Here is a 115,343-nt window from a genome sequence, read left to right as displayed (position 1 = left end):
GGAGGGCTCGGGCGCGGGCTCGCCGCCCTGATCCCCACCGGCCCTCCGGCGGGTTCGGCGGCTCCCGCCGAGAACGGCTCCCCGGTCCCCTCCGCTCCCGCGAGCAAGCCCGCGGGGCCGGACGACAAGGGCTGGTTCGCGGCCAACGGCGCGGCCGGTTCGCACGGCGGATCGGTCGCCGGCGCGGTCTACCGCGAGGTGCCGGTCAGCCAGATCAAGCCGAACCCGAAGCAGCCTCGGCAGGTCTTCGACGAGGACGCGCTCAACGAGCTGGAGCACTCGATCCGCGAGTTCGGGCTCATGCAGCCCATCGTGGTCCGGGAGCTCGGCAACGACGAGTACGAACTCGTCATGGGCGAGCGGCGGCTGCGCGCCTCCCAGCTGGCGGAGCTGGAGGCGATCCCCGCGATCGTCCGGCAGACCGCCGACGAGGCGATGCTGCGCGACGCGCTGCTGGAGAACATCCACCGCGTTCAGCTCAACCCGCTCGAAGAGGCGGCCGCGTATCAGCAGCTGCTCGACGAATTCGCGGTCACGCACGAGGAGCTGGCGAGCCGGATCGGGCGCAGCCGGCCGGTCATCACGAACACGATCCGCTTGCTCAAACTCCCCCTCGCGGTCCAGCGCCGGGTCGCTGCCGGAGTGCTTTCGGCGGGCCACGCGCGGGCGCTGCTCTCTCTTGAGGACGCCGACAGTCAGGAAGAGCTGGCCGCGCGGATCGTCGCGGAGGGCATGTCGGTCCGCGCGACCGAGGAAGCCGTCACGCTCAAGAAGAGTGAAAAGCCGGCCAAGCCGAAGCCCGCTCCCCGCAAGCCGATCCAGGCGCCCGGTCTCCAGGAACTGGCGAACCGGCTTTCGGACCGGTTCGACACCCGCGTGAAGGTCGACTTGGGGCGCCGCAAAGGGCGGATCACCCTCGAATTCGGCTCGGTTGACGACCTTGAACGCATCGTGGCGCTCATGGATCAAAATCAGGCAAATCAGACACCGGAAACCGATTAGGGATCACCCCGGGTCGTTTTGTCACGGTGACGATAGCTGAGTGCTGATGATTCGGTGACGCTGAGTGCTTGAACTGGGGGCAAGTGTGAAGGGGCTCTTCGGCGGTCGAAATCCGCGCGCGGTCGTCTTCGACTGTGACGGATTGCTCATGGACACCGAGCCGTGTTGGTCCGTCGCCGAGACCGAACTATTCGCGCGGCGCGGGCTCCCCTTCGGCGCGGACGAGAAGGCGTTGGTGATCGGCAAGTCGCTACCGGCCGCCGCCGACGCGATGGCGGAGGCGTTCGGTGAACCGGATGCCGGCGCCGAGATCGCGGACGAGTTGCTGAGGTTGGTGACCGAGGTCGTCACCGCGAAGGCGGAGGCGATGCCCGGCGCGCGCGAGTTGGTCGAACTGACGGCCGCCGCCGTCCCGGTCGCCGTCGCGAGCAACTCGCCCCGAGCCCTGTTGGACGCCGCACTCGCTCGCGGCGGCCTGGCGGCAATGTTTCCCGTGAAACTGGCCGCCGACGAGGTGACCGCGCCGAAGCCGGATCCAGAGATGTACTTGACCGCTTGTGCCCTCTTGAACGTCGAGCCCGCCGACGCTCTGGCGTTCGAGGACTCCATGACCGGCCTTCGGTCGGCGCGAGCGGCCGGCGTGCCCGTCATCGGGGTGCCCACGTTGAAGCACCAGGACTTCCCTGCGGATGTCGTGATCGGATCCCTGCGCGACGAAGAGCTGTTGTCCTGGGTGCGCGGGTGGCCTGGCCGATGACGGGACTCCCCTTCGTTCGCTTTCAGAGCCCGACCCGCGATGAACGGGGAAACTTCACCGGGGTCTTCGGTCTCGTCAACAGGCTCGCCCGCGCCGGGCGCCTCACCGGCGAGCAGGAAGCCTTCCGCCGGATGAACAACGACTGGTACGACGCGAACTTCACCAATCCCGCGCACGCCGACCCGAGCGTCTACGACGCGGAAGTCAATCCCGGTGCCGCGGCGTGGTTCAAGGCGACCGCTCGTGTCTTCATCGACCGAGTCGATGGCTACCTGTCGATCCTGGACACGCACGACGTTCCCTGTGAAACCGTCTGGTCGGCGAACCCGGGACAGGTCGTCTACGAGGACGAGCACCAGATCGTCGTCGTGGTCCGGCAATAAGAAAGGGGACTCGCCCGCCGCGGGCAAGTCCCCTTCGTCGAATCCGATTCAGCTCTTACGGGCAATCGCCCGTCCGACGAGGTCGGCGAAGACCGAGCCGAGGGTGGAACCGGCCGCCTCGATCGCCACCGGCACGATCGACGTCTCGGTGAGGCCCGGCGAGGGGTTCACCGCGAGGAAGTGGACCGTGCCGTCTTCGGTGATCACCGCGTCGGTGCGAGAGATGTCGCGAAGGCCGAGTTGCCGGTGCACGGCGACGGCCAGCTCACCGACCGCCTTGGCGGCGTCATCAGGAATCCGGGCCGGGGTGAAGAAATCGGTCAGCCCGGCGGTGTAGCGGGCGGTGTAGTCGTACACGCCGCTCTCAGGCACGATCTCGACCGCGGGCAGGGCTTCGGGTCCCTCTTCGCCTTCGATGACCGTGACGGCCACCTCGACGCCGGAAACGAACTTCTCGGCGAGGACGGTGTCACCGTAGGCGAAGCAGCCGACCATCGCGCCGGGCATTTCCGCGGCGTCCTTGACCACCTGGGCGCCCAGTGCCGATCCGCCTTGGTCGGGCTTCAGGATCATGGGCAGGCCCAGTGTGTCGACCATCGAGTCCAGCACGGCTTGCGCGCCGAGCTCGCGGAAGGTGCTGTGCGGCAGCACCACCCAGTCCGGCGTGGTGAAGCCCGCGTCGGCGACGAGCGCCTTGGCCGTCGGCTTGTCCCACGCGCGACGGCAGCCCCGCGAACTGGTGCCCACGTAAGGCACGTCGAGCATCTCCAGGATCGTCTGCACCGCGCCGTTCTCCCCTTCACCACCGTGAAGGGCGACGATGGCCGCGTCGGGCCGCTGGGTACGAAGGCGTTCGAGCAGACCCGCGTCGGTGTCCCACTCTTCGACGACGAGGCCTTCCGCCCGCAACGCGACCGAGAGCCGGCGCCCGGAGCGGAGAGAGACGTCGCGTTCGTGGGAAAGGCCGCCTGCGAGTACGGCAACGGTGCGGTCGACCACCGAGACTCCTTTGTGCTTGGGGACGTGTCCGGTCGATCAGACCGTGTCCGGAGAGGGGTTCTGCGGCCCCGAGATCGAGCGTGGGCTCGCGTTACCGAAGGTACGCGCCAGGTCCATTTCGGATTCGAGTACCGCGGCAAGCCGCCGGACGCCTTCGCGGATCCGTTCGGGCGTCGGGTAGCAGTAGGAAAGACGAAGCTGTCTGCTGCCGAATCCGTCGGCGTAGAAACCGGTTCCGGAGGCGTACGCGACCCGGGCCGTGACGGCTCTCGGCAGCATCGCCTTCGTGTCCACGCCTTCGGGGACGGTCATCCAGACGTAGAAACCGCCGTCGGGTTTGGTCCAGCTGCAGCCGGCGGGCATGTGCTGTTCGAGCGCGGACAGGATCGCGTCCCGGCGCTCTCGGTAGTTTTCGCGGAAGGTCTTGATCTGACCCATCCAGTCGTGAGTCGAGAGGTATCGCGACACGATCAACTGGTTAAGCGTAGGCGGGCAAAGTGTCGCGGACTCGGCCGCGAGCACGAGCTTCTCCCGGACGGCGTGCGGTGCGAGCACCCAGCCGACCCGCAGGCCCGAGGCGAAGGTCTTCGAGAAAGAGCCCAGGTACACGACGTTGTCGGGGTCGATCGAGCGGAGCGCCGGGTACGTCTGACCGCTGAAGCCGAGCAGACCGTACGGGTTGTCCTCGACGATGAGGATGTCGTTCTCGCGGCAGATCTCCACGATCTCCGCGCGCCGCTCGACGGCCAGTGTCACGCCGCCGGGGTTGTGGAAGTTCGGGATCGTGTAGAGGAACTTGACCCGGCGGCCGGCCTTCCGCGTTTCCGCGAGCGCGGCACGCAGCCCCTCGGGGACCAGGCCGTGGTCGTCCATCGCGACGTGGACGACGTCCGCCTGGTACGCGGCGAAGGAGCCGAGCGCGCCGACGTACGACGGGCCCTCGGCGATGATGACGTCGCCCGGATCGCAGAACAGCCGGGTGACCATGTCGAGCCCCATCTGGGAGCCGACCGTCACGACGACGTCGTCCGGGTGGGCCTTGATGCCTTCGAGGGCCATGATTTCGCAGATCTGCTCACGCAGGGCGGGGACGCCGTGCGCGGAGCCGTACTGGAGCGCGACCAGGCCGTCTTCGGCGATGAGCTCGCCGACCTGCGCGGACAGCGTGTCCAGCGGAAGTGCGGCGAGGTTCGGCATCCCGCCGGCGAGCGATACCACTTCGGGGCGGCTGGCCACCGCGAACAACGCCCTGATCTCGGAAGCAGTCATCCCGGCCGTACGCGCGGCGTAGCGGTCGAGATGAGGGTCGAGGTTGTGGCGGCCGGGCTCCGGCCGGACAGGGCGATTCTCGGTCATCAGGCGCTTCACCCGGCTTCGAAGTGGACATAGTCGCTACCGACTGGTAGTTCCATCGAGTGTAACCACCCTCCCTCTAGGGGCCCTGGCCTTCCGGTGTTCATCACATCGGCCTATCCTCGGTTCGGACCCCTTCGGTGAGCCCTGCTCGGGACAAGGCTGCGTCGGGTGTCGTCATTCAGGGAGGTTTGTCTGTGTCGCGTCGCGTCGTGGGCGTAACCCTGGACAACCTCGAGCACCTGCCCAAGAGCTGCCGCCGCTGCGTGTACTGGGAGCTGGCGCCGCATATGAAGGCGCAGGCCGAGGAATACGGCGCGACCGAGGTCGAAAAGGAAGCCTGGGTCTCCAGCGTGCTGCTGGAGTGGGGTTCCTGCGGCCGGATCGTCTACAGCGACACCCTGCCCGTCGGTTTCGTGCTCTACGCGCCGCCGAACGCCGTGCCGCGTTCGCTGGCCTTCCCGACCTCGCCTCCCGGCCCGGACGCGGTTCTGCTGACCGCCTTCCAGGTGCTTCCCGAATTCCGAGGTGGCGGACTCGGCCGGATGCTGGTGCAGGCCGTCGCGAAGGATCTGACCAAACGCGGTGTCCGCGCGATCGAAGCGTTCGGCGACGCCAAGCCCGACGAGACCGATCCGGACGGCGGGCACAGCTGTGTGCTGCCCGCCGCGTTCCTGCAGAGCGTCGGGTTCAAGACCGTGCGGCCGCATCCGCGGTGGCCGCGGCTGCGACTGGAACTGCGGTCGGCGATTTCGTGGAAGGAAGACGTGGAGGCGGCCCTCGAGCGGCTGCTCGGCCAGGTCTCCATCACGACGGCCGAGCCGAGCCTGGGCCGCGCCTGATCTTCTCCGCCGGCGCCATTTAGCAGAGTTTTCGAGCGCGCGCAGCAGCCATCCCCCGGCCTGGGGACAGCTGTGGGTAACCCGCCGAGTTATCCACAGATCGCTGCTAGGAGCGGTGGAAAATCTGTGGATGGGTAGGCTGGACCTGGGGACGCCCCCCGGGAAGGGCGGGGGCTGCGCGCCGGGTGGATCTAGGGGTGGCGTGGTCGGCCGAGGGGGCACACAACCGGTTGTGCCGAGGGCGTCGGCAGAGGGATGTGCGCCCGCGTGCGGGTGTGGAGGACTGGCTACTCCGCTTTGGCGAGTTCGTGGGCCAGGACGTCCGCGAAGGTGAACGTGCCGGTCGGCTGGTCCCCCTCGCCGAGCAGGTACAGCCGCTTCACGGCGACCAGGATGCCTTCGGCGACGACGTCGCGGAAAGCCGGGTCCGCCAGTTTGCGGCTGTCTTCCGGGTTGGTCAGGTAGCCGATCTCGATCCGCACCGCCGGGCAGCGGGTGCGGGTGAAGATCTCCCAGGTCTTGTAGTGCGTGCGGCAGTCGAGCATGCCGGTGCGGGCGGCCAGCTCACGCTGGATGAAACCCGCCAGCAGCTCGCCGACGGTCGACGTGGTGCCGTTGCCGGTGCCGAAGTGGAAGCTCGCGACACCTTGCGCCTTGGGCGAGGGGTTCTTGTCGTTGTGCAGCGAAAGGAACAGGTCCGCGCCCGCCTCGTTCGCGAACTTCGCCCGATCGCCCTCGGTCGGGCTCTGGTTCGGGCCGCGCGAGATCAGCGCCTCCATACCGGTGGCCTGCATCCGGCCTTCGAGCCGCCGCGCCAGGTCCCAGGCGATGTCCGCCTCACGCAGGCCGCCCGCGACGACACCGAGGTCCTCGCCGCCGTGGCCCGGGTCGATCACGATGCGCTTGCCGCGCAGCCGCGGGCCCGCCTGCCGCACCTGCTCCTGCTCACGAAGGAAAACGGGGCGGCCGCCGCGGGCACGCGGCGACGAGAGCCGGTGCAGCTCACGGATGGTGGCCGGGCCGCACATACCGTCGGCGACCAGGCGCATGTCGCGCTGGAAGGTTTTGAGCGCGCGTTCGGTCTGCGGGCCGAAATGCCCGTCCGGGCGGCCTGCGTCGAAACCGAGCTCGGTCAGCCGCTCCTGGAGCGCGAAGACGTCGTCACCCTGCATGGGGGCGGAGAACATGTAGGTCAGCGGGCGGCTGCCCAGATGGAAGCCCGCGCCGCGAAGCGCCTGATAGGTCGCCGGGCCCACCAGACCGTCGGTGATGAGCCCACGGCGCTGCTGGAACGCTCGAACGGCGTGTTCCATCGCCGTGTCGAAGACCTCGTACTCCCCGGATTCGGTCACCGGCGGGAGCAGCTCCATCGCCGCCAGCGTGGACCTGATCTCGGCGACGTCCGGTCCGGCGTCACCGCGGCGGAGTACCCGCATGCACTCCTCGCTCTTCCCTTTGGGGCACCGATCGAGCTCGATGCACGACTATGAAAACCCTGCGGGGCGAACCCCGGTGCTCTATTGTGCCCTGTGAACTCTCGGTGAGCGCGGAGGCCCGGCCGGTGCGTCAAGTCGCCGTTCGTGGAACTCGTCCAGGCGTTCCCGTGACAGGGAGTTTTACCCATTCCGGAGAACGACGAAACCCGGAGCCTGGGCGGGCCCCGGGTTTCGGCAGGTGAAACGCGAGATCAGAGGACGTCGGCGAGGTCCGACAGCAGCGCGGCCTTCGGCTTGGCGCCGACGATCTGCTTCACCGGCTTGCCGCCCTGGAACAGGATCAGCGTCGGGATCGACATCACCTGGTAGTCACGCGCAGTGTTCGGGTTGGCATCGATGTCGAGCTTCGCGATGGTCAGCTTCTCGCCGTTCTCCGCCGCGATCTCCTCGAGCACCGGGGCGACCATCTTGCACGGGCCGCACCAGGTCGCCCAGAAGTCGACCAGGACGGGCTTCTCGCTCGTCAGCACGTCGTCGACGAACGTCTTGTCGGTCACCGTCACGGTGTTGGCCATGGTGTCTCCTTCTGGGTGGTGAACGGGCTGGGGAAAGTCAGTTGGTGGAGGCGCCGTAGCCGCCGCCGACCAGCTCAGGCGTCTCCTGGGCGGTCTCGACACCGGCGTGCTCCGCCAGCCATCGTTCTGCATCGATGGCGGCGGCGCAGCCCGAGCCCGCGGCGGTGATCGCCTGCCGGTACGTGCGGTCGACCAGGTCGCCGGCCGCGAAGACACCGGGAAGGTTCGTGTACGAGGTCCGGCCCTGGGTGAGCACGTAGCCGTCCTCGTCGAGGTCCACCTGACCGCGCACCAGTTCGCTGCGGGGGTCGTGCCCGATCGCCACGAAGAAACCGGTCACGTCGAGCTTGGACTCCTCGCCGGTCACCGTGTCCTTGAGCGTCAGGCCCTCGACCTTGCCTTCACCCTCGACCGCGGTGATCTGCTTGTTGAGCGCCCACTTGATCTTCTCGTTCTCGCGGGCACGCTCCAGCATGATCTTGGAGGCGCGGAACTCCTCGCGGCGGTGGACGATCGTGACGGACTTGGCGAACTTCGTCAGGAAGGTCGCCTCCTCCATCGCGGAGTCGCCGCCGCCCGCGACCACGATGTCGTGGTCGCGGAAGAAGAAGCCGTCGCAGGTGGCGCAGGCCGAAACACCGCGGCCGAGCAGCTCCTGCTCGCCGGGCACGTTCAGATAGCGGGCGGCGGCACCCATCGAGAGCACGACCGCGCGGGCGGCGTAGCGCTTGCCGTTCGCGACGACGTACTTGACGTCACCGGTCAGCTCGACGGACTCGACGTCCTCCTGGCGCAGGTCGGCGCCGAAACGCTTCGCCTGCTCGCGCATCTCTTCCATGAGGTCGGGACCCTGGATGCCTTCGCGGAAGCCGGGGAAGTTCTCGACCTCCGTCGTCGTCATCAGCGCACCGCCGAACTGAGTGCCCTCGAACACCAGCGGTTCGAGCTGCGCTCGTGCCGCGTAGACAGCGGCGGTGTATCCCGCAGGACCCGATCCCACAATGATCAGGTTCCTGATCTCCTCGGCAGCCACCCGTGACCTCCGCTCGTAGTGACCTGTTCACCAGGCTCAACACGATCGTAAGGGCCGGTGTTCCCGGGGTGACCGGCGCTACTTTCTCCTGCCTTGCGCCACGGCGGAGATCCGACCTCTAGCGCCGCTAGAAAACCTAGCGTGGTAGCAAAGGTCCCTCGCTCCCCCGGAAATGGGGCTGGTGGGGAGCGAGGGACCAGTGAGGTTTCGGTCGGTTACTTCGGTCCGATGATTTTGTCGAAGAGGACCGAAGGGTTGCCCGGACCGCAGTCGGCACCGAAGGCGACGATGCGGAATTGGGCGAGTTTCCCTGTGGTGTAGATCACCATCACGCCGTCCTTGCCCGCGACGTTCACCGGCCGGATGCCCTCCGGGCGCACGTCCGCGTCCATTCCGGCCGCGGCGACACAGGCGTCGAGGCGCTCTTCGGTCTTCAGCGAGCCGAAGTCGCGGACGCCGATCGCCTTGCCGACGAGGGCTTCGGCCCCGCCGCCGTCTCCGCCGAGCGAAGGTCCGGAAGGAGCCGAGGGCGCGGGCTGGGCGATACCGCCCGAATCCGGCTCCCGGGTGGTCGGGACGACGATCGCCACGGCCGCGATGGCCGCCGCGGCCACGGTCGCTATCCCGGCGCCCCAGCCGATCCGCTTGTTCCGCCGCCGCCGTGCGGCCGCGAGGTCCACCACCGGGGCGACCTGTTCCTGCCGCCCTTCAGATGCGCCTTGAAACGCAGGCGTCGCCCGCATTTCGGCGGCCAGCGCGGCGTCGATCCGTGCCGCGTATTCCGCCGGCATCGGCGCGACCGGCTCGTTCGCGAGTTCCGCGAGGTCGGCCGTGGTCGCTTCCAGTGCTTCGATGATCGCCAGTGCTTCGGGGTCGGCGTTCACCAACGGCCACAGTTCGGCCGCCTCACGCTCGTCCAGCACACCTGCGTGCAGGTCGGCGAGCACATCGACAGACCACGGCGGACCGACGGTCCCACCGATCCCCCTGCTCTCGTCTGTCATCGTCCCTCCCCGTCACCCGGCGTGCCCTGAGGACGCCTGGCACCCCGTTGCGGGGTAGCGCGCTCTCGTTTGCTTTCGTGAGTTGGGACGTTCGCAATAGCATCGGGGTTCCGTAGATGTCCGAGAACCTTCGCGAGCTTTCCGCGACCTCGGGCACACCGGCTCTTGACCGTGCCTTCGGCGATGCCGAGCATCTTCGCCGTCTCGGCGACGGAGTATCCCTCGACGTCGACCAACACGATCGGGGCACGTTGCTCTTCGGGGAGCTGGTCGAGGGCTTCCTTGACGACCAGGCTCGTCTCGCGCTCGGACATCGAGTCGCGCGGCGAGGCGGGTTCGTTGAACTGCCCGGTCTCGGGCAGCGGGACGGTCGGTCTGGCCTTGCCCCGCCGGATGCGGTCGAGGCACGCGTTCACGACGATGCGGTGCAACCACGTCGTGACCTGCGATTCCGCTCTGAAGTTGCCCGCTGCTCGGAACGCGGAGATGAAGGCGTCCTGCAGGGCGTCCGCGGCTTCTTCGGGATCCCGCAAGGTGCGCAGGGCCACCGCCCACATGCGGTCTCGATGTCGCTGGACCAGTTCACTGAACGCGTGCGGGTCCCCAGCGGCATGCGCCGCTATGAGATCCGCGTCCGTGGGAGCTGCAGCTGTCACCCGGGAGAGCCTACTGACCCGGTGTCTGACGTCACCCCGCAGGCAGGAACGTCAGCTCTTTGAGTTCGGTGACGAACTTTCCCTTGTCATCTTCACCCAGCTGAGTGATCCAGATGATGAAGTACTGACCCTGCTGCGGCTGCTGCAACGCGATGGTCGATTCGCCGGCCGCGAGGTCTCCGCTGCCGACGACCTTCGTCTCGTCGAGCTTCGGGTTCTTCTTGTCGGCGGAGCGGATCTCGACCTTCGAACCGGCACTCGCCGCGTCGATCTTGACCTGGCTGAGGTTGATCGGGTCCTTGAAGGTCACGACCAGCCCGACGCCGTCCTTGAGCACCGGGAACTGCTCGTCGTACTGGTCGGTCTTCCACGAGGTGACCGCGTCGCCGTCGGTGGCGTTCCTGGCCTTGCCGGGGCTGTCGCCCTTGCTGCCCGGGTTGTAGACGGCCACGGCCGACGGCTTCACCGCCGCACCCACCGCGGGGGCCGGCGGCTTCTGCTCGGGCGGCGGCTGTTGCTCGCCCGAAGGCGGCACGACCTGGGAGGACGACGCGGCGACGTTGATCTTCGGGCCGCTGGACTTCGACTCGCCCTGGAACAGGTTGATCAGCATCATCCCGCCCCAGGCGAGGATGACCACGGTCGCGACCACCAGCACGGTCACGCCGAACGCCAGCTTCTTGCGCCGCGCGACGTCCTTGACCGGTTTCTTCGTCGTCCAGACCGTGCCGTCCGATTCGGCGACGGCCTCTTCCTCGCCGACGGCCTTGATCAGCTGGGTGCGTTCTTCGGCTTCGGCGACCTGGTCCAGCACGCGCAGGATGGCCGCGCTGGTACGGATGCCGCCGTGGCCGCCGTCCTCGATGGTGCGGACGGCGAGCGAGGACAGCTCGACCGGGACGCCTGCGACCAGCGAACGTGGCGGGATGATCCTGCCGGTCGGCGCGTGCGGCGCCGCCGGGATCGCGGCCGGACCGCCGGGAAGTGCCCAACGACCGGTCAGCAGCAGGTACAGCACGGCGCCGAGCGCCTTGACGTCGTCACGAAGGGTCGCTTCGGGCAGCGGGCCCGGGAAGGCGAGCTTCAGCGCGCCGTCCGGGGTGAGCCGCAGACGCTGCGGGTGGTCGAGGCCGAGGACGAGACCGTTCTGATGGGCGTGGTCGACGGCTTCCGCCAGCGCCTGCACCATCCGGGCCGCCGCGGCGGGCGCCACCGGACGCTGCGCCACGAGGTCGACCAGGTCGCTGCCCTTGGTCCATTCCGCCACGACGACACCGAGCAGACCTTCGCTCGAGGTGACGCCGCTGCCGAGGCTGAGCACGTCGAGGACACGCGCGACCCCGCCGTGGCCGAACTTCGAGGCGTGCGCGGCACGCTCCAGTGTCCGGCGCGCGAGCCGGGCGGCTTCCGCGTCCGCGGGGTCGCCGACCAGCAGCGTCAGCGCGACATCCCGCTTCAGCTGCCCGTCGCGGGCACGCCAAAGATGCGCTGCCGCCCGTTCGTCCACCCCGAACTGTGCGAGCAGGCGATACCGGCCGTCACCGACGACTCGGCCAGGGGCCAGCGACCCGCCTTGGGCCCGGATGCCCACCTGGCTCGCCTCCCCTGCCTGTTCGCTCCGTCTCGTATCCACCGCACTCTCCCGCGTAGCTCCCGCCCCGAGGGTACCCAGAATACGACCCGTGAACGCGCGCCATCCGTACGTGAATCGTTATCCGCGCTTGATCAACCGGGTGATCCTCGCCGTGGCGGGCTTCAATTCCTCGACCTTCAAGGCGATGAGCACGCCGAACGACACCGCGATGCCGACCACCGTCTGCAGGAGAAGTTTCACCCAGGCATGGAAAGTAGGCCCGAACGAGTCAGGCACGATCTGCCCGGCGAGCCAGGCCGCGCCGACCCCGAGCACACTCGCGACGACCGTGAAGAGGATCACCCCGAGCACTCGCTTGCTCCGGAGGTTTCCGAGCGTCACCCACAGCCAGACCTGACCGAGGATCGCGCCGACGACGAACGTGAGGCCGTTGACCATCATCACGCCGAGCACGATGTTGTCGGGCGAAAGCAGCGCCGGGCACAGGTACAGCAGCGGCACCTTGACCACGGTCATCACGATCATGATCAGCACCGGCGTACGAGCGTCCTTCATCGCGTAGAACACCCGCATCTGCAGCATGACCAGCGCGTACGGCAGCAGCGCGAACGCCGAGATGGCCAGCGCCTCACCCATCCGCGACGCGTCCTCGACGGTGCCCTTGCCCAGGGTGAACAGGGCGATACCGACCGAACCACCCACCACGGTCATCACCGCGGAGATCGGCACGAGCATCACCGTCGAGATCCGCGACGCGTAGGAGAGGTCGCCGATCAGCTTCTTGTGGTCGCCGTCGGCGGCCGCGCGGCTCATCCGCGGCATGATCGCGGTCAGCAGCGAGACACCGATGACGCCGTACGGCAGCTGGAAGAGCAGCCACGCGTTGCTGTACGCGGTCACACCGCCCTGCGAACCGCTGGTCAGCACGCGGGTGGTGATCGTGTAGCCGACCTGGCTGACCGCGACGTAGCCGACGGTCCAGAGTGCGAGCCCGCCGAACTCCTTCATGCGCTTGTCGATGCCCCAGCGCCATTTGAACTTGAACCCGGACCGCAGCAGCGGCGGGATCAGCAGCACCGACTGCGCCACGATGCCCGAGGTCACGCCGATGCCCAGGGTCAGCAGCTTCGGATCGGTGATCGACACCGGATCGGTGGAGATGTTCCCCGGCATGATCCACACGACGAGGATCGTGAAGATGACGACGAGGTTGTTGATCACCGGCGCCCACGCCGTCGGGCCGAAGATGTTCTTCGCGTTCAGCACCGCCGAGAGCAGCGCGAACACGCCGTAGAAGAAGATCTGCGGCAGCAGCAGATACGCGAACGCGGTGACCAGCTCGGGATTCGCCTGGCCCTTGTCGTCGACGTAGAGCTTGGTGATCAGCGGCGCCGCGACCACGGCGATCGTCGTCCCGACGACGAGCAGCGTGCCCGCCACCGTGACCAGCCGCTGGGTATAGGCCTCGCCGCCGTCCTTGTCGTCCTGCGACCGCACGAGCAGCGGGACCACGAGACTCGACAGCACGCCGCCCATCAGCAGTTCGAAGATGATGTTCGGCATGGTGTTGGCGACGTTGAACGAGTCGTTCTCCACCTGGGCGCCGATGGCCGCCACCAGCAGCAGCTTCCACGCGAAGCCGGTGATGCGGCTGATGAGCGAGGCGATCGCCATCCGGCCGCTGGACTTCGCGAGCGACGGCGCCTTCGCCGGGGCGGCGACATCCTGTTCGCCGGTGTCCCCCGGCCGCGGTTTGACCAGCGGCGCGTCCTTGATCGCCGGCATGACCTGCGTGGCGAGCTGGTCGTACGGGCGGAGGACGTCGGGGTCGGCGACCGGCCAGCGCGAACCCATCGGGACACCGGGGGTGCGCGGGATGAACCGCGTCGCGTCGGCTTCGTCGCGCCGGTCGACCTGCCACGGGCGGACCGGTGGCGGCTGGCGGCGCCCGCGATGCGGCGGGGGCGGTGTCTGATTGAGCGCTTGCGGTGCTTGGGGAGGTGCCGGGCGGCGCGCCGCCTGGTTCTGCGACGGCTGCGGAAGCGGCGGCCCCTGCGGAGGCGGCACCGGCTGCCGACGGGTCGGCGGAGGCGGCGTCCCCTGCCCGGGGGGCGTTTTCCGTGGCGGCGCGCCCTGGGGTGGCGGCCTCAGCCGTCGCGTCTCGTCGTCGGGGCGGCCCGCCACCCGCTGGCGGCGGGCGTCCGGCGGCGGCTGCTGGGGAGGTGGCGGCACGGCCCGCCGCGGTCGCTCACCGCGATCGGGCGGGGGCTGCTGCGGAGGCGGCTGGCGACGCTCCGGACGGCGTGCCGGTCCGTCGGTGCGGCGGGGCGGTGGCGGAGTACCTTCGCGCCGGGGACGGCCTGCACGCTCGGGCGGTACACCCGGCTCTCTTTCCAACGTGCGCCCAATCCTCGGTGCTCGACTACGTGATGCCCGGCGGCATCGTTCGACCCAGGGTAATCGGGAACGGCCGGAAACACTTAAACCTGTGCGTCCTCGGTCACACGTTGGGCGGTTTCGTTCGTCCGATCGGCCCGCGAGTCCTTGATCCTCCGGTAGATCCGCCGGGACGACAGGAGCAGCAGCGCACCCGCCGCGGTGATGGTGATGATGATGGTGATCGCGCCGTACTCCGTGGAGGTCAGCTCGAACCGCGCGTCGGAACCGAGCGGGGTCCCGTCGGGCGTGGTCAGGGCCACGTCGACGCTGAACCGGCCCGCTCGCAGCGCCTCGACCGGCAGCAGCTGGTTGATCGCGCCGTTCGCCGGGACGGTCCGCTCCGGGACGGCTTCGGTGGGACGCAGGCCCACGTTGTTCTTGAGCACCGTGCGGACGTTGATGCCGACCGGAAGGCCGTTGGTGATGTACGCGGGCAGGGGCGACGCGCCGGAGGCCAGCGCGATCGTCTGCTTCGGCCGTTCCACGGTGACCTGGCCGCGGATCGCTTCGAGGTCGCCGCGGGCGTTGGCGGTGACGATCGCGGCGTCCGCGCCGCGCCACGAGGTCGACGCGGCCCGGATGAGGGCGAACCGGACCGGGGCGATCACGTCGGCCGGATTCACTCGTTTGGTGGCATCCATCGTCATCGCCGACGACAGGCCCAGCGTCTCGTTGTCGATCTGGGACATCTTCGCGGTGACTTCACCGCTGGTCGCGGCCGTCAGATCCTGCGGGTCGTAGTTGATCGACGCCGTCCCGGACGGGCTGTCACCGAGCAGCTCGGGCAGCGGCGCCGGCTTGATCAGGCCGGCGGTGTAGAAGTCGCCCATCCGCTCCAGGAACGTGGTGAGTTCCGTGCCGCTCGCGGCCCAGTGCCGCGGCGGCGCGATCAGCAGCCGCGAACGCGCCGGTCCCTCGGACTGCCCGCCGAGCCCCGCCCGGAAGGCGATGGCACCGAGCCCGTTCTGCGTGGAGCCCGAGCCGTTCAGCGCCGACGAGATCAGCGCGTCGATCGGCTGCGCGCGCAGGTCCGTTCCCTCGATCGACACCCCGCCCGAAAGCGGCGATCCGGACTGGAGCCTGCCCGAATCGGTCAGCACGGTCTTGACGCCGGCTTTGCCGATCGCGTCGACGGTCTGCGAATCGAGGGAGCCGCCGGGCCAGAGCACGCCGTCCTGCGGCTGGATGCCGAGCAGGTTCTTGATCGTCCCGGCGCCGCCCAGCGCGCTCGCCATGAGGGCGGTGTCGGTGGCGTCACCCGCGCGGACCTTCGTCAGCGCGGTGAGGTCGGCGTCGGCGAACGGGAGGGTGACCACGCACCGGCCCGCGACCAGCGCCTTCAGCCTGCCGAGCCAGTTCTTAGCGGTCTCGACGCCCTTGCCGGGAGCGCCGCCCGCGACCTGGTAGCCGCGGGTCATCCCGTCGACGGTCGCGACCAGGTCGGGGTCGATGGCCAGGCACAACGACGACGAGACCTTCGTGTCCGCCTCGGCCGCCCGCGCCGCTTCGACCAGCGAGTCGAGCCGCCCACCGGCGGCCAGTTCGATGGCGAGCCGTTCGTCCGCCAGGGTCAGCGGTCCGCCGAGCGGGGACGAGACGACGTGCACGGTGCTGTTCGCGATCGGCCACAGCAGGCTCGTCGACGGCGCCGACGTGGGCCGCGACGCGGGGGCCTTGCCGGGGACGCCGAGCACCGGCATCAGCAGGGTGACCGCCGCCAGCCGTTCGGGGCCGCCGAAATCCGGGGTGCCGTTGACGTTGACCAGCAGCGGATACACGCCGGGCCTCGGGAACTGCAGCTTCGACGACTGGCCGAGCGGGACGGACAGGTTCAGCGCGGCGCTCTGCCCCGGCTCCAGTTCGTCCGGTTCGAGGTCGACGAACTCGGTCGCCCCGAGGTCCTTGAACTTGTCACCGGCGAGGACGTCGCCGATCTGCTGCTCGCTCTGCAGCCTGGTGCCCAGCTGCAGCCGGACGCCCAGTTTGCTGATCCGCCGGTCGCCGATGTTGGTGACGCGGCCGGTGACCGTGAGCGAAGCCGAGTTCGTGCTGATCACGCGGGGGTTCAGCTGGTCGAGGTCCACGCGCAGCCGGGGCTGTTCCTGTGCCTGCGCGACCGCGAGGGGCGAGGCGGCCAGGGCCAGGAACAGGATCGACAGGACAGTGGCGGCAAGCCGCTTCACTCAGGTGCTCCCTCGGCGGTGTGCTGTTGCTGCGCGAAGAGTTCTTTGGCCTTCCGGACCAGCTTGCGCTCGTCGGAGTAGGCGAGTTTGGTCTCCAGGTCGGCGAGCGGTACCCAGGCGACCTCGGTCACCTCGACATCCTCGTCCGAAAGTTCGCCGCCGGTGGATTCCAGGATGAAATGGTGCACCGTCTTGTGCACACGCCGTCGCTCGGCCACGAACCAGTAGTCGATGGTGCCGAGGGGCTGCAGGACGCGCGCCGAGATGCCGGTCTCTTCCTTCACCTCGCGCACCGCCGTCTGCTCCACCGTCTCACCGTCCTCGATGTGGCCCTTCGGCAGCGACCACAGCAGTCTGCCGTGCCGGTCGAGCCGCCCGATCAGCGCGGCGTTCGCCCGTTCGGCGTCGACGACGAGTCCGCCGGCCGAGGTTTCGTCGACCGTGGTCAGCCGCCGCCCCCGCCTGCGCCTCCGCCGGCGGCCCGGCTTCGAAGCGCCGGAGCGGCCGGCTGATCCAGACATGCTGCGATGCTAGAGCAAACGGCGGTACGGGTACGCTGGCTCACCGTGCCCGTGTTGGGCCGGGGCAAAAGTAAGTACATCCAAATCGTGGTGGGATTGTCGTGAACAAGGTGGTCGCCGGGCAGGCGATTGCGGGGAAGAGCACTGCGATGCAGAACGCTGTGACCGAGCTGATGCGCATCTCCCCGCTGGCGGACGAGCTCGCGAAGCTCTTCGCGAAGGCGGGACACAGCCTGTACCTGGTCGGCGGCAGCGTCCGCGACATGATGCTCCGCAGGCTGTCGAGCGACCTCGACTTCACCACCGACGCCCGGCCGGACCAGGTGCTCAAGATCGTCAGCGCCTGGGGCGACGCGGTCTGGGACGTCGGCATCGCGTTCGGCACCGTCGGCGTGACGAAACAGGGCATGACCCTGGAGATCACCACCTTCCGCGCCGACAGCTACGACCGCGTCGGCCGCAATCCCGAGGTCACCTTCGGCGACAGCATCGAGGGCGACCTGCTCCGCCGCGACTTCACGGTCAACGCGATGGCGATCGACCTCGCGAACAAGACCTTCGTCGATCCGCACGGCGGCCTCCAGGCGCTGCAGGACAAGGTGCTCGACACACCCGCGACCCCGCAGGAGTCCTTCGCCGACGATCCGCTGCGCATGCTGCGGGCCGCGCGGTTCTCCGCGCAGCTCGGGTTCACCGCGGCGCCGCGCGTGGTGGACGCGATGTCGTCGATGGCCGAGGAGATCGACCGGATCACCGCCGAGCGCGTCCAGACCGAGCTGTCGAAACTGCTGCTCGCGGACGACCCCCGGCCCGGTATCGAGCTGCTGGTGGACACCCGCCTCGCCGATCGCGTGCTCCCCGAGGTGCCGGGGATGCGGCTGGCGATCGACGAGCACCACCAGCACAAGGACGTCTACCAGCACTCGCTGACCGTGCTGGCCCAGGCGATCGACCTGGAGAAATCGCACGAACCGACCTCCGAGCCCGATCTGATCCTGCGGCTCGCGGCGCTCCTGCACGACGTCGGCAAGCCCGCGACGCGCGAGTTCCAGCCCGGCGGCGGCGTGAGCTTCCACCACCACGAGGTCGTCGGCGCCAAGATGGCGCGCAAACGTTTGCGGGCGCTGAAGTTCTCGAAGGAGATCGTCCAGGACGTCAGCCAGCTCGTGTTCCTGCACCTGCGGTTCCACGGCTATGGCAAGGGCGAATGGACGGATTCGGCGGTGCGGCGCTACGTCACCGACGCCGGCGACCTGCTGCCCCGGCTGCACAAGCTCGTGCGCGCCGACTGCACCACGCGCAACCGCAAGAAGGCGGCCGCGCTGCAGGCGACCTACGACGACCTCGAGCGGCGGATCGAAGCGATCCAGGCGCAGGAGGACCTCGACCGGGTCCGGCCGGACCTCAACGGCGAGGAGATCATGCGGATCCTCGGCCTCAAGCCGGGGCCGGACGTCGGCAAGGCGTGGAAGCACCTGAAGGAACTGCGGCTCGACCGCGGTCCGCTGGAGCACGACGAGGCGGTGGCCGAACTGAAGAAGTGGGCCGCCGAGAACGGCATAGGCTGAGATAAACCCCGTTGGTCTCTGGATCCACACGGCGTAACCGGAGATACTCCTGCCGGTGCTCCGGGCAGGGGGAAAATCCATGGCGAAGCGGCCGCCCAGTTTTCTGGTGACTTTGCTGCGCCGTGGCGCGCCCGCGCTGGCGACGGCGACGAGCGAGCTGTCGGACGAGGTCGGCGACCCGACACCGATGCGCGCGCTGCGGCGGATCCAGCAGATGTCCGGCCCCATCGACACGGCTCATCGCGACAACCTGCTGCTCAGAGCCGCCCGCTACGTCGCCCTCGTCCCGCTGGTCTACCGGCTCTTCGCGGTGCCCGGCGCGTTCGGCGTCTACGTCTCCACCCACGGCATGATCGGGATCGGCCCGGTCGGGCTGGTGTCGCTCGGCTCGGTCGGGCTTTCGCTGTACGGGATCCGGTGGATGCTGCGCTCGGCGCCGTTCCGCCCTCAGCACGACGCCCGGCTGCTCGCGATCGACCTCGTGTTCACCCTGCTCGCGCCGCTGGCCGTCGGAGCGCTGGTACCGGCTTCGGTCTTCACCGAGGCGATGGCGGTGCCCGGCAAACACCTGCTCGGCGAGGTCGCGCTGCTGGCGCTGGCGCTGGGCATGCCCGCCGCGGCGGCGCTCGCCGTCGTGAGTTTCCCGGTGCGGATGCTGGCGTCGGTGTTCGGCACCGGTCACGCCGCGCCCGGCGACGCCATGGCCACCTTCCCGGCGATCCTGGGTGTCCTCTTCACCGCGAGCGGCGCCCTCGTGCTGATCGGTCTCGGCACCCGGCTCGCCCTCGCGTACGGCATCCGCAACGGCCGGATCGCCGAACGCGCCCGCCAGCACCGGATGCTGCACGACTCCGTGCTGCAGACCCTCGAAGCGATCGCGCTGGCCAACAAGGGCGACCCGGCCACGCGGCTCGCCGAGGTGCAGCGGCTGGCGCGGGCGCAGTCGATGGAGCTGCGGCGGACGATCGAGAACGAGGCTTCGGACCGGTCGGAGGCCGGTTCGCGGCCGCTGGGCGAGAAGCTCGCGTCGCTGGCGGCGGAGATGGCGCGGGACGGGCTGCGCGCCCAGCTCGTGATCGCCGAACTCGACGACGACACGCTTTCCGAGGTGCGGCAGATCGCCATCCGCGACGCCGTCCGCGAGTCGCTGCGCAACACCCTCAAACACGCCGGGACGGACAAGGTCGTGGTCCGGGTCGAGGAGCAGGAAGGCGGCGTCGCGGTGATCACGCGCGATCACGGCGCCGGGTTCAGCCTCGACACCCGGCCCGCCGGTTTCGGCATCAGCGAGTCCATCACCGCCCGCCTGAACGAGGTCGGCGGGACCGCGCGGGTGGAGTCGGCTCCGGGCAATGGCACCAGAGTCACCCTTTGGGTGCCTTTCTGACGGTAAACAGGGGAACATGAAGAAAACGGACGTCCTGGCCGAAGCGCTCACCGCGTACCGCGACGGTGACCGGGCCAAGGCCGCGGACCTCGCCGAGCGGGCCGGATCCACGCTCGGCATCGAACTGCACCGATATCTGACCGAGGGCGGTGGTGGTGCCGTCTACGACCGGCCCGCCGCGTTCACGGCGTTCATCCGCGGCGGCGGGAACGTCAAGCTCTACCGGCAGCTCAGCGCGATGCTCGCCCGGCGCTACGGCACCGTCGGTTCCCTGCTCGACCTCGGTTGCGGAGACGGGCTCGCCGTCGTCCCGGCCCTGGAACAGGCGGACCGGCAGCCGGGCCGGATCGATCTCGTCGAGCCGTCGAGCGCGCTGCTGGCGGAGACGCGCAAGCACCTCGACGGCACCCGCGGTCTGCACACCTGGGAGGCCACCGCGCAGGAATTCCTCGGCCGCGACGACGACCAGCAGTGGCAGCTGACGCAGTCCACCTTCGCGCTCCAGTCGATCCCGACCGAGGAACGCACCGAGGTCCTGCGGGCGCTCCGGCCTCGCACGTCCTGTCTGGTGCTGGCCGAATTCGACGTGCCCGAGTACGACGAAGACTCCGCCGAGTACCTGCTTTCCCTGGTCACGCGCTACGAACGCGGCATCGCGGAGTACGGCAAGGAGGCGTCGCTGGTGGCGCAGGGGTTCCTGCTGCCGGTCCTGCTCGGCCTCGTCGAACCCGGGACGGGCCGGACGAACTGGGAGCAGCCCGCCACAGATTGGGCTTCGCAGCTGAAGGAAGCGGGCTTCACCGGCATCCGGATCGAGCCGCTCGCGGACTACTGGTGGTCGCCCGCGGTGCTGATCACCGCGTCCTGAGTTTGGCTACGTTGGGGGTATGGGGATCCTGCTTTCCGCGCTCGAACTCGCCATCGTCGAGGACGGCCGCGCGGCCACCGAAGTACTCGCTTCGACAGCCACCGTCACCACGAAACTGGAGGAACTGGGGTATCACCGCGTCTGGATCGCGGAGCACCACGGCTCGCCCGCCATCGCCACGGCTTCGCCGCCGGTGCTGGCCGCGCATCTGGCGGCGGTGACGTCGTCGATCCGGATCGGCTCCGGCGGGGTGATGGCGCCGAACCACGCCCCGCTGGCGGTCGCCGAGCAGTTCGCGACGCTTTCTGCGCTACATCCCGGCCGGATCGACCTAGGCGTCGGGCGCGGTCCCGGCACGTTCGACGAGAAGATCGTCCGCGCGTTGCGGCGGGGCGCGGATCCGGCGACGGACGACGACTACCGCGCCGACGTCGCCGAGCTGCTGCGTCATCTGGCCGGGGAGAGCGGGATCCGGGTGCTGCCCGGCGAGGTGCCGACGCCGGAGCCGTGGCTGTTGTGCTCGAGTGCGGCCGGCGCCCGTCTCGCCGCCGAGCTCGGCCTGCCGATCGCGGTCGCGCACCACATCCGGCCGCAGAACACGGCCGAGGTCCTGCAGGCGTATCGGGAGAACTTCAAGCCGTCCCAGTGGCGTGAAGAGCCGTACGTGATCCTCTGCGTCGAGACCATCTGTGCGGACACAGACGCCGAAGCGGCCTACGTCGCCGGGCCGTGCGCGGTGATCAAGTCGTACCTGCTCAACGGCGAGGGCGGCGACCTCGCCTTCCCGACCAGGGAGCAGGCCGCCGCACACGAGTTCACGCCGGAGTCGAAGGAGCTGATCGCGCAGTTCACCGCCGCGCAGGCGCACGGCGGACCGGAGAAGGTGGTGCGGTCGCTGAAGGATCTCGCCGCGGCCACCGGTGCCGACGAGCTGATGCTGACGGCACCGGTGTACGACGCGGCCGCGCGGGCCCGCTCCTACGAACTGGTCGCGAAGGCCTTCTAGCGCCCTGCATTTCGTCCTCTGAATGCGATTGATCGCATTCAGAGGACGAAATGCGGGTGGTCAGACGCGGGAAAGCGCGCCGGTTTCGAGATGCTGGGCGATCGGCCGGGGCAGCACGTAGGCCACGGCCCCGCCCGGCGTCCCGTTCCACGGCGCGGTGATGCCGGTGACCACGCGCAGCGGCCGCAGGACGCGGTAGAGACGGCGCTCCCGTTCGCGGTCCGCGGCCAGTGACGTCTCGATGAACCGCGCCGATTCGGCGTGCACGAGGTTCCCGGTCTCGTTCCCGAACCGCTGCACCGTGGTGCCCGCCGGGAGGACGACGATCCGCTTGCGCCGGAAGAAGTTCAGCGGCGGCTCGCCCCGCAGCGGCAGGATCGGCCAGTCGGCCGGGTTGTCGGCCTCCTCGCTCGCGCCCACCGCGGCCCGTGCCGGATACAGCAGCAGGGTGCCGAGGAAGAACCGTGCCGCCTCTTCGAGTTTGGCGAACGCCACCGGCTCGTCGGTCGGCGGCCGCGACACCTCCCAGCCGCTTTCGGTGCGGCGCAAGGTCCAGAGCCCCGGCTCCGGTACCGCGTTCGCGCCGATCCGGTAGGCCGTCGGCGCCACGCCGTGCTCGGCCAGCCGCTGGTAGAGGACGTCCAGCACCTCGACGGCCCGGATGTCGCGGGCCGGTTCGCCGTCGCGTTCGACGCGGGTGCGGGCACTTTCGTCCGGCAGGTCCGCGGCGGTCTGTGGCGGCCGTGGTTTGCCGACGATCTCCGCCTCGGCGGTCGCCCGCACCAGCTCGCCGACCAGCGGCGGCCGGAAACCGGCGGCCCGGATGTGCTCGATCAGCTCGGGCTCCGGCGGCACCCCGTACTTGCGCAGGTAGTGCGGGACGGCCGCGGGCCAGATCCACACGCCGTCGGTGTGGAAGGCGTTCGGCACGTCCGGCGGGCCGTTCGGGGTGAAGATGTCGGGCTGCGGACCCGGCCGGGTCAGCGCCACCGGCGAGCGGAAGAGGTAGTCCAGGACACCGCGCATCATGTCCGGCGGCACCGGCGGCCGGTTGACGACCGGTCGTTCGCCCTCGTTGTGCGCGTCGACGACCTGCGCGTGCCGGAACACGATGTCGAGCGGCAGACCGGCCTTGGCCGAAAGCCAGGCCGGGACGTGTTTCTGGTCGCGCGGGAAGATCGCGAGCTCGGTCGCGTACGCGCGCGGAGACGGCTTCCCGCCCTCGTTCGGCGCGAGCCGCCACGTCGGCTCCTGGTCGGCGTCGAAGTCGAAGTCGAAGTGCGACTCCGAGTCGAGCGTGAACGTGCCCTGGAACCAGGTGCCGGTCTCGGGCTGGTGCATCGCCGCGCGCAGCCGCGCGAACAGCGAGCCGAGCTCCGGCGGGGCCGCGATCGACACCGACACCGGGCCGTTGCCCTCGTCGCCGACCGAGCGGACCTCGAGTTCGGAGTAGTCGCCGACCTGCCGGAACTGGGCACCGACCCGCTGCCAGCCCGGCGGCAGCACCCGCAGCAGCGTCCGGCCGATGGCACGCAGCAGCGCGCCCTGATCGCCCGTACCCGGCTGAAGCCGGGCCTCCGGCGTCTCGACGAAGTCGTGCCTGGTCTGCCACAAGGCCGTCAGCCGCGTCGGCGCGGCCGTGGTCGAGAAGTCCGTCAGGCCCAGTTCGGCCGCGCGGGCCGCGTCCTCGCCCGCCCAGCGCAACGTCAGATCGCCGCCGCCGGTGCTCGGCGCGATCTGGAAGTGCTCGTCGTCGAACCGGCCGTACGACTGCAGGCTGAACGTCGCGCCCACCTCGCCGTTCAGCACGACCCTGGCCGGACGGCCGTTCCAGTCGCGGTCGAAGCCCTCGGGCGCCGCTTCCCCCGGCGGCGCGATGAGCAGCAGCGTGCCGTCTTCGGTCGACCGCTGGGCCGCGAAGACGGTGTCCCCCCAGACGGCGTACAGGCCATCCGGCCGCTCCGCCGCTTGAACCCGGTAACGCACTATGTGTCCCCTCCCCAAGTACCCCAAACCGGAGGTAAATCTAGTGGGCCGGATAGCGGGCGTACCACCGGTCGTCACCCGGTGCGCTCCCGCCGAACTCCGCGAGCGCGTCGTCCGCCAGCCCGCCGATGACCTCGGCCAGCTCCAGCTTCGCGAGCCAGTCCGTGTTGAGTGCTTCCTCGCCGTACATCGCGCCGACGAGGTTTCCGCAGATCGACCCCGTCGAGTCGCTGTCACCGCTGTGGTTCACCGACGCGAGCAACGCGGCGTTCGCGTCCGTGGTGGTCAGCGCGACGTAGACGGACATCGAAAGCGCGGTTTCGCCGATGTTCCCCTGGCCGAGGGTTTCGAGCTTCTCCGGCGTCGGGGCACCTTCCTTCGCGAGGGCGAGTGCCTGGTCGAGAGCGACGCTCTGCTCCTCGTGCCCCTGGTACTTCTCCAGCTCGATACGTGCGGTCGCGACGGCGTCGAGCAGCGGTTTCCCGAGCAGCAGCTCGCGCACGATCACCGCGAAGGCACCCGACGAGAGATACCCGCTCGGGTGACCGTGCGTCAGCGCCGCGCTCTCGGCGCCGAGCCGGAACACCTCGGCGAGGTCGTCGGACCACAACGCGACCGGTGCCGCGCGCATGATCCCGCCGCAGCCCTTCGAGTTGTTCACCGGCTTGTCCATGCCGGCGCGCACGCCCGTCTTGCCGTACGCCTCCAGCTCGCTGAAGCAGGTGAGCCCGGGCGCGCGACGGCTGAACAGCTCGCGGTTGGTGATCAGCCAGCCGTCCGGTTCCGTGCTCGTGTCCTGCGGGCCGCGGGCCCGCTCCCACGAGACGCCCTGGGTGTGCAGCCAGCGCTGGTAGGCCAGTTGGAGCGACTGCTCGACCGGCACTGTCCCGTGGTGGGCTCTGATCAGGCCTTCGAGGGTGAAGAGCGTCATCTGGGTGTCGTCGGTGATCCGACCGACGCCGCCGTACGCGGGGATGAGGTCGGTGATCCCGGCGGGGCCGGCGATCTCGCGGATGCGGTCGATCGAGTCGAACTCGGTCTTCGCGCCGAGCGCGTCGCCGATCGCCCCGGCGAACAGGCTGCCGCGCAGCCGCGACCTGGTCGCCGGATGTTGAAGCCACTCGCGCATTGCTCTACTGATCTCCTCGTGGATACCGGTTCGCGTCCCAGCGCCGTCGCTCTTCGGGCTCGCGGGGCAGGCCGAAGCGGTTGAAGTAGTAATAGGCGTCGCCCGCCAGATTGTCGATGACGCCGAGGCCGGCGTACGCGGCGAGCCAGGCCTCCGGCAGTCCGGGCACGGTGAGCCGGGCGCCCACCATCGCTCCGGTCAACGCGGCCGTCACCGAACCGCCGCGAGCGGCCAGCGCCAGCGCCGCTTCGGCGTCGTATCCGCGCTTGGCGGCGGCGAACAGGGCCCGGCCGAGCACCGAAAGCGGCGTCCGGCCGTCGCCGATGCTGTCGAACTGCTCGACGTCATCGCCGTCGATGTCGTTCCGGAGGTCGAGCACGGTCTTGACCAGCTCGCCGACCTCGCCGCTGTACTCGTCGAAGCCTTCGAGGAAATTCGCGACCGCCGGTTCGCCGTTCTGGGCCGCGAGCTGGGCGCGGAACACGTTCACCAGCAGTTCGGCGCCGTGGACGACCTCGTGGCCGGCCGCGGAACCGACCAGTTCGCGGACCACCTTCATCGCGTAGAAGGTGCTGTCGGCGGGCCCCTGCACGCCACCGGTCACCGTCGCGGCCAGCGCTGTCGCCAGCATGGCCGAGAACTCGGCGGGTGCCGGTCCGGCGGACGCGGTGGCCTTGGCGACCCAGCCGTCCGGCCGTCCGCCCGCGGGCAGCGAGGCCGGGATCTCGGGTTTGTCCGGCGTCGGGTCCAGGCCGCGGATCACCGATTCGGTGTGGAACAGCAGCTGCCGGGTCAGGCCGCCGAGCGGCAAGCCGTCGGCGGGATCGGCGCCCGAGCCGAGTGCGTCTCCGAGCGCGAAGCCGACGTACGCGCCGAGAAGCCGCGGGTACGCGAAGCTGCCGACGGGGAGCGTCGGGTCGTAGAACTTCCCGAACGTCCAGGCGCTCGGACGCGGCTCACCGTTGTCGTAGTAATGCGTGACCAGCCCGTTCGCGAACAGGTCTTCGGGCAGTTCGGGCAGCGGACGGCCGTCGTATTTCGCCCGCGAGCGCTCGAACGACAGCGTCGAGGCCTGCGTGAAGAGGGTGAGCTCTTCGCCGCTCAGCGGGTAGCCGTTGTCCCGCGCCTGGTCGACGAGGCTCCGTAGGTTCGCGACGGCCGGAGTGTTGTACTCCCCGCTGAAGTAGGCGGGACGCCCGACGGATTCGGGGCGTTCGGTCCCGGCCGGGAGTTCGAGGTCGGCGACCTGCCGCAGCGTCTCCGGGTAGACGTTGAACGTCTCCGGACGCCCGGGGTTGACCAGCAGGCCGAGGCCCGGGGTGTCCTTGCCCCGGCGCAGGAGCACGCGGGGCTGGATCCGCTGCCACACCGTGTACTCGGACGGGACCTGGGCCTCGGAGGTGTACACGACGAAGCGCACGCCCGCGTCACCGAAGTCGCGGACCTGCAGGTGGCCGTCCTTCGCCGGGGCCAGCACGTCGAGGTCGAGCATCCAGTGGACGAACTCCTCCGGCGTGATCCACTCGACGCGGAGATAGCCGAGAAGCGTCTCGACCGGGCTTTCGGGCGCCGGGCGGCCGGAGAATCGAGGTCCGGGGCGGTGCTCCGGGTTCGCGCGGACCGCGCCGGTCGGCTCGCCGAGAAGCGTGTGCTGCTCCCAGCGCAGGATCGCCGCCTTCGGCACGGGCAGGCCGGGGACCGCGGCCGGATCGAACTCGGGATCGACGACTTCCGCCCACCGGGTGAACGCGTCCGGATCGTCGCCCGCCGCCGAAACGGCCATCAGCTCCAGGTCGAGGCGGATCTCGCCGCCGTCGTCCGGGACGAACGCGACCGGGCTGGGGAACAGGCCCGCGCCGGGGTCGGTGCCGTCGAGCCAGCCGACGGTGTTGTAGGTGACGTTCCAGCCGTCGGTCGCGCGCACGACGTACTCGCGGCGGACCCGCAGCGCGCCGGTCCCCTCCCCGCCTCGGTCCGTCAGCCATTCCTCGACGCGGCTGACGGCTTCCTCTTCGTTCATCGTCCCCATTTCGTTCACCAGCGCGGATACCGCTGGGACCAGCCGTCGACCTCGTGCAGCGCCGAGTGGCGGTCGAAGTGCCAGAACGCGTCCGTGGCGATGTTCTCCAGCAGGTAACGCAGTTCCAGCTGCTCGACCCACTTCTGCGGCAGCCCCGGGATACCGGTGCGGGCGCCGAGCAGGGCGCCCGCGATGGCGCCGGTGATCGCGCTGCGGCCCGAGTGGTTGACCGCCCGCAACAACGCCTGCTCCGGATAGTTCTCGAACCCGGACAGCGCCGCGAACGCGCGGCCCAGCACGGAAAGCGTGCCCTTGCCGTCGCCGATCAGCTCCGGGACCCGCAGGTCGGGCAGGCCGTGTTTGCCGAAGAACGGCACCGATTCCGCGACCATCGCCTTGAGATCCGCCCAGACCGGTCCCCGCTGGTGTGGGTTCTGGTCGTTGAAGATCTCACGCGAGGTGTTCCAGATCGGGTAGCTGAACGCCTCCGAGGTCAGCGCCGGTTCGAACAGCCAGGTCAGGTAGGTCGCCGCTTCGACGTCGACCTCGCCGGGATGCGTGACCGCGACGAGGTCGCGCACCGCCTGCCGGACGCCGCCGCTCATCGCGCTCCCCGGCCCGGCCGCGGTCATCGCCGCCGGCAGTGCCGCGACCAGCGCGTCCGGCCCGCTCATCGGCATCGCCGTCGGCGAGACGGTCGCCAGCGCGTGGTACGCGTTCAGTTCGGCGTCGTCGGGGGTGCGGCGGACGCGGAGCTCCGGCACCTTCACGAGCCAGCCGTCGGCGTTGTCCAGCGGCGCGCCCTGCGTGTGCAGCCAGCGCATCAGCGAGTTGCGGGCGACCGTGCCGAGCGCCTTTTCGGCGTCGCGGTTCTCCGGCTGCTCGCGATGCGGGCTGCGGATCACGGCCTCGGTGTAGAACAGCAGCCGCTGGGTGAGCGGCCCGACGCGACCGGGCAGGTCGAAGGCGACCGTCAGATCCGAGACGCCCTCGGGGCCGTACGTGTTGTGGATTTCGTCGAGCCGCATCCGGTCGACAGCCGCCCCGAGTGCCTCGCCCAGCGCGAAGCCCACGTACGCGCCCGTGACGCGCTGCCAGCCATAACGCGAGCTGGAACGGTCTCGGTCGAAGTACTTGCCGAAGGTGTCCAGACGCGGCTGGATCTGGCCTTCGTTGTCGTAGCCCGGCGCCAAGCCGTTCGCCCGAAGGTCGTTCGGCCGGGCGCGGGGCGGCTCCGGCTGCTTCAGCCGGGCCAGCCAAGACTGGCCGAGGACGGTCTTCTGACATTCCTCGGCGCTCAGCTCGAAGCCGCGACGGCGTGCCCGCTCGGCCGCGGCCAATGGCGGCTTCACCGGCTCGGACAGGCCCATCTTCGCGGCGGTTTCGGCGGCGAGGGTCTCCAGTTCCGGTTCCGCTTCCGGGCAGCGTTCGTTGACGTCGACACCCGGGCCCCGGCGGGGGAATCGCTGCGCGGTCTCGGCGAGCTCGGCGCCGCTGACGTCCTCGAACGTCGCGGGACCGCCGTTGATCACGAGGTTCGGCGGGCTCTCGTACCCGGCCAGGGTGGCGATGTCGACCTTCCAGTACCCGTGTTCGCGGGACGGGAGATTCCTGGTCGAGCTGAAGACGCGCAGCTCGGCGCGTTCCTCGTTGAAGTAGAACCGCTCCGTCTTGCCAGAGGCCAGATCGAGCGGGACGTAGACCTCGCAGCGCAGCAGCCCGATGAGCAGCTGTTCCCTGGTCAGCCAGCCGACGCTGGCGAACGACAGCAGCGTTTCGAGCTTGTTCTCCGGCTTCGGGTAACCGCGGCGGACCGGCCCGGCCTTGTACTCGGGGTTCTCCCGTTCCTCCCCGGTCTGCACGCCGTCCGCGTTGACCTTGACCCAGCCCGCGACGACCGCCGGCGGGACACCGAGGTCACCGAGACCGGACTTCGCGTACTCCGGGTCGACGACCTCGCGCCAGGCCTCCTGTCCGGGGAACGCGACCGGGACGCTGAGCCCGCCGGGCTGCGGATGCGCCTGGCGCAGCTCGCCGTCGGGTTCGCGGACGATCACCGACGGCGGCGGGAAGATCTCCTTCTCGGCGTGACCCTCGTCGAGGAAGGCGATCGTGTTGTAGGGGACCGACCAGCCCTCAGGGATGCGCAGGACCTTCTCGTGGTTCACGCGCAGGCCGGCGCCGCCCGGTTCGGACACGTCCGGACCGTGGACCGCGCGCAGCCACTCTTCGACCTTGGCTACCGCTTCCGCCGATTCCACCTACTCGATCCTCTCCAGGCTGCCGTCGGACACGTGCTCGGCGATGGTCCTCGGGAGCACGTAGGCCACCGCCCCACCAGGCATGTTCGCCCAAGGGACGGTGACACCGATGATCACGTGGAGCGGGCGTCGCAGCCGGTAGGTCCCACCGACGCGCTCCCGTTCCAGCGGCAGGGACGTCGTGGCGAACCGTACCCCTCCGTGGTGAACCAGATTGCCGGTTTCCTCGCCGAACCGCAGTACGACCGTACCGGCGACCATCCGGCTGACGCGCTTGTTGCGGAGCAAGGTGAGGGGAGGCTCACCCGGCGCCGCGTGCACCGGCCAGTCGGCGAGTTCCTTCGCCGTCTCCAGCGGCGTCTCGTGTCCGGCGGTCATCCGCGCCGGATGCAGCAGAACCGCGCCGAGAAGCTGATGCGACGCGTCTTCGAGCTTGTCGAAATACTTCGGCGAGACCGCGGCGCCGTCCGAGTAGGCCGCGACCTCCCAACCCTTCTCGGTGAAGTTGAGGCACCAGGCGCCGTCCGCGCGGTCGCCGATGCGGTAGGCCTCGGGCCAGACGGCGTGCTCGCCGAGCCTGCTGACCAGCACGACCAGGAGTTCTTCGTCGGTCAGCTCCGGATTCGGCGACGTCTCCAGCTCCGCGGCGATGTCGCCCTCGGTCTTCTTGACGTCGGAGCGGCCCGGTCTCGGCCTCGGCTTCCCGAGCAGATCCGCTTCCGCGGTCCGCCGCACCAGATGCTCGACATACGGCGGCTGGAACCGCTGGCCGCGGATGTGCGCGACCAGCTCCGGCTCCGGCGGGATCCCGTATTTCCGCAGGTAGTGCGGCACGGACGCGTGCCAGATCCAGGTGCCGTCGGTGTGGTAGCTCTCCGGGACGTCGCCGTCGGCCTCCGGATCGAAGATGTCCTTGCCGAGGCCGCTGCCGGACAGGATCGCCGGTTCGCGTTCGAGGTACTGCGCGACGAGCGGCGCTTCGGACTCGTCGAGCTCCGGTCTGTCCACCACCGGCGGCTCGCCCTCGGTGTACGCGTCGACGATCCGGGCGTGCCGGAACTCGACGCGCAACGGAAGCTGCGCGCGCAGCCGCCACCAGTCCGGCACGTGCTCGTCCTCGCGCGGGAACGCGGCCAGCTCGTCCGGGTACGCCGAAGACGGCGGTGCTTCGGTCCACGACGGCTCGTCGTCGAGGGTGAAGTCGAAGTCGAAGGTGCCGTCGGGCTTCAGCGTGAACCGCGACTGCAGCCAGGTCCCCCGGCCGGTCGTGTACATCCCCGTGCGGAGCTTGTCGAAGAGCTCGTTCAGCTCGGGCGCGGGCGCGACGTTGTGGCCCTCGAGTTCGGTGTGCTCCCCGATCTGCCGGAAATCGGCGACCGCGGCGTGGGCGGGGTCGGTGATCCCCGCCAGGATGAGCCTGCCGATCTGGACCAGCAGTCCGCGCTGGTGTTCCGGAGTGAGTTGTTCCACGTGAATCATCGCGCCCGGTTCGGGAAACGGGGCTCCGCGCGGAACGACGGCGGCTCACCGGCGGCGCGGCGGGCCAGCTCGTCCTCCCACATCTTGAAGGTGCGTTTGCGCAGCGACTTGATCAACGCCGATTCCTGCGGCTCCACGCGCCGGTTCTCGCTCTTGGCCTGCTGGTAGAGACCGTCGATGGTCTCGTACAGCGCGAAGATCGGACCGTCGCCCTTGAGCTCGTACGCGCGGGCTCGTTCGGTCTCCTGGACGAACTTCTCCTCGGGCACCTTGCTGATGTCCGAACTCGCCATCGCCCGCAGGACCTCGCGCACGTGCTCCGGCTTTTCGTCGAACTCGCCGGAGCTCAGGTTGAGGAGGTAACCCGTCAGGCCCCCGTCGGGAGTCGACTCGACGCGGTACGTCTTCCCGAAGTACGTGTAGAAGGACGGTGTCTGGATCACGTGCTCTCCTCCGGCGGCAGGCCCTTGCGGAGACCGGCCATGAACTTCTCCCGGACCCGGTCCATCAGCGCCGCTTCCAGCAGGGCCTGCTCCGGGGACAACCGCTTCTTGTTGTCCGCGTCCAGTGTCCGGTTGTACGTCGGGAAGTCGCGGCGGACCTCGTACAGGGCGTGTTCGTAGGCCGAGACGGTGTCGATATGCCTCAGGTGCAGCCGAAGTTCGGCGACGTGCCCGTTCGGCAGCCGGACGTTCATCTGCAGATCGCGGTACCCGCTGTCCTGCGGATTCGCGAACCGGTCGTCGAAGCTGACGATCCGGAGATCCGGATCGGCCATCACCGCGTTGAGCGCGTTGTAGACGTCGGCCAGCGTGTCGAACTGGATCTTCACGCCCACCAGGTCGGTGAGTTTCGACGCGTCGCCGTCGTAGCCCTCGATCTTCGCCTTCGCGCGGTCGTCGTCCTTCGGGCCGGGACGCCCCGAGGATTCGCCGTTGTTGTCGGCCGCGATCCGCTCGGCGATCCGGTTGAGATCACCCTGGTTCTGCGGCCACGCCGCCCGTTCGGCATCCAGGAACTCCTGGATCTTCGCGGTGTCGCCCTTGTCCGCGCGATCGAAGCCGGCGTGGTACTGATCGCCCGGTTCCACGTCGGCGGCGATATCCGCCGCCGCGTTCGCGAGGTCCCGCTGCTCCTGCGTCAGCGGGGTGTCGCCAGGACCGTCCTGGTGGACGTCGTCGATCATCTGGTGGCCGCGTTCCTCGACGTCACGCAGCGCGTCTTCGAGGATCGGGATGGCTTCCGGGTGCAGCAGCAGGCTGCCGATCGTCATCGGGTTGTTCAGCAGCGAAGCCCGCAGGTACGCGTTGTCGGGATGCTCCATCAGCCGGACGAGTTCCGGATGCGCGGGCAGGTGCTCGCGGATGAAGTCCCGCATCGGGCCGACGTCGTGCTTGACGCCGTTTTCGTCCTCGTGGACGGCCCGCTTCTTGTCCGGGTCGAGTCCGTCGACCGCGGCCGCGACCTCGGGATCGTTCAGGAACCGCTCGACGTCGGCCCGGCCTCCGTGCGACGGCTCGTCGGACGCCATGCCGTAGCCCGCGTCGCGCGGCGGCGTGACGATCGGACGGCCGTCCGGCCCGATCCGCGACGGCTGCACGTCGGGCGTGTCTTCCCTGGCGAACGCGATCCGCGGGTCCACCGCCGGCTGATCCGGCCGAGCGAACGCGATCCGCGGGTCGACGGGCCGCGTCGACGAGGTCTCCGTGTGCGTGGTGTGGCCGTCGGTGTGCTGCGCGGCCGGGCCCTCCGGGACACCGACGTGCATCAGCTTCATGCCCAGCGGCGGATGCGGCAGGTTCATCAGCGCGCCCGACTGCGGGTCGAGGAACGCGACGCCGTCACGCGTGTTCGCGACCATCGCGACGTGCCCGCGTTCGACGCCGTTCTCGTCGAGGTACTTCACCGCGACGACCGCGTGGTGATCGGTCGGCATGCCCCGCATCTCGCGGATGACGGCGTCGTAGTCGGCGCGGTCGGAGAACTGTCCGCCGAACCGCTCTTCGACGTGTTCCAGCGTGCCGCGGCTGTCCATCTCGTGCACGAGCAGCGGATCGGCGGTCGAATCGATGCCGTTCAGCCGGTCCATGTACGCGCCCGGCGTGCGGGTGCAGTTGGAGCGGTAGCCGTTCGCCAGCGCGTCGGGATCGTTGAAATGCGGGTTGACCTCGTCGAGCCGCGGATGCCGGTCGGCGATGTACGCGGCCTGCTGCTCGGGGCTCGCCGAACCGGCGTGGATCGCCGGCTCGCTCGGCGGGTTGGTCGCGACCGCCATCGACGAGTAGTCGCGCTCCGGGACCGGCAGTTCGGCCGTGTCGTCGGTGGCGGAGTGGTCCTGAGCGGGCTGCTCGCCGTACTCGGGTCCCTTGTCGGCGTCCGCGACCCCGTGCTCCGCCGGGTTTTCCGCGGTGAGATGCGGAGTCTGCGGCTCGTCGAAGCCACCGAGGCGCGCCATCGACTGCGCCTGGGCGAGGCGGGCGAGTTCCGGTGCCTCCGCGGCGTGCCGGGCCCGCCGCTCGTCCATCTTCTGCTTGGCGGTCTCGGGGTCGAGGTAACGCGGGTCGCCGGGAGTGACCTCTTCGGCGTGGATGACCCACTTCGGCCGGTCGACCAGCGGCGGAGTCTTGAACTCCTTGCTGTGCACGTAAAGCTGCGTGGCCGGCTTGTTGATGGCCTCGTGCTCGCCGGGGTTCTCGGCGAGCGACGAGACGTCCTTGCCCGTCTTCGAGACGATGTGGATCTCGACGTCCTGGCCGAATTTCGACTTCGTGTCCGGCGACGTCTTGATCGTGGAGCTGGTCATCGTGGGCTCGGGGACGGTCTGCCCCGGCTCGTAGTGCGCCGCCATGATCGCGGCGGCCTGCATGTCGCCCTTGGTGTCGATGCCGCGGATGGCCTCGCCGTGGAAGTCCGGCAGCTCGTTGAGCGCGCCGACGATCGCCCGGGTGCTGCGCTGGGCGTTTTCGAAGTCGGGGTGCGACTCGCCACGACGGTTCGCTTCGTTGATCGCGTAGGCGTGTTCGCGCGAGTACGAGTAGATCGCTTCGGCCGCTTCGGGCGAGACGCGATCCTTCAGCGGGCTCGCTTCGAGACGCCTCAGCGCCTTTTCGCGGGCCTGCTCGGCGAGGTCGGTGGAGTCGTAGCGGTCACGGAGGCTCTTGTGATCCTCAGGCGTGCCACGGAAGTTCTCGTCGCCGAGGTAACTCTCGTCGAGTCGCGCCGGCGTCTCTTCCGGACCCTTGAGCCGCTCGGCGATGTCGACCTCGGTCTTGGGCGCCTGCTCCTGGACCGGGGTTTCGGCTTCGCCGCTCTTGTCGGTGTGGGTGGTTTCCGGTGCTTCCGGCGAGTGGACGTGCGGGGCGTCGCCGCCGCCCATCGGCATCGCCTTGATCGACGTCGGATCGTCGGGCAGCGTCGCGAGCCGCCCGGTCATCGGATCGGCGAAGACCACGCCGTGCGGCGTGTTCACCGCGGCGACGATGCGCGTTTCGATCCGGTCCTTGGACCGCGGCGAGCCTTCCGGCGCGTTCGGATCGGCGGGGGCGTGATGCTCGAACGCCACCGCGGTCCGCGCGCCGACCGGACGTTCGCCCAGCTCACGGGCGACGTCGGCGAAACCGTTGCGATCCGACCACTGCCCGCCGAGCCGGTCGCTGACGTGCTGCAGCGGCGAGCCACCCGTCGACGGTCCGGCGACGGCGTCGCCACCTTCCATCCGGTTCTCGAACGCGACCAGCGCCTCGGCCGAGTTCGTCTGGTAGCCGTCCTTCCAGGATTCGGGCGCGTAGTAGTTGCGGGTGTTGGCCTCGCCGATCGCCGGAAGCTCGTCCATGACCAGCCGGAGCTGCTGGTGCGGCGTCTCGGTCGAACCGGCGTGGATGACCGGCGTCCCGCCCTCTTCGAGCGGCTTCGCCAGCTCGGACCAGCCACCGTCGGGAGCGTGCTCCCTCGGCGGCTTGGGGAGCTCCCGGACCGGGGCGTCGGTGACGTCGGTCCAGCCACCCTTGCCGTCGGCCAGCTTGGTTTCGAGCCCGGCGAGACCCTGGCCCTGGAAGAGCTCCGGGTGCTCGCGGCGCAGCTGGGCTTCCTGGTCGGCGGCTTCCTGCGCCAGCCGCTCCTGCACGGCGTTGTTGTAGTCGCGCCGCTCGGCGACCTTCTGGTGGACCTCGTCCGGGCTCAGATGGCCGTCGTCACCGGGGACGACCTCTTCGCATTCGACGATCCATTTCGGCAGGTCGTTCGGCGAACCGTCGTCCAGCCGCTTTTTGTAGTCGGGGTGTTCGGGATGCCCCGGGCCCATCTTGACGTCGGTGACGCGCAGCTGCGTCGCCGACTTCATCAGCACTTCGCGTTCGTCCTTTTTGGACGCGAGGTCTTCGATGTGGCGGCCGGTCTTCGACTGGATGCGCATCTCGACTTCGCCCGGGAAGGTGCTGCGCGGATGGTCCGGCGTGACCCGCGACGTGCTCAGCATCTGCGGGTCGACCATGACCTGGCCCTTGGCGTGCGCTTCGAGGAAGGCCCGGATCGCGCTCTCGTTGCCGTTGAAGTTCACCCGCCGCGAGACGAGACCCTCGTAGGCGGGCATCTCGTTGAGGCCGGAGGTGATCGCCTCGATATGCGGCCGGAGCGCGTCCAGCTCCGGACCGCCGTGGCGCTGGGCGTGCGTGATCCGCTCGGCCATGTCGGTGCGCGTGTAGCTGTGCACCGCGTACGCGCCCTGATCCGACATCTGCTTGACGCGCGGATCTTCGTGGGCGTCGCGTTTGGCGAGACCTTCGCGGCGGACCTGCTCGCTCCGCGCTTCCCCGGTGTCCTTGTCGAAACCGCGTTTGTCGATCTGCGTCTCGGCGAGCGCGCGGTAGGCGGCGGGATCGTCCGTGTGGAAATCCGGGTCGGTCAGGTACGGCTCGTCGACAGTGGCCCTGTCGTCGGGCGTGGGCGCTTCGGTGTCCTTCGGCGCGTCGACGTCGTTGGGTGCGTCGGCGTCCTTGGGCGTGTCGGCGTCCTTGGGGCTCTCGACGTCCTTCGGCGTCTCGGTGTCCTTGGGGACTTCCGTGTCCTTGGGGGCCTCGACGTCCTTCGGCGCCTGGGTGTCCTTCGGGAGCTCGGTGTCCTTGGGCGCGTTGGCGCCGTGGTCCTGAGGCACCTGCTGCGGCGCGTGCTCCACCGGCCGCACCGGCGGCTGCTGCTGCGGCGGACGCTGCGGCTGCTGGGGACCTGCGTTCCCGTCGTGGCCGGGGCGCGGGGCCGGGACCTGCGGCGGACGTTGCGGACCACCGAAACGCGGCGGCTCGGCGCCGGGCGGCATCGGCCGTCCGGGCTGCTGTCCGGGACGTCCCGGCTGACCGGGGTGGTGCCCGGGCGGAGGCGGCGGCATCGGGCCGCGGTTGCCGGGGAACGGACCGTTGCCCGGGTGCTGGGGTCGCGGCGGAGGCGGCGGGTAGCCCCCGGGACCGCGGTTGCCCGGAGGCGGACCGGGCGGAGGCGTCTGCGGGCGCGGCGGAACCCCGCCGTTCGGCCCCGGACCGGGCCTGCCCTGGTAACCCTGTGGCGGCCGCGGCGGGCCGGGCGGTGGTGGCGGCTGTGGCGGTTGCTGAGGACGCTGACGCGGCCCACGATCCTGCGGATGTCCACCCTGACCAGGGGGTGGCGGCTGCGGCCCGGTCGGCCGCGGACCCATCGGGCCCTGCTGTCCTCGGTGCGGCATCGGTCCGCCGCCACCACCCGGAGGCGGCGGCGGAGGCGGCGCGAACCCACCCGGAGGCGGCGGCTGCATCGGCTGCTGGCCCTGGAAGGGCATCGGCGCGGGCGGCTGGTCGAACCGCAGCTGCTGCGGTCCGCCGTTCCCGGCGAGACCCGCGGCCTGGACGCCGTCGTTCGGCCGGGGAGGCCGGGAGGGATCGTGTCCGCCGGGCGGGAAACCACCGGGCGCGGGCCCGTTGCCCGGCGGGTTGCCGCCGGGCGCCATGCCGTAGCCACCCGACGGAGCGGACGAGCCGGACGCCATCCCGTAGCCGCCGGAACTCGACGGCGCGCCCGAGGAAGCGGCGGGCGGCATCGCGCTGGACTGCGACGGGCTCGGCGAAGGGCTGTGTGACGGACTGTGCGACGGACTCGGTGCCGGACTGGACGCCGGTCCTTGTGCCGGACTGGACGCGGGTCCTTGCGACGACGAGCTCGGTGCCGGGCTCGAAGCCGGCGTCTGGGCAGGGCTCGCCGCCGGAGCCTGTGCCGGAGCCTGCGACTGGGCGGCGGGTGCCTGCTGCTGGTTCCCCGCCGCGGCCTGCTGCTGTTGTTGCTGTTGACCGGATCCGTTGTCCGCGACCGGTGCGTTCTGGTGGGTCTGTGCCGCCCGCTGACCGTCGCCGGTGTCCGCCGGACGTTCCGGAGCCTGCGTCGAGGACTGGCTGACCCGGTCGCCGTCGGCCGCTCGCTGGGGCTGCGGATCGGCGGACGAACTCCGCGGTGAAGGATCACTGTCCGAAGTGGACCGTGGCGCCGGGTCCGACGAAGAGTCCGACCGCGACGAGGAATCCGGAGAAGAATCCGAGTCCGACCGCGAAGAAGCGGAGTCCGACGAAGAAGAGTCCGATCGCGAAGAAGAACCGGAATCCGAAGAACCCGGCGTACGCGAAGGCGTCCCGGAATCCCCCGAATCCACATCCGGCGTCGAAGGCCCGTCACCCGCCGCGGGGCCGGGCGTGTTCGCGGCCTTGATGTCGCCGATCTGGCTCTTGGCCCCGTCGACACCGCCGCCGACCGCTCCGCCGGACGCGCCCATCAGCACGTCCTTGGCCGAAAGCTTGTCCAGGTCACCGGTGACGGCGGCCTGCCCGACCGTGCTGGCGACGCCTTCGGCCGCTCCGCGCACGGCACCCCGCGCCGCGCTGTCGACGATCTGGCCGCCGACGCTGTCGGAAAGTCCCTTGGTGGCGCCCTTGCCGATACTGCTGCTGCCCGCGCCGACCACGCCGTCGACGGCGCCGCTGATCGCGGAATCCTTGGTCTTGCTGAAATCCCAGCTGTCGCGGTCGCCCTTGGCCATCTGCAGGCCCTGGATCCCCGCGTCCATGGCGAGGTTCATCGCCGTGTTCTGCAGGACCTCTTTACCGATCTTCTTCAGGCCCTCCTTGAGAAGTTTCTCCAGGAGTTCCTTCGCGACCTTCTTGAAGCCTTCCTGCGCGAGCTTCTGCATCAGCTGGCGGAAGATCATCTGGACGGTCATGCGGGTGGCGATCTGCGCCGGTGCGATCCCGGCCGTCGAACCGCCGAACGTCACCGCCGCGGCCGCGATCATCGCGACGATCTGGGCGGCGAGGATCACCAGCGAGATGATGATCATGTACTTCGTGTACTCGACGTCCAGCGCGGTCGCGTTGCACGAGTCGCCGAGCGCCTTCGAAGAATCGGCGAGCGACTTGAAGTACGCCTCGTCGCCTTCGACGAACTTCTTCCAGGCTTCGGCGAACTTCTCCGCGCCCTGACCGCTCCAGCCGCCGAGGACCTCGGTGGCGCCCTTGGTCGCGGTGTCGGCGATCGGCTGGATCGCCTTCGAGGCGTTGTGCCAGGCGTCGCGCAGTTCGCGGAGCTTGTCCTCGTCGCCTTCGGGCCAGCTTTCTCCGACGACGATCGGCAAGAGCCACTTGACCGCGTCGGGCATCTCCATACCCACGGCGCTAGACCTTCTTGTCCAGCGTCGACTTGATCTCTTCCTCGGCGTTCGTGAACGCGGTCATCGACCGTTCGACGTTGTGCTGCATACCCCGCAGCGCCTCGACGATGTTCGCGAACCCCTCGGACGAGCCCTGCGCGCCCGGTTCGTAGTCCTTCGCGAACTCCTTGCCCGCGTCGTCATTGCCCCAGCACTGGCCGAGCGAGTTCATCGCGGCCAGCAGTTCCTTGCCCGCCTCGTCCAGCTGGTCCGCGGCGATTCCCAATTTGGCCGCGGCCGACTTCACCGCATCCGGATCCGCGGTGAATCCGGCTCCGCCCCCACCGTTCGGCATCAGACTCCCCTGGTCAGCCAGCTCGAAGGCGGCTCTTCCTCATCGTCGTCCTGCTGACGCACCCGTTTCGGAACCGGTTTCGGCGTCGGCGGCGCGGGTGGGGCGGCCGGTGGCGGAGGAGGCGGCGGCGTGTCGTCCTTGATCATCAGCGGGGCGTCGAAGTCTTCGTCGGACTTCGCCGGCTCCTCTTCCTCTTCGGCCGCGAGGAAGTCGGGGATCGCCGGCATCAGCCCCTGGAGCGACGGCGCGCCTTCGATGAGGTCCGAGAGGTCCGGCAGCCCTTCGGTGATCGGGGCCATCAGCTCGGCGACCTGCTGCTTGACCTGCAGCGATCCCTGGCGGACCAGGGTCAGCACGGTGTTGGCCAGCTGCGCGGGGTTGGTGCGCTCGAAGGCGTTCGGCTGGATCTCGAGTTTGGCGAGGGTGCCGGTCGCGTCGATGGTGGCGCGGACGAGGCCGTCCTGCGAGACCACCGTCGCCGAGGTCTGCGAAGCGGCTTCCTGCGCGTCCCGGAGCTGGGCCGTCTGGCGCTCGAACTGTTCGAGCAGCGTGTCGACCTGGTCCTTCATGGCGGCATTGCGCGCTTCGAGGCGTGCGCTGTCGTCGCCGGCCGTCGTCACTTGAGCCCCCGCTAGTGCTGGATCCCGGGCATACGCCACCCGGTGTCGGTAAGCGTCACCCTAATGCCAACGCCCGCGTCATATCACCGGATCTGGTGTTTTCGCCCGGCGAGGAGATGACCGGCGGCTCCCGCCAGGTAGAGGACGGTCGCCGTGACGAGCAGCCCCGGCGAGCGTCCGTCGGCCGGGATCACCGTCGCGGCCAGTGAGACCGCGACGACCTGGGTGATGTTGAAGAGCGTGTCGTAGAGCGCGAAAACCCGTCCCCTGGCTTCGTCGGCGACGTCGAGTTGCACCGAGGAATCGACGCAGAGTTTCAGCACCTGCCCGGCGCCGGTCACCAGGAACGCCGCGAGCAACGCGGTGGGGATCGCCATCGGCAGGCCGAGCGCGGACTGCGCGACCGCCGCCAGCACCAGCGCCCCCACCACGACGCGGACCCTGCCGATCCGCTTGATCAGCCAGGCGGTCAGCAGCCCGGCGACGAGGATCCCGGCACCGGCGAACGCCGCCATCTCGCCCAGCCCGGTCATCCCGGCGGCGAAATGGTTGCGCATCAGCAGCACGGTCACCAGCAGCGAGATCCCGTACGACGCGCGATGGGCGAACAGCGCGACGAACCCGGCCGTGACGCTGGGCGTGCGCCAGGCCGCCTTCGCGCCGTCGGCCAGGCCGCGGGCGACGGCGAGGGCCGGGTTCGACGGCTCGTCGACCGTCGACGGCCCGAGCAGCCCGCGGGCGAATCCGGCGGCGAGGACGGCGGCGCCGATCCCGCCCAGCGCGGCGACGGCGGTGACCCAGGCGGAACCGGCGTCGTCCGCACCGGTCAGCGCCCGCAGGCCGATCGCGCAGCCGCCTCCGACGACGGCGAGCACCGAACCCCAGGTGGCCGCGAAGGCGTTCGCGGCGACCACGGACTTTTCTTCGACGACATGGGGAAGCGACGCGGACAGACCCGAACCGATGAACCGCGAAATGCCTTCGGACGCCAGCGCGAGGGAGAAGAGCCCGATCCCGGCCACGCCCGTGCCCACGGCGACGGCCGTCGCGAGGATGGTGGCCGACCGCAGCAGGCTCGCGAAGATCAGGACCTTCCGGCGGTCCCAACGGTCGAGCAGGGCGCCCGCGAACGGGCCGACGATCGAGTACGGCAGCAGCAACGCCGCGAATCCGCCCGCCATGCCGAGCGCGTCGGCGGCGCGTTCGGGGTTGAAGAGGACGGCGCCGGCCAGCCCGGCCTGGTACATGCCGTTGCCCCAGTGCGCGGAAAACCGCGTGAACAGCAGTCGGAGGAAGTCACGGTCGCGGACGAACGCCCTGGTGGGCGCCGTGGCGGTGGTCGTCACGGCACCAGCCTATTGAAGGTGGCCGATGCGCTTTGAGGTCGCCTCTCGGCGGCTATGCGCAGTGTGGCTCCAGCCGGACGGTATTCCACAAAGGCGGTTCTTCAGTGAGCCCGGGGGACACGGAAAGCGCACCGACCGTTGTGTCCAACGGTGCTCGTGATGCTGTTGTTCCCAGAGCCGGACGATTTGTCCCCGCTCGAAGTGGGATCATGGCGGACGTGCCAGCGGACGCCGAGGTCGAACCGGGAACGCTCCTGGTCGCCGCCCCCACGATGTTCGATCCCAACTTCCGGCGAACCGTCGTGTTCGTCATCGATCACCGGGACGAGGGAACGCTCGGCGTCGTGCTCAACCGGCCGAGTGACGTGCCGGTGTACGACGTGCTCCCCAACTGGGGCGGGCACGTCGCCGAGCCGCAGTCGGTGTTCGTCGGCGGCCCGGTCGAGAAGAAGACCGCGTTGTGCCTGGCCGCGTTGCGGACCGGGGAGACGGCGTCGAGCGTGCCCGGTGTGATCGCCGTCCGCGGTCCGGTCGCGCTGGTCGACCTCGACACCGATCCCGAGATCCTGGTGCCGAAGGTCCGCGGTGTGCGGGTGTTCGCCGGGTACGCGGGCTGGGATTCCGGCCAGCTGGCGAACGAGATCGAACGCGACGACTGGGTGATCGTCCCGGCGTTGCCCAGCGACGTCCTCGCCTCGCCGCACCACGATCTGTGGGGCCAGGTGCTGCGGCGTCAGGGCATCCCGCTGGCGTTGCTGGCCACCCACCCGGGAGACCTGCAGCGCAATTAGGCGGTGGCGGTGTCGGCCTTCTTGAAGACGCCGCAGGTGCCGCACGCGCAGCCACTGCAGCCGGCGGGCCGCTCCGGTTCGGGCTCCGGCACCGTCGCGGCGGCGCGGTTGCCGAGCACTCCCCCGGCCGCGACCAGCGCGACCATCCCGACCACACCCACGAACGAGGCGAGCAGCAGCCCGAACGTCGTCGGCATGACCAGCGCGGCGATCCCCGCGAGGACGGCGATCACGCCGCCGGTCAGCGTCGGGACCCCGGCGACCTTGTTGCCGAGGCGGAAGGCCTCTTCGCTGCGCATCGTGGCGGCGGTGCGCACGCCGGCGCCGCGGTCACGCGGCAGCTTCTCGCGCAGGCCGAGGAACCCACCCCAGCCGACGAGGACACCCAGCACGATCGGGACCAGCGCTATGACGAACACTCCACGAGGATAAGCGTGACGTCCCGGCAACCTGCCGGATACCCTGATCGACTGTGCTACAGGCCATGTCACGCCGAGCTCTTTCCGCAGCCCTGATCGGGGCCGTTCCCCTCACCCTGATGGCCGCACCGGCCGCCGAAGCGGGTCACCGTCCGCTTCGCCTGATCGGGGAACAGATCGTCCCGAACGCCCTGCCCTACGAGGGCACCGTCGTCGGCGGCCTGTCCAGCATCGACTACGACCCCCGCACCGGCGAGTACGCGCTGATCTGCGACGACCGTTCCGCCATCAACCCCGCGCGCTTCTACACGGCGAAGTTCTCCCTCGACGCCAAGGGCCTCGGCCCGGTGACCTTCACCGGCACCAAGCCGCTCCTGCGTCCCGACGGCACGCCGTACCCGCCGCTCGCGAAGAACGACCCCGCGCAGCCGCCGAACATGCAGACCATCGACCCCGAAGAGCTGCGCGTCGACCCCTGGACGGGCCGGTACGTCTGGTCGCAGGAGGGCGAGCGGTCGGCCGCGGCCCGGATCGACCCGTCGATCCGCGAGGCGGAGCGCGACGGCTCCTACACCCGTGACCTGCCGATTCCCGCCAACGAGAAGATGGCCGAGACGGCAGGACCGCGGCAGAACCTCGCCCTCGAAGGCCTCACCTTCGCGGGCTTCGGGTCTCTGGTCGCCAGTTCGGTCGAGGGCCCGCTGCTCCAGGACGGCCCGGAGGCGAACACCACGTCGGGCGCCCTTTCGCGGATCACCGTCCAGTCGCGGTTCGGGCCGGTCCTCGCGCAGTACGCGTACCCGCAGGAGAAGGTCTTCGCGTCGCCGAACCCGCCCGGCGCGTTCGCGACCACCGGCATCTCGTCGCTGCTGGCCGTCGACCAGGCCGACCCGACGCGCTACCTGGTGATGGAGCGGTCGTTCGTAACCGGCGTCGGCAACAAGATCCGCATCTACGAAATCGACACCAAGGGCGCCACGAACGTCCTCAATACGCCCTCCCTCGCCGACGCGAAGAAGGTCAAGCCGGTCAAGAAACGCCTGCTGGCGGACCTGGCGGACTTCGAACTGTCCACGGTGGACAACGTCGAGGGCATGACCTGGGGCCCGCGTCTCCCGAACGGGGAGCGCAGCCTGGTCCTGGTCAGTGACAACAACTTCTCCGCGACCCAGGTGACCCAGTTCATCGCTCTGGCGGTCCCCTCGGAACGCCTTTGACCTGGGCGTTAAACTGGCCTCATGAACACGGCTCGGCTGCTCCTTGGCCTGCCGCGCTGAACTCGGTCGAACGGCCGGGACCAGCGCGGCGACCCCTCATGCCCTCCGGGCTGAGGGGTCGAGTTGTTTCTGGAGTGGCTTGACGTGGATGAGCACGGAGGATTTCGGCGATGAACCAGGCGAGCGAAGGCGCCGACGCGGCCCCTCAGCACCGCTACACCGCGGAGCTGGCGGGCCAGATCGAGCAGCGTTGGCAGGACTACTGGTCCGACCACGGCACCTACCACGCACCGAACCCGGTGGGCCCGCTCGCGGACGAGAACGGTGAGGTCCCGTCGGACAAGCTGTTCGTCCAGGACATGTTCCCGTACCCGTCGGGCGCCGGCCTGCACGTCGGGCACCCGCTGGGCTTCATCGCGACCGACGTCTTCGCGCGGTATCACCGCATGATCGGCCGCAACGTGCTGCACACGATGGGCTTCGACGCCTTCGGCCTGCCCGCCGAGCAGTACGCCGTGCGCACCGGGCAGCACCCGGCCAAGACCACGGACGAGAACATCACGACGTACCTGCGTCAGCTGCGCGCCCTGGGACTGGGCCACGACGACCGGCGCCGGATCCGCACCACCGATCCGGAGTACTACCGCTGGACCCAGTGGATCTTCCTGCAGATCTTCAACTCCTGGTACGACGAGAAGGCGGGCAAGGCCCGGCCCATCGTCGAGCTGGAGACCGAGTACGCGCAGGACAAGCGCCGGACGCCCGACGGCCGCAACTGGTGCGAGCTGACCCGCGCCGAGCAGCTGGAGATCATCGACACGCACCGCCTGGTCTACATCTCCGAGGCGCCGGTGAACTGGTGCCCCGGCCTGGGCACGGTGCTGTCGAACGAAGAGGTCACCTCCGACGGCCGCAGCGAACGCGGCAACTTCCCGGTGTTCCGCCGCAATCTGCGGCAGTGGATGATGCGGATCACCGCCTACGCCGACCGCCTGGTCGACGACCTGGACCTGCTGGACTGGCCGGAGAAGGTCAAGTCCATGCAGCGCAACTGGATCGGCCGCTCGCACGGCGCACAGGTCAAGTTCGCGGCGGGCGATCAGGAGATCGAGGTCTTCACCACCCGTCCGGACACGCTGTTCGGGGCGACCTACGTCGTCGTCGCGCCGGAGAACCCGCTGGTCGAGAAGCTGACCGCGGCGACGTGGCCCGAAGGCGTCGACGCCCGGTGGACCGGCGGCGCCGCGACCCCCGCCGAGGCGATCGCCGCGTATCGCGAGGCCGCTTCCCGGAAGTCCGAATTGGACCGTCAGGAGAGCAAGGAGAAGACCGGCGTCTTCACCGGCTCCTACGCGGTGAATCCGGCTGACGGCAAGGAGATCCCGGTCTTCGTCGCCGACTACGTCCTGATGGGCTACGGCACCGGCGCGATCATGGCCGTCCCCGGCCAGGACACCCGTGACTGGGAGTTCGCCGAGAAGTTCGGCCTGGAGATCATCCGCACGGTCCAGCCGACGGAAGGCTTCGACGGCAAGGCGTTCACCGGCGACGGGCCTGCGATCAACTCGGGCTTCCTGGACGGCATGGGCGTCGACGAGGCCAAGAAGACGATGATCGGCTGGCTGGAGGAGCACGGCCACGGCCGCGGCACCGTCCAGTACAAGCTGCGCGACTGGCTGTTCTCGCGCCAGCGCTACTGGGGCGAGCCGTTCCCGGTCGTCTACGACGAGGACGGCCAGGTCCACGCGCTGCCGGACAGCATGCTGCCGATCGAACTGCCCGAGGTCGCCGACTACTCGCCGGTGACCTTCGACCCGGAGGACAAGGACAGCACGCCGTCCTCGCCGCTGGCGCGCGCCACCGAGTGGGTCGAGGTCGAACTGGATCTGGGCGACGGCAAGAAGACCTACCGTCGTGACATCAACACGATGCCGAACTGGGCGGGCTCCTGCTGGTACCAGCTGCGGTACCTGGACCCGACGAACTCCGAAGCCTTGGTCGCGCCGGAGAACGAGGCGTACTGGGTCGGCCCGCGCCCCGCCGAGCACGGCGTCGAAGACCCGGGCGGCACCGACCTGTACGTCGGCGGCGTCGAGCACGCGGTGCTGCACCTGCTGTACTCGCGGTTCTGGCACAAGGTGCTGTTCGACCTGGGCCACGTGTCGTCCAAGGAGCCGTACCGGAAGCTGTTCAACCAGGGTTACGTGCAGGCGTACGCGTACACCGATTCCCGCGGGTTCTACGTGCCGGCCGAAGACGTCGTGGAGAAGGACGGGAAGTTCTTCTACCAGGACGAAGAGGTCAAGCAGGAATACGGGAAGATGGGGAAGACGCAGCGCAACGTCGTCACCCCGGACGAGATGTGCGCGACCTACGGCGCCGACACCTTCCGTTTCTACGAGATGTCGATGGGCCCGCTGGACGTGTCGCGGCCGTGGGCGACCAAGGACGTCGTCGGGGCGCAGCGGTTCCTGCAGCGTCTGTGGCGCCTGGTCGTCAACGAAGAGACCGGAGAACTGCGTGTGTCCACAGTGGACGCCACGGACGCCGATCGCAAGCAGCTGCACAAGGTGATCGCCGGGGTCCGCGAAGACTACGCGGAACTGCGGTTCAACACGGCCGGCGCGAAGCTGATCGAGCTGAACAACCACGTCACCAAGGTCTACGGCGGCGCCGAGGCGACTCCGCGCGAGCTGGTGGAGCCGCTGGTGCTGATGCTGGCGCCGCTGGCCCCGCACCTGGCCGAGGAGCTGTGGAAGCGCCTGGGCCACGCGGATTCCCTGGTGCACGGGCCGTTCCCGGTCGTCGACGAGAAGTACCTGGTCGAGGATTCCGTGGAGTACCCGATCCAGGTCAACGGCAAGGTGCGTTCCCGCGTCACCGTGCCCGCCGACGCGGGCAAGGACGCCGTGCAGGCGGCCGCGCTGGCCGACGAGAAGGTCGCCGCGCTGGTCGGCGACGGCACCCCGCGCAAGGTGATCGTCGTGCCGGGGCGCTTGGTCAACATCGTCCTGTAGCACCGTGGCCGAAAGACGCCAGCGTCGAGGGTCGTGCGGCGATTCGATGGAGTTGTTCAAGGACAACGAAATCGAACGGAGAACACCGCATGACCCTCGACGGCAAGGTGGCTTTGGTGACCGGCGGCAGCCGCGGGATCGGTGCCGCCACGGCGATCCGGCTCGCCGAGGACGGCGCTGACGTCGCACTCACCTACCAGAACAACGCCGAGCTCGCGGCCGGTGTCGTGGACCGGATCAAGGCGCTCGGCCGCCGCGCGCTGGCGATCCAGGCCGACAGCGCCGACGCCGCGGCCGTGGTCTCCGCGGTCGACACGGCGGTCGCCGAATTCGGCAGGCTCGACGTGTTGGTCAACAACGGCGGCGTCGGCTTCGTCGGCCCGCTCGACCAGACGAGCCTGGAGGACATCGATCGCGTGCTCGCGGTGAACGTCCGCGGCGTCTACGTGGCCACCCAGGCCGCGGCCCGGCACCTCGGCGACGGCGGACGCGTGATCACCATCGGCAGCTGCGTCTCGGACCGCGTGCCCGGCCCCGGGATGTCGCTGTACGCGGTGAGCAAGACCGCGCTGCTGGGCCTGACCAAGGGCCTGGCCAGGGAACTGGGGCCGCGCGGCATCACCGTGAACATCGTCCACCCCGGCCCGACCGACACCGACATGAACCCGGCCGACGGCCCGTACGCCGCCGACCAGCGGAGCCTGACGGTGTTCGACCGCTACGGTTCGCCGTCGGAGGTCGCCGCCACCGTGTCGTTCCTGGCACGGCCGGAAAGCAAGTACGTGACCGCCGCGACCGTCTCGGTCGACGGCGGGCACGCGGCCTAGCTACTCGGTGGACAGGCCGATCTCGCGCGCGAGATCGGCCAGCATCGCGTCGAAGAGGACGTCCGGTTTCGAGAACGGGATCGGGTAGTTGCCGAAGACCTCGAGCGTGACGTGCCCGTAGAGCCGGGCCCAGAACTGGATCATCAGGTACGTCACGCCGAGGTCGAGCTTTTCGAGCGGGAACGTCGCCCCGGACTCCTTCAGCACGGCAAGCAGTTCCTCTTGGAACGACGTGAGATCGTCGCGCAGCTCGGCCGGGACCACATCGTTCGACGGCGTCACCAGATCGTGCATCGCGAGCACGCGCCCCGCCGCCGCGAGGAAGATCCGCCCGAACGGCTCGTCCAGCCTGCTCAACGTGTCGTCGCCGGCCGGCGACGCGAAAACCAGCGTGAACTCCTTGGTGTGCGTGAGCGCCCAGCGCCGGAATCCCTTGCAGATGGCGAAAAGCTGCAGCGCGCCCTCGTCCGGCAGCTGCGCGATGTCCTCGGCGAGCCCGGCCGCCAGATCCGCGACGACGTCCGCGCGCAGATGCTCGACCAGATCGTCGCGGGAACCGTAGTAGCGGTACAACGCCGGCGCCGTGATGCCGAGCTCGCGCGCGATCGCCCGCAGGGTCACGGCCTCCGGCCCCTGCTCGACCAGGAGCGCCCGCGCCGTCCGGCGGATGTCCTGATCGGTCGCGGCCCGCTCGCGACCCCTGCGGCCGGTGTTCGTCATCCGGGCATTCTAGGTGGTCAGTGCCCCCTTACCGGGGAAGAACCCAGAAGCCGGGACTGGAGCCGTGTGAGCGGGCGGAGGGTCAGGAAGATCGGAATGGCCATCCCGGCCGCGATGAGGAAGTGCACGATCCACGCCCCCGCCAGCGTCGGCCCGCCCCACGTGCCCTCGGGATCGCTGCCGGTCCAGAAGAGCCCGTAGGTCGCGATGCGCCCGACGAGGTAGAACAGCAGCAACGCGAGCAGGAACGAGGCCGCGCTCGGACCGAACGCCGCCACGAACCGCGGCCGTGACCCGCTCTCGTGCCCGAGCCAGCGCCGCGACAGTCCACGCTGGACCTTCGCGCCACCGAGATACCCCGGAAGTACGAGAAGCGCGTAGACCGCGCGTTTCCAGTCCGAAATCGTCATACCTGGCACGCTAGGGGTCGCTGACCTGCGGGAACATGAGGTAAGCCGTCGGATCCGGTAGGGAAAACCGGAGGTCGCTGTGGTGATCCACACGACCGGGGTGCGGATGTCCGGCAAACGTTCCCCGATGTCAGACGGGTATGCCACACTCGGTCGCCGAACGGCTACGACGTGAACAGGGGAGGTTCGCGTGTCGAACCCTGAGCAGCTCTTCGCTGATTTCGAGGCCAAGCTGGCCGACGCCCAGCGGAAGGCGAATCAGATGCGCACCGAGATCGAAAGTGTCTCGGTGTCCGAACGCAGCAAAGACGGCCAGATCTCGGTCAGGGTGAACCACGCGGGGAACCTGGTGGGCCTGGAAATCGGCCCGTCCGTGCGGGACAACCCGGCGCTCGCGCAGGAGATCCTCCGAGTCGTCCAGAGCGCGCAGAGCAAACTCGCGGGCGCGATGCAGACCGGCGTGCCGTCCATCGCGGGCACCGAAACGATGAACGAGCTGGTCAACCAGCTGCATAACGAGTACCCGGAACCCGAACCGACGGGCTACGTCGAGGGCGGCCACCAGGAACCCGACGAGGACGACCGCTTCGTCGCCGAAGACGAACTCGACGCGCCTCCACCCCCTCCCGCCCCGAAGCCGCCCGCACCCCCGGCGACCCCGCCCGCGCCGCCGCGTGCCGCGCGCAGGCAGCAGACGGACCACGAGGACGACTACTTCACCGGCGGCGACTTCCTGCGCTGAGCGGGTTCTTGAGGGAGGGAAAGAACGATGACCGGCTCCAGTGGACCAGGATTCGATGTAGATCCATCCGCGCTCGAAACACATCGAGGGAAGCTCGATGCGCTCACCGGGCGGATCAACACGGCCTTGAACGCCGCCGAGCAGACGATGCACCCCGAGGCGTTCGGGATCATCGGTATGTCGCTCGCCATCTCGTTCTCCATGGCGCAATCCGTCGCGGAAGAAGCCGTCAGAACGGCCGCGACGAGCGCTGACGACCACGCCGATCGGGTCAGGGTGTGGCAGCAGCGGAAGGAAATCACCGAGGACGAGTACAAGAAACTCTTCAAGGTATAAGGCCGGCCATGACTGAGAATCCTGTTGCCACGAACCCCGCCCCGAAGGCACCGAATCCACTGGTCGCCACGGACGGTGCGAAGAAGGAAAGCCCGCTCGAGGGCGCCGGTCTGATACAAGACTTCGGCGACGCCCTGATCAAGTTCTCTTCTGGGGATTGGGGTGAGGGACTGGCCAATCTGGTGATCGGTGGCGTCTCCTTCGCCTCCGATATGTCCGATCCGCTCGGTGCTCTGGCCAAAGCGGGTATCGGATGGGTCATCGAGCATGTCAGCTTTCTGCGGGAGCCACTGGACTGGCTGACAGGTGACCAAGTCGCGCTGGAGAACCTGGGCGGTACCTGGGGGAACATCGGCGACGAGTTGTCGAAGGTCGCCGATGAACTGCGACAGGACGTCGCCAGGGACTCGGCTACCTGGACCGGGACCGCCGCGGACGCCTACCGGGCGTTCGCGAACGATCGCGCGGACCTCTACGAATCGGTCGCCACCGGAGCGCAGGGCATCTCGGTCATGATCGCGATGTGCAAGTCGATTCTCGCTGTGGTTCGCAGCTTGGTCCGTGACCTGATCTCCGAGTGTGTCTGGAAGCTGATCTGGATCGTCTGTCGCTACCCGGGCCCCGCGATGCCGGCCGGGCTGGCCGCCGAGGGAGTTCCCATGGCGATCAGGTGGGCGACCAAGATCATGGACAAGGTCAAGCAATTGACCAAGGCCTTCGGAAACGCGTCAGGGCTCATCAAGAAGCTGGGTGCGATGTTCGGAGAGGCGAAGAGGCTTCTCCAGGGGGTGAACGTCAAGGACGTCGCCAAGAACTTCGGGAACGATGTCTCTGGTCTGGCCAAGACCTTGGGCGACGACATCGCCAATCTGGCCGCGTACGGCAAGGTCGGCGCGAAGGACATCGCCGACGATTTCGGCAAGGAGGTGTCGGACGCCGTCAAGAAGGTTCCCGACGCCGTCACGAAGGAAGTGTTGAAAGAGGCGGGTAAGAAGGCCGGCGAAATCGGCGACAAACTGGTTTCAGGTGGTGACGACAAGAAGGACGGCAAGGATGGTGCAGTTGGTGCCCAGTCTGCCGGTTCGACAGTGCAGCCGGTTTTCGACCAGCCTGGCGGGCAACGGATATCAGGATCGATCTAGTTCTCGAGTCCAGAGTTCGGTCGTTCGGAGGAAGTCATGAAAGCGGCCGCGAAAACCGTTGTCACCTGTGTCGCGGCGTGGGTCCTGCTGGCCTTGTTCGTCATCGGTGTGGTCACGTTTCTCCGGATCGCCGGTGTGCCGGTCACCGTTTCCGGCTCTGACCTCAACGGGGCCGACGGGACCGCGACCGTCGGCGAGTGCGCCGAATTCGGCCCGCTTTCGGCTCGAGGAGCGGGCTATTACTGGAAATGTGTCGCCGAGGTGCGGACAGGCCCGGATCGAGCACCGGTCGAGGTCGAGTTCGGTCCCGACGAGCTGACACCGGCCGACCGCGGACAGCCGGTGTTCGTGGACTACGCCGCCAAAGACTGGCAGCGAAATGTCCCGCACCCCTACGAATTCCTCGCGGTGATCGGGCTGGTCGCCGTTGGAGGCCTGGGATTCATCGGTTACGCCGTCGGTCCCGAGACCGTCCTAAGGTGGCTGGTGCCGACCCTGCGGCGCGATACCGGAAGGACACGAGCACCGGCCGAACCGGAATCGCTGGACCTGCCGGTCGAGCTGAAACTGCCGGTGCCCGATGGAGGAGATCGGACCGGGGCCGTCGCGGCGTTCATCTTTTTCGCCGCGACAGGGGCCGGGTTTCTGGTGGTGGCGGGAACCATGATCGTGGCGACAGTCCGGCTGAGGCCCGAAGATGTGGCGACATATCTGGTCGCGCTTCCTTTCCTGCTACCAGGTGTCGGCTTGCTCGCGGCGATTCCCTCGGCAAGGCGCAGGCTTCGGGTCACGTCGGGAGCATCGCTGGTTCCCGCGCAGTTGACGTCGAGAGGGTTCGTACAGACCGCGCGCGATGGTTCGCCACGCCGAATCCACTGGTCGAGGATCAAGCGTTTCGTTTTCATGGAACGCCCAGGCGACCTGGTCGAGGTCCACCTCGCGATCGTGGGTGAAAAGAGGGATGAAGACCTGGCAGCAGCCTTCTGCACTCGTTCCGATCACGGATATCTCCTCACGCCCTTTCTTCGGCTTCAAGAAGCCGAGCGCTTCTCGGCAGTGGTCGAGAACTTCAAGCCGGGTTTGACGCGTTGGCCCACGAGGGAAGTTGCCAGGGGCGGGCTCGGTTTGATCAGGCCGGCCAAGAGCACGGTCGTCAGGCTGAAGAACGCCTCGTCAGGCGTCTCGACGGAGAAGCAGGTCTCGGCGAGCCGGCCCTCGCTCACCCGGCTGACGGTGATGTTGCTGGGGTCGATTCTGCTGACCTGGTCATTGGCGACCGCCGCATCCGGTCAGGTGGCGATGGATCGGTTCGTCATCACCGCGGTCGTGCTTGTCTACCTCGCCGCATCCTTGTACCGAGGACGCCGTGGGGTCTTCGTGTTCCGAACAGATTCCTTGAGCTGGAAGGAAAGGGATAGCCCTGAAGTCAAAGTTCTCTACGCGGACATCGACAACATCGTGGTGAAGCCGGCTCCGCCGGGCAACGGCCGCTGGTACTACAGCGTTCATGTGGTGCCGAGCGAGGGCGACGAGTATGTGCTCGTGGAGCGGGTGGGCGCAGCTGCCGCGAAACGCCTCGTTGACCTTGTCCAGCCACGACCGGCGACGGCAGAGCCGCTGGAGAACCGTTCGTGAGGCGGTTCGAGATCGTTCGCCTAGGGGCTGTCCGCCTCGCTCGCCGTGTCCCTGGCCATCGGCGAGTGCGTTGAAAACGGCATTGAGGGGTCTGATCGGCTGGTTCGCGCTGGCTGTCGTACTGGTCGGTGCCGACACCCTGGTCCAGATCCAACGAGACCCGGAGGATCCGGGCTACACGCAGGTCGACGGGTTCGTCAGGGTAGTGCTGTTCGTAGCGTTCATCATCGCGTTGCTCGTCGTCACGAAGATTGGCTTCGTGAGCGTCGTCCAGGCTCTCACTTTCGGTGTGATCAAGCCTGAAAAGCCCGTCGCCGAGAAGGCCGCGATCACCTTCGACATTCCCGAGACCGAGGAAGACGACCATGACGTCCCGTACGTGGAGTTGGTCCGTGCGCTGGAGCGACATCGAGAAGATCGTCCTGCGCCGGGCCGCGGGCACTGACGCGTTTCATGTGGTTCTCAGCCCGTCGAAAAGTGTCGACGCGTACTACCCGCGCGAGCGCTTGGCTCGACCGCTGGGATTCAAGCGTGAGGACAACGGCGACATCCTGATCGCGGAGACCGAACTGACGTCGGAGGACGTCGAAGAGATCTGGCCGGTCCTCAAGAGAAACACGGAAGTCGCCTTCGACTCGCCGGGAATCGACGACCCGCGTTATCTCGGTGAAGAAGCTTCAGAACCTTCGTCGACGCGACAGGAGCCATGACGTGTCCGACGAACGGTTGGTGATCTCACGAACGCCCGGTGTCATCGGTCATCTGGTGTTGGTCATCCTGTTCGGCACCCTGGCCGTGGTCATGGTGATCGCCGTGGTCGGCGACTTCCAGTTGGCAGTGCGCATCGTGGCCGGGGTCCTCTGCGCCGTGTTCATCTACTGCGGAACCATCGAGTTCCGTAACTACCGGACGCCCCCTCCCGCTGACGAACTGATTTTCGACCGTGCGGGAATCAGGCGCATCAAGGGTGGTGTCGTGGCCTGGAGCGCCAGGTGGGAGAACATCGCGAAAGTCATTCTGAGTCTCAAGTTTCGCGAGTACTCCCCACACCGTTCCGGATCTGACGACTTCATTCTGATCATTCGCCCGGGATCGGGTTTCGACGCACTGTCCGCTGGATTGGCCCGTGAACCCGACGGAGACCTCCAAGTGGCCGATGTCGACCTCAGGCATCGTGAGCTGAAGCTGCTGATGCCCTTTCTCGTGAAACATGTCGATGTCGCGATCGAGGACGACAACACCGCCGTGCGGACTGTGCCCGACGAACCAGTGGTGGTCACGGCCCGCGAGGAAGCTCTTGACGTCGTGGACGATGTGGTGAAGATCCACGTCAACGGGTGGGACAAGCGCAAGCTGGGGGTCTTCCGGTTCGCCGCTCTGATGATCGAGGTCACGGCCGTGGTGATCGCTGCCGCTGCTGAAGGCTCAGTGCGCGTCTGCGCGCTTGTAGTGCTCTTCGCGCTCTTTGTGGTGACGATGGGGGTCGAAGCCTTCGAAGGAGCGACGCACGAGAAGAAGAGAAAAGTCGTCCTGGAACTCGGACCTCGCGGCTTCTACTTCCGGACCTACGGCACCTTCGTCGGAGTGTGGTGGCACGAGATCGACGCGGTGCGGTGGGGAGTCGACCATGGCTCCACCTACTTGGACTTCCTGCCGGGATCGGACATGTTCGCGATCCGCCATCCGAAGCTGGCTGAATTGACCAAAAGTGATCCGTACGACGACGAGTCCGAAAGTCTCGCCGGTGGTTGGTATCGGCTGGGGCGCCCGTTCAGCGTGAACGCGAGGCGTGAGTTCGAAAGCAGTATGCGGACATCAGACCGCGTGGAGTTCCGGGAAACAGCCGTAGCGGGCTGAGGCGCCCGTCAACCGGGGCGCCGCCGGCGCCGATCACTCGGGGGGCTACGTGATCGACGCCGGCGACCCGATGCCCTCTTCCCGGCGGAAGCCGGGATCGGGGCAACGTCACCGCTTGGACGCGGCAACGCATCTCAAGAGCGGGCGTGATCGCCGAAGTGACGCCCGGGGGAAGGTTATCCCCCGAAAGAGTGACGGCGTTCCGCTGCTCGCCTGATTGTCGCACTACGCGCCGAGAAAGTTACAAAGTTCTTCACATCTTCGTCTGGAGAAGGGTCATGCCCGGACAACTGCTGGTCATGGCATCGTCTCTTCCATGACTTCTCAGGTGCTGGTCATCGGGTCCGCCAATGCCGATCTCGTCGTCCCGGTCGATCGGCGACCCGGTGGTGGCGAAACCGTACTCGGTGGCGACACGATCTTGTCGCCGGGTGGCAAGGGCGCCAACACCGCGGTCGCCGCGGCCCGGCTCGGGGCGGACGTCGCGTTGCTCGGCGCGGTCGGCGACGACCCGTACGGCGAGTTGCTCAAGCGGTCGCTCGCCGAGTCCGGGGTGGACACCGGATCGCTGCGCACGAGTGAGCGCCCGACGGGGATCGCGTACATCACGGTCACGCCCGACGGTGAGAACTCGATTCTCGTCTCGCCCGGCGCCAATTCCGCCTTGCGGCCCGAGGACGTCGACCTCGACGGCGCCGAGATCGTGGTGCTGTCGCTGGAGATCCCGCTCGAAACCGTCGAGCATGCGGTCGCGAAAGCCGTCGAACGTCGCGTGAAGACGCTGCTGAATCTGTCGCCTGCCGCCGAGCTTTCCGCGAAGACGCTGCAGGGGCTAGACGTCCTTCTGGTCAACGAGCACGAAGCCGCGTTCCTGCTCGGTGGCGAGGCGGATTTCCCCAAGCTGCTCGACCTCGGTCCGAAGGCCGCGGTCGTGACGCTCGGCGCGAAGGGGGCTGCGGTGGTGACGCCGGACGGTGTGACGGAGGTGCCGTCGCCGAAGGTCGAGGCCGTCGACACGACGGGCGCCGGTGACGCTTTCGCGGGGGCGCTCGCCACGTCGCTCGCGAAGGGCGCGGAGCTGGTCGATGCGGCGCGCGAGGCGGTGAAGGTGGCGGCGATCACGGTGACCCGCCAAGGCGCGCAGCCTTCGTATCCGACGGCGTCCGAACTGGAATGATGTCCTCTTCTGTGTTCTGCTGATGGCTATGAGCCAGCTCACGCCGCCTATGAGATATGGTCTAGACCATGCCGTCTGAGTCACTGTCCGGGGTCGCCGTCAGTCCCGGCCGCGCGAGCGGTCCTGTCGTCCGGGTCGCCGAACCGCTGGGTGAACCCGCGAGCACGCCGGCACCGGCCGATCCCGCCGCCGAGGCCGCCCGGATCGCCCCGGCCGCGCAGATCGTGGCGGGCAGGCTTGAGAAGCTCGCCGAGACGGCGACCGGCGAGGCCGCGACGATCCTCATCACCACCGCGGCGATGGCGGCCGACCCTGCGCTCGTCTCCTCGGCCGAGCAACTCGTCAAGGAGCAGAACCTGCCCGCGCCGCGCGCGGTGCACCAGGCGGCGGGGAAATTCGCCGACGCGCTCGCGGCCGCGGGCGGCTACATGGCCGAGCGGGCTCGCGACGTCCTCGACGTGCGCGACAGGCTCATCGCCGAACTGCTCGGCATCGCGCCTCCTGGCGTTCCCGACCTCGCTTCGCCGAGTGTGCTCGTCGCCCGCGACCTCGCGCCCGCCGACACCGCCGGACTCGACCCGGACAAGGTGCTCGCGCTCGTCACCGAAGAGGGCGGCCCCACCAGCCACACCGCGATCCTCGCCCGCGCGCTCGGCATTCCCGCCGTCGTCGCGGTCCGCGGCCTGCTCGCGCTCGACGCGCAAGCGCTTGCGGTGGACGGTGACACCGGCGTCGTCGAGGTCGCGGACCCGAACGCCGAGGTCGTCACGGCCGCCAAGACCGGCGCGATCGAGTGGGACGGCACCGGCGCGACCTCCGACGGCCACCGGGTGAAGGTGCTCGGCAACGTCGGTTCCGCCACCGACGCCCAGGCCGCCGCCGAGGCGGGCGCGGAAGGCGTCGGCCTCTTCCGCACCGAGTTCTGCTACCTCGACGCCTCTTCCGAGCCGAGCGTCGAAGAGCAGCGCAAGGCCTACACCGCCGTGCTCACGCCGTTCCGCGGCAAGCCGGTCATCGTCCGCACCCTCGACGCGGGCGCGGACAAACCCCTCGCGTTCCTGGAGCCCGAGGACGAGCCCAACCCGGCGCTCGGCGTACGCGGCCTTCGCGTCGCTTTCGACCGTCCCGAGATCCTCGACCGCCAGCTCGAGGCCATCGCGGGTGCCGCGCAGGACTCCGGCGCCGAGGTTTCGGTGATGGCCCCGATGGTCGCCACCGCCGCCGAGGCCGCCTGGTTCGCCGAGCGCGTCCGCGCCGCCGGAATCGCCCGCGCGGGCGTGATGATCGAGATCCCGGCCGCCGCGCTGACCGCCCGCGAGATCCTCGACGCGGTCGACTTCGTCTCCGTCGGCACCAACGACCTCGCGCAGTACACCTTCGCCGCGGATCGCCAGCTCGGCGCCGTCGCCAAGCTCAACGACCCGTGGCAGCCGGGTCTGCTGCGCCTGCTCAAGGTCATCGGCCAGGCCGCGAAGGACACCGGCAAGCCCGCCGGCGTCTGCGGTGAGGCCGCCGCCGATCCGAGGCTCGCACTGGTGCTGGCCGGACTCGGCCTGACCAGCCTCTCGATGAACGCGCCCGCCGTGCGCGCGGTCGGGGCGAGCCTGGCGGCCACGACGCTGGCCGAATGCGAGGCACTGGCCGACGCAGCTTTGGCCACGTCGGACCCGGTCGCCGCGAGGCAGGCCGCCGCCAAGCGGTAGCAAAGGTCCCCCGCTCCCAAAATCGGATCCGGGGGGATGTCGAAATCCGGTCCACCGCTTCGACGCCTAGGTGAAAGACACCGAAGCGACGAAAGGACCGGACCATGACGACCACCATGACCCCGACGCGGGCTGGACGCCGGGAATGGGTCGGGCTGGCCGTACTGGCCCTGCCCACCTTCCTGGTCTCCCTCGACGTGTTCGTGCTGATCCTCGCGCTGCCGAAGCTCAGCCAGAGCCTCGGCGCCGACAGCACCCAGCAGCTGTGGATCATGGACGTCTACGGCTTCATGATCGCCGGCTTCATGGTCACCATGGGCACCCTCGGCGACCGCATCGGCCGCCGGAAACTGCTGCTCATCGGCGCCACGGCGTTCGGGCTGGCCTCCGTGCTGGCCGCGTTCTCGACCAGCGCGCTGATGCTCATCGCCGCCCGCGCGATCCTCGGGATCGCCGGTGCGACGCTGGCACCGTCGACGCTCGCCCTGATCAGCAACCTCTTCTCCGACAGCCGTCAGCGTTCGCTCGCGATCGGCATCTGGGCGGGCTGCTTCACCGTCGGCGCGATCGTCGGGCCGATGGTCGGCGGCGTGCTGCTGGAGCACTTCTGGTGGGGTTCGGTGTTCCTGCTCGGCGTCCCCGCGATGGTCCTGCTGCTCGTCGTCGGCCCGAAGCTCCTGCCCGAGTACCGCAACGAGAACGCCGGCCGCCTCGACCTCGCGAGCGTCGCGCTGTCACTGGTCACGATCCTGCCCGCGGTCTACGGCATCAAGGAACTCGCTCGCGAGGGTGTGCACGTGGTCCCGGTGGCCTCGCTCCTGATCGGCCTCGGCTTCGGCGTGGTGTTCGTGCGGCGCCAGCGGACCCTCCAGGACCCGCTGATCGACCTGACGTTGTTCCGCGGCCGGGCGTTCACGACGGCGCTGGGCGGGATGTGCGCGTTCTCCATGCTGGGCGGGACGACCATGCTCTTCGTCGCGCAGTTCTTCCAGATCGTGCTGGAGCTTTCCCCGGTCGGCGCCGCGCTGGCGCTGCTGCCGGGCATGCTCGCCTCGACCGCCGGCTTCCTGGCCGCCCCGATCCTCGCCCGTCGTATCCGCCCCGCGACCTTGATCGCCACCGGGCTGGCCGGTGCGATCGCGGGGTTCCTGCTGCTGACGCAGGTCGAACCCGGGACCGGCCCGGTGATCCCTGCGATCGCCTTCGCCATCACCTGCCTGTGCGGCGGCCCGCTGATCACCCTGGGCACGGATCTGGTCGTCGGCTCCGTGCCGCCGGAGAAGGCCGGTTCGGCGGCCTCGCTTTCGCAGACCGGCAACGAATTCGGCTACGCGCTGGGTATCGCGATCGTCGGGACGCTGGGCAACGCGGTCACCCGGTCCCGGCTCGCCGACGCCGTCCCGGCGCACGACGCGTTCGCCAGCGGGATGCACGCGGTGTCCGGGCTGGCCGCCCTGGTGCTGGCCGCGGTCGCGTACTTCGTGGTCCGCCACCTGCGCCACGTGCGCCCGGTCGGCGCCTAACCGAAGAAGCCCCGCCGCGGGTACTTGATGATCAGCGACCCCCCGTGCACGCGCCCGGTGATGACGAACCGGGGCGTGCCGGGGCGGCCGTTCGAGCGGGTCCGGTCGTCGAGGTTGCCGAACTTGATGTCGGTGATCGAGTTCGTGTCGACGGCACCGTCTTCGGGGATGGTGATCTCCACCGGCCCCCATTTGGCCTGCAGTTCGATGTGCACCACCGGGTACCGGATCTCCGCCTGGGAGAAGTCCAGTTTCGTGGCGCCGTACTTGTTCCGGATCACCATCGACTCGGGGACGAGCCAGTTCCCGTTGCGCTGCAATGCCGAGTACTTGCCGTTGAGCTCCATGACCTGCCCGGACGCCTGAGCGTAGGCGTGCTGCCGGGGCGGTGCCCACGGGTTCTGCTGCTGCCGGGGCACCATTCCGGCTTCGGGATGCACCAGGCCGGGCAGATCCGTGAGCACCGCGTTCAGCTCACCGCGGGTCTTCGAGGCGAGGGCGCGGTCGGTCCGCTCGGTGAACTCGTCGAGGTTCAGCATCCCGAGGCCGATCGCCTTCTGCAGGACCTCGACGACGTGCTCGCGTTCCGCGTCGGAGACCCGGATGTCCCGTCCGGTCAACGGCTTGGTTTCGGTCGCCGGCTGCTCTTCCTCGCCCATGCCAGGAATGGTAGAACCGATTCTCACGCGCGAGATCGGGGAAATACCCTGAACAGACCCGCATTTCTCCCCTGTGCCGCCCTGCTGGCGGCCGTCCTGCTGCTGACCGGTTGCTCTTTCGGTGGTGAGGCGAAGCTGCCGACGCTCAAACCGGAGCCGACATCGCCGCCGCCGTCGAAACTCGAAGGCATCCCAGTGGACCACAGCGGTTTCCGGCTCGTCATGGCGACCTCACCGCCCTCGATGCTCGATCCCGCCACCGGCGCCACCACGCCGCTGCCCGGTGCTCCGGGCGGTGACCGGGTCAACGACGTCATCCGCGTCGGCAAGTTCCCGGTCGTGCTGTCGGCCGGGCGCTGCGGGCCTTCCTGCCTGGAACCGTCCGAGGTGCTCGTCTACGGCGACCCCAAGAACCAGCCGTGGAAGCTCGGCAGGGCCCGCAGCGTCGCCCCGGCCGCCGACGAGAGCGGTGTCTGGCTGATCCGCGACGACGGCAACGACCTGTGCCGCCTCCAATACGTCTCCCTGCTCGGTGTCGAGCGCGGTCGCGGCCGCCCGGCGAGCTGCACGATGGCGGTGCGCCAGGAGGTGCCGCAGGGCCTGCTGATCACGGTGAACACCGGGACGGCCACCGCCGAGGACGTGCTGATCGACCCCGCCACCGGCCGCGCCGTGCGCCAGTTCCCCCGCGTGCTCGCGCTCACCAAGGACCGGATGCTGCTGGCCGAGCTGACCGAGTTCTCCGTGCTCGACCTGCGGAACAACGAGCGCACGCCGGTCAAACGCCCGGTGGCCAACGGCACGCCGGGCGCCGCGGTGCCGAGCCGCGACGGTTACAAGGTCGCCGTGCTGTTCGGCGACCCGGCCTGGGCCGGGACGGCCACGCAGACCGCCGACGTCTGGGTGCTCGCCCTCGACACGCTGACCTGGACACACGCGCCCTCGAACCCGATCGCGACCGAGCTCAAACGGGTCGCGGTCGAATGGACCGAGGACGACAGCCTGGTGCTCGCCACGGACGTCGTCGCGAGCTGGCGGCTCGACCGGCCACAGTGGACGGTCGTCAAGACCGCGTTGCCCGCCGAACGGAATCGCTCGGTGGTGACGATCGGCCAGGGGTGAACTACTCCTCGTCCAACCCGTGCTCGATGGCGTACCGGGCCAGTTCGACGCGGTTGTGCAGCTGGAGTTTGCGCAACGTCGACTGGACGTGGTTCTCCACCGTCCGATGCGAGAGCACGAGTTTCTCCGCGATCTGCCGCGCCGTCATCCCCTTCGCGACCAGGCGAAGGACGTCGGTCTCGCGTTCGGTCAGCCGCGGCGGCGCGGGCCCGTCGTCCGGCGCGTCCGCCATGCGGCGGTACTCGCCGAGGACGAGTCCGGCGAGCCCGGCGGTGAACACCGGGTCGCCCGCCGCGGTCCGCTTGACCGCGTCCACCAGTTCGCTCGCCGAGGCCGATTTCACCAGGTAGCCCGACGCCCCGGCCTTGACCGCCTCGAGGACGTCGCTGTGCTCGCCGCTCGCCGACAGCACGAGCACCTTCGTCGACGGCAGTTCCGCGGTGATCTCGCGGGTGGCGTCGACCCCCGACGTCTCGCCGAGGTTGAGGTCCATCAGCACGACGTCCGGCCGGACCGTCCGCGCGATCCGCACCGCGGCGGGCGCGTCCGGCGCGGTGGCCTTCACGTCGAATCCGTGCTCGGCCAGGTCGCGCGCGACGCCGTCCCGCCACATCGGATGGTCGTCGACCACCATCACCGAGACCTGAGGCGCTTCGGTCATCGCTTCCCCCTCGCCGCCACTGGAACCTTGACTTCCCATTCCGTGCCCTGGCCGGGCGCGGTGTCCAGGGCGACGCTCCCGCCCAGATCCCGCACCCGTCCCTTGATGGACTCCGCGATACCTAGATGTCCCTCGGCCGCCGCGCGTTCCAGGACACCGGGCGCGATTCCCGGGCCGTCGTCGCGGACGCTGACCACGACCTCCGTTCCGAGGTCCTCCAGCAGCACCCAGGCATGCGCGTCTTCGCCCGCGTGCTTCTCGACGTTCGACAGCGCCTCGCGCGCCACGGCCACCAGCTCCGCGGTGACGTGTTCGGGCAGCTGGACCTCGCCCGCGGGCGTCGAGACCTGCACGGACGGCGTCGCGAGCAGCTGCAGCGCGGCCCGGAGGTCGGTGGTCCCGTTCTCGCTCGGATGCGTCGGCTCGGTGGTGACCAGCGCGCGCAGCGCGATCTCCTGCTCACCGGCCAGTTTCGCCAGCTCGGCGGCCTCCCCGCCGAATTCGGCGCCGCGTTTGCGCACCCGCGCGAGCACTTGGAGGACGCTGTCGTGGATCGAGCGGGCGAGCCGCTCCCGTTCGGCCGTCGCGGCCTCCATGCGCAACGCCCTGGTCAGCGCGTCGGCCGACCGGCGGGCCATGGTCGCCGCGAGCCCGATGACGAACCCGCTCGCGGTCAGCAGGAACCCGTCCCTCGCGACGTCGACGTCGAACCGCCAGCGCACCAGGCCGGTGACCACCGAGACCACCAGCCCGGCGAGCACCCCGCCGAGCGCGCCGAACCGCGTCCCGGCGGCCGCGGGCGGGACCGCCGCCCACACCGTGGTGATGAGCGGGGTGTTGGCGTCGAACTGCGCGGTGGTCAGGATCCACGCCGAGGTGAACATGAGGACGACGGTCAGCGCGAGATCGACGCCGACGAGCCACGGCCAGCGGCTCGACGGCCGCGCGTAGAACACGCTGCTCAGCACCGTCCACAGCGTCATCACGCCGAAGGACGTCCACGCGAGCCACTTATTCCCGTAGCCGTCGTAATGGACGATGAACGAGCCGAGTGCGAAGAGCAGCGTCGTCACGCGAAGCACGATCACCCCGCGCCACAGCGGAGTGGCCGGGTCCCGCGTGCCGAGCGCCGAAACGGCGCGCCAGAGCGGGGGCTCGGTCATGACTTGGCTTCGGACTCTTCCCCGGGATCGTTCGGCTGCGCCGCCTGATCCCGCAGGACGTCGATCTCGGCCGGATCGGGATCGTGTTCGTGCAGCAGCGACCGGATACCGGCGTTGAGCACCGCGAGCAGCGGCACCGACAGCAGCGCGCCGGCGATCCCGGCGGCGACGAGACCGGCGGTGATCGCGAGCACCACGGCGAGCGGGTGCAGCTTCACCGCGCGGCCGAGCAGGATCGGCTGCAGCACGTGGCTCTCCAGCTGCATGACGCCGATGACGATGGCCAGCACGATCAGCGCGCCGACGACACCCTTCGTCACGAGCGCGATCAGCACCGCGACCGCGCCGGCGATCACCGCGCCGATGATCGGGATGAAGGCGCCGAGGAACACCAGCGTCGCCAGCGGGATCACCAGCGGGACGCCGACGATCGCCAGGCCGATGCCGATACCGACCGCGTCCACCACGGCCACCGCCGCCGTCGCGCGCACGTAGCTGACCAGCGACGCGAAGCCCCGCCGCCCCGCGACGTCGACCCGGTTCCGCACGCGGCCCGGCACGCCGCGCACGAGGAACGTCCAGATCTGGTCGCCGCCGGAGAGGAAGAAGATGAGGATGAACAGCGTCAGGATGAACCCGGTGACGATCTCGCCGACCGTGCCCGCGGTGGTGAGCGCGGTGGTGGTGATCGAGGCCTGGTTGTTCTGCAGGAAGCTGATCGCCTGGTTGATGAACTCCTGGATCTGCTCCTGGCGCAGGTGCAGCGGCCCGTCGATGAGCCAGACCTTGATCTGGTTGAGGCTCTCCGTCAGCTGCTTCTGCAGCTCCGGCAGGCCGGAGGAGAACTGCGCGACGACGAACGTCAGCAGACCGCCGAGCACCGCGAGGCCCGCGATCAGCACTATCCCGGCCGCCAGCCCGCGCGGGAATCTCAGCGCCGTCAGCTTGGAGACCGCCGGCGCGAGCAGCGCGGCGAGCAGCAGCGCGATCGACAACGGGATCACGACCACCGACAGGTAGCCGATGAGGAACACGATGACGTAGAGCGCGGCGATCACCACGATGAACCGCCACGACAACGCCGCGCCGATCCGCAGGCCGCGGGGCACGAGGTTGGTGACGTCCTCGGTGGATTCCGAAAGGAACGGGTTCGCCGGGTCGAATTCCGGCTGTTTGCGCTGGGGCTCGCTCACGCGGACACCGTATCGGTCCGAGGCGACGTTTCTTGAACATTCCGGGCAACGCGCGAGCGGCGAATTCGCCCGATGCGACGCTTGACACATCGCCCGTTGATCGACTCCGGAGTAACCGGGCTCCGCCAGCCTTGATCACCGATCGTGATTTCGGGTTACACCGAGTGTTCTTCACACGATCGTGCCATCAAGGCCTTTCAAACTCGCGCAAGCCTTCCGCACTTTGCTTACCTCGGTCCCGCAACGACGAACCGAAGCGACAGGAGACCGAGTGACGAACGCGGCGAAGAACGAGAGGCGTGGCGCTGTGCGCTTCGGCCGTCTCGCTTCGCGTGCGCTGTTCGTGCTCGGTGGTGCCGTCGCCGGTTCCGCCGCGGCGTGGGCCGTTTCCGGCGCTTCCGCTTCCGCGGACATCGCCCCGGTGGTCTCCGCGCCCGAAACCAGCGTCACCCCGGTCACCGACGCCACCGCGGCGGGGCTGACCGATGTTTCCGGTGGCGCCTCGAAGTTCGCCGGCGATGTCGCCGGCGCGATGTGCGGCGAAGGCCACCAGGACGCCACCACGTGGTCGATGCCGGGCGAGAACGGATCCGCTCCCGCGAAGCGCCACTGCGGCGACCTCCGTGCCGATCAGCACGAGGTCTCCACCCGCGTCAGCGACGCGGTCACCGACTTCGCGGACACCTCGGTGGTCACCCCGGTCAAGCGGACCCTCGGCGCCGTCGAGCACATCGTGCGCAAGCCGCAGGACACCCGCCAGGTGCTGGACGAGACCTTCCCCCCGACGCCCGGCGTCTGGGATCTGCTGGACCCGAACAAACACGGCGGCCTCGTCCCGGAACTCCCGGTCGGCGAATCCCCGGTGGACCCCGGCTCCCCGCTGGACACCATCGGCGCCGGTGAGCAGGTCACCGACTTCGCGCAGCTGGCGACGACGCAGTTCCCCGCTTCCTCCGAGACCGTCCTCCCGATGCCGGCCTTCGCGCAGTCGCACGATGCCTTCGATCAGGTCGAGGACGCTCCGGCGCGTGACGGTCACCGTGGTGACTTCCCGCGTCCGATCACCCCGGCGCCGCTTCCCGCCGCGCCTTCCTTCCCGACTGTCCCCGGCGGCTCCGCCCCCGGTGGTCACCTCGACGGCCTGACCCACGGCGTTCCCGCCTGGGTCGCCGCCGCCGTCGAGCGTTCCCTGACCGGCTACGCGCTGGCAGGCACGCGGTACATGCCGCTCACCCCGGGCTCGCAGCCCGGCGTCACTCCCGACTGAACACCTCCCTCCGCGGGGTAGCCGACGCGCCTCACGCCTCCCGATTCCGGGCTTGGCTTCGCGTCCGCTCCTGATCCCCCGCGAAACGGCGGTGCGCTTTTGTGCGCCCGCAGCCAGTTCCACCCCCTCTGGTGCCGCTTCGAAGGCACCTCCTCAGACCCGAAAGGGAACCCGAAATGAAGGAGAACAACCCCATGCAATCCTGGGCAAAGCGCGGACTCCAGACCGCGTTGGTCACGGGTGGGCTGTTGATGCTGGGTACCGGCATCGCTTCGGCTGACGAACAGGTCAACCCCGACACCCCGGCCTCCCCGCTCGACGCGAACGTCACCGTTCCGGTCGAGATCGACAACAACGCCGTCGGCACGCCGCTGGGCCAGGCCGACCTCCCCGGCTACAAGGGCGAGATCAGCACGAAGGCCGTCACCAAGCCCGTCTCGGACGCGCTGGACTCGGCTTCGTCGCCCGGCGGCAGCACCGACGGCATCGGTGGAGGGCTCCCCAGCCTTTCCGGCAAGAACGCGGTCCCGGCCCCGCTGGCGGCCAAGGACTCGGCCCGTCAGGTCAGCGGCGGGGTGACCGGCGGTGGGTTCACCACCACCGACGACATCCTCAAGGGCAACAAGGTCGTCGGTGACGTCGTCGTCCCGATCCAGATCGTCGACAACGCCATCGGCGTGATCGGCGACGCCGAGGTCGAGGGTGGCTCGCACGACCAGACCTGGGCGCACAACCAGGACATCGAGACCACGGGTGAGGACTCCAGCCTCGCCGGGAACGTCGTGTCCCTCGACTGGGCGCTGCCCGTGCAGATCGCCGGCAACGGCGGCGGGCTCGCCGGCGGCACCGGCCGCGTGGTCGGCGGCTCCGCCAGCCAGAGCACCAGCGAGACCGGCAACATCACCACCGACGGCGAGGGCTCCGCCCTGTCCGGCAACGTGCTGGCCGGTCAGTTCGCCACCCCGGTCCAGGTCACCGGCAACGCCGCCTCCTGGATCATCGGCAACGCCAACAGCTCCGGCTACGAGGCCGAGACCGAAGCCACCTCCGGCGGCTGGGTCGAGACCGACGGTGACGACTCCGCCCTCGGCGGCAACGTCGGCGCGGTGCCGATCGCCCTCCCGGTGAAGGTCAACGACAACGCCGCCGCCGCGCACGGTTCGCTCGCGAACTCGAACAGCAGCTCCTCGGCGGACGCCACCGCCGGTGACACCACCCCCGGCTGGAGCAACGTCCCCAGCTACGTGCAGACCTCCGGCGAGGACTCGGCCGTCGCGGGTAACGCGATCGTGCCGCAGACCGCGGACGTCGCGAACGTCGGCGGCGTGGCCGCCAGCTGGATCGGCCTCGCCAACACCGGCAAGGACGGCGGCACCAGCCACTCGAGCGTCGTCGACGCCGGTGGGTTCGTCAGCAGCGAGGGCGAAGGCTCCGCGGGCGGCGGCAACATCGTCGACCCGGCCGTGGCCGCGCCCGTCGAGGTGACCTGCATCGCGGGCACCTACATCGGCAACGTGTCCTCGACCTCGTGCGAGAACACCGTCGACGCGAACGCCGGCAACGGCAGCCACACCACGGGTGACGACTCGACCCTCGCGGGCAACATCGTCAACACCCAGGCCGCGCTGGCCCCCGAGGTCTACGGCGTCGGTGGCTCGCACATCGGCCAGGCCGTCGCCGAGGCGACCGAGACCAAGACCGTGACCGCCGGCGGCTACGACGGCACCACGGGCAACGACTCGTCCGGCTCGGGCAACATCGTCCAGGTCCCGGCCGCGGTTCCGGCCGAGGTCTTCGGTGTCGGCGGCTCGTTCATCGGCCAGGGCACCGGCACCGCCGACGAGACCAAGGTCGTCTCCGGTGGCGGCGGCGGGAACACCGCCGACGACAACGGCTTCCTCAGCTCCAACCTGGGCACCGTGCCGGTTTCGCTGCCGGTGCAGGCGTTCGGGATCGGTGGCGCGTTCATCGGCCAGGGCCACGGTGGCGCCGACGGCGACACCACGTCCAACGCCGGACACGACGTCCACGCGACCGGTGACGGTGGCGCGGGCTCGGGCAACCTGGTCTACGGCCCGGTCTCCCTGCCGGTCCAGGCGCACAACTTCGCCGCGGTGCTCGGCGGGATCGCGTCGGGCAAGGGCACGAACCTCACCGACTCGAACGCGGGCGGCGACGCCACCGCGAACGGTGAAGAAGGCGCGCTGGCGGGCAACATCGTCCAGACGCCGATCGGTGGCGCGGTCCCGGTGACCGGGCACGGCATCGCCGGCGCCGGCATCGCCGAGGGCGACAGCGTCAGCGACGTCCTGTCGGAGGCGGGCGGCGACGCCACCACCAACGGTGACGAGGGCGCGGTTTCGGGCAACATCATCGGCGCGCAGGCGCTGCCGATCGTGCCGGTCACCCACGACGCGGTCGCGGCGGCCGGCCTGGCCGACGCCGAAGGCTCCAACACCGTCGACGCCCTTTCGGGTGGGGACGTGGAGACCTCGGGTCTCGACGGATCCCTCTCGGGCAACATCCTCGACATCCCGGCCGCGGCCGACCCCGAGGTGTTCGGTGACGCGATCGCGGCCGCCGGTGGCGTGTCCGAGACCGAAGCGGAGAGCATGATCACCGGCCAGGCCGGTGGCGACAGCATCACCGACGGCAGCGGAGAGGCCCTCTCGGGCTTCAACTTCCACCACCCGCTGGTCTTCGTGATCCCGCTGAACGAGCTCGAAATCCCGGTCCTGGCGATCGCGGACGAGAACTCGACCGACAACACCGTGATCAACGACGAGGAGTACACCCGCGCCTTCACCGACTCGGTCGGTTCGGAGATGCCGATCGACGCGCTGCCCGCGCTGCCGTTCGGTTCGGTGCCGTCGCTGAACGGTGCCGGCGCCCTGCCGACCACCCCGGAGATCGGTGGCGCCCGCGCCGACGGTCCCCAGGTGGCGACCCTCCCGGTGCAGGTGGCCGGCCTGACCGCGCTGAAGCAGCTGGGTGCCATCCCGGCGCAGCTGCCGAAGTCGGACCTGCCCGAGCTGCCCGGCACCCCGGCCCTGCCCGGTGTCCCGGCCCTGCCGAAGACCCCGGGTCTGCCCGGTGACGCCGCTCGTGCGGACGCCCCCAAGGTCGCGCAGCTGCCGACCCTCCCGGCGCTGAGCAACGGGCTGCCCACCGCCGGCAACCTGCCGGTGCAGCTCCCGACGGCCGGCGCCCTGCCGACCGCGGGTGCGCTGCCCACCGCCGGCGCGCTGCCGGTGCAGCTGCCCACCACGGGCACCCTGCCCGCGGTGAACAGCACCCCGGCGATGCCGACCGCGCAGGTCCCGGCTCTGGCGGGCGTCGACTCGTCGCCGCTGAGCATGTTCCAGCGTTTCATCGGCACCCTGACCGGCAAGAAGTTCCACACCATGTGAACCTGCCAGTCGGCTAGCGCCACTGAATGAACCGAAGCGGGCCCGGGAGACACTCCCGGGCCCGCTTCCTTTTGTGTGTTCCGCCCCTGATCACGCGTGTTCGCCCGCCAATCACGCGTGTCGTCCGTCTGATCACGCGAGATCGCCGTTTCAGCCCCGCGGGGTGAAGAGCGCGTCCTGCGCGGCGCCCATCGCGGTCAGCACCGCGCCCTCCAGCACCGCGCCGCCGCCGACGGTCCCCGGTCGCACCTCGGTCCGCAGCGGTGAGATCTCCGCAAGCCGTCGGCTCACCCGCGCCGCCAGCGCGTCGCCGCCCGCCCGTCCGATCTCCCCGCCGAGGACGAGACAGCCCGGGTCGAGTACCGCGGTGACCGCGGCGGCGCCGATCGCGATCCGCTCCGCGACGATCTCGAGGAAGTCCTCGGCGTTCGAGTCGATCGCGTATCCGATGGCCGCTTCGGCCGCGGCGGCGTCGTCGGCCGATGACGCCGGGATGCCGTGCTCGCGGGCCAGCTCGCACAGCGCGGCGCTGCCCGCCAGCGTGTGGAAGCCGCCGTCGCAGTCGGTCGCGGTCGGGAGCCGTCCTGGCCCCAGCATCGGCAGGAACCCGATCTCCCCCGCGCCGCCCGACGCGCCCCGCCGCAGCGAACCGTCGAGGACGACGGCCGCGCCGACCCCAAATCCCAGCCACAGCAGGACGAACGTGTCCCGGTCGCGGGCGGCGCCGAGCCGCTGTTCGGCGGCGGCCGCGAGGTTGACCTCGTTCTCCAGCAGTACCGGGACACCCAGCCGCCGCCGGAGTTCGTCGACGAGTTTCCCGTGCCACGCGGGCAATCCCCCGGCGTGCCGCAGCCCGCCGGTCGCCGGGTCGACCAGGCCGGGGGCGCCGACGGCGATCGTGTGCAGCGCGGTCGCGCCCGCCTCGGCGGTCGTGGTCTTGAGCAGGGCGATCGCCCGCTCCACGGCTTCGTCCGTGTCGACGTCCAGATCGAACGGCAGTGACGCCTCCGCGCGGGTCCGGCCCAGCAGGTCCGCGACCGAAACGGCGATGCCGTGGGTGCGGACGTCGAGCCCCGCGAGGTACGCGCGTTCGGCGACGATGCCGTACAGCTTCGCGTTCGGTCCGCGGCGGTCCGCGCCCGCCTCGCCGACGATCTCGATCAGGCCCGCGTCCTGCAGACGCTCGACGAGGTCCGCCACCGTCGGCCGGGAAAGCCCGGTCAACGTCTTGAGCTGGGCGGCCGTCAGCGAACCCTCGCGGTGGAGCAGGTCGAGGGCGAGGCGGTCGTTGATGGCGCGCGCCGTGCTCGGGGAGGCGGACGGCGTCCGGATGACACTCACCGGCAGATCCTCCCAGAATTAATTATCAGGTTCCCTTCCTGATAGTTTACGCTGACGCCCGTCGAGTCGTCTCATGGACCTTGGGGGCCCAGTGACCAACACAGTGGAAACCGTCGGCGGGCCGACGCGGCGGGTGCGGCAGGCGCGGGTCGCCATCGCCGCCGTCTTCGCCGTGCACGGCGCGGTGACCGGCAGTTTCGCCACCCGGATCCCGTGGATCCAGGAACACGCGGGGATCAGCGCGGGCCAGCTCGGCCTCGCGCTCGCCTTCCCCGCGATCGGTGCCTCGCTCACCATGCCGCTCGCCGCGCGGATCGGGCACCGGCTCGGCGGCAGGCTGGGCCTCCGGCTGCTGCTCGCGTATTGGACGCTGGCGCTGATCCTCCCGTCCCTGGCGGGAAACCTCTTCACCCTGTGCCTCGCGCTGTTCGTCATGGGCACCGCGGCCGGCACCTCGGACGTGCTGATGAACGCCCTCGGCGTCGACGTCGAGGAGAAGATGGGCAAGTCGGTCATGTCGGGGCTGCACGGCATGTGGACCACGGGCGCGCTCGTCGGCTCGGCCGCGGGCACGCTCGCCGCGCACGCCGGATTGGACGCCCGGATCCACTTCGTGATCGCGTCGGCGGTGCTCACCGTCGCCGGCGCGCTGCTCTGCCAGGGCGTTTTCGACGTGCGGAGCGCGCCCGACGAGCACCCGCCGCCGAGGTTCGCGTTGCCGCCGAAGTCGGCCGTGATCATCGGTGCCGTCGCGTTCTGCGCCGTCTTCGCCGAGGGGGCGAGCCTCGACTGGTCCGCCGTCTACCTGCGTGACGTCCTCGGCACGTCGCCGGGCATCGCGGCCGCGTCGACCACCGCGTTCACCTGCACGATGGCGGTCGCGCGGCTCTCGGGCGACGCGCTGGTGCGGCGTTTCGGCTCGGTCAAAACCGTCCGCGCGGGTGGAGTCTTCGCGACCGCCGGTGGGCTGCTGGTCGTCTTCGCCGTCCATCCGGTGATGGCGATGGCCGGTTTCGCCTTGATCGGGCTCGGCGTCTCCGTCGTCGTACCGCTCGCCTTCGCGGCGGCCGGGCGCAGCGGGCCGACGCCGAGCCAGTCGATCGCGGGCGTCGCGACCATCACCTATTCGTCGGGTCTCGTGGCGCCGTCGTTGATCGGCGGGATCGCCGACCTGACGTCGCTGACGATCTCCTTCGCGGTGGTCACGCTGCTGGCGCTCGGCTTGGTGGCGGGCGCCGGCGTCCTTCGCTCCCGCTAGCCGAACTGGAGGGATCGCTTGGCGAGGCCGTGCCAGTAGCCGTCGATGACGGTCTCGCCCTTGCCCTCCGACGAGCTCGCGCCGAGCGACACGAACAGCGGGGCGAAGTGTTCGATCCTGGGGTGCGCGATGGCCGCGGCAGGGGCCTTGTGCTGGAAGTCCAGCAACGCGTCGAGGTCGCCCTCGCGCAGGGTTTCCGCACCCCAGTGGTCGAATTCGCTCGACCACGACGGCGGCGTCCCGTCGGTGCCGTCGGTCTCGCGCATCGCGCTCAGGTTGTGCGTGAAGAAACCGCTGCCGATGATCAGCACGCCTTCGTCGCGCAGCGGCGCGAGCTTGCGGCCGAGGTCGAACAGCTCACGCGGGTCCAGCGACGGCATCGACACCTGCAGCACCGGGATGTCGGCGTCCGGGTACATCTCCACGAGCGGGACGTACGCGCCGTGGTCGAGACCGCGGTCGGGCGCGTCGTGGACCGGCGTCTGGGACGAACGCAGGAGCTTGCGCACCTTGTCCGCCAGCGCGGGAGCACCGGGCGCGGCGTATTCCACCTGGTAGTAGCGGTCCGGGAAGCCCCAGAAGTCGTAGACGAGCGGCACCGTGGTGGTGGCGCCGAGGGTCAGCGGCGCCTCTTCCCAGTGCGCCGAGACGACGAGGATGGCCTTCGGCTTCTCGAGGTCCGCCGACCAGCCGGCGAGCTGGCGGGTCCAGGTGGCGTCGTCGGCGAGCGGCGGCGCGCCGTGGCTGAGGTAGAGCACCGGCGTCATGTCAGCTCCAGGTGTTTGAACTTTCAACTACCAGGATAGACGACGCCGGCCGCCTCCGCCTTATTCCCGGGCGAGGTTCGCGGCCATGCGTTCCAGTACGCCGACCGTCGCCCGGTATTCGTCGTCGCTGATGCCCTCGGTCACGCGTGAGCGGAACTCGCCGATCTTGGTCTTCAGCCGGAGGTGGGCCGCCCGGCCTGCTTCGGTCAGGCCGTCCTCGTCCATCCAGCCGCGAAGGCGCAGGTCGGCAATGGTTTCCCGGAGATCTCCGAACGGCTTCAGTGCCTCTTCGGGTGACGCTCCCGTGTTCAGGACCTGCCAGTGGCGGCGGGTCAGCGATTCGGCGGCGAGGAGGTGGTCCAGTGAAGCCTCGAGAGCCTGGTGAAGATGGGCGAACCAGAATCCGATGGGTTTCATGGATACTCCTCAAGTAGACGACAACTACATGTAAAAATACATGCATTTGGTGAGGACGGGCAATGACGGACGCCGTGGCCGACGTGGAACGCGCGATGATCGCCATCCGGCGAAGCCAAGCGAGGCGATCGCTGTCGAAACTCGCCCGCGACCGCGCCGAAACGATGCCGGACCAGGCGATACAGGGGCTGCTGGACGCCGTCGAAGCGGCCGAGGAGAGCGGCGAACCGGGCACCGTCACCAGCCTCGCGGCGGCGTTGACCATCGACCAGCCGCGGGCGAGCCGCCTGGTCGCCCGCGCGGTCGAGGGTGGTTTCCTCCGGCGCGAAGCCGATCAGCGCGACGGCCGCCGCGCCGTCCTCGTGCTCACCGAAACCGGTCGCGCCGAAGTGACGCGGATGCACGAATTCCGCCGCTCGGTGTTCGCCGAGGCGATGGCGGACTGGCCGGACGGCGACCGTCGCGAATTCGCGCGGCTGCTGACGGCGTTCGTCCGGAACTACGGGGCGCTCGGCGTGAAGTAGTTGACCAGGTTGCCGTCGGGGTCGCGGAACAGCAGCGACCGGTTCCCCCACGGCATCGTGGTCGGCTCCTGCACGATCTCGGCCAGCTCCGCCAGCCGCTCGTACTCGCGGTCGACGTCCTCGACGCGGAATTCGAGGATCGCGGTCCGGTTCGATTCGGGCACGGCGGCGCCCGCGCCGAACAGCTGCATCGTCTCGGCGCTGCCGATCGCCAAGGTGCACGACGGGCCGACGAGTTCGGCGAACTGCTCGGAGCGCCATCGCGCGTCGAGGCCGGTCGCCTTCTCGTAGAAACCGGCGAGACGGGCGACGTCGTGGGTGATCACACGGACGGAAACGAACTGCACGATGGATCCTTTCGGGTGCCGGAAAGCGGGACACCGGCCACGCTAGGAGCAATACCGGGCAGGATCCGCCCGGTATTCTCGGGCTTGTGACCAGGCCCATCGCCCGAGTGCTCGCACTGCTGGAGATCCTCCAGAGCGGTGGGACGCGCACCGTCGCCGAGCTCGCCGACCGGCTCGACGTGGACGAACGCACGGTCCGCCGCTACGCCGAACACCTCGTCGACCTGGACATCCCGGTGCGCTCGGTGCGCGGCCGGTACGGCGGTTACCGGCTGGCCCCCGGGTACCGGATGCCGCCGCTGATGCTCACCGACGAGGAGGCACTGGCCGTCCTGCTCGGCCTGGTCGCGGGACGGCGGGCGGGGCTGATCACCACGTCGGTCGCGGCCGTCGAGAGCGCGGTCGCGAAGGTCCGGCGGGTGCTTCCCGAAGCGCTTGGCCGCCGGTTGGACGCGCTGCTGGAGACCGCCGACTTCACCGCTCCCGCCCGGAAAGCCCTGTCGGCCGAGGCCGAAGTCCTGCTCACCGTCGCGGAAGCGGCGCGGGACCGGCGTCCGGTCGCGCTCGCGTATCTCGCCGGTCACGGCGGGGCGAGTGAACGCGTCGTCCATCCCTACGGCGTCGTGGCGCACTCCGGGCGGTGGTACCTGACGGGCTTCGACTCGGCCAGCGGCGAGGTGCGCACCTTCCGCGTCGACCGGATTCGGTCCGCCGAGACGCGGGCCGGGACCTTCGAGACGCCGGCCGGCTTCGATCCGGCCGAGCGGGTGCTGACCGCGCTGGCCGAGACGCCGTACCGGCACGACGTCTCCGTGTGGATCGAGGTGACGCCGGAGGAGATCCGCGCCGTTTTCCCGCCGTCGGTGGCCACTCTCGAACCCGACGGCGACCGCGTGCGTGTCCGCATCCGTGCGCAGCGGCTGGACTGGATCCCGCCGCTGCTCGCCGCGCTCGACCGGCCGTTCGTGATCGAACGGCCGGCCGAGCTCCGAGATCTGGTCGGCGCGCTGGCCGCCCGGCTGGCCGAGCGGGCGCGCTGACCGGTCACTTACCGCAGAACACCGTCCGGACGAGCTTGTTCAGCGCCGCCGGGAACGCCTGCGCCGCGTTCGCGTCGTCCCCGCCGGTGACCGACGCGGTCAGCGTCTTGCTGCCGTCCGGCGTGCTGTACATCAGCGATCCGTAGCCGTTGAGGCCACCGTTGTGGTTGAGGACGACGCCGACACAGCCCGGGCCCAAGTCCTGCGAGAACTGCCCGAGACCGTAGAAGCCGTAGAGGCTTTCGCTGCCCGGATGCGTCACGCGCATCTCGGCCAGCAGCCAGGCAGGCAGGAGCTTTCCGCTCTGCAGCGCGGAGTAGTAGGTCTGAAGGTCCTTGGTCGTCGAGATCATGTCGCCGGCGCTGGAGATCCAGGTCGGGTTCTGGTGGGTGACGTCGATCGTCTTCCACTGGCCGGCGTTTTCGTAGCGGTAGTAGGCGTGGGCGTACGGCTTGGGCATCCCGGCCCACGCCCCCGGCGACAAGGTGTCACGCAGCTTGAGCGGCCGCAGGATCCGCCGGTCCAGCTCGTCGGCGAAGGGACGGCCGCTGAGCTTCTCGACCAGCAGCCTGGCCACCACGTAGTTGGTGTTGGAGTAGCTCCAGCCCGCCCCCGGCGCGAAGACCGCGGGCTTGGACACGGCCAGCCGCACCAGTTCCTCCGGCTGGTAGGTGTGGAACCGCTTGTCCACCCATTCCTGGCCCGCCCACGGGATCCCCGGCGTGACCGTGCCGTCCGGGTTGTACTGGCCGGTGTGGTTGAACAGCCCGCTGGTGTGCTGCAGCAGCATCCGCACGGTGATCCGCGGGTCCAGCCCGAGCTGGGGAAGGAGCCCGGCGACCGGGGTGTCGAGGCCGATCCGGCCCTCGGCCACGAACTGCAGCACCAGGGTCGCGGTGAAGTTCTTCGTCGTGCTGCCGAGGCGGAAGTGGCCGTTCGTCGGCGGCTTTGCGGTGCCGCCCAGTTCCCGCACCCCGGCGCTGCCGGACCATTCGCCCCGCTCGTCACGGACGCGCAGCTGCATCCCGGCGAAGCCCGCGTCGACGAATTCCTGAGTCGCCCGCTGCAGTTCCGGGCGATCCTGCCCGGCGGAGGCGGCGGGGGCGGCCACGCCCGCCAGCAGTGCGGCGGCCAGCGCGGTGAGACCGATGCGGCGGAAGGTCTTCAGTGTCTTGGTCATGGCGACCACATTCGCGGGCCGCGCTGACACGGGACGGTCACGGCGCTGACATGGGGCGTCAGCCTGAGAGGCGGGCTTCGATGCCGTCGAGGAGGAAATCGAGGCCCATCCGGAAGGTCTCGTCGGCGTCCAGGTGGACGGCGTCGCGGACGACCGTGGCCAGCGCGGGGAGATCACCGCTGGCGAACGCCCGCGTCAGATAGGGCCCCAGCGTGGCCTGCCACCGCTGCTCGTCCATCCCGGTGGCACTTTCGGCACGGCGTTCGGCGATCTCCCGGCGGATCGCGCCGATCGTGTACGCGTTGACCGCCGAGACCACCGGCATCGCGGAATCCACCCCGACGTCACCCAGCGCCGCCATCACGGCCTCGGCGGTGGCCAGCGCGTGCGGCCCCAGCTGGGGCCTGCCGCCCAGGAGGTCGGCGAGCCATTCGTGCCGGTGGACGGCGCGGCGCATGGCGTCGGCGAGCGACCGCAGCACCTCCCGCCAGCCGTCGCCGGTGGGCCGGATCTCGGCGTGGGCGGCGTCGACCATCAGATCGAGCAGCTCTTCCTTGTTCTCGATGTAGCCGTACAGCCGCATCGGGCCGACGTCCAGCGCGGTCGCGATCTTGCGCAGGGACACCGCGTCCAGGCCGTCCGCGTCGGCGAGCCGGATCGCCGCCCGCACGATCAGCTCCCGGCTCAGCGGGGCCAGCGCGGGCCGATCCGGCGGCTCGGGCCGCTCCCACACCACCATGGCGGTGACAATACAACGCATCGCTCGATACAGTGTATCGACCAATACACTGTATCGAGAGGTGCGAATCATGACCATCGCCATCGTCGGAGCGGGCCCCGGTGGCCTGGCTCTCGCCCGGGTCCTGCACGTCCACGGCATCGAGGCCGTCGTGTACGAACGAGAGACGTCACGCCACGCCCGCGGTCAGGGCGGCATGCTCGACATCCACGCCGACACCGGGCAGCGGGCGCTGCGCGAAGCCGGCCTGATCGACCGGTTCACCACGATCGCCCGCGGCGAGGGCCAGGACATGCGGCTCCTGGAACCGGACGGCACCCTGCTGCTGCAGGAGGACACGCCGGACGACGCGCCTTTCGCGCGACCCGAGGTCGACCGGGCCGATCTGCGCGACCTGCTGCTGGACTCGCTCCCCGGGCACACGGTGCGCTGGGGGCACGCGTTCGAATCCGCCGAAGACGGCGTCGTGCGCTTCGCGAATGGGCACAGCGCGACGTACGACCTCCTGGTCGGCGCCGACGGCGCCAACTCCCGCGTCCGCGCCTTGCTCACCGACGCCCGGCCGGCGCATCTCGGTCACAACCTGGTCGAACTCCGCATCCCCGACATCGACCGCACCCATCCCGATCTCGCGGCGATGGTCGGGCGCGGCACGTACTGGGTGCTCGGCGACGGGAAATCCCTCGCGGCGCAACGCAACGGCGACGGCACCGTTCGCGTCGGCCTCAGCTTCTACGGCACCGCCGAGGACTGGTTCGCCACCAACGGGATGCCGCTCGACGATCCGGCCGCCGCGCGGACGTGGCTGATCGGACGGCTCGACGGCTGGGACGCGCGGTTCACCGCGCTGATCGCGGCCTGCGACGACGTGGTCGTGCCGCGGTCGATCAGCAGCCTCCCCGTCGGCCTGACCTGGCCGTCGGCGCCGGACGTCACCCTGGTCGGCGACGCCGCGCACCTGATGCCGCCGGTGGGCGAAGGCGCCAACATGGCCCTGCTCGACGGCGCCCTGCTCGGGCTCGCGCTGGCCGCGCGGCCGGACGACTTCCCCGCCGCCGTCAAGGAGTACGACCACGAGATGTTCGAACGCGCCGCTGCCGCCGCCCGGATGTCCGAGCGAGTCCACGAACTTCTCGCGGCTCCGGACGCTTCCCGGAAAATGCTCGCGTTCTTCCAGCCGGGGTGAGGCTAAGGTGGCTATGAACGAAAAATCATTTCGTTCATAGCCAGCCGGGAGCCGAGATGCCGAGCCCGTTCAGCGCCGAGGACCGCGCGAGGATCACCGAGCGGCTCCTGGCCGCCGGACGTGCCCTGTTCGCCGAGCAGGGCCTGCGCAAAACCTCGCTGGACGACCTCGTTGCCCCCGCGGGGATCGCCAAAAGCAGCTTCTACGCCTTCTTCGACTCGAAGGAGGCGCTGTACCTGGAGCTCATGCTGCGGCAGGCCCCTGAGCTGCACGAACAGCTGGCGACGGTGGTGAACGAGACCGAAAACGCCCGCGCCGCCCTTGCCGGTTTCCTGCGCGCCACGGTACGGATCTTGGCGGAGAACCCGCTCTACCACCGGCTGATCACGCATCCCGAGGAGATGCGGGCGGTGGCCCGGCGGATGGGGCCCGAGGAGATGGCCAGAGCCGAGCAGGTGCTGCCGCTGCCCGGATTCCTGGCGGCGGCCCGAGCCAAGGGGCAGCTCGTCGACGCCGACGACGACGAGCTGACCGGGGTGCTCCAGGCCGTGTTGCTGCTGCCCATGCACCGGCAGGACATCGGCGAGCAGCGCTACCCCGCCGTACTCGACCGGCTCATCGACATCGTCGCGGCGGGACTGATCAAGGAGTGACCATGCGCGAAGGTGTACTGGCCGGTGGGGCCCCGTATTTCGAGTTCGGCACGGGAAGTCCGCTCGTCGTCTTCCGGACGGTGCTGCCCGATTCGGCCAACCCCACCGGCGTCGCCCGCTGGGCCGAGGTGCGTTCCCTCAAACCGCTGGCCGCGCGGTTCACCGTGCTGACGGTCGGCCGGCGGCCGGGGCTCGAACCCGGCGTCACCATGGCGGACCTCGCCGCCCACCACGCCGAAGAGCTGCGGGAACGGTTCGACGGCCCGGTCGACGTGCTCGGTGTGTCCACGGCCGGCTGCCTGGCGCTGCAGTTCGCCGCCGACCACCCCGGCCTGGTGCGGAACCTGGTGGTCGGGGCCGCGGGCACCCGCCTCGGCTCGACCGGCCGCCGCGTCCAGCGCGAGTACGCGGATCTCCTGGCCGCCGGACGGCACCGGGCCGCGGCCATGGCGCTGGCGCCCACGGTCGCGGAAACCCGGCCGGGGCGGGCTCTGCTGGCAGGCCTGCTGGCGCTGACCTCCGGCCGCCCGGCGGACCCGAACGGCATGGTGGCCATGCTGCGGGCCGAAGACGCCTTCGACATCGAAGACCGGCTCGGCGAGATCACCGCGCCCACCTTGGTGATCGCCGGGTCGCGGGACGCCCTCTACCCGCTCGAACTCGCCGAACGGGTGGCCGACAAGACCCGCCGCGGCGATCTCAAGGTCTACCCGGGCCGACGGCACCACACCGTGATGAGTGACCGGCGCTTCACCAAGGACGTCTTCGAGTTCTTGCTTTAGTCGTGTGAAAGGTCGACGAAGCGGCTGTAGTGCAGCTGGTGCGCCACGGTGATCGTCGCCGTCGGCCCGGCACGGTGCTTCGCGATGATCAGGTCCGCCTCGCCCGCCCGCGGGTCGTCCCGCTCCCAGGCGTCGGGGCGGTTGACCAGGATGACGAGGTCGGCGTCCTGCTCCAGCGAGCCGGACTCACGGAGGTCGGACAGCATCGGGCGTTTGTCGGTCCGCTGCTCGGGACCACGGTTCAGCTGGCTGATCGCGATCACCGGGACCTCGATCTCCTTCGCCAGCAGCTTCATCTGCCGCGAGAACTCCGAGACCTCCTGCTGCCGCGATTCGACGCGCTTACCCGAGGTCATCAGCTGGAGATAGTCGAGGACGACGAGTTTGAGGTCGTTGCGCTGCTTGAGCCGCCGGGCCTTCGCGCGGATCTCCATCATCGTCATGTTCGGCGAGTCGTCGACGAACAGCGGCGCCTCGGAGACCTCGCTCATCCGGCGCGCGAGCCGCGTCCAGTCGTCGTCGGACATCTTGCCACCGCGCATATCCGCCAGGCGGATCCGAGCCTCGGCCGAGAGCATGCGCATGACGATCTCGGTCCTGCTCATTTCCAGCGAGAAGATGACGCTGGTCAGACCGTGTTTGATGGACGCCGAACGCGCGAAGTCCAGGCCGAGCGTCGAGTTGTGGGTCGGGACCATCGATCGCCCGGCCAGGTACAGGTGGTCCGGAGCGTCGACCTCCACACACCGCACCGGGACGGACGCCACGGGGCGGACGTCCACGACGTAGCGGAGGTGGGGCCGGACGCGGACGTTGGTTAGCCGCTCCTTCTGCTCCAGATGCTTCCGCTGCAACCAGAACACCCGGTCCTGAGTGGTGAAGCCGAGGATGTACGCCGTCGAGGTCTCCTCGCTGCGCCCCTTGACCCTCTTGGTCGTGAACGCGCAGCGGTACCCGAGGCTGACGATCAGTTCCCGGGTCTGCTCGGCGAGCACCTTGCTCGTCACGGCGAACTGAACCGCGCCGGAATGGGTGACGGTGCCGTCGGTGTCGAGCAGTCCGGCCAGCAGCGCACGGCGTTGCTCGACGGATGCCCGCAGATATTCCACCGGGATGTGCTTGTTCCCCAGCACACCCAACGTGCGGAGAATCGCCTGCACACTGCCGTGTTCGTTGCGGCAGGCCTGGCAAAGTCGCATCCCCGACGACGGGCGTCCGCAGTCGGGGCAGGTCGGCGCGGGCACCGGGGGGCTCTGAAAACGCACCTTGCCGCCGCAGGAACGGCCGCATGTCCGCACCTGGGAGGTCTGGGGCAGGAACGGTTCGCCGCATACCTCGCAACGGCGGTATTCCACCGGGTCCGGCGGAACCAACCGCAGGGTGTACGACAGCTCGGCGTGGCGTTCCACCAGGAGTCCCGCTTCCCCTTCCAGGTAGCAGATGATCTCCGGGTCCGCCGTGGTGAAGCGGGCGCTCGCCGAGTGGCCGTCGCCGAGCCAGGCGCCGAGCGCGTAGGGGTGAAGAGGGAGTTCGCGTTCAGGCAGTTGCAGTGGAGCCGTGGTCGCGATGGAGTGGTTGGCACGTCCGTCCGCCGTTCGGCAGCGCAGCGTGGCCGCCAGCTCTTCCGTCGTGCGCACCGCCGGGCCGGCCGCCGAGCGGCGGGACGACCTCGTGTCGGTCAGCCACTGGTGTTCGGCGTCCGCGAGGAGCACCGTGCCGTCCGAGAACTCGACCTCGTAGCAAGGGCGGCCCTCCATGACCTCGGTCGCCGCGACCACGGTCGTGGGGCGGCCGTTCGCGCCGATCAGCCTGTCGCCGGGCTGGACCTCGCCCATGGTCGTCCAGCCGTCGGGAGTGGCCAGCGGGGTGTCCAGGGCGAGCGCCTTCCCGACACCGGGCCGCGCCGCGACGATGATCATCTGGCCGGGGTGCAGGCCGTTGGTCAGATCGTCGAAGTCGGCGAACCCGGTCGGGATGCCCTGCGACTGCCCGCCGCGTGACGCGATCGCGTCGATCTCGTCCATGGTCGGCTGGAGCAGCTCTTCCAGCGCGACGTAGTCCTCGCTGGTGCGCCGCTCGGTGACGTCGTAGATCGCGGCCTGCGCGCGGTCGACGACCTCGTCGATGTTCGCGCCGTCGGCCGCGGCCGCGCCGTAGCCGTACTGCACGATCCGCGTGCCCGCCTCGACCAGGCGCCGCAGCACCGCCTTCTCGGAGACGATCTCGGCGTAGTACCCGGCGTTCGCCGCCGTCGGCACGGTCGCGATCAGGGTGTGCAGATACGGGGCGCCGCCGACCCGGCCCAGCTCGCCGCGGCGTTCCAGCTCGGCGGAGACGGTGATCGGGTCGGCGGGTTCGCCTCGGCCGTAGAGGTCGAGGATGACGTCGTAGATCGCTTGATGCGCGGGACGGTAGAAGTCGTCGGGGCCGAGGGCTTCGATGACGTCGGCGACGGCGTCCTTCGACAGCAGCATGCCGCCGAGCACGGATTGCTCGGCCGCGATGTCCTGCGGAGGCTGGCGGTCGTATTCGCCGCCACGCGGACCGGGGTCGCTGGGACCCGGGTCGGACTCCGCGTACATCGGATTGCGGTCGTCGGTCAGCGCCACCGCTGCTGCCACCTCCTCAAGACATCGAACACGCGTTCGATTATGCCAGAATTTCCCCGGTCGGTCCGCTCGCGCCCGTCCGCCCCTCCCGCGGCTCCGGACTCTCCCCTGTCTTCCCCTCTTCGGCCGGACGACCACCACGGTGTGTACCGGCCCGGCGGGCACGCTAGGCCCCCCGAAAGGACGAGCGCAATTTCGCCTGGGGACCGCCCTGTGGACAACCTGGGGATGACTGCGGGCATCCCTTCACAGGTGACCGAAACCCTGTGTACAACTTGTGGGCAACGCTGGGACGGTCTGACAAAAGTGCTGGTCAGGCCCTGTGGAGAGACTGTGGAGAACTTTATTCACCTCGCGACGGCGTGTCGGGCAAAAGTCGTCGTTCGGCGTGTCGCACGAGGGCGCACAGGGGTGCCCTGTGGATGAATGCTACGGAGGGTAGAGGGGCGACCCGCCGGGCTGAACGGGCCGGAATTCAGGACGCGAACAACCTGCCCTGTGCGCTCCGTAGTCGTTCTGCGAGAACCTGCTGGTCGGCGGGTGTGAAGGCGATCCTCGGCTCGCCACTCCCCGGTACCTCTTCGGTCAGCCAGCGGCCCTCGGTCGTATCGATGTAGTTCACCGGGCGTTCGATCCGCTGCCGCGCGCCGCTCCGGCCGCGGGCCGCGACGTAGAGGCTTCCACTCCCCAAACGGCGTAACGCGAGGATGCGGCGAAGCTCGTCGGCCTCCTGGCTCCCGGCGCTCTGCCGTCCGCTGCGAAGCACCTCGAAGCCCTCGTCCTGCGCCGTCGACGAGGAGCGCGGAGCCTCGACCTGACTCTTCGGCACGGCGATCGGACGGCCGCGTCCCGGCGCGAGCTTGGGGATCTGGTCGAGGAACTCGGTGAGCAGCTCTTCGGGCCGCACGGAGGCCAGCGCGACGCCGTCGTGCTCGCTGTGCCGGGCTAGCACGAACCCCTCGCCGCCGGCGCTCCCCGCGAGCACGCTGAAGCTCAGTGCCTTGCCCTCGAACCCGCCGTCGACCCAGCCGTAGTACTCCAGCGACGGCCTGGCGATCGCTTCGAGCGTCGCCTTGAAACCGGGGTGCAGTCCTCGCGCGCCGAAGAGGCCCTGGCTCGCCAGTTCCTCGTTGGTCCGCTCGTCCTCGGCCCGCTGCGCGTCCTCGTCGTACCAGGTGGGGGTTTCCGACAGAATCGTGTGCGGTTCGCCGCCTCGGCGGCGGATCAGCGTGATGAGGGTGCCGGTCGTGATCGTGACCTGTTTGTCCAGCACCGGAACTGCCCCCTAGTCGTTCTGTTCGTCCAGCCCGGGAACAAGACAAGCCGGGCGCGGCCCCAATCTTGGCACGCGCCCGGCCCGCTCGTGACGACTACTCGCCGATCACCGGCGGTGCGGTGAGCTCGTCGGTTCCGAAGATCTCGTTGGGGTCGTCGCCGACGAGGAACTTGGAGCTGCGCTCCTCGTCTTCGCCGCCCTTCCCCCTGGCGCCACCGGCTCCCATACCGCCCATGCCGCCCATCATTCCGCCCGCGCCGCGGCCCGCTCCGGAACCCGCGCCACCGGCGCCGCCACCCATGCCGGCGCCACCCATCGCGCCCGCGTTGCCGGGCAGGGCCGCGCCACTTCCGCCACCGGGGCCGAAGCCGCCACCAGGACCGAAGCCACCGTCCGGGCCGAAGCCACCCGCACCGGGGATGTCGGTGCCGCCGAAGCCGCCACCGGCGCCTCCGCCGCCACCACCCGGGCCGAAGCCACCGGCGCCGGGGATCTTCGGCGGGGTGTAGCCGGACGCGTTCGTCCCGTCGTCCCAGGACGGCGGCTTGTAGTTGCTGCCGGGGATGTTCGGGTTGTACTGCCCGCCGGGCAGGTTCGAACCCGGAAGGTTCGACCCGGGCAGATTGCTGCCCGGAAGGTTCGATCCCGGCGTGCCGATACCCGGCATGTTCGAACCGGGGATGTTCGGGCTGGGGAAACTCGGCATCCCGCCGGGCGGCATCGAACCGGGCGGCGTCGAGATGCCCGGCATGCCGTTGTTCCCGTTCCGGTCGCCCTGGCCGCTGCCGTCCTTGTCGTTGCCGTTCTTGTCCTTGCCGCCGCCGTTGACGTCGACGTTGGTGTTCTGCCCCTCCATCTTGTTGTAGGTGGGCAGCTTCTTGCCGTTCTCGGAACTGGCCTTGAAGTACTCGTTGAACGCGTCGACGTTCGCTTGACCCTTTTGGTTGTAGTCCCGGATCGCGCGGTCGGTGTCGGTGGTCCACGGGGTGATGGAGTTGAGCAGGTTGTTCTTCGGCGGGTCCTTCGGGACCTGCTGCACCTTCGCCTTCACCGTGGTGAAGGCGGTGTTCTGCTCACCGAGGTACTTGTCGGAGTCCACCAGCTTCTTGCCGGAGTCCTCCATCCACGTCCGCAGCGGGTGCGCACCCGACTGCTGCGCGGCTTCGGCGCTCTTACCGGTCCAGGCGGCGTCCATCTCCTTCGACAGGTTGTCGATGGTGGTCAGCCTGTCCTGGTAGCCGGCCTTGAGCCGGGTCGCGGCGGCCTGGCCCTCCTGGATCGACCCGGTACCCGGACCGGTGACGATCTTCTCCCAGATGTTGTAGCAGTCGATCTTGCGATCGCCGCCGGACGCTTCGAAGTCGCCGGATTTCGTGGTCGCCAGGTTGTAGGCCGAATACCCGGCGATGATCGGCAGCAGGAACACGCGTCAGCCCTCCTTCAACGTCTCGATCATCGCTTCCCCCACTTTGAGCGCGACCGGGCACGGATCACTCGCGCCGGGCCCGTTGTCGTACTGCACCAGGATGTTCACGGACAGCTGGTCGGTCACGCCGACGAACAGACCGCATTTGCCGTTCTTGCGGTGGTCGAGCGACGCGGCGTACACCGCCGGGTAGCCGGCGACCTCGGTCGGCTCGAAGTACTCGTTGTTGGCCTTCGTGTCGTAGACGTCGCTCAGGCCGTTCTTGTTCGCGAGCACCGGGCTGATCTCGATCTGGTTCAGCGGGTCGTCGGCGGCGAAGATCGAGCAGCCGGGCCCGACGCTGGTGGTCCGCCGCTCGCCTTCGCCGAGACCGAGCTCGGTGCGCTTCGCCGCGGAAAGCGCGGCACAGGCGTCGCTCTCGATCGACGAGGTCTTCAACGGGTTCGACACCTTGGGCGCGGAGCCGGACGAGCCGCTCGACGCGCTGGAGGCACCGGCACCGGTCGTGTAGGACGGCTCCGAAGAGGCGGTGCCGGTCTTGGTGCCCGAACAGCCGGCGACGAGCGCGCCCGCGGCCAGGAGGAGAACGAGGGAACGTCGCATCACACGGCCTTGTGCTTGTTGAGCGAAGCCTGCGTTTCGGCCTCGTTCGTGGCGATCTTCTGCTTCGCGGCGGTCAGCTGGTCGATGTAGTTCTTGACGTATTCCTGCATCTTCTGGTTCTGCTCCAGGAACGCCTTGCCCGAGGGGTTGGCCAGCTTCTCCCAGGCGCCGCTCGCGAACTCCTTGCCGGGCGCCTTGACGTTCGCCATCAGGTTCGCGTCGGCGTAGTCCCGCTTGAGCTCGGCCTGCAGATCCGTCCACTTCTTGATGATGCCGTCGATCTTGTCCTTGTCGAAGGTGAACCCGCCGCCACCTCCGCCAGACGCCGGCTTGTCCGGGTTGGCCGGCGCGGACACCGTGACCTTCTCCTGCCGGTTCTGCTCGGCGTTGCTGTCGTAAGCCATTGCGTCCAGATCTCCCCGTGCCTCGACGTCGAGTCTCGATAATGCCTTGATCCCCAGTCAAGCTTAAGACGTGGCCTGGTGGGGTGCGGTTCCCCGTAAAACAAAGGGCGGGACACCTCCGGAATGGAGACGTCCCGCCCTTTGTCGAAGCGGTGTTACTTGGCCTTGACCTCGAGCCGCACGTCGACGCGGACGTCGGGGTGCAGACGGGCGCCGACCGAGTGCTTGCCCACGGTCTTGATGTGGTCCTTCAGCTCGATGACGCGCTTGTCGAGCAGCGGGCCACCCGCGGCCTTGATCGCGTCCACGATCTCGGCGGTGGTGATCGAACCGAAGAGCTTCTTCGAGCCCTCGGCCGCCTTGCCGCTCAGCTGGATGGCGCCGAGGCCCTCCAGGGTCGCCTTGATCTCCTTGGCGTGGTCGAGGTCGCGGATGCGACGGCTCTCCTGCGCCCGCTTGATCGTGCGCACGTTCTTCTCCGCGCCCTTGGTGGCCACGATGGCGTAGCCGCGGGGGAGCAGGTAGTTGCGTGCGTAGCCGTCCTTGACCTCGACGATGTCGCCGGGCCCACCGAGGTTGGCGACGTCGGTGGTGAGAATGATCTTCGCCATTGACGTGCCTCCTTAGCGCGCGGTCGAGGTGTAGGGCAGCAGCGCCATTTCGCGGGAGTTCTTGACCGCGATGGCGATGTCACGCTGGTGCTGGCTGCAGTTGCCGGTCACTCGACGGGCACGGATCTTCCCGCGGTCGGAGATGTACTTCCGAAGCAGGTTGGTGTCCTTGTAGTCGATGTTCTCCGGGCGGCCCTTCTTCTCGGCCTTGCAGAACACGCAGACCTTCTTCTTGGGCTTGCGGATGGGTGGCTTGGCCACGGTATTACTCCTGAATTTCTACGTAGTGGTTGTCTCGAGGCGTCTCGCGGAGCTCGCGCCCGCGGTGGATCGCCTGATCAGAAGGGCGGCTCGTCGGAGAAACCGCCGCCACCGCCGCCACCGGCGGGCGGGGCGGAGCCCCACGGGTCGTCGGCGGGCGGGGCGCTCTGGCCGCCGCCACCACCGAAGCCGCCGCCACCGCCACCGGTGCCACGGCTGACCTTGTTCACCTTGGCGGTGGCGTAGCGCAGCGACGGGCCGATCTCATCGACCTCGAGCTCGACGACCGTGCGCTTCTCGCCTTCCTTGGTCTCGAAAGACCGCTGCTTGAGGCGCCCCTGCACGACGACTCGCGCGCCACGCGTCAGCGACTCGGCGACGTTCTCGGCCGCCTGACGCCAGATGTTGCAGCGCAGGAACAGGGCCTCGCCGTCCTTCCACTCACCGGACTGACGGTCCAGCGTGCGCGGGGTGGACGCGACGGTGAAGTTCGCGACCGCCGCACCGGAAGGGGTGAAGCGAAGCTCCGGGTCGGACGTGAGGTTGCCGATCACCGTGATGACGGTGTCTCCAGCCATCGGGAAAGTCCTTCGGCTCAGGCCTTGGCGGCGGCGGTCGCGGCGCGCTTGATCTCGCGGCGCATGACCTTGGTGCGGAGCACGGTCTCCTGCAGCGAGAGCTGACGGTCCAGCTCCTTGACCGCTTCCGAAGTCGAGTTCAGGTCGAGGAGCGCGTAGATGCCCTCGGCGTGCTTCTTGATCTCGTAGGACAGCCGGCGACGGCCCCAGACGTCGACCTTCTCGACGCTTCCGCCCGAAGTGCGGATCACGTTGAGGAAGTTGTCCAGGGTCGGGGCCACCGTACGCTCGTCGAGCGTGGGGTCCAGGATGACCATTACCTCGTAATGGCGTGACACAACCACTCACCTCCTATGGGCTCGCGGCCACGGACTGTCCGTGGCAGGAGGGTTTGTCCAGGTAAGCGTACCTGGCGGTCAGGAGACGCGGCGCAGGACCCAGGTGCGGACCAGCGCGGCGGTCACGCCGGCGAGCACGAGCACCGCGAGCAGCATCGGCAGCTGGACGTCGCCGCCGGGCATGCCGTCGGTCGCGAGCGCCTCGGCGTTGCCCGCGTTGCGGACGTCCGGACCCGGACCGGCCTGGCCGTCGGTGCCGTACTGCGGGGCACCCTCGCCCGGGAGCGGGCTGTTGGCCGGGTAGCGCACGCCCGGCGCCACCGCGACACCCGGCTGCGCGACCGGCAGGTTGCCGTAGTCGCGCGGCGGGGCGTAGCCGGTGCCGTTGCTGCCGCCGGGCAGCAGGCTCGGCGAGGCCGGGAGGCCGTTGGTGCCGCCGCCGTTGCCGCCCTGCTGCGGGGCGGTGGTGCCCGGCGTCGGCAGGGTGGGCGCGACGTAGTTCGTGGCGACCGTGGTCAGGCCGCAGCTGCCGGCGACCTTGTGCTCGATGGAGTCGAGGGTCTTCTCGGGGTTGAGCCCGAGGCCCCAGGACTTGGTGTTCTTGACCGCCTGGCGCACGGCCGTGCCGATCGCCTTGCCGTCGACCGAACCGCCCGCGGCGTTCGGGACCGCGCCGACGCTGATGGTGTTGACCTTCGCGATGTCGTTCGCGGCGACGTCGTACAGCGCCAGCGTGCCCGCTTCCCGCGCGCCCGCCCGCACCAGTTCCTTGACCGAGGTGCCGGTGATCGCGACGGTGTCGCCCATCCCGCCGTTCACGGTGCCGCTGCACGCGTTCGCCAGCGTGGTGCCCGCCGCCGAGGCGGTACCCGCCGTCAGGAGCGCGCCACCGGTGACCACGGTCGCGAGTGCGGTGACGGTGAGCGCCTTGCGGGTGGTCTGCCAGATGGTGGTCTTCCGCACGGGCGCGATCCTCCGGGTCGGTGGGGGCGTGAAGCAGTGCATGAGGAATCACTGCAACGGGGATAACGAGGGAGCGACCAGAAAGATACTAGGCGGTAGGACTAACTTGTAGCGGCCATTCGGCGGAGGACCCAGGTGCGCACGAGGCCCGCGCTGACTCCGGAGAGTGCCAAAACGGCGATCAGCAGCGGCAGTTTCCCGTCCTGAGTGAATCCGTCACTCACACTCGGTAGCGCTTCCGCCTGTCCCGCATTCTGGACGTCCGGGTTGCCGGCCTGGTTTTCGGTCGCGATGCCGTACTGCGGCGCGTAACCAGGGATCTGGCCGCCGTACCTGAGGCCGGGCGACGGGCTGAAGAGACCGGCCGTCGCCATCGGGATGGAGCTGTAGTCGCGCATCGGGGCGTAGCCCGTGCTGATACCCCAGGGCAGGCCGCCGAAATTCGGGGTGAAGGTGCCGGGCAGGAGCGGGCTGTTCGCCGCCGGGATGCCGCCCGCCGGAGCGCCGCCCTGTGCGGGAGCGCCCGGTCCGCCGGTCTGGGGTCCGCCGCTGCCGGGTGTTCCGGGAGCGGGTTTCCCAGGCTGAGGCTGGGTTCCGGGAGCCGGCTTGGCGCCACCACCGGTCAGGGCTTCGTGGGTGCCGCTGACGGCGCCGTTCAGCGCCTCCGCGGCGGGCGCGCCGACGACCGGGACCGGCGCGACGACGGTGTTCACCACGGTCACCGTCACCTTGCAGACCGTGCCGAGCAGCGCGTTGATCGTGCCCGTGAGCACTCCGGAGACCGGTCCGGCCTGGCCGAGGTTGAGCGGGATGCCGAGCAACGGGGTCTTGCCGAGGATCGTGTCGCCGGTCTTCGCGGTCACCGAGCCGCCGCAGGTGGCGGTCTTGGTCTCCGCGGCGGCGGCCTGGCCTGGCATGGCGAGGGCGGCCGAGCCCGCGAGAATGAAGGCCGACGCACCCAGGGCGGTCGCCCTCCGTGTCCGTTCGCGCATGCCTTCGACTCCTCCGTCGTCGGGGTCACCTACCCGGATAACGACGCTAACGGAGACAAGTAACGCCCGCTCACTCGAAGAGGTCAGGCATTCGAGTGGAAGCGGGCGTCACTGACGGTGAAGGTCAGGCGGGCTTACCCCGCAGCCAAGCGCGGACGAGAGCCGCGGCGACGACGGCCAGCGCCAGCACCGCGAGCAGCAGCGGCAGCTTGTCCGGGGCGACCGGCGCCTGGACGGCCTGCGCGTTGCCGGTGTCCTTTTCGTCGACGGTGGGTGGCGGCACCTCGCCGGGGATGATCTCGGTGATCACCGGCGCCTGGACGAAGCTGCCGGGGAGCAGCGCGGCGTTGCTGATCAGGCCGGCGATCGAGTCGCCGCCGATGCCGGTGGAGGAACCCGGGGCGGTCTCGACCGGGAGTTCGCTGCCCGGACCGCCGGGCTGACCCGGCCCCGGCTTCGGGGGCTCCGGCTTGGGAGGCTCCGGGTTCGGCGGCTTCGGGCCGGGCGGGATCTCCGGGACTCCCGGGATCTCCTCGACGACGCCCTGGGTCAGGTTCCCGACCGCGTTCACCGCGCCCTGAGCCGGTTTGCAGACACCCTGCGCGACGAGGTCGCCTGCCGCGTTGTCGGTGAGACCGGTCGTCTTGACGAGATCGCCGACCGGCAGCGAGAGCAGCGGCTTCCGGCCCTCGGCGGTCTTGGCCTTCGAATCGAGACCGACCGTCAGCGCCTCGGACGAACCGAGCGGGGCACCCGCGTCGAGCACGAGACCGTCGGCCGACTTCCCGTTCTGCAGCGTCGATCCGCAATCACCGGAAAGGGTCGGGCTCGGTTCCTCGGCGGCCGTCGCGGTCATCGGGAACGCGAGTCCGGCCGTGACCGAAAGCGCGAATCCCCAAGCCGTGATCCGCCCGGCAGTCTTCCCCATCGAGTTCGTCCTCCGCCCCTAAAAGACCCACGCGGTTTTAACGGAACGCGCTCACGCTACCCCACGAGCGTGACCATCCGGTCCGCGACGGCGAAAAACCCGCGAGGGTAACTCCGCCTTCCTCCCCACCACCGCCCTCAACGGAGGAGCTTCGCTCCGCGTAGATTCCTTCACCATGAAAATCGGTGCCCATGTCCGCGACGACGATCCCCTCTCCGCGGTCGCCGAACGCGAGGCCGAGGTCCTCCAGTTCTTCCTTTCCGACCCGCAGGGCTGGAAGGCTCCCAAACCCCACCCGCACGGCGAAGCGATCAAGGAATCGCCGGTCGAGGTGTTCATCCACTCGCCGTACCTGATCAATGTGGCGTCGATGAACAACCGCATCCGCATCCCGTCGCGGAAGAACGTCACCCAGCACGCGAACGGCGCCGCCGAAATCGGTGCGAAAGGGCTCGTCGTGCACGGCGGCCACGTCGGTTCGGCGGAAGACGTCGAAGAAGGCCTCGTCAACTGGCGCAAGCTTTTCGAGCGGGAACAGGAAAAGGGCGGCTTCGCTGTGCCGATCCTGATCGAGAACACCGCGGGCGGCGACAACGCGATGACCCGCGACCTCGACACGATCGCCCGGCTCTGGGACAAGGTCGGCGAATTCGGCGCCGGTTTCTGTTTCGACACCTGCCACGCGTACGCGGCGGGCTGGGATCTGACCGAGGCGGTCAAGAAGGTCAAGGCCATCACCGGCCGGATCGACCTGGTGCACCTCAACAACTCGCGTGACGAATTCGGTTCCACGCGGGACCGGCACGCCAACGTCGTCGGCGGTGACGGCACGATCGATCCCGAGGTACTGGCCGCCGTCGCGGCCGAAGCGGGCGCGCCCGTGGTCGTCGAGACCCCGGCCGACGGGCAGGCCGCGGACATCGCCTTCGTCCGGGAGCGCGTCGCGTCCGCCTGACGTCGCGGCGGACCTGGAACACAGGGCGCGGCGTGCGCGAAGGCGTGATTCGCGTGCTCAGGCACGTGACTCGCGTGACTGGAAGCCGCACTCGGGGTGTTCCGCCTCTGATCACGCGAGTTCCGGCTTCGATCACGTGAGTGCGGTACTCGCGACGGATTGGGCAGCTGAAGTACTCGGCATGGTGTGAAGGCACTGTGACCGCTGTGCCTGCTTGTGCCCTGTGGGGTGCGTGGCGAGGACCTGGCATGTGATCAAGCCGGACCGAGGGCTACCCGCGCGGGAGAGCGTTCCCTCTCCAGCGGGAGGGCCGGGCAAGCCGATCAAGGAAGGCTCGATTCCAGCCGGGAAACACCCGGTACTGGAGGGAAAGCCATGAAGCTCAAGGCCAAGATCGCCGCCGTCGCAGTGCTCGCCGTCGCCGCGGGAACGCTGGGGGCGACCCAGGCGACGGCGGCCCAGGCCCCGCCGTCCGGCTCGGTCGTCCTCGGGTCGGCGGGCGGCCCGCTGACGTTTCCGGGCTACGAAGGCGATCCGGTCCGGTTCGACTTCGCGGCCTTCGGCGATCCCGGGAAGTCTTCCGGGCGGTTCCACGTGAATCATCTGACCAAGGACGGGAAGCCCTTCGCCGATTTCGAAGGCAAGGTCGACTGCGTCTCGCGTGACGGCGACCTCGCGATCCTGACCGGCGTGATCGAACGCGCCGACATCCCCGCGCTCCCGGTGAACCTGGTCGGGCGCCGGGTCGGTTTCTCGGTGCGGGACGTGCCGGGCGGGCACGACCGGATCGGTTGGAGCTGGGCCGTCGGCGGCTTCGATCAGGACGTTCTCCGCTGCACGGCCCCGATCCCGTTCTTCGAAACGAGCACGGGCGGCTACCTCGTGCGCTGAATCGGCTTGACCCTCTCGCCACGGGAGGGTCGAGTCTTGGCCGCATGAAGAATCGGACCGTGTACCGGGCGGAGGACGGCGAGCACGTCGGCTACGTCGTCCCCGCGCCGGAAACCCGTTGGCAGGCACTGACCGTTTTCGGCTACCCGCTCGGCGGGCCCGCCGCCTTCGACGACTCCGTCGCGTTGCTGGAGGCGGAGGGCCTGGCCATCCTCGCCGAGCGCTGGTCGGTCAGGCACGGCGAAGACTGGTTCACCTGCAGGCTGGTCGAAACCTCGCCCGAAGCCGTCGTCGTGCGGATCGAAGACTTCGGGGCCGAGGACTTCGGCAAGCACATCAGGCTCGAACGTCCTGGGCCTGAGGTGTTGAAGCGGGCTTGACCGCGCGTAGGTCGGGGGCGCCGTCGAGGAATCCGCCGATCGGATCGTCGTCCCCGGCGGCGCGGACCGGGTCTTTGCGTGGCTGGTGGATGTCGCGGATCACCAGCGCGCAAAGGCCGACCACCGCCAGGTCGCGGACCACGACGGCGCCCAGGAACCAGTCCTGGGGCAGGCCTTTGTTGTCGACGCCGAGGTAGTACATCATCCGCGGCGCCCAGACCAGCGCGTCGAGGATCATCCAGCCGAGCAGCAGCCGCCAGCGCGGGATCGCGAGTACCGCCAGCGGAACCAGCCACAGCGAGTACTGCGGGCTCCACACCTTGTTGGTCAGCAGGAACGCGGCCACCACGAGGAACGCGAGCTGGCCGAACCGCGGACGGCGCGGCGCCTTCAGCGTGACGTAGCCGATGCCGGCGCAGGCGGCGAGGAACAGCACCGCGACGACGGCGTTGAGCACGACCGGTGTCTCTCCCGTGGCGAGCTTCCCGTCGAATCCGGCCCAGCCGGAAAGGTGGGAGATCACGTTGTAGAGCGAGTCCGGGTCCATCGGACGTGCCGTGTTGAGCCGGAAGAACTCCCACCAGCCGGTCGGCGCGGCGAGCGCGAACGGGACGTTGACCACGACGAACGTCGCCACGGCGAGCCCGGCGGCGAGCGCCCACTGTTTGACCTTGCCCGCGCGCAAGCACAGGAAGAACAACGGGATGAGCAGGAGCAGCGGATACAGTTTCGCCGCCGCGCCGAGCCCGAGCAGGAAGCCCGCGACCTCGGGCCGTCGCCGCGCCCACGCGAGCAGCGCGGTCGCGGTGAACGCGGTCGCGATGGCGTCGAAGTTGGTGAAGACGTGCACCAGCACCAGCGGCGAGATCGCGACCAGTGCGGCGTCCCACGGGCGGCGTTTCAGCGATCGGCCGGTCGCCCACACCGTGACCAGCCAGGCCAGCGCGAGCCACAGTGCCGAGATGTTGAAGTACACGGCCACCGGGAGCGCACTGGGCAGCCAGCCCGCTTCCGCGACCGAGAGCCAGGCTTCGGTGAGCTTCGCGTTGATCCACTGGAACAGCCCGGTCGCCACCGGGTACTCCATGTACCGCGTGGTCTCCTTCGCCGTTCCCGCGTTTTCGGTCCACGAAGTCACGTACGGGAAGGTGTCGGAGTTGTTCAGCCGCTCGGAACTGTAGAGCGGGATGATGTCCGAGTAGCACATCGCGACGAACGGGCGGCCCGCCCGCCAGTCGAGCTGATGGGTGCCGGAGTCGTCGGTGTACTGCTGGATGCACGACGCCTTGCCGAACCACGAGAGCACCAACGCGAGGCAGGCCAGCAGCAGCCCGACCCGCTGCGGCGACCAGAACCAGTGCCGCCCCACGGCCGCGTGCTCGCCGAGCGGGCCGCCGATCGGGCGGGTGGCCGCGGCCACGAGCGGTTCGTTCCAGCTCGGGATGACCCGCTCGCCGGGGGTGAGGGAGAGCGGAGCCTCGGGCTGGGTCGTCTGGTCGGACACGTGGCGGATGTTAGCGCCTATCCGGGTGACCACCCGGTGATGTCGCCGCTCTCGTAGAACCCGGCCAGCACCTCCGCCGCCGCGCCGAACGCCACGACGTCGTCGCCCATCTCGTCGAGATCGACCTGGATCCGTTGCCAGTGCGGCAAAGGCAGGAGTTCCCGCAGCCGCGCCGCGACGGTGTCGCGGTACACCTCGGGTGCCGCGCGGACCGACCGTCCGGTCAGCACGACACGTTCGAGATCGAGCACCTGGACGAGGTCGGCGAGCCCGATCGCCAGCAGGCCCGCCGCCTCTTCCGTGGTCGCCGCCGCGTTGTGCAGCACCTCCACGCAGCCACGGCGGCCGCACGCGCAGCGCGGTCCGTCGAAGGCGAGCGTCGTATGCCCGAACTCGCCGGCGTTGGTCCGCGGCCCGCGGTACAGCCTGCCGTCGATCAGCAGGCCGACGCCGATCCCGGTGCCGACGAGCACGACGGCGGTCGCGGCCTGGTCGCCCTCCGGCCAGTGCTGCGCGAAGGCGGCGGCGTTGGTGTTCTTGTCGAGCCGCACGGGCAGTCCGGTGCGTTTCGCGAGCAGGTCGCGCAGGGGCACGTGGTGCCACCCGGGCATGTTCGTGGCGTCCCGGACCACTCCTTCGTGGTGATCGAGCGGGCCCACGCTGCCGACGCCGAGGCCGAGGACACCCTCGACGCCGTCGAGTAGCGCTTCGGTTGCTTCGCCGAGGGCGGAAACGGCCTGGTCAGGGGTGAATCCCGGGGGCAGCGGCCCGCCGCGCGACGCGATGATCTTCCCGGTCAGGTCGGTCATGACCACCCGGAAGGAGTCCCGGTCGAGCTGGGCGCCGAGCGCGTGCCGGGCGTTCGCGCGGACGCGCAGCAGGGTGCGTGGCTTGCCGACACCCGACGCGGGCTGGCGTTCTTCGTCCAGCAGGCCGGCTTCGAGCAGTTCGGGGACGATCTTCGAGACGGCCTGCTGGGTGAGCCGGGTGCGCTCGGCGAGTTCGACACGGCTCAGACCGCCCGCGCGCAGGATGTGCGTGAGCAGCAGCGTCCGATTGTGCTGGCGCAGGCCGCGCAGATTGACCCCGGTCTCCGGCATAGCGCGCATCCTGCCATGACTGGCTGATTACGCAACACTGTTGTTTAATGGGGTCATGGCTGACTTGCGAGTGGGGATCTTCGGATACGGCACCGGTGGACGCGTCTTCCACGCGCCGCTGGTCGACGCGACACCGGGGCTGACCCCGGCCGCCATCGTCACCTCGAACCCGGATCGGGTCGCGCAGGCACGCGCCGACCACCCGGCCGCCGACGTACTGCCGGACGCGGACGCGCTGTTCGCGAAGGCCGGCGAGCTGGATTTGGTCGTCGTCAGCACGCCGAACCGCACGCACGTTCCGCTGGCGCTTCGGGCGATCGAGGCGGGTCTGCCTGTCGTCGTCGACAAGCCCTTCGCGCCGACAGCGGCCGAAGCGGCGAAGGTCGTCGAAGCAGCGAAGGCCAAGGGTGTCGGGCTGACGGTGTTCCAGAACCGCCGGTTCGACTCGGACTTCCTCACCGTCCGGAAGGTCCTCGACGAGGGCCGTCTCGGCGACGTCTTCCGCTTCGAGTCACGCTACGACCGCTGGGTGCCGAAGCCGCGGGACAACTGGCGCGAGTTCGGCGACCCCGCCGAGGCGGGCGGGCTCCTCTACGACCTCGGCGCGCATATCGTCGACCAGGCGCTGCAGCTGTTCGGCCCGGTCTCCGAGGTCTACGCGGAGGTCGACAGGCGCCGCGCCGGGGTGTCGGTCGACGATGACGCCTTCGTCGCGCTTCGGCACACCAACGGCGTGCGATCGCACCTGTGGGCGTCCGCGCTCGCGGGCACCCGGAACCCGCGATTCCGCGTGCTCGGTGACAAGGCGACCTTCACCAAGTACGGCCTCGACGTCCAGGAGCCGCAGATCAAGGACGGGCTGCGGCCCGGCGACCCCGGCTGGGGCGTCGAACCGGAGTCGGACGCCGGCGTGCTCGGCGTGAACGACGACGTCGAGACCGTGCCCACCGAGGTCGGCCGCTACGAGGACTTCTACGCGCAGGTGCGCGACGCGCTGCTCGGCAAGGGCGGCTTCCCGGTCGATCCCGCCTCCGCCGTGGAGACGCTCCGGGTCATCGAAGCCGCCCACCTCGCGGGTGCCGAACGGCGCGTCGTCACCCTCTAGCTATTCGGTATCGCCTCTGCCGCCCCGGCCCGGCGGACCTCCGTTGCCGCCCTCTTCGTTGTTCTCACTGGACGAAGGCGGGTTCTTCGAGCTCGAAGGCGGATCCTCTTCGTTCCGCGAAGACGAAGAGCCGGTCGACGGACCCGTCGACGGCGTGCCGGTCTCGGTCGAACCCTCGTCGTCGTCCGGCGGGGTCTGCGTCGACGGGACGGTGTTGCTGTCGTCCCCGCCGATGATCTTGACCTTGTCGAAGCGCTCCCCCGGTTTCCCGTTCAGGTACAGGGAAAGGAACTTCTGCCAGATCGGCCCGGCGATCGTCGAACCGAAGATCGACTTGCCGTTCTTGCCCTTCAGCGCCTTGTCGCCGTCGCCACCGACCCACACCGCGGCCGAGATCGACGGCGTGTAGCCGACCATCCAGGTCTGCGAGTTGGCGTCCTTCGCCGACGCGGGCTCGCCCGGCCGGTAGGTGTGCTGCTGGGTCCCGGTCTTGCCGGCGCACTCGTGGTTGTTGGGGCACTTGAGCTTCGAGAACGGGATGACACCCTTGAGCGACTCGGTGACGTTGCCGGCGATCTGCTTGCTCTTGTCGGAGTCGTCGGCGAACGCCGGCTTCGCCTCTTCCGGAGCCGAATACGCGGCCTCGTCCTGCGAGTTGGTCACCTTGACGATGAAGTGCTTGTCGCGGCGCTGGCCGTCGCCCGCGAAGGTGGCGTACGCGGCGGCCATGTCCTCCGGGGTGATGACCGTCTTGCCACCACCGAGCGCGATGTTGTTGTCGGCGAACAGTTCGGAGTTGCCGTCCGGGACGGGTTTCACCCCGGCGTCCTTGGCGGCCTGCGCCACCGGCCCGGGTTTGGTCACGTTCACGACCATGTCGTAGAACACCGTGTTGGCCGACCGCTGCATCGCCTCGGACACCGTGCACTGCTGCGAACAGGTGCTACCGGGACCGGCGTTCCGGATCGTCTGCTTCCCGAACTGCCGGTTGTTGGAGCCGTCGAACGTCGAGTTGATGCCACCCTTGCCGAGCTGCATGTACGCGGTGAGGTCGAACGGCTTCATCGACGACCCGGGGTTCTGCGGTGTGTTCGCCCAGTCGCGGCCCTTCTGGTCCTTGCCGTTGGGCCCCTTCACGATGGACGGGCCACCGTAGTACGCCTTCACGCCGCCGGTCTTGGGGTCGATCGCGACGAGCGCGTTGAGCAGGTTCTCGTCGGTCTGGCCCTTCATCCCGTCGGCGACCGCCTGCTCGGCCGCGGCCTGCGCCTTCGGGTCGATGGTCGTGTAGACCTTGTAGCCGCCCCGGTAGTAGACGTCGTCGGTGATGCCGTTCGCGGCGAGCTCTTCCTTGACCTTGTCGCGGATGAACGGGTTGACCACCCCGGCCTGCTGCTTGTCCTCCTGCGGGATCGGCGTCGGGAACTGCAGGTTCGCGCGGTCGGCGGCGGAGAGGAAACCGTTCTGCACCATCCGGTTCAGCGCGACGGTCCAGCGTTCGTTCGCGACCTTCGGGTTCTCCGAGCGGCCCGGCTGCTGGATGAGACCCGCGAGCAGTGCCGCCTCGGAGGCGTTGAGTTCGCCCGCGGGCTTGCCGAAGAACGACTGCGCGGCCGACTCGATGCCGTACGCGCCGCGCCCGAAGTAGATGATGTTCAGGTACGCCGTGATGATGTCCTTCTTCTCGTACGTCTGGTTCATCTTGAAGGACTTGGCGAGTTCGGTCCATTTGCGCGCGAGCGACGATTCGTCGTCCCCGCTGGCGACCTTGATGTACTGCTGGGAGATGGTCGAACCACCGCCCTTGCCCGCGGTCACCTGGTTGTAGACCGCGCGCAGGATGCCGCCGATGTCGAAACCGGAGTTGGTCTCGAAGGACGCGTCCTCGGTGGCGATGACGGCCTTCTTCACGATGTCCGGGATCTGCTCCGGCGTCAGGATGTGCCGGTTGCCGCCCTTGGGGACGTCCTTGCCCATCTCGGTGTTGTCGGCGTAGTAGTACGTCACCGCCTGGCCCTGCGTCGCCGCGACGGACTGCGGCGACGGCACGTCGACGGCGAAGTAGGTGATCACGAACGCGATCGCCGGGATGACGACGAAGAGGCAGAACAGCGCGAGCAGCACCCGCCTGATGCGTCTCCACCGGCGCTTCTTGCGCTGGGCCGGGGTGAGGACCGGCTTCCCGTTCTCGTCGGTCTCCGGCCCGTACTGCTCGTCCTCGTACGGCTCGTCGTAGCCGCGGTCGGCGGTGCCGTTGTGCTCGTGATGCGTGATGAGGTCCGGCTCGTGCTGCGGCGCGACCGGCGGCCGCTGCGGACGACGCGGGGGCGGCTGCAGCTGGGACGGACCCTGGCGCTGCCACGGCGCCTGCCCCTGCGGACCGGGACCCGGCCGCTGCCCGTATCCCGGGGGCGGACCGGCGGGACGACGGGGCGGTCCGGCCGGGCGTTGCGGACGACGGGCGGGGTCAGGGTCCTGACCTGGCCATCCGCCGTGGGGATCGTCGTTCACTGGGACGTCCTCCGAACCTTCCGTGGGTGAGCGCGGTCCTGCGGTCGCAGGTCTCCTTCTACTGAAGACGTATCGGATCGGTTCAGGTTCACCGATGCCACGAAAAAAGGTGTGCCGGGCACTCGCCCGGCACACCTTCCTTCACGTGCTCAGCCCGATCGTCACGGATCTTCGCCGTTCGGGAACAACGGATCCGAAGTCCCCGGCCCCGGCCTCGTCCAGCTCGGCTTCGTGGGCTTGGTCGGTTTCGTCGGCTCCGTCTCCGTCGGCTCGGTGGGAGTCGTCGGCGTCGGGGTGGTCGTCGGCGTCTCGGTCGGCGTCGGCGTCTCCGGCGGCTTCTGCGCCGTCGTCGTCGGCACGTAACGCGCGTCCTTGCCGATCGGCTTGACGCTCTCGAACTTCTCCGACGGCTTGCCGGTCATGTACCGGGACATGAAGTCTTCCCAGATCGGGCCGGCGATGGTCCGCCCGTAGACCGGTTTGTTGTTCTTGTCGTGCAGCGGCTTGTTGCCGTCGCCGCCGACCCACACCGCGGTCGAGATGCTCGGCGTGTAGCCGACCATCCAGGTCTGCGCGTTGCGATCGCGATAGCTCGCCGGGTCGCTGTCCTTGAAGTCGTACTGCTGCGTCCCGGTCTTGCCCGCGCATTCGTGCCCCTTCGGGCACTTGAGCTTCGAGTACGGGATGACCTCTTCGAGCGCGTCGGTGACGTTGCCGGCGATCTGCTTGCTCTTGGCGGCGTCGTCGCTGAAGGCGGGAGCGCCCTTGGGAGCGGTCTCGTCGAACTCGACCTCGTCCTGGGAGTTGGTCAGCTTCGCGACGAAGTGCTGCTTCTGCCGGACGCCTTCACCGGCGAAGGTGGCGAAGCCGGCCGCCATGTCCTCCGCGGTGGTGACCGTGCCACCACCGCCGAGCGCGATGTTGATGTCGGGGCTCAGCTTCGCCTTGCCGCCGTCGGCCTCCACCATCACGCCGGCTTCCTTGGCCGCCTTCGCCACCGGGTCGATCTTCGTCTCGTTGCGGACCATGTCGTAGAACACGGTGTTCGCTGAGACCTTCATCGCCTCGGCGACCGTGCACTGCGGCCCGCAGTTGGAGCTCTCGCCCGCGTTCCGGATCGTGCGGCCGTCGAACTTCCGGTTGTTGGAGCCGTCGAAGGTCTCGCCGAGACCCTTGCCCATCTTGAGGAACGCGGTCAGGTCGAAGGCCTTGAAGGCCGAACCGGGGTTGTGCGGCACGTTCGCCCAGTCGATGGCCTGGACGTCCTGGCCTTGCGCGTTCTTCGTCCAGTCCGGGCCGCCCCAGTACGCGACCACGCCGCCGGTCTTGGGGTCGATCGCGACCAGCGCGTTCAGGATGTTCTCGTCCGTCTGGCCCTTCATCCCCTCGGCGACGGACTCCTCGGCCATCTTCTGCGCCTTGGGGTCGATCGTCGTGGTGATCTTGTAGCCGCCCTGGTGCAGCCGGTCCTGGTCGTAGCCGCGCGCTTCGAGCTCGTCGATCACGCGGTTGCGGATGTGCAGGCTCAGCGTCCCGGCGTCGTCGGCCTTCGCCTGCGCCTTCGGGATGGGCTTCGGGAAGGTCGCGCTCGCGCGTTCGCCGGCGGGCAGCCAGCCGTTCGCCACCATCTGGTCCATCACGAAGGTCCACCGCCTGGTGGCGTAAGCCTCGTTCTCGGACTTGCTCGGGCCCTGGATCAGGCCGGCGAGCAGGGCCGCCTCGGACGCGCCGAGCTCCTTGGCAGGCTTCTTGAAGTAAGCCTGCGCGGCCGCTTCGATGCCGTTCGCGCCGCGACCGAAGTAGATGGTGTTGAGGTAGGCGGTGATGATCTCCTCTTTGGACATCTGGTTGTTCATCTTGAAGGATTTCGCCAGCTCGGTCCATTTACGCGTGAGCGTCGGCGCCTCGTTGGCCGTGGCCTTCTTGATGTACTGCTGGGAGATCGTCGAACCGCCGCCCTGGCCGCCGGTGACGTTGTTGTAGACCGCGCGCAGGATGCCGCCGACGTCGAAACCGGAGTTGGTCTCGAACGACGAGTCCTCGGCCGCGTACACGGCCTTCTTGACCACCTCCGGGACGTCGCCCGGCTGCAGCAGGTACCGGCTTCCGCCGCTGGCTGGCGCGATCTTGCCCATCGGGCTGCCGTCCGAGTACATCAGCGTGATCGGCTGGCTCTGCAGGCTCGCGACGCTTTCCTGCGACGGGACGTCCACCAGGAAGTAGGTGATGACGAACGCGATCGCGGGCACCACGACGAAGAGACCGAACATCGCGTAGAGGACCCGGCGGATGATCCGCCAGCGGCGCTTCTTGCGCTGCTTCGGCGTGAGGACCTTCTTCTTGTCGTCTTCTCCGTCTTCGGCGGGCTCGTCGTCGTAGGCGTCTTCGCCTTCGGCGCCGAGCGCGCTGCTTTCGTGACGATCGTCATAGCGATCGTCGTACGGGTCGTAGCCGTACGGGTCTTCGGTGCCGTTGTGCGCGTGATGCGTGATGAGCTCGGGCTCGCGCTCGTACGGTTCCGGCTCGACCGGCCGGACCATCGCGGTCGCCTGGTCGGCCGGGGCCGGAGGACGGCGGTTGCCGGGCGGGGGCGGCGGCGGGCGATGCCCGGCGGCACCCTGGCGGGACCGCTGGTCACCGGCGGGGCCTCGCGCTCCCGGCGGCGGGGGTCCCTGCCTGCGCGGGGGCATGCCGTTGGAACGACGCGGGGCCGCGGGACGGCGCGGCTCGTTGTCGGAGGGCCACTCCGGGCCGCCGGCGTCGCCGCCCGGCCACTGCGGCTCGTTCGCGGACCGTGGCGGGGCCGAGCGGGGGGTGCCGTTCGGGGGTGTCCGGCGCTGGGGGCGGCGCGGCGGTTCTTCGCTCGGCCAGCCTGGTTCGTCGGCTTCGCCCGGCCATTGGGCACGGCGAGGTGCATCAGGCTCCTGGCCAGGCCAGGAGCGCTTGCGGTCGTCGTTCACGAATGGGCCTCCCAGACCGGCGCTTCGGGGGACGCCGCTCTGTGGTCAACTGCGTTTTCGATACCTGTCACTGACCCGCTGTCCTCTGCGACCGGGTCCGTGGCCGGGTGGTTCCCGGTTCTCCTGTTCCGAGGACGTAGGACCGCACCAAGTGGTTCCAGTGACAGCTCTGGCAGACCTCGACCTCGTAGACGGTGAACTCCGCGAAGAGCCCGTCCATCCGCGTCAGTTCCTCCGGTGTCTTGGCCGATCCGGCGGCGTGCTTGAGCTCGTCGCCGTACACCCAGGACACCAGGGTCAGTTGCTCCCGGTGGCAGACCGGGCAGTCCTGCTCGCCTGGTCGGCCGTGGAATTTCGCGGCCCGCAGCAGGTACGGCCCCGCGTCGCAGACGTCGTATGTGCCGACCCGTCCGGAGTGGACGCCCTTGAGCAGCGCGCGCCGCTGTAAGGCGTAGTCCACGACCTGCCGCTGGTTTCGCACGCCAACAGAGTACGGGCTCTTGCTGTGTGGTCCACGTCCCGTTCTCGGGGAGACGGTCCGCGCACGGTCGGACACGCCGACGATTCGATAACTCTCCGGTGAATTTCGCCCGGATCCGCCCGCGCTCGATCGGGTTAGCTACGCCACTTCGATGTATCGGCGCGATATAGTGGGCCGGTAGGTTGACCGAGCCGGTCACGGTGGCCAACGCGACCGGTCGCGGTTTGTTCCCGGAAGGGGGTGCGGTGTGCTCGAGCTCGCGATCTTGGGGCTGCTGCACGAGACCCCCATGCACGGTTACGTGCTGCGCAAACGTTTGCATGAGACGCTCGGGATGTTCCGGACGTTCTCGTACGGCTCGCTGTACCCGACCTTGCGCCGGTTGCTTCGCGCCGGTTACCTCGTCGAGGAGCTCGAAGAGGTGGAAGACCGGGCGTGGGCACGCCGGGGCAAGCGGGTGTACAAGCTCACCGCCGAGGGCAAGGAACGGTTCGCCGAACTGCTCGGCGACGCCGGGCCGCAGACGTGGGACGACGAAGGCTTCGGCGTCCACCTGGCGTTCTTTTCGAGGACACCGGCCGACGTCAGGATGCGAATCCTGGAAGGCCGTCGTCGTCGGGTCGAGGAACGCCGAGAAGGACTTCGGACGGCAATGGCGCGGGCCGAGGAGAAGATCGACCGCTACACCCGTGAGCTGCACCGGCTCGGGCTGGAGTCCAGTGAACGGGAGGTGCGCTGGCTCAACGAGCTGATCGCGCACGAACAGGCCGAGCAGCGCGGACCGGAGACCTGAGGCGCTCCGGCGGTCCTCGCTGCGCATTACCTACAACTGTTGGACTAATGAAGGAGAAACCGGCATGGGCGAGAACCGCCGCGTTCGGGTGGCCATCGTGGGCGTCGGCAACTGTGCGGCCTCACTGGTCCAGGGCGTTCAGTACTACCGCGACGCGGATGCCGGCACCCGCGTGCCCGGGTTGATGCACGTCGTGTTCGGCGAGTACCACGTCCGCGACATCGAGTTCGTCGCCGCGTTCGACGTGGACGCCAAGAAGGTCAACCGTGACCTGTCCGAGGCGATCTTCGCCAGCGAGAACAACACCATCAAGATCGCCGACGTGCCGCCGCTGGGCGTCACCGTGCAGCGCGGTCACACCTACGACGGTCTCGGCCGCTTCTACCGCGAGACCATCGAGGAGTCCGACGAGACTCCGGTCGACGTCGTCGCCGCGTTGCGCGAGGCCGAGGTCGACGTGCTCGTCTCCTACCTGCCGGTGGGTTCCGAAGAGGCCGACAAGTTCTACGCGCAGGCGTGCATCGACGCCGGTGTGGCGTTCGTCAACGCGCTGCCGGTGTTCATCGCCTCCGACCCGGAGTGGGCGGAGAAGTTCCGCGCGGCCGGCGTCCCGATCGTCGGTGACGACATCAAGTCCCAGGTCGGCGCCACCATCACGCACCGCGTGCTGGCGAAGCTGTTCGAAGACCGCGGCGTCCAGCTCGACCGGACGATGCAGCTCAACGTGGGCGGGAACATGGACTTCCTGAACATGAAGGAGCTGGAGCGGCTCGAGTCGAAGAAGATCTCGAAGACCCAGTCGGTCACCTCGCAGGTCGACCGCGAGCTCGGCAAGGGCAACGTCCACATCGGTCCGTCCGACTACGTGCAGTGGCTCGACGACCGCAAGTGGGCCTACGTCCGGCTCGAAGGCCGCGCCTTCGGCGACGTGCCGCTGAACCTGGAGTACAAGCTCGAGGTGTGGGACTCGCCGAACTCGGCGGGCATCATCATCGACGCCGTGCGCGCCGCGAAGATCGCAAAGGACCGCGGCATCGGCGGCCCGATCCTCTCGGCTTCCTCGTACTTCATGAAGTCGCCGCCGGAGCAGTACGACGACGCGACCGCCCGCGACGAGGTGGAGAAGTTCATCGCCGGCGAGGCGTGACCTCTCCCGTAGCGCGCTAGGAACGGTCCTTTCCTTGCAAATTTTGCGAGGAAAGGACCGTTCCTAGCATTCGAGGGGCCGCTTAGACCCCTTCAGCCCTCCTGAAGCGCCGACGGCAGGTCCGTGATCACCGGCACCACCGTCGTCTGCTCCAGCACCGCCGGATCCGGCGGGAAATGCGGATTCGGCACCGCGTACACCGTCATCCCCGCCGCCAGCGCCGCGCGCAGCCCGTTGGTGGTGTCCTCCACGGCCGCGCAGTTCTTCGGCTCCGCGCCCAGCAGCTCGGCCGCCTTCAGATACACATCGGGCGCCGGCTTCCCCGCGCCGACCTGCTCCGACGAGACCGCCGTCGGCACCGGCAGCCGCGTGATGTCCAGGAACGCCTTGATCAGCAGCGGCGGCGAAGAGCTCGCGATCGCCACCGGCCAGTGCTTCGCGACCTCGCGGACGACGCCCGGCGCGCCCGGGATGATCGGCGGCTTCTCCGCGTACCGCCGCGCCATCCGCTCGATCACCAGCTGCGCGACGTCCGAGGGCCGGAGGTGGACGCCGAGGTCGTGCGCCAGGTAGGCGGCCCATTCCGGGGTGCTCATCCCCTGCATGGCCCTGGTCGATTCCTCCCGCCAGGTGCCGTGGAACTCGTGGACGACCGCCCGGCGGACCTCGTCCCACATCTTTTCCGAATCCACCAGGACACCGTCGAGATCGAAGATCACCGCTTCCACGCCCTCAACCCTAGGCCGTTGAAACCTGTGCGGCAGATTACTTAGCCATGCTCAGTAATTTTAGTTAGCATGGCTAAGTGACCACGAAAGTCGCCGATCTCGCCCACCGGCTCCGCCCGCTGGTGTTCCGGCTGTACTACCTCGTCCGCCGGGAGACGCCGCAGGTGCAGCTCACCCTCACGCAGGGTTCGGTGCTGTCGGAGCTGCTCAACGGCGGCCCGCGCCGGATGAGCACGCTCGCCGACCTGGAGCGGGTCCGGATGCCGACGATGACCGACGTCGTCCGCCGTCTCGAACGGCTGGGCCTGGTCAGCCGCCGCCGCGATCCCGCCGACGGCCGGGCCGTGCTCGTCGAGGTCACCGAGGTCGGGCAGCGCTTCCACCGTCAGTTGATCGTCGCGAGGGAGGAGTTCCTCCGGGAGCGGCTCCTCGAACTCGACGAGACCGACCGCTCCGCGATCGAAGCCGCGCTCCCCGCCCTTACCAAGTTGCTGCACGAAGACAAGAAGGAGGAACTGATCCGCGATGAGCGCTGAGCCCCACTCGAGCCTGTTGGACGCCGTCAAAGGACAGCCCAAACAGGTATGGATCACCGCGTTCGCCGCGGTCATCGCGTTCATGGGCATCGGGCTGGTCGACCCGATCCTGCTGTCGATCGCGGAAGGCCTGAAGGCGACGCCGTCCGAAGTGACCCTGCTGTTCTCCAGCTACCTCGGCGTCCAGGCGGTCGCCATGCTGGTGACCGGCGCGATGACCGCCCGGTTCGGGGCCAAGCGGACCGTGGTCGTCGGGCTGACCCTGGTCGTCGTCGCCACCGCGCTGTGCGCCGCGTCCGGGTCGATCGAGCAGCTCATCGGGCTGCGCGCGATCTGGGGGCTGGGCAACGCCTTCTTCATCGCGACCGCGCTTTCGGTGATCGTCGGCGCCGCGACCGGCGGCCAGGCGGGCGCGATCCTGCTGTACGAAGCCGCGCTCGGGGTCGGCCTCGCGGTCGGCCCGCTGCTGGGCGCCCTGCTCGGCAGCATCTCCTGGCGCGGCCCGTTCCTCGGCACTTCGCTGCTGATGCTGTGCGGTCTCGTGCTCTGCTCGATCTTCCTGACCGGTGACGCGAAGGAGAAGCGGCCGAAGATCCGCCTGCTCGACCCGTTCCGCGCGCTCAAGCACGGCGGGCTGCTGCGCACGTCGATCGGTTCCGCGCTCTACACGGCCGCGTTCTTCGTGGTGCTGGCCTGGTCGCCGTTCGTGCTGGAGTGGAGTGCCGTCGCCGTCGGCCTGATCTTCTGCGGCTGGGGCCTTTCGGTCGCCGTCGCGGGGGTGGTGCTGGCGCCGAAACTCGCCGCGAAGCTCGGTGAACGGCACGCGACCGTGGTCGCCGTCTTCGGGTACGCCGTGTTGCTGCTGATCATGGCGATCCCGAGCAAGCCGGTGCTGGTCGTCGGCATCATCCTGTCCGGTCTGGTGTCCGGCCTGCTCAACACGCTCTTCACCGGCACGGCCATGTCGATCAGCGGCGCCCCGCGTCCGGTCGCGAGCGCCGGGTACAACTTCTGCCGCTGGCTCGGCGGCGCGGTCGCCGCGACCGTCGTCGGTCACCTGGCCGAATGGTTCGGCGCGAAGCAGGCGCCGTTCGTGATCGCCGCGGTCCTGTGCGTGCTCGCCGGAGCCCTGCTGACGATCCGCGAGAAGACCGCCGACCCGCACACGATCCCGGCCGAAGCGGTCCTCGTCGGCGAAGAGATGTAAATCGGAACAAAAGGTGAACACCGGACCAACGAGGGGTTTCCTCCCGTTGGTCCGGTGCCTTAGCGTCGACCTCCCGAACTGCAGATGCGGAGGTCCGCGTGAAGTTCCTTCCGTTACTGGCCGGCCACTCACCAAGCCGGGCGTCAGTGACTTGTACCTATCGCTGTGGCGACGCGTGCTTCCACGACGCGCCGAACACGTCGGACAACCCCACCTTCGCCGACGTGCTCGGCGCGGTGAGCCGCCGTGGCGCGCTGAAGGCGACGGCCGTCGTCGCACTGGCCGCCGGGACGCCGCTCGCGCTCGCGGCGCCGGCGTCCGCCGCTCCCGAGGGGCGGCCGAAACCGCCACCCGGCACCGACTACAAACGCGTTCAGCCGAACACGCTCGACGCCGTCGTGGTCCCCGAGGGCTACGAGCAGGGCATCGTGATCCGCTGGGGTGACGCGGTGCTGCCCGGCGCACCGGAATTCGACTTCGACCACCAGACCGCCGAGGCGCAGGCGAAGCAGTTCGGCTACAACTGCGACTTCGCCGCGCTGTTGCCGCTCGACCACTCGGGCCTCACTTCGCTCCTGGTCACGAACCACGAGTACACCTCGGAAGAGTTCATGTTCCGCGGTTACGACAAGGACAACCCGACCGAGGAACAGGTCAAGATCGCGTGGGCGGCCCACGGGCTGACCGTCGTCCAGGTGTCGCGCGGACGCGACACCGGGCACCTGCGGCCGAAGATGTCCCGCTACAACCGGCGGATCACGTTGCACACGCCGTTCAAGGTGACCGGCCCCGCCGCGGGCAGCGATCTGCTCAAGACCGCCGCCGATCCCACCGGCACGGTGGTGCTGGGCACGATGAACAACTGCGCGGGCGGCGTCACGCCGTGGGGCACGATCCTCTCCGGCGAGGAGAACATCAACCAGTACTTCGGGAACGCCGAAACGGTGACCGACCCCGTCAAGCGCAAGCGCTACGCGCGGTACGGCATCAAGGGCACCGCGACCACCCGCAAGTGGGAGCGGTTCGACGCGCGCTGGGACATCGCCAGGGAGCCGAACGAGGCCCACCGCTTCGGCTGGGTGATCGAACTGGATCCGAACGATCCCGACAGCACCCCGGTCAAGCACACGCATCTGGGGCGGTTCAAGCACGAGACGGCGAACATCCGCGTCGCCAAGGACGGCCGTGTGGTCGCCTATTCCGGCGACGACGAGCGTTTCGAGTACATCTACAAGTTCATCTCCAAGGGGCGCATGAAGCCGGGCGACAGCGCGCATGCCCGCCGCCACAACATGACCCTGCTCGACGACGGCACGCTCTACGTCGGCCGGTTCACCGGCGACAGCCCGGTCTCCGAGATCGACGGCACCGGGAAGCTGCCCAGTGACGGCGAATTCGACGGCGGTGGCGAGTGGATCCCGCTGGCGTCCGGGAACAAGTCCTTTGTGGACGGAATGACCGCCGAAGAGGTGTATGTCTTCACCCGCGAGGCGGCCGACCGGGTGGGCGCCACGAAGATGGACCGTCCCGAGGACATCCAGGCCCATCCGTACACCGGCCGGATCTATTGCGCGCTCAGCAACAACGTCGAGCGCGGCAACCCCGGCAAGGAGGGCGCCACCGAGCCCAACCCGCGGCTGAACAACAAGCACGGCCAGGTGCTGGAGCTCGAAGAACGGCGCGGGGACGCGCTCGCGCTCACGTTCAGCTGGCGGCTCTTCCTCGTGTGCGGCGACCCGGCCTCGCCGGACACCTACTTCGCCGGCTTCCCCAAGGATCAGGTCTCGCCGATCTCCAGCCCGGACAACGTGGCCTTCGACCGGCACGGCAACCTCTGGATCTCCACCGACTCGGCGGGCGCCCTCGGCATCAACGACGGCCTCTACTCGGTGCCGCTGGAGGGCCGCAACCGCGGCGAGCTGAAGCTGTTCCTCACCGTGCCCCGCGGCGCGGAGACCTGCGGTCCGATCGTCGAGCGGAAGATTGTCACGGTCTGTGTCCAGCATCCGGGTGAAGTCGACGGCGCGAACGCCGACAAACCGGCCTCCCATTGGCCGGACGGCGGCGAAAACCAGCCCCGTCCCTCGGTGGTGGCGGTCTGGAAACCGGGCAGGCACGGGCTGTCCGACATCGGCTCCTAGTCGAAAAGCAACGATCTAGCAGTACTTTTGGTCGATGGCGCGCTGCCGGGTCCGGCAGCGCGCCATCGCTCGTTCGCGCGCTGTTCATCTTCTGGCCAGGGCCGGATCGTTTTGGTCGCTTACCGTCACGACGTTCCCCCGACTGGACTACGTGTACCCACCGCGACCATGGAGGCCCTGTGTCCTTCGAGCCTCAGCGGCTCCTGCCGTTGATCACCTCCCACCCCGGTGGCCGCTCCGCGGTCACCTGCGAGTACCGCTGCGGCAACGCGTGCGCCCACCCCGAGCCGAACACGTCGGACAACGAGTACTTCGGCGACGTCGTCAAGAACATGCTTTCCCGCCGTGGCGCGCTGAAGGCGAGCGCCGTGCTGGCCGCGACCGCCGGTGGTTTCGCCGCGCTGTCCGGTACGGCCGCCGCCGAAACCCCGGCTGACGTCTCCGCCGCCGGCCACGGCAAGCCGGGCCGCCCCGGGCGTCCGGTGCCCGGCACCGACTTCGAAGCGGTGCCGCCGAACACGCTCGACGCCATCACCATCCCCGAGGGGTACGACCAGCGCGTCGTCATCCGCTGGGGTGACGCGGTCGAATTCGGCGCCCCGAAGTTCGACTTCCGCAAGCAGACCGCGGCCGCGCAGGCGAAGCAGTTCGGCTACAACAACGACTTCGTCGGCCTGATCCCGCAGGATCCGCTGGGCATCCGCAACCTGCTGGTGGTGAACCACGAGTACACCACCGAGGTCCACATGTTCCCGGCCGACCAGTACGACCCGGCGAACCCGACCGAGGAGCAGGTCAAGATCGCGTGGGCCGCGCACGGTCTTTCGGTCGTCCAGGCCTTCCGCGACCCGATCGGCGGCGCGCTGCGCACCGTGCCGAGCCCGTTCAACCGCCGCATCACGCTGAACACCCCCTTCGAGGTGCGCGGCCCGGCGGCGGGCTCGAAGTTCCTCAAGACCTCCGCGGACCCGACCGGCCGCACGGTCTTCGGCACGCAGAACAACTGCGCCGGCGGCGTCACCCCTTGGGGCACCGTGCTTTCCGGTGAGGAGAACGTCAACCAGTACTTCGCCAACGCGGCGAGCGTCACCGACCCGGTCGCTGCCGCGCGTCTGAAGCGGTATGGCTTCTCCGGCGCCGCCAGCACCCGTAAGTGGGAACGGTTCGACAAGCGCTGGGACCTCGCGCAGGAGCCCAACGAGGCCAACCGCTTCGGCTGGGTCGTCGAGATCGACCCGAACGACCCGAACTCGACGCCGATCAAGCACACCGCGCTCGGCCGGTTCAAGCACGAGGCCGCGAACGTCAAGATCACCAAGGACGGCCGCGTCGCCGTCTACTCCGGTGACGACGAGCGCTTCGAGTACATCTACAAGTTCGTCTCCAAGGGCAAGTACAAGCCGGGCAAGAGCGCGCACGCGCGCCGCCACAACTCGGCGCTGCTCGACGACGGCACCCTGTACGTCGCCCGCTTCACCGGCGACAGCCCGGCCGCCGAGATCGACGGCACCGGCAAACTGCCGTCGGACGGCGAATTCGACGGCGTCGGCGAGTGGATCCCGCTGGCCGCCGGGAACCAGTCCTTTGTGGACGGTTTCACCGCCGAAGAGGTCTACGTCTTCACCCGGCAGGCGGCCGACAAGGTCCAGCCGACCAAGATGGACCGGCCCGAGGACATCGAGCCGAACCCGGTCAACGGCCGGATCTACGCCGCGCTGACCAACAACAGCCAGCGTGGCCCCGCCGGCAAGGCGAACGTCGACGAGGCGAACCCGCGGCCGAACAACCGCAACGGCCACGTCCTCGAATGGGAAGAGGACCGGGGCGACGCCGCGTCGACGAAGTTCTCCTGGCGGCTCCTGCTGGTCTGCGGTGACCCGAAGACGGCGGACACCTACTTCGGCGGTTTCCCGAAGGAGCAGGTCAGCCCGATCTCCTGCCCGGACAACGTCGCGTTCGACCGGCACGGCAACCTGTGGATCTCCACCGACGGCAACGCGCTCGGCTCCCACGACGGGCTGTTCTCGGTGCCGGTCGACGGTCCGGAACGCGGGCACGTCAAGCAGTTCCTGTCGGTCCCGATCGGCGCGGAATGCTGCGGCCCGGTGGTGACCGACCACCTGGTGCTCGTCGCCGTGCAGCACCCGGGTGAGGACGCGGCCAGCTCCGCGAACCCGACGTCGCACTGGCCGGACGGCGGCACTTCGCAGCCGCGGCCGGCGATCGTGTCGGTGTGGAAGAAGGGCCGCTGGGGCCAAGTCGGCCGTATCGGCGTCAAGTAGTGGCCTCCGGCGCCCCGATCACTCTCGGCGAGACTTGTTCTCCCTGATCGGGGCGCCGGACGACACCGTTCGGTGATGACGGAAGCCCGCCGCGCTCATTAGCTTCAGCCCTGTGAAAAGGGCACTGGTGTTCATCGCGGCAGGCGCGCTCGTCTCCGGCTTCGTCCCTTCGTACGCGCAGGCGACGGCCGTCCCGTCCGGCTGCACCGGCGGCGCCGCGCCGAACCCGAGCGTCGAGCAGGGCAGCCCGCCCGCCGGGTACACGTTCAGCCCGGCCGCCCCGGTGCCGCCGGGCACGCCGAGGAGCAAGCAGCCCCGATTGTCGACGGCGAGTGGCTACCAGCCCGATGGCGGCAGATACGCCCTGATCGCGACCCCGGACAAGATGGTCAGCACCGCCTACGCGGCGCTGAAGTTCGTGCCCGGCGCCGTCTACACGCTGACCGACTGGACCGGTACGAACGTCCAGCGCACGGACGCCGTCCAGGAAACAGGACTGCGGTTCTACGACGGTTCCGGCAAGGTCGTCCTGGAGAACAAGCTCAAGGTCACGCACGCCGTCGAAACCGACGGCGCGCTGGCGCGGCAGGACTTCCCGCCGTCCACCGCCCCGCCGTCGGCCGGCTCCGTGAAGTTCTTCGCCGCCACCGACCGCAACTGGGTCATGTGGGACTGCGTCCACCTGCAGGTCGGCTCGTTCTCGGCGAAGGCGGAGGTGCGGGATCCGGCGAGCGGAGCCTGGGGCGCCACGGCCACCATCGAGGCGGGCACCACCGCGAACTACCGGTTCACGGTCACCAACGACGGCACCACGACGCTGACCGACGTCAAGGTCGAAGACCCGTACTGCGACGTGAAACCGGCGCCGATCGCGAGCCTCGAAAGCGGCAAGTCCGCGACCGTCACCTGCGACCACAAGAACGTCACCGAAGCGGACAACGGCCACGTCAGCACCGTGACCGTCTCCAGCGGCACTCTGCCGAAGAAGAAGGCGACCACCACCATCAAGGTCACCCCGCCGCCCGCGATCGACGAGATCGGCGAGTTCGTCTGGGACGACGTCGACCGAAACGGCCTGCAGGACGCCGGGGAGCCGGGCGTCCAGGGCGTGAAGGTGACGTTGAAGGACGCGTCGGGCAAGGCGCTCGGGACGATCACCACGGACGCCGGCGGCAAGTACCGCTTCACCAAGCTGAAGGACGGCATCTACCAGGTCTGCTTCGACATCGCCGGGCTTCCGTTCACGTATACGGCCAAGGACGCGGGCGACGACACGAAGGATTCGGACGCCGACCCGGCGACCGGCTGCACCGCGACCACCACCGTCGGCCCGCGTAACCGCGTCGACCTGACGCTCGCGGCGGGGCTGAACGCGCCGACGAGCAGGCTGGGCGACTTCGTGTGGCTGGACAAGGACAAGGACGGCCTCCAGAGTCGCGACGAACTCGGCGTCCCGGACGTGAAGGTGACGTTGAAGGACGCGTCGGGCAAGGAGGTCGGCTCGGCCGTCACCGGGCCGGACGGTCGGTACGCCTTCGAACGGCTCACTCCGGGCTCGTACCAAGTGTGCTTCGACGTCGGCTCGCGTCAGCTGACCCGATCCGGCGCCGCGCACCACGACGGCACGGATTCGGCGGCGGATCCCGCGACCGGGTGCACGCCGGTGGCTGCGGTGGGGGCGCCGGAGGATCTGACCAGGGACGCCGGGCTGCTCGAACCGTGAATTGTCGGTGGGTGCCGCTAGCGTCGCCCACCGTGACCACTCATCTCGATGCCATCCGCGAGTCCTACGACACCGTCGCCGAGGACTACGCCGCGCTGATCGGCCCGCGCTTCGACCAGGAGCCGATCAGCCGCGCGATGCTGGCCGCGTTCGCCGAACAGGTACGCGGCCCGGTCGCCGACGTCGGCTGCGGTCCCGGGCACGTCACCGCCCATCTGGCGTCGCTCGGCCTCGACGTCACGGGTGTCGACTTGTCGCCGAAAATGATCGAAGTGGCCCGTCGGCAGTTCCCTGACCAGCGGTTTTCCGTCGGCTCGATGACGGCCCTGGAGTTCCGCGACGGCTCGTTGGGCGGTCTCGTCGCCTGGTGGTCGATCTTCCATCTGCCGCCGGAGGTCCTCCCCGAGGTCTTCGCCGAGTTCCGACGCACGCTCGCGCCCGGAGGCCGTCTGCTGGTCGGATTCCACGTCGGTGACGAGCGGCTGAGCCCGGAGACGGCGTATGGCCACCCGGTCAGCTACGACGCCTACCTGCTGGATCCCGGCCGGATCGCCGACCTGCTGGGCCAGGCAGGCTTCGAGGTCGTCGCGCGGCTGATCATGGAAGGGAGGAAATGGCCACAGGCCTGTCTGTCCGCCCGGGCGGTTTGACGCGCGGGCCGCGGACCTGATCTCCTGCGCACGCAACCGAGCCGGGCGGGGTCATGACGCAGACGAACACGACCACGGGCGAGAACACGCCCGACTGGCCTTCGCGCGCCTGGTTCCGCCGGCCGTCGACGTGGACATGGTTCGGGTTCGGCCTGGTGCTGATGGTCTACGCCGACCTGGCCTGGCGCCGTCGCTGGATGAGCGACGACGGGCTGATCGTGCTGCGCACGGTCCGCCAGATCCTCGCGGGCAACGGGCCGGTGTTCAACATCGGCGAACGTGTCGAGACGAACACCAGTCCTTTGTGGACGGCGGTGCTGAGCGTGCTCGGGCTGATTCCGGGCGTGCCGCTGGAGTGGATCTCCGTGGTCACCGGACTGGTCTTTTCCGTCGCCGGGTTGTTCTTCGGCCTGGACGGCGCCCGGCGGCTCTACCAGCCGCTGGCGTTCCACGGCCTCGCGCCCGCCGGGGCGCTGGTGGTCTGCGCGCTGCCGCCGTTCCGTGACTTCGCGACGTCCGGGCTGGAGACCGGCCTGATCACGTTGTGGCTGGGCGGCACCTGGTGGCTGCTCGTCCGCCGTGCGTCCACAGTGGACGATCTGCGCACCTGGCCGGTCGCGCTGGTCGCCGGTCTCGGGCCGTTGGTGCGGCCGGATCTCGCGCTGTTCAGCGTCGTCGCCTTGGTGGCGCTGCTCGTGCTGATGCGTCCGGGACGGCGTCGTGCGCTGGGCCTGCTGGCCGTGGCGGGCGCGCTCCCGTTGGCGTATCAGGTGTTCCGCATGGGCTACTACGGTCTGCTGACGCCGAACACCGCCCTGGTCAAGGAAGCGTCGGAGGCGAACTGGGCCCGTGGCTGGGCCTATCTGGTGGATCTCGTCCAGCCGTACTGGCTGTGGCTCCCGGTGCTGGTGCTCGCCGTCGCGGCCGCCACGGTTTCGTCCACTGTGGACAAGACGTTCGTAGTGCTCTCCGCGGTCCCGCTCGTCGGCGCGGTGCTGCTCGCGGGCTACGTGATCCGCGTCGGCGGGGATTTCATGCACGGGCGCATGCTGCTCCCGGCGCTGTTCTGCCTGTTGTTGCCCGTGCTGGCCTTGCCGGTGACGCGGCTGACCGTGGCGCTCTTGCTCGTCGTCGGGGTCTGGGCGTTCGTAGCCGCCGCATCGCTTCGCCCGGCGTCCTCGGCTTCTCCGCGCGCTGTCGGCGTCACGGACGAGCGCTCGTTCTGGTCACGGTCGACCGGGCACGAACACCCGGTCCTGGCCGACGACTACGCCGACCACCCGTTGATGCCGTCGGCGCTGGAGGCCGTTCACGGCGTGGTCGGCCCTGCGGTACTGGTGCAGGACTACGCGACCAGGCGCTGGTACGCGTACCCGACGGACCGGCCGTACGTCACCGTCGCGGCGGACAGCATGGGTGCCCTCGGCCTGCTGATCCCGCTCGACGTGCGGCTGCGCGACGGCTACGGCCTCGCCAACCCGTTCGCCGCGCATTCGACGTCGCTCCCCAACGGCCGCCCCGGTCACCAGAAATGGCTGCCGCCGGTCTGGGAACTGGCGAACTCCGCCCGCCTCCCGATCGCCGAAGGCGGCCCGGCCCGCGCCGAGGACGTCGCCGCCGCCCGCGCCGCGCTCGACTGCCCGGCCCTTCGCGCGATCGACGCTTCGGTGCGCGACCCGCTCACCGCCGCCCGCTTCGCGGACAACCTCGCCGGTTCCTTCACGCGCGGCTCCGTGCGGTTCCCTCGGGTCGCGACCCCTCCCGTCGTGTGCGCCCCCTGATCACGCGAGTTCGCCCTCCAATCACGCGAGTTCGCCGTTCAATCACGCGAGTTCCGCTTTCGAGCACGTGAGACCGCCGTACTAGCGTGGCGGGTATGGCTGATCTCCCCTTGGCTCTCGTCACCGGCGCCACCCGCGGCATCGGTGCCGCGACCGCCCGCGCGCTCGCTCCGACCCACCGGTTGCTGCTCGGCGGTCGCGACGCCGACGCGCTCGGCGAACTCGCGGAGACGCTGCCCGACGCCCGGCCGTGGCCGATCGACCTGACCGACGACGAGGCGCTGGAAACCGCGACGGCCGAATTCGGCGCGCTGGACGTGCTGGTGCACTCGGCGGGTGTGGCTCGGCTCGGCACGGTCGAGACCGCGACCGACGCCGACTGGCGGGCGAACTTCGAGGTCAACGTGCTCGCCGTCGTCACGCTGACCAGGCGGCTACTGCATGCGCTGCGTGCTTCGAAGGGGCACGTCGTTGTGATCAACTCGGGTGCCGGGCAGAACGCCCGCCCCGGCTGGGGCCCGTACGCCGCGAGCAAATTCGCCGTGCGTGCCTTCGCCGACTCGCTGCGGGAGGAGGAGTCCACGCTTCGGGTGACGTCGATCTACCCCGGCCGCACGGACACCGAAATGCAGCAGGCGATCATCGCCGACGAAGGCCGCGCGTACGAGCCGGAACGCTTCCTGCGCCCCGAATCCGTCGCGGCCGCCGTCCTCGCCGCGGTCTCCGCGACCGGCGACGCGCACCCGACCGAGGTGACCCTCCGGCCGCGAGGCCTGGTCTGACGCGGCTTCGCCCTCTGCCGGCCGCTCGTATGCCCCCAATGTGGCATCGGAGCCACTCAACGTCCCCAATGCCACATCGGGCGCTCGAGCCTGATCCAGTTGTCCACAGCCTCACCCCGTTGTGGACAACCAGCCCCTGAACAGCACTTTTCCCCGGGCCCCAGCCCCCACGCGCGATAGACTGGCTTCGGGGCCGCCCCCTGGGACGGGTGGGGGGCTGGGTAGGTGAGTCAAGAGCGAAGGCGTGCGGAGGTGTCGGCGACTTCGGCTTGCACCTGGGCGCGGTCCACGCGCAGGGATTCGCCGTCGCCGACGACCTGCTCGCCCGCGACCCACACGTCGCGCACGCGGCGTGAGCCCGCGGCCCACACCAGGTTCGAGAGCAGCTGCACGTCCGGCACGTCGATACCGGCCGCGAAGGCCGGGTCGTCGAGGTCGACGTGCACCATGTCCGCCCACCGGCCGGTTTCCAGCGCGCCGATGTCGGTCCGGCCCAGCGCGTCCGCGCCGCCGCGGGTGCCGAGCAGGAACGCGTCGGCCGCGGTCAGCACGGTCGAGTCGCCGGTCGCGAGCCGCGCGAACATCGCGGAGAGCTGCAGCTCCTCCCACAGGTCGATGTCGTCGTTCGACGCCGGGCCGTCCGTGCCGAGCCCGATCGCGACGCCCGCCTTGCGAAGCTCCGTCACGCGCGCGATGCCCGAAGCGAGCTTCGCGTTCGAGCCCGGGCAGTGCGCCATGCCGACGCCGCGGGCGGCGAACAGCGCGATGTCCTCGTCGGACAGGTGGATCGCGTGCGCGGCCAGCGTCCGGCCCCGCAACATCCCGACCTTCTCCAGCAGCGCGGGCACCGAGCCGTGCGCTTCACGCTGCTTGACGTCTTCGAGCGCCGCCTCGGCCACGTGGATCTGCACCAGCGCGCCCCGCTCGGCCGCCGATTCCGCGGTCGCCCGCAGCGCCTCCTCGTTCAGCATGTACGCCGAGTGCGGCCCATAACCGACCTCGATCCGCTCACCAGG

Annotated in this window: 98 protein-coding genes (2 of these 98 cut by a window edge); 45 read left to right on the top strand and 53 right to left on the bottom strand. The window is 69.3% G+C overall.

What is annotated here, in order from left to right; all coding sequences use genetic code 11:
• The 3 genes from AB8M46_RS11545 to AB8M46_RS11535 form a co-directional block, all read left to right on the top strand.
• Positions 1–1,002: the 3' portion of a ParB/RepB/Spo0J family partition protein gene (locus tag AB8M46_RS11545; RefSeq protein ID WP_037333982.1), read on the top strand. Its footprint begins 15 nt before the window's first position; 1,002 of the gene's 1,017 nt are visible here — the last part of the coding sequence; its start codon lies off the left edge, out of view; it ends in the stop codon at positions 1,000–1,002.
• Between the two features lie 64 nt (positions 1,003–1,066).
• Entirely contained in the window at positions 1,067–1,759 is a 693-nt protein-coding gene (locus tag AB8M46_RS11540; protein ID WP_394360255.1) for an HAD family hydrolase, read from the top strand.
• Entirely contained in the window at positions 1,756–2,142 is a 387-nt protein-coding gene (locus AB8M46_RS11535; RefSeq protein WP_394360254.1) for a hypothetical protein, read from the top strand. The genes AB8M46_RS11540 and AB8M46_RS11535 overlap by 4 nt, the downstream gene beginning before the upstream one ends.
• Positions 2,143–2,190: 48 nt before the next feature.
• On the opposite strand, the gene AB8M46_RS11530 is transcribed toward AB8M46_RS11535, so the two are convergent.
• Positions 2,191–3,141 (bottom strand): D-alanine--D-alanine ligase, encoded by a 951-nt coding sequence (locus tag AB8M46_RS11530; RefSeq protein WP_037333985.1) that lies wholly within the window; start codon positions 3,139–3,141, stop codon positions 2,191–2,193.
• A 36-nt stretch (positions 3,142–3,177) separates the two neighbouring features.
• Positions 3,178–4,497: a PLP-dependent aminotransferase family protein gene (locus AB8M46_RS11525; RefSeq protein WP_043849273.1), complete on the bottom strand. Its 1,320-nt coding sequence runs from the start codon at positions 4,495–4,497 to the stop codon at positions 3,178–3,180.
• A gap of 194 nt (positions 4,498–4,691) precedes the next feature.
• Between AB8M46_RS11525 and AB8M46_RS11520 the strand changes: the two genes are divergently transcribed.
• Entirely contained in the window at positions 4,692–5,336 is a 645-nt protein-coding gene (locus AB8M46_RS11520) for an N-acetyltransferase (RefSeq protein ID WP_125731365.1), read from the top strand.
• A 287-nt stretch (positions 5,337–5,623) separates the two neighbouring features.
• On the opposite strand, the gene AB8M46_RS11515 is transcribed toward AB8M46_RS11520, so the two are convergent.
• The 9 genes from AB8M46_RS11515 to AB8M46_RS11475 form a co-directional block, all read right to left on the bottom strand.
• Positions 5,624–6,772: an N-acetylmuramoyl-L-alanine amidase gene (locus AB8M46_RS11515; protein WP_037333990.1), complete on the bottom strand. Its 1,149-nt coding sequence runs from the start codon at positions 6,770–6,772 to the stop codon at positions 5,624–5,626.
• A gap of 251 nt (positions 6,773–7,023) precedes the next feature.
• Positions 7,024–7,347, bottom strand: a complete 324-nt coding sequence (gene trxA, locus AB8M46_RS11510; RefSeq protein WP_007032253.1) for a thioredoxin — start codon at positions 7,345–7,347, stop codon at positions 7,024–7,026.
• Positions 7,348–7,384: 37 nt separating this feature from the next.
• Positions 7,385–8,380 carry a thioredoxin-disulfide reductase gene (gene trxB / locus AB8M46_RS11505; RefSeq protein WP_125731363.1) on the bottom strand — a complete coding sequence of 332 codons (996 nt, stop codon included), beginning with the start codon at positions 8,378–8,380 and terminating at the stop codon, positions 7,385–7,387.
• 215 nt (positions 8,381–8,595) lie between these two features.
• Positions 8,596–9,384, bottom strand: coding sequence for a hypothetical protein (locus tag AB8M46_RS11500; protein ID WP_378422045.1), 789 nt, complete (start codon positions 9,382–9,384; stop codon positions 8,596–8,598).
• The gene (gene sigM / locus AB8M46_RS11495) at positions 9,381–10,040 is read right to left on the bottom strand and encodes an RNA polymerase sigma factor SigM (RefSeq protein WP_037333997.1); all 660 of its coding nucleotides are present in this window, start codon (positions 10,038–10,040) and stop codon (positions 9,381–9,383) included. The genes AB8M46_RS11500 and sigM overlap by 4 nt, the downstream gene beginning before the upstream one ends.
• Before the next feature lie 31 nt (positions 10,041–10,071).
• Positions 10,072–11,631, bottom strand: coding sequence for a protein kinase family protein (locus AB8M46_RS11490; RefSeq protein WP_081975707.1), 1,560 nt, complete (start codon positions 11,629–11,631; stop codon positions 10,072–10,074).
• Between the two features lie 120 nt (positions 11,632–11,751).
• Positions 11,752–13,701 (bottom strand): murein biosynthesis integral membrane protein MurJ, encoded by a 1,950-nt coding sequence (gene murJ / locus AB8M46_RS11485; RefSeq protein WP_037334004.1) that lies wholly within the window; start codon positions 13,699–13,701, stop codon positions 11,752–11,754.
• Positions 13,702–14,114: 413 nt separating this feature from the next.
• Positions 14,115–16,256, bottom strand: a complete 2,142-nt coding sequence (locus AB8M46_RS11480; RefSeq protein ID WP_394360253.1) for a DUF6049 family protein — start codon at positions 16,254–16,256, stop codon at positions 14,115–14,117.
• Positions 16,253–16,777 carry an NUDIX hydrolase gene (locus AB8M46_RS11475; protein WP_037334014.1) on the bottom strand — a complete coding sequence of 175 codons (525 nt, stop codon included), beginning with the start codon at positions 16,775–16,777 and terminating at the stop codon, positions 16,253–16,255. Before AB8M46_RS11475 ends, AB8M46_RS11480 begins: the two co-directional genes overlap by 4 nt.
• 149 nt (positions 16,778–16,926) lie before the next feature.
• Here AB8M46_RS11475 and AB8M46_RS11470 point away from each other — a divergent pair, with 149 nt between their 5' ends.
• The 4 genes from AB8M46_RS11470 to AB8M46_RS11455 all read left to right on the top strand — a co-directional run bounded on the left by AB8M46_RS11470 (position 16,927) and on the right by AB8M46_RS11455 (position 21,606).
• On the top strand, positions 16,927–18,345 hold the full coding sequence (locus AB8M46_RS11470; RefSeq protein ID WP_037334017.1) for a CCA tRNA nucleotidyltransferase: 1,419 nt from the start codon (positions 16,927–16,929) through the stop codon (positions 18,343–18,345).
• Between the two features lie 79 nt (positions 18,346–18,424).
• Positions 18,425–19,732 (top strand): sensor histidine kinase, encoded by a 1,308-nt coding sequence (locus AB8M46_RS11465; RefSeq protein ID WP_394360252.1) that lies wholly within the window; start codon positions 18,425–18,427, stop codon positions 19,730–19,732.
• A gap of 16 nt (positions 19,733–19,748) precedes the next feature.
• Complete coding sequence (locus tag AB8M46_RS11460) at positions 19,749–20,600, top strand: class I SAM-dependent methyltransferase (RefSeq protein WP_350592170.1); 852 nt, start codon at positions 19,749–19,751, stop codon at positions 20,598–20,600.
• 19 nt (positions 20,601–20,619) lie between these two features.
• Entirely contained in the window at positions 20,620–21,606 is a 987-nt protein-coding gene (locus AB8M46_RS11455) for an LLM class flavin-dependent oxidoreductase (RefSeq protein WP_073845933.1), read from the top strand.
• Positions 21,607–21,666: 60 nt separating this feature from the next.
• Here the strand turns inward: AB8M46_RS11455 and AB8M46_RS11450 are convergent, their stop codons facing one another.
• The 10 genes from AB8M46_RS11450 to AB8M46_RS11405 form a co-directional block, all read right to left on the bottom strand.
• The gene (locus tag AB8M46_RS11450; RefSeq protein ID WP_394360251.1) at positions 21,667–23,592 is read right to left on the bottom strand and encodes a TNT domain-containing protein; all 1,926 of its coding nucleotides are present in this window, start codon (positions 23,590–23,592) and stop codon (positions 21,667–21,669) included.
• A 40-nt stretch (positions 23,593–23,632) separates the two neighbouring features.
• Positions 23,633–24,721 carry an ADP-ribosylglycohydrolase family protein gene (locus tag AB8M46_RS11445; protein WP_037334028.1) on the bottom strand — a complete coding sequence of 363 codons (1,089 nt, stop codon included), beginning with the start codon at positions 24,719–24,721 and terminating at the stop codon, positions 23,633–23,635.
• Between the two features lie 4 nt (positions 24,722–24,725).
• Positions 24,726–26,750: a YrhB domain-containing protein gene (locus tag AB8M46_RS11440; protein ID WP_394360250.1), complete on the bottom strand. Its 2,025-nt coding sequence runs from the start codon at positions 26,748–26,750 to the stop codon at positions 24,726–24,728.
• 5 nt (positions 26,751–26,755) lie between these two features.
• Positions 26,756–29,002 carry an ADP-ribosylglycohydrolase family protein gene (locus AB8M46_RS11435; RefSeq protein ID WP_378422057.1) on the bottom strand — a complete coding sequence of 749 codons (2,247 nt, stop codon included), beginning with the start codon at positions 29,000–29,002 and terminating at the stop codon, positions 26,756–26,758.
• Positions 29,003–30,472 (bottom strand): TNT domain-containing protein, encoded by a 1,470-nt coding sequence (locus tag AB8M46_RS11430; protein WP_394360249.1) that lies wholly within the window; start codon positions 30,470–30,472, stop codon positions 29,003–29,005.
• Positions 30,473–30,477: 5 nt separating this feature from the next.
• Complete coding sequence (locus tag AB8M46_RS11425; protein WP_037334040.1) at positions 30,478–30,924, bottom strand: hypothetical protein; 447 nt, start codon at positions 30,922–30,924, stop codon at positions 30,478–30,480.
• Positions 30,921–38,150, bottom strand: a complete 7,230-nt coding sequence (locus AB8M46_RS11420; protein ID WP_394360884.1) for a toxin glutamine deamidase domain-containing protein — start codon at positions 38,148–38,150, stop codon at positions 30,921–30,923. Before AB8M46_RS11420 ends, AB8M46_RS11425 begins: the two co-directional genes overlap by 4 nt.
• Positions 38,151–38,160: 10 nt before the next feature.
• Entirely contained in the window at positions 38,161–38,490 is a 330-nt protein-coding gene (locus tag AB8M46_RS11415) for a WXG100 family type VII secretion target (RefSeq protein ID WP_037334042.1), read from the bottom strand.
• Positions 38,490–39,110: a YbaB/EbfC family nucleoid-associated protein gene (locus AB8M46_RS11410; RefSeq protein WP_360120954.1), complete on the bottom strand. Its 621-nt coding sequence runs from the start codon at positions 39,108–39,110 to the stop codon at positions 38,490–38,492. The genes AB8M46_RS11415 and AB8M46_RS11410 overlap by 1 nt, the downstream gene beginning before the upstream one ends.
• Before the next feature lie 83 nt (positions 39,111–39,193).
• Complete coding sequence (locus AB8M46_RS11405; protein WP_394360248.1) at positions 39,194–40,456, bottom strand: MFS transporter; 1,263 nt, start codon at positions 40,454–40,456, stop codon at positions 39,194–39,196.
• Positions 40,457–40,665: 209 nt separating this feature from the next.
• Here AB8M46_RS11405 and AB8M46_RS11400 point away from each other — a divergent pair, with 209 nt between their 5' ends.
• Positions 40,666–41,247 carry a YqgE/AlgH family protein gene (locus AB8M46_RS11400; RefSeq protein WP_007032276.1) on the top strand — a complete coding sequence of 194 codons (582 nt, stop codon included), beginning with the start codon at positions 40,666–40,668 and terminating at the stop codon, positions 41,245–41,247.
• Here AB8M46_RS11400 and AB8M46_RS11395 read toward each other — a convergent pair.
• The gene (locus AB8M46_RS11395) at positions 41,244–41,666 is read right to left on the bottom strand and encodes an SdpI family protein (RefSeq protein ID WP_125731337.1); all 423 of its coding nucleotides are present in this window, start codon (positions 41,664–41,666) and stop codon (positions 41,244–41,246) included. The two genes, AB8M46_RS11400 and AB8M46_RS11395, sit on opposite strands and share 4 nt — an antisense overlap.
• A 65-nt stretch (positions 41,667–41,731) precedes the next feature.
• Here AB8M46_RS11395 and AB8M46_RS11390 point away from each other — a divergent pair, with 65 nt between their 5' ends.
• The 3 genes from AB8M46_RS11390 to AB8M46_RS11380 all read left to right on the top strand — a co-directional run bounded on the left by AB8M46_RS11390 (position 41,732) and on the right by AB8M46_RS11380 (position 46,727).
• Positions 41,732–42,883 carry an esterase-like activity of phytase family protein gene (locus AB8M46_RS11390; protein ID WP_394360247.1) on the top strand — a complete coding sequence of 384 codons (1,152 nt, stop codon included), beginning with the start codon at positions 41,732–41,734 and terminating at the stop codon, positions 42,881–42,883.
• Between the two features lie 170 nt (positions 42,884–43,053).
• Positions 43,054–45,900 (top strand): leucine--tRNA ligase, encoded by a 2,847-nt coding sequence (gene leuS / locus AB8M46_RS11385; protein WP_125731334.1) that lies wholly within the window; start codon positions 43,054–43,056, stop codon positions 45,898–45,900.
• Between the two features lie 89 nt (positions 45,901–45,989).
• Complete coding sequence (locus tag AB8M46_RS11380) at positions 45,990–46,727, top strand: SDR family oxidoreductase (RefSeq protein WP_037334058.1); 738 nt, start codon at positions 45,990–45,992, stop codon at positions 46,725–46,727.
• On the opposite strand, the gene AB8M46_RS11375 is transcribed toward AB8M46_RS11380, so the two are convergent.
• Both AB8M46_RS11375 and AB8M46_RS11370 read right to left on the bottom strand, forming a co-directional pair.
• Positions 46,728–47,447, bottom strand: a complete 720-nt coding sequence (locus AB8M46_RS11375; protein ID WP_037334062.1) for a TetR/AcrR family transcriptional regulator — start codon at positions 47,445–47,447, stop codon at positions 46,728–46,730.
• A 17-nt stretch (positions 47,448–47,464) separates the two neighbouring features.
• Complete coding sequence (locus AB8M46_RS11370; RefSeq protein ID WP_394360246.1) at positions 47,465–47,857, bottom strand: hypothetical protein; 393 nt, start codon at positions 47,855–47,857, stop codon at positions 47,465–47,467.
• A 190-nt stretch (positions 47,858–48,047) separates the two neighbouring features.
• On the opposite strand from AB8M46_RS11370, the gene AB8M46_RS11365 reads away from it, so the two are divergent.
• The 10 genes from AB8M46_RS11365 (at position 48,048) to AB8M46_RS11320 (ending at position 57,972) form a co-directional block, all read left to right on the top strand.
• A complete protein-coding gene (locus AB8M46_RS11365) occupies positions 48,048–48,599 on the top strand; it encodes a YbaB/EbfC family nucleoid-associated protein (protein WP_037334068.1) in 552 nt (183 codons plus the stop codon).
• A gap of 27 nt (positions 48,600–48,626) precedes the next feature.
• On the top strand, positions 48,627–48,935 hold the full coding sequence (locus AB8M46_RS11360) for a type VII secretion target (protein WP_394360245.1): 309 nt from the start codon (positions 48,627–48,629) through the stop codon (positions 48,933–48,935).
• A gap of 8 nt (positions 48,936–48,943) precedes the next feature.
• Complete coding sequence (locus AB8M46_RS11355) at positions 48,944–50,077, top strand: WXG100 family type VII secretion target (RefSeq protein ID WP_125731326.1); 1,134 nt, start codon at positions 48,944–48,946, stop codon at positions 50,075–50,077.
• Between the two features lie 36 nt (positions 50,078–50,113).
• Entirely contained in the window at positions 50,114–51,712 is a 1,599-nt protein-coding gene (locus tag AB8M46_RS11350) for a DUF6346 domain-containing protein (protein WP_394360244.1), read from the top strand.
• A gap of 70 nt (positions 51,713–51,782) precedes the next feature.
• The gene (locus AB8M46_RS11345; RefSeq protein WP_394360243.1) at positions 51,783–52,157 is read left to right on the top strand and encodes a hypothetical protein; all 375 of its coding nucleotides are present in this window, start codon (positions 51,783–51,785) and stop codon (positions 52,155–52,157) included.
• A complete protein-coding gene (locus tag AB8M46_RS11340) occupies positions 52,105–52,422 on the top strand; it encodes a hypothetical protein (protein ID WP_394360242.1) in 318 nt (105 codons plus the stop codon). Before AB8M46_RS11345 ends, AB8M46_RS11340 begins: the two co-directional genes overlap by 53 nt.
• Before the next feature lies 1 nt (position 52,423).
• Positions 52,424–53,569: a hypothetical protein gene (locus AB8M46_RS11335; protein ID WP_394360241.1), complete on the top strand. Its 1,146-nt coding sequence runs from the start codon at positions 52,424–52,426 to the stop codon at positions 53,567–53,569.
• Positions 53,570–53,885: 316 nt separating this feature from the next.
• Positions 53,886–54,746 (top strand): ribokinase, encoded by an 861-nt coding sequence (locus AB8M46_RS11330; RefSeq protein WP_394360240.1) that lies wholly within the window; start codon positions 53,886–53,888, stop codon positions 54,744–54,746.
• A gap of 68 nt (positions 54,747–54,814) precedes the next feature.
• On the top strand, positions 54,815–56,449 hold the full coding sequence (gene ptsP / locus AB8M46_RS11325) for a phosphoenolpyruvate--protein phosphotransferase (protein ID WP_394360239.1): 1,635 nt from the start codon (positions 54,815–54,817) through the stop codon (positions 56,447–56,449).
• A 104-nt stretch (positions 56,450–56,553) separates the two neighbouring features.
• Complete coding sequence (locus AB8M46_RS11320; protein ID WP_394360238.1) at positions 56,554–57,972, top strand: MFS transporter; 1,419 nt, start codon at positions 56,554–56,556, stop codon at positions 57,970–57,972.
• Here AB8M46_RS11320 and AB8M46_RS11315 read toward each other — a convergent pair.
• Positions 57,969–58,631 (bottom strand): DUF1707 domain-containing protein, encoded by a 663-nt coding sequence (locus AB8M46_RS11315; protein ID WP_037334083.1) that lies wholly within the window; start codon positions 58,629–58,631, stop codon positions 57,969–57,971. The genes AB8M46_RS11320 and AB8M46_RS11315 overlap by 4 nt on opposite strands.
• 195 nt (positions 58,632–58,826) lie before the next feature.
• Here AB8M46_RS11315 and AB8M46_RS11310 point away from each other — a divergent pair, with 195 nt between their 5' ends.
• Complete coding sequence (locus AB8M46_RS11310) at positions 58,827–59,753, top strand: hypothetical protein (RefSeq protein WP_394360237.1); 927 nt, start codon at positions 58,827–58,829, stop codon at positions 59,751–59,753.
• 1 nt (position 59,754) lies between these two features.
• Here the strand turns inward: AB8M46_RS11310 and AB8M46_RS11305 are convergent, their stop codons facing one another.
• From AB8M46_RS11305 to AB8M46_RS11295, 3 genes are read right to left on the bottom strand one after another with little or no spacing between them, the layout of a single operon-like run.
• Positions 59,755–60,414, bottom strand: coding sequence for a response regulator transcription factor (locus tag AB8M46_RS11305; protein ID WP_016338311.1), 660 nt, complete (start codon positions 60,412–60,414; stop codon positions 59,755–59,757).
• The gene (macS, locus tag AB8M46_RS11300; protein ID WP_394360236.1) at positions 60,411–61,577 is read right to left on the bottom strand and encodes a MacS family sensor histidine kinase; all 1,167 of its coding nucleotides are present in this window, start codon (positions 61,575–61,577) and stop codon (positions 60,411–60,413) included. The genes AB8M46_RS11305 and macS overlap by 4 nt, the downstream gene beginning before the upstream one ends.
• On the bottom strand, positions 61,574–62,770 hold the full coding sequence (locus AB8M46_RS11295; protein WP_038521967.1) for an AI-2E family transporter: 1,197 nt from the start codon (positions 62,768–62,770) through the stop codon (positions 61,574–61,576). Before AB8M46_RS11295 ends, macS begins: the two co-directional genes overlap by 4 nt.
• Positions 62,771–63,041: 271 nt before the next feature.
• Here AB8M46_RS11295 and AB8M46_RS11290 point away from each other — a divergent pair, with 271 nt between their 5' ends.
• Together AB8M46_RS11290 and AB8M46_RS11285 are read left to right on the top strand one after the other, a co-directional pair.
• A complete protein-coding gene (locus AB8M46_RS11290) occupies positions 63,042–64,037 on the top strand; it encodes a hypothetical protein (protein ID WP_394360235.1) in 996 nt (331 codons plus the stop codon).
• A 194-nt stretch (positions 64,038–64,231) separates the two neighbouring features.
• Positions 64,232–67,447 carry a beta strand repeat-containing protein gene (locus tag AB8M46_RS11285; RefSeq protein ID WP_394360234.1) on the top strand — a complete coding sequence of 1,072 codons (3,216 nt, stop codon included), beginning with the start codon at positions 64,232–64,234 and terminating at the stop codon, positions 67,445–67,447.
• 150 nt (positions 67,448–67,597) lie between these two features.
• On the opposite strand, the gene AB8M46_RS11280 is transcribed toward AB8M46_RS11285, so the two are convergent.
• Positions 67,598–68,788 (bottom strand): ROK family transcriptional regulator, encoded by a 1,191-nt coding sequence (locus AB8M46_RS11280; RefSeq protein WP_394360233.1) that lies wholly within the window; start codon positions 68,786–68,788, stop codon positions 67,598–67,600.
• Positions 68,789–68,879: 91 nt separating this feature from the next.
• Here AB8M46_RS11280 and AB8M46_RS11275 point away from each other — a divergent pair, with 91 nt between their 5' ends.
• On the top strand, positions 68,880–70,046 hold the full coding sequence (locus AB8M46_RS11275) for an MFS transporter (RefSeq protein WP_037334098.1): 1,167 nt from the start codon (positions 68,880–68,882) through the stop codon (positions 70,044–70,046).
• Here AB8M46_RS11275 and AB8M46_RS11270 read toward each other — a convergent pair.
• Positions 70,043–70,813 (bottom strand): dioxygenase, encoded by a 771-nt coding sequence (locus tag AB8M46_RS11270; RefSeq protein WP_038521960.1) that lies wholly within the window; start codon positions 70,811–70,813, stop codon positions 70,043–70,045. The two genes, AB8M46_RS11275 and AB8M46_RS11270, sit on opposite strands and share 4 nt — an antisense overlap.
• Before the next feature lie 60 nt (positions 70,814–70,873).
• Positions 70,874–71,230, bottom strand: a complete 357-nt coding sequence (locus AB8M46_RS11265) for a MarR family transcriptional regulator (RefSeq protein ID WP_394360232.1) — start codon at positions 71,228–71,230, stop codon at positions 70,874–70,876.
• 62 nt (positions 71,231–71,292) lie between these two features.
• Between AB8M46_RS11265 and AB8M46_RS11260 the strand changes: the two genes are divergently transcribed.
• Entirely contained in the window at positions 71,293–71,754 is a 462-nt protein-coding gene (locus AB8M46_RS11260; RefSeq protein WP_037334104.1) for a MarR family winged helix-turn-helix transcriptional regulator, read from the top strand.
• Here the strand turns inward: AB8M46_RS11260 and AB8M46_RS11255 are convergent.
• Positions 71,730–72,101 carry a VOC family protein gene (locus AB8M46_RS11255; RefSeq protein ID WP_350592200.1) on the bottom strand — a complete coding sequence of 124 codons (372 nt, stop codon included), beginning with the start codon at positions 72,099–72,101 and terminating at the stop codon, positions 71,730–71,732. The two genes, AB8M46_RS11260 and AB8M46_RS11255, sit on opposite strands and share 25 nt — an antisense overlap.
• 86 nt (positions 72,102–72,187) lie before the next feature.
• Between AB8M46_RS11255 and AB8M46_RS11250 the strand changes: the two genes are divergently transcribed.
• Entirely contained in the window at positions 72,188–73,141 is a 954-nt protein-coding gene (locus tag AB8M46_RS11250) for a helix-turn-helix transcriptional regulator (protein ID WP_394360231.1), read from the top strand.
• A 4-nt stretch (positions 73,142–73,145) separates the two neighbouring features.
• On the opposite strand, the gene AB8M46_RS11245 is transcribed toward AB8M46_RS11250, so the two are convergent.
• Positions 73,146–74,321 (bottom strand): serine hydrolase domain-containing protein, encoded by a 1,176-nt coding sequence (locus AB8M46_RS11245; protein ID WP_394360230.1) that lies wholly within the window; start codon positions 74,319–74,321, stop codon positions 73,146–73,148.
• 58 nt (positions 74,322–74,379) lie between these two features.
• On the bottom strand, positions 74,380–75,060 hold the full coding sequence (locus AB8M46_RS11240; protein ID WP_394360229.1) for a TetR/AcrR family transcriptional regulator: 681 nt from the start codon (positions 75,058–75,060) through the stop codon (positions 74,380–74,382).
• Positions 75,061–75,130: 70 nt separating this feature from the next.
• Here AB8M46_RS11240 and AB8M46_RS11235 point away from each other — a divergent pair, with 70 nt between their 5' ends.
• The 3 genes from AB8M46_RS11235 to AB8M46_RS11225 are packed head-to-tail and all read left to right on the top strand — an operon-like array spanning position 75,131 to position 77,681.
• Positions 75,131–76,246, top strand: a complete 1,116-nt coding sequence (locus tag AB8M46_RS11235; protein ID WP_394360228.1) for an FAD-dependent oxidoreductase — start codon at positions 75,131–75,133, stop codon at positions 76,244–76,246.
• 56 nt (positions 76,247–76,302) lie between these two features.
• Positions 76,303–76,899, top strand: a complete 597-nt coding sequence (locus tag AB8M46_RS11230) for a TetR/AcrR family transcriptional regulator (protein ID WP_378422101.1) — start codon at positions 76,303–76,305, stop codon at positions 76,897–76,899.
• Positions 76,900–76,901: 2 nt separating this feature from the next.
• Positions 76,902–77,681, top strand: a complete 780-nt coding sequence (locus tag AB8M46_RS11225) for an alpha/beta fold hydrolase (protein ID WP_378422103.1) — start codon at positions 76,902–76,904, stop codon at positions 77,679–77,681.
• Here AB8M46_RS11225 and dnaB read toward each other — a convergent pair.
• The 12 genes from dnaB to AB8M46_RS11165 form a co-directional block, all read right to left on the bottom strand.
• A complete protein-coding gene (gene dnaB / locus AB8M46_RS11220; RefSeq protein WP_037334131.1) occupies positions 77,678–80,290 on the bottom strand; it encodes a replicative DNA helicase in 2,613 nt (870 codons plus the stop codon). The genes AB8M46_RS11225 and dnaB overlap by 4 nt on opposite strands.
• A gap of 475 nt (positions 80,291–80,765) precedes the next feature.
• Positions 80,766–81,563 carry an ESX secretion-associated protein EspG gene (locus AB8M46_RS11215; RefSeq protein WP_125731289.1) on the bottom strand — a complete coding sequence of 266 codons (798 nt, stop codon included), beginning with the start codon at positions 81,561–81,563 and terminating at the stop codon, positions 80,766–80,768.
• Between the two features lie 97 nt (positions 81,564–81,660).
• Positions 81,661–82,992 carry a hypothetical protein gene (locus AB8M46_RS11210; protein ID WP_394360227.1) on the bottom strand — a complete coding sequence of 444 codons (1,332 nt, stop codon included), beginning with the start codon at positions 82,990–82,992 and terminating at the stop codon, positions 81,661–81,663.
• A gap of 3 nt (positions 82,993–82,995) precedes the next feature.
• On the bottom strand, positions 82,996–83,595 hold the full coding sequence (locus AB8M46_RS11205) for a DUF3558 domain-containing protein (RefSeq protein ID WP_394360226.1): 600 nt from the start codon (positions 83,593–83,595) through the stop codon (positions 82,996–82,998).
• Complete coding sequence (locus AB8M46_RS11200) at positions 83,595–83,999, bottom strand: hypothetical protein (RefSeq protein WP_394360225.1); 405 nt, start codon at positions 83,997–83,999, stop codon at positions 83,595–83,597. The genes AB8M46_RS11205 and AB8M46_RS11200 overlap by 1 nt, the downstream gene beginning before the upstream one ends.
• A 155-nt stretch (positions 84,000–84,154) precedes the next feature.
• Entirely contained in the window at positions 84,155–84,610 is a 456-nt protein-coding gene (gene rplI, locus AB8M46_RS11195) for a 50S ribosomal protein L9 (RefSeq protein ID WP_005168124.1), read from the bottom strand.
• Positions 84,611–84,622: 12 nt separating this feature from the next.
• Positions 84,623–84,871, bottom strand: coding sequence for a 30S ribosomal protein S18 (rpsR, locus tag AB8M46_RS11190; protein ID WP_005168122.1), 249 nt, complete (start codon positions 84,869–84,871; stop codon positions 84,623–84,625).
• Positions 84,872–84,948: 77 nt separating this feature from the next.
• Positions 84,949–85,449 carry a single-stranded DNA-binding protein gene (locus tag AB8M46_RS11185; protein ID WP_037334141.1) on the bottom strand — a complete coding sequence of 167 codons (501 nt, stop codon included), beginning with the start codon at positions 85,447–85,449 and terminating at the stop codon, positions 84,949–84,951.
• A 17-nt stretch (positions 85,450–85,466) separates the two neighbouring features.
• Positions 85,467–85,787 (bottom strand): 30S ribosomal protein S6, encoded by a 321-nt coding sequence (rpsF, locus tag AB8M46_RS11180; RefSeq protein WP_016338288.1) that lies wholly within the window; start codon positions 85,785–85,787, stop codon positions 85,467–85,469.
• 78 nt (positions 85,788–85,865) lie between these two features.
• Positions 85,866–86,750 carry a hypothetical protein gene (locus AB8M46_RS11175; protein WP_394360224.1) on the bottom strand — a complete coding sequence of 295 codons (885 nt, stop codon included), beginning with the start codon at positions 86,748–86,750 and terminating at the stop codon, positions 85,866–85,868.
• Positions 86,751–86,851: 101 nt separating this feature from the next.
• Complete coding sequence (locus AB8M46_RS11170; RefSeq protein ID WP_394360223.1) at positions 86,852–87,742, bottom strand: hypothetical protein; 891 nt, start codon at positions 87,740–87,742, stop codon at positions 86,852–86,854.
• 124 nt (positions 87,743–87,866) lie between these two features.
• Positions 87,867–88,670, bottom strand: a complete 804-nt coding sequence (locus tag AB8M46_RS11165; RefSeq protein ID WP_394360222.1) for a hypothetical protein — start codon at positions 88,668–88,670, stop codon at positions 87,867–87,869.
• Positions 88,671–88,845: 175 nt separating this feature from the next.
• Between AB8M46_RS11165 and AB8M46_RS11160 the strand changes: the two genes are divergently transcribed.
• From AB8M46_RS11160 to AB8M46_RS11150, 3 genes are all read left to right on the top strand, one after another.
• Positions 88,846–89,625: a deoxyribonuclease IV gene (locus AB8M46_RS11160; RefSeq protein ID WP_378422112.1), complete on the top strand. Its 780-nt coding sequence runs from the start codon at positions 88,846–88,848 to the stop codon at positions 89,623–89,625.
• A 375-nt stretch (positions 89,626–90,000) separates the two neighbouring features.
• The gene (locus tag AB8M46_RS11155) at positions 90,001–90,516 is read left to right on the top strand and encodes a hypothetical protein (protein ID WP_037334156.1); all 516 of its coding nucleotides are present in this window, start codon (positions 90,001–90,003) and stop codon (positions 90,514–90,516) included.
• 44 nt (positions 90,517–90,560) lie between these two features.
• On the top strand, positions 90,561–90,896 hold the full coding sequence (locus AB8M46_RS11150) for a hypothetical protein (RefSeq protein WP_037334159.1): 336 nt from the start codon (positions 90,561–90,563) through the stop codon (positions 90,894–90,896).
• Here the strand turns inward: AB8M46_RS11150 and AB8M46_RS11145 are convergent.
• Together AB8M46_RS11145 and AB8M46_RS11140 are read right to left on the bottom strand one after the other, a co-directional pair.
• On the bottom strand, positions 90,853–92,400 hold the full coding sequence (locus AB8M46_RS11145; RefSeq protein ID WP_394360221.1) for a glycosyltransferase family 87 protein: 1,548 nt from the start codon (positions 92,398–92,400) through the stop codon (positions 90,853–90,855). The two genes, AB8M46_RS11150 and AB8M46_RS11145, sit on opposite strands and share 44 nt — an antisense overlap.
• Positions 92,401–92,417: 17 nt before the next feature.
• Positions 92,418–93,500, bottom strand: coding sequence for an ROK family transcriptional regulator (locus AB8M46_RS11140; protein WP_350592212.1), 1,083 nt, complete (start codon positions 93,498–93,500; stop codon positions 92,418–92,420).
• A gap of 55 nt (positions 93,501–93,555) precedes the next feature.
• On the opposite strand from AB8M46_RS11140, the gene AB8M46_RS11135 reads away from it, so the two are divergent.
• Positions 93,556–94,605, top strand: coding sequence for a Gfo/Idh/MocA family oxidoreductase (locus tag AB8M46_RS11135; protein WP_152610835.1), 1,050 nt, complete (start codon positions 93,556–93,558; stop codon positions 94,603–94,605).
• Here the strand turns inward: AB8M46_RS11135 and AB8M46_RS11130 are convergent, their stop codons facing one another.
• From AB8M46_RS11130 to AB8M46_RS11120, 3 genes are all read right to left on the bottom strand, one after another.
• A complete protein-coding gene (locus AB8M46_RS11130; RefSeq protein ID WP_394360220.1) occupies positions 94,606–97,116 on the bottom strand; it encodes a transglycosylase domain-containing protein in 2,511 nt (836 codons plus the stop codon).
• A gap of 161 nt (positions 97,117–97,277) precedes the next feature.
• Positions 97,278–99,656: a transglycosylase domain-containing protein gene (locus tag AB8M46_RS11125; protein WP_394360883.1), complete on the bottom strand. Its 2,379-nt coding sequence runs from the start codon at positions 99,654–99,656 to the stop codon at positions 97,278–97,280.
• A 487-nt stretch (positions 99,657–100,143) separates the two neighbouring features.
• Positions 100,144–100,557 carry a DUF5318 domain-containing protein gene (locus tag AB8M46_RS11120; RefSeq protein WP_037334179.1) on the bottom strand — a complete coding sequence of 138 codons (414 nt, stop codon included), beginning with the start codon at positions 100,555–100,557 and terminating at the stop codon, positions 100,144–100,146.
• Between the two features lie 247 nt (positions 100,558–100,804).
• Here AB8M46_RS11120 and AB8M46_RS11115 point away from each other — a divergent pair, with 247 nt between their 5' ends.
• Together AB8M46_RS11115 and AB8M46_RS11110 are read left to right on the top strand one after the other, a co-directional pair.
• The gene (locus tag AB8M46_RS11115) at positions 100,805–101,350 is read left to right on the top strand and encodes a PadR family transcriptional regulator (RefSeq protein WP_005168208.1); all 546 of its coding nucleotides are present in this window, start codon (positions 100,805–100,807) and stop codon (positions 101,348–101,350) included.
• Between the two features lie 64 nt (positions 101,351–101,414).
• Positions 101,415–102,497, top strand: coding sequence for an inositol-3-phosphate synthase (locus AB8M46_RS11110; protein ID WP_037334182.1), 1,083 nt, complete (start codon positions 101,415–101,417; stop codon positions 102,495–102,497).
• A gap of 92 nt (positions 102,498–102,589) precedes the next feature.
• On the opposite strand, the gene AB8M46_RS11105 is transcribed toward AB8M46_RS11110, so the two are convergent.
• Positions 102,590–103,225 carry an HAD family hydrolase gene (locus AB8M46_RS11105; protein ID WP_394360219.1) on the bottom strand — a complete coding sequence of 212 codons (636 nt, stop codon included), beginning with the start codon at positions 103,223–103,225 and terminating at the stop codon, positions 102,590–102,592.
• 77 nt (positions 103,226–103,302) lie between these two features.
• On the opposite strand from AB8M46_RS11105, the gene AB8M46_RS11100 reads away from it, so the two are divergent.
• From AB8M46_RS11100 to AB8M46_RS11065, 8 genes are all read left to right on the top strand, one after another.
• Complete coding sequence (locus AB8M46_RS11100) at positions 103,303–103,761, top strand: MarR family winged helix-turn-helix transcriptional regulator (RefSeq protein ID WP_037334188.1); 459 nt, start codon at positions 103,303–103,305, stop codon at positions 103,759–103,761.
• Positions 103,751–104,968: an MFS transporter gene (locus AB8M46_RS11095; RefSeq protein WP_037334191.1), complete on the top strand. Its 1,218-nt coding sequence runs from the start codon at positions 103,751–103,753 to the stop codon at positions 104,966–104,968. Before AB8M46_RS11100 ends, AB8M46_RS11095 begins: the two co-directional genes overlap by 11 nt.
• Before the next feature lie 98 nt (positions 104,969–105,066).
• The gene (locus AB8M46_RS11090) at positions 105,067–107,109 is read left to right on the top strand and encodes a PhoX family phosphatase (RefSeq protein ID WP_081975711.1); all 2,043 of its coding nucleotides are present in this window, start codon (positions 105,067–105,069) and stop codon (positions 107,107–107,109) included.
• Between the two features lie 179 nt (positions 107,110–107,288).
• Positions 107,289–109,391, top strand: a complete 2,103-nt coding sequence (locus AB8M46_RS11085; RefSeq protein WP_394360218.1) for a PhoX family protein — start codon at positions 107,289–107,291, stop codon at positions 109,389–109,391.
• A 112-nt stretch (positions 109,392–109,503) separates the two neighbouring features.
• Positions 109,504–111,114, top strand: a complete 1,611-nt coding sequence (locus tag AB8M46_RS11080) for an SdrD B-like domain-containing protein (protein ID WP_394360217.1) — start codon at positions 109,504–109,506, stop codon at positions 111,112–111,114.
• 32 nt (positions 111,115–111,146) lie between these two features.
• Entirely contained in the window at positions 111,147–111,764 is a 618-nt protein-coding gene (locus tag AB8M46_RS11075; RefSeq protein WP_394360216.1) for a class I SAM-dependent DNA methyltransferase, read from the top strand.
• A gap of 53 nt (positions 111,765–111,817) precedes the next feature.
• On the top strand, positions 111,818–113,545 hold the full coding sequence (locus AB8M46_RS11070; protein ID WP_394360215.1) for a hypothetical protein: 1,728 nt from the start codon (positions 111,818–111,820) through the stop codon (positions 113,543–113,545).
• A gap of 95 nt (positions 113,546–113,640) precedes the next feature.
• Positions 113,641–114,327 (top strand): SDR family oxidoreductase, encoded by a 687-nt coding sequence (locus tag AB8M46_RS11065; RefSeq protein WP_394360214.1) that lies wholly within the window; start codon positions 113,641–113,643, stop codon positions 114,325–114,327.
• Positions 114,328–114,557: 230 nt separating this feature from the next.
• On the opposite strand, the gene AB8M46_RS11060 is transcribed toward AB8M46_RS11065, so the two are convergent.
• Positions 114,558–115,343, bottom strand: the 3' portion of a protein-coding gene (locus tag AB8M46_RS11060; protein ID WP_037334209.1) for an amidohydrolase family protein. The gene runs 522 nt beyond the window's last position; the window shows 786 of its 1,308 coding nt (coding positions 523–1,308); its start codon lies beyond the right edge, outside the window; it ends in the stop codon at positions 114,558–114,560.

The organism is Amycolatopsis sp. SB7-3 (genome assembly GCF_041021335.1).
Taxonomy (GTDB): domain Bacteria; phylum Actinomycetota; class Actinomycetes; order Mycobacteriales; family Pseudonocardiaceae; genus Amycolatopsis; species Amycolatopsis japonica.
Note: the sequence above shows the minus strand (reverse complement) of the source record. Positions and strands in the feature narration are given on the sequence as shown.

What these genes read in the sequence shown, in the direction of transcription:
- AB8M46_RS11420 (WP_394360884.1), bottom strand. Translation starts at nt 38,150, where the DNA reads ATGGAGATGCCCGACGCGGTCAAGTGGCTCTTGCCGATCGTCGTCGGA.
- AB8M46_RS11200 (WP_394360225.1), bottom strand. Translation starts at nt 83,999, where the DNA reads ATGGCTTACGACAGCAACGCCGAGCAGAACCGGCAGGAGAAGGTCACG.
- AB8M46_RS11515 (WP_037333990.1), bottom strand. Translation starts at nt 6,772, where the DNA reads ATGCGGGTACTCCGCCGCGGTGACGCCGGACCGGACGTCGCCGAGATC.
- AB8M46_RS11230 (WP_378422101.1), top strand. Translation starts at nt 76,303, where the DNA reads ATGCCGAGCCCGTTCAGCGCCGAGGACCGCGCGAGGATCACCGAGCGG.
- AB8M46_RS11390 (WP_394360247.1), top strand. Translation starts at nt 41,732, where the DNA reads ATGTCACGCCGAGCTCTTTCCGCAGCCCTGATCGGGGCCGTTCCCCTC.
- AB8M46_RS11095 (WP_037334191.1), top strand. Translation starts at nt 103,751, where the DNA reads ATGAGCGCTGAGCCCCACTCGAGCCTGTTGGACGCCGTCAAAGGACAG.
- AB8M46_RS11160 (WP_378422112.1), top strand. Translation starts at nt 88,846, where the DNA reads ATGAAAATCGGTGCCCATGTCCGCGACGACGATCCCCTCTCCGCGGTC.
- AB8M46_RS11375 (WP_037334062.1), bottom strand. Translation starts at nt 47,447, where the DNA reads ATGACGAACACCGGCCGCAGGGGTCGCGAGCGGGCCGCGACCGATCAG.
- AB8M46_RS11330 (WP_394360240.1), top strand. Translation starts at nt 53,886, where the DNA reads ATGACTTCTCAGGTGCTGGTCATCGGGTCCGCCAATGCCGATCTCGTC.
- AB8M46_RS11240 (WP_394360229.1), bottom strand. Translation starts at nt 75,060, where the DNA reads ATGGTGGTGTGGGAGCGGCCCGAGCCGCCGGATCGGCCCGCGCTGGCC.
- trxA (WP_007032253.1), bottom strand. Translation starts at nt 7,347, where the DNA reads ATGGCCAACACCGTGACGGTGACCGACAAGACGTTCGTCGACGACGTG.
- AB8M46_RS11205 (WP_394360226.1), bottom strand. Translation starts at nt 83,595, where the DNA reads ATGCGACGTTCCCTCGTTCTCCTCCTGGCCGCGGGCGCGCTCGTCGCC.
- AB8M46_RS11225 (WP_378422103.1), top strand. Translation starts at nt 76,902, where the DNA reads ATGCGCGAAGGTGTACTGGCCGGTGGGGCCCCGTATTTCGAGTTCGGC.
- AB8M46_RS11135 (WP_152610835.1), top strand. Translation starts at nt 93,556, where the DNA reads ATGGCTGACTTGCGAGTGGGGATCTTCGGATACGGCACCGGTGGACGC.
- leuS (WP_125731334.1), top strand. Translation starts at nt 43,054, where the DNA reads ATGAACCAGGCGAGCGAAGGCGCCGACGCGGCCCCTCAGCACCGCTAC.
- AB8M46_RS11245 (WP_394360230.1), bottom strand. Translation starts at nt 74,321, where the DNA reads ATGACCAAGACACTGAAGACCTTCCGCCGCATCGGTCTCACCGCGCTG.
- AB8M46_RS11380 (WP_037334058.1), top strand. Translation starts at nt 45,990, where the DNA reads ATGACCCTCGACGGCAAGGTGGCTTTGGTGACCGGCGGCAGCCGCGGG.
- AB8M46_RS11235 (WP_394360228.1), top strand. Translation starts at nt 75,131, where the DNA reads ATGACCATCGCCATCGTCGGAGCGGGCCCCGGTGGCCTGGCTCTCGCC.
- AB8M46_RS11070 (WP_394360215.1), top strand. Translation starts at nt 111,818, where the DNA reads ATGACGCAGACGAACACGACCACGGGCGAGAACACGCCCGACTGGCCT.
- AB8M46_RS11150 (WP_037334159.1), top strand. Translation starts at nt 90,561, where the DNA reads ATGAAGAATCGGACCGTGTACCGGGCGGAGGACGGCGAGCACGTCGGC.
- AB8M46_RS11170 (WP_394360223.1), bottom strand. Translation starts at nt 87,742, where the DNA reads ATGCGCGAACGGACACGGAGGGCGACCGCCCTGGGTGCGTCGGCCTTC.
- AB8M46_RS11270 (WP_038521960.1), bottom strand. Translation starts at nt 70,813, where the DNA reads ATGACGCCGGTGCTCTACCTCAGCCACGGCGCGCCGCCGCTCGCCGAC.
- AB8M46_RS11350 (WP_394360244.1), top strand. Translation starts at nt 50,114, where the DNA reads ATGAAAGCGGCCGCGAAAACCGTTGTCACCTGTGTCGCGGCGTGGGTC.
- AB8M46_RS11140 (WP_350592212.1), bottom strand. Translation starts at nt 93,500, where the DNA reads ATGCCGGAGACCGGGGTCAATCTGCGCGGCCTGCGCCAGCACAATCGG.
- AB8M46_RS11445 (WP_037334028.1), bottom strand. Translation starts at nt 24,721, where the DNA reads ATGCGCGAGTGGCTTCAACATCCGGCGACCAGGTCGCGGCTGCGCGGC.
- AB8M46_RS11465 (WP_394360252.1), top strand. Translation starts at nt 18,425, where the DNA reads ATGGCGAAGCGGCCGCCCAGTTTTCTGGTGACTTTGCTGCGCCGTGGC.
- AB8M46_RS11455 (WP_073845933.1), top strand. Translation starts at nt 20,620, where the DNA reads ATGGGGATCCTGCTTTCCGCGCTCGAACTCGCCATCGTCGAGGACGGC.
- AB8M46_RS11315 (WP_037334083.1), bottom strand. Translation starts at nt 58,631, where the DNA reads ATGGGCGAGGAAGAGCAGCCGGCGACCGAAACCAAGCCGTTGACCGGA.
- AB8M46_RS11415 (WP_037334042.1), bottom strand. Translation starts at nt 38,490, where the DNA reads ATGCCGAACGGTGGGGGCGGAGCCGGATTCACCGCGGATCCGGATGCG.
- AB8M46_RS11400 (WP_007032276.1), top strand. Translation starts at nt 40,666, where the DNA reads ATGGCGGACGTGCCAGCGGACGCCGAGGTCGAACCGGGAACGCTCCTG.
- AB8M46_RS11460 (WP_350592170.1), top strand. Translation starts at nt 19,749, where the DNA reads ATGAAGAAAACGGACGTCCTGGCCGAAGCGCTCACCGCGTACCGCGAC.
- AB8M46_RS11260 (WP_037334104.1), top strand. Translation starts at nt 71,293, where the DNA reads ATGACGGACGCCGTGGCCGACGTGGAACGCGCGATGATCGCCATCCGG.
- AB8M46_RS11500 (WP_378422045.1), bottom strand. Translation starts at nt 9,384, where the DNA reads ATGACAGACGAGAGCAGGGGGATCGGTGGGACCGTCGGTCCGCCGTGG.
- AB8M46_RS11265 (WP_394360232.1), bottom strand. Translation starts at nt 71,230, where the DNA reads ATGAAACCCATCGGATTCTGGTTCGCCCATCTTCACCAGGCTCTCGAG.
- AB8M46_RS11185 (WP_037334141.1), bottom strand. Translation starts at nt 85,449, where the DNA reads ATGGCTGGAGACACCGTCATCACGGTGATCGGCAACCTCACGTCCGAC.
- AB8M46_RS11360 (WP_394360245.1), top strand. Translation starts at nt 48,627, where the DNA reads ATGACCGGCTCCAGTGGACCAGGATTCGATGTAGATCCATCCGCGCTC.
- AB8M46_RS11355 (WP_125731326.1), top strand. Translation starts at nt 48,944, where the DNA reads ATGACTGAGAATCCTGTTGCCACGAACCCCGCCCCGAAGGCACCGAAT.
- AB8M46_RS11525 (WP_043849273.1), bottom strand. Translation starts at nt 4,497, where the DNA reads ATGACCGAGAATCGCCCTGTCCGGCCGGAGCCCGGCCGCCACAACCTC.
- AB8M46_RS11065 (WP_394360214.1), top strand. Translation starts at nt 113,641, where the DNA reads ATGGCTGATCTCCCCTTGGCTCTCGTCACCGGCGCCACCCGCGGCATC.
- AB8M46_RS11320 (WP_394360238.1), top strand. Translation starts at nt 56,554, where the DNA reads ATGACGACCACCATGACCCCGACGCGGGCTGGACGCCGGGAATGGGTC.
- AB8M46_RS11110 (WP_037334182.1), top strand. Translation starts at nt 101,415, where the DNA reads ATGGGCGAGAACCGCCGCGTTCGGGTGGCCATCGTGGGCGTCGGCAAC.
- AB8M46_RS11440 (WP_394360250.1), bottom strand. Translation starts at nt 26,750, where the DNA reads ATGGGGACGATGAACGAAGAGGAAGCCGTCAGCCGCGTCGAGGAATGG.
- rplI (WP_005168124.1), bottom strand. Translation starts at nt 84,610, where the DNA reads ATGGCGAAGATCATTCTCACCACCGACGTCGCCAACCTCGGTGGGCCC.
- AB8M46_RS11155 (WP_037334156.1), top strand. Translation starts at nt 90,001, where the DNA reads ATGAAGCTCAAGGCCAAGATCGCCGCCGTCGCAGTGCTCGCCGTCGCC.
- AB8M46_RS11535 (WP_394360254.1), top strand. Translation starts at nt 1,756, where the DNA reads ATGACGGGACTCCCCTTCGTTCGCTTTCAGAGCCCGACCCGCGATGAA.
- AB8M46_RS11125 (WP_394360883.1), bottom strand. Translation starts at nt 99,656, where the DNA reads ATGGTCCGGCCGGTCGAGCCGGAACCGTACGAGCGCGAGCCCGAGCTC.
- macS (WP_394360236.1), bottom strand. Translation starts at nt 61,577, where the DNA reads ATGACCGAGCCCCCGCTCTGGCGCGCCGTTTCGGCGCTCGGCACGCGG.
- ptsP (WP_394360239.1), top strand. Translation starts at nt 54,815, where the DNA reads ATGCCGTCTGAGTCACTGTCCGGGGTCGCCGTCAGTCCCGGCCGCGCG.
- AB8M46_RS11475 (WP_037334014.1), bottom strand. Translation starts at nt 16,777, where the DNA reads ATGTCTGGATCAGCCGGCCGCTCCGGCGCTTCGAAGCCGGGCCGCCGG.
- AB8M46_RS11305 (WP_016338311.1), bottom strand. Translation starts at nt 60,414, where the DNA reads ATGACCGAAGCGCCTCAGGTCTCGGTGATGGTGGTCGACGACCATCCG.
- AB8M46_RS11285 (WP_394360234.1), top strand. Translation starts at nt 64,232, where the DNA reads ATGCAATCCTGGGCAAAGCGCGGACTCCAGACCGCGTTGGTCACGGGT.
- AB8M46_RS11370 (WP_394360246.1), bottom strand. Translation starts at nt 47,857, where the DNA reads ATGACGATTTCGGACTGGAAACGCGCGGTCTACGCGCTTCTCGTACTT.
- AB8M46_RS11470 (WP_037334017.1), top strand. Translation starts at nt 16,927, where the DNA reads ATGCAGAACGCTGTGACCGAGCTGATGCGCATCTCCCCGCTGGCGGAC.
- AB8M46_RS11165 (WP_394360222.1), bottom strand. Translation starts at nt 88,670, where the DNA reads ATGGGGAAGACTGCCGGGCGGATCACGGCTTGGGGATTCGCGCTTTCG.